The following is a 115,343-nucleotide window of genomic DNA, read 5'->3' as shown; positions in this document are numbered from 1 at the left end:
AGAAGTCTTTATAAAACTAAAAATCATGACACTAGAATTAATAGTATTTATCGCTTCCATTTTATTTGGTATTCTTTTGTATTGGAGAGAATCACAAGGTAATGGTGCTTATCGGTTTTTTAATAAACTTTTAAACTCTAAAGAGTTGCAAATGAAACCTACAGATAAAAAAGGCTTTGTATACCAGCAATCTTTATTATTTCGTATTGTATTTATAACCTTTTTGTTTTTAATAGGTATTGTAATTACGCGGTTTTTAGTACCTATAGGTCTAGCAACTATTTCTTTGTTTTCGTCTATGATTATTGGGACTTTAATAGGAACTTATGTTGCAAATGTAGTGTTTAAATCTAGTGAAGTAATTGATGAAAAAAGCGAATCTATTGAAGATGCTTTTCAAGAAACCATAGAAAAAGGAAAAGATTTTATTGAAGATTTAAAAGATAAAGGAGAAAAGTCTTTTGATGAAGTAGAAAATAAGGTAGATGAGGTAAAAAAAGATCTAAAAAAGGAAACCAAAAGCGCAAGAGAGCGTTTAAAAGATAAAGGGTTGATGTAACAACTTTCTGACTTAGCAGGAAATAGCATCCATATTAAATTAAACTTTAAAAATAAGATTCCCATTTTCATGGGAAAGAAAAAATAAATTTTCAATGATTAAAAACTACTGGAAAAAAGGAGCAAAGCAAAAAACAAGAGTGATAGTACTTGCGTTAATATTGCTTATTACATTAATTGTTTTACGTGACGATTATCAGCCTGCTTTACTATTTTTTAGAAAATACATTTTTATAATTCTATTATGTGCAATGGTACTATTTTTAGGATTACGAAAGTTTAGAAGCTCTGTAACTGGAAGTAAAAAAATAGGAACCTTAATAGTGATGATCGTGTTTTTTGGAATACTATATCTTGTAGGATGGCATTTTAAAATGTATGATTATATGAAAACGTACAACGTTTTTAAAAATCTAAATAAAATACAAATTAATGAGTTGCCATTAACACAAAATGAGCGTATTCAACCATTACGAAACATTTACTCGATGGCAAATGAGAGTGTAGGTGAAACCAAAGATGTTTCCTTACCACATTTAGTACGAGTAGATGGATTAAATAAATGGACTATGGCAATACAGCCAACCGAAAAATACGTTTGGCAAGGTATGAGTGATAATACCGAAGAGGTATTTGCAGTATCTAGCACAACACCATTTCCGCGTTTTTCTAGTGAAAACCGTATTGCTGTAACCTTTTCTATTGGTGAATCTTTAAAATTTAGTAGAAATACATACAATGCAGTAGTGCAGCGTTTTAATCCTTGGATGCTTTTTAATTTTGAGCCAAGTGATACTTTTTATATGAAAAACGATGCAGGAGAATGGGTAGAAGTTGTAAGCTTAATTAAATGGAAAGGCTTTTTGTTTCCGTATCCAACCTTTGGAGGTGTAATGGTTGTAGAAAGTGGTGAACATGATTTTAACGATTATATCGAGCGTATTTTAATAGGTAAAGGAACTTATATTTCTCCAGAAGAAATGAAGAATTATCCGTATTTAACCAAACAAAATACCTTAGCAGAAAAAGTATCTCGTTTACAAGCAGAGTCTTTAAAATTTCTTGGCGGATTTAGTGATCCGTTACCTTGGAATATGGAAACAGCAGTTAAAATTCCAGACTTACCAAATGATCAAAACCAACAACCTTTTGTAACCGATTTTGATTTTTCAGATACTAAAATAAGTGCATATAGTGGTTTGTATCATTGGTTTGGTTTAGAACCAGTAGGAGATGAGCGTACCAGTTTAACCTATAGTGTGTTTGTACCTGCAGATGGTACAGACGCTTTGTATTACTATGATCATGCAGCAAAAAAACAAGGATATGCAGGAGTTTCTGCTATGCCTTTAAAAGTTATAGAGTCAAGAAAAGAATATGATTGGTCTGTAAATAAACCTGTAGAATTTAGACCATATATAAAAGATGTTGCAGGCAGAAAACGTATGTTTTTTCTAGGAACCGTTTCTGCTGTTCGTGATGAAAGTTCACAATTTGATGGTTCTGCAACACCAGATTTAGCACTAATTGATAGTGAATATAGAGATGTTGTTTGGATTGATGCAAAACACCCAAGTCAATGGGAAAAAACAGTGTACGACCAGTTAAACGAAGCTTGGAGAGCAAGTGAAGGTATAGGTTACTATTTTGTAGACGAAACAAAAACTGTAGAAACAGCACAAAAGATTTTAGACTCTATAAAAGCAATTCCTGTTGTAGATAAAGAAGCATTGCAAATAGAAAAGTTACAACGTCAAATAGATTCTATTAAAGCATTGAAAGAAACGGTAAAAAAAGAGGCTGTAAAAGAAGTAATTGTAAAAGAAAAAGAGATAAAAGAGGATATTTTAAACGAAGAAGAAGAATAGTAGTTCTACTTTGTTAAAATATCTGTGTTTAATAAAAAAATGGTTTAAATTAAACAGTTAGCCAATTGTTTCTTTACTTGCACCAATTATTTTGTATTTACCCACTATATGACAACATTCAACTTTAATGAAAAATAAAACAATACGAATAGCTTTATCAAGCGTTTTAATCTATCTGATTTTTAAAAAATTATATAACGTATTGACCCAGTTGCTTCTTTGGTTGAATGTGGAGTTGAGAATTGAAAATGAATATGTTCTTTTTACATTGAATATTATTATAGGAATTTTATCACTCTTGATTTTGATTTTTTTATATAATCAATATTTAAAAAAGGATATACCTAAAAACAAAACAATATATTTTCTATTATTTACAACATTTATTCTCACAATTGTAATAGCTGCAATTAATTATATTTATGGATTTTATCTAGCAAATATTGACTTAGATGATTTTAGAACGACCTATTTATTCCAATTTGGTTGGTCAAAAGGATTAGATATAATTTTTCCTGTTTTCGGACTGATATATTTTTTTAGAAAATTATTAACTGAAAAAAATACAATGGTTTAAATCATGTATAATAAAACACTAAATTGGTTACTTAACCACACCACCTACACAAACCCATTAGCTACATTTGATAAAAACAAATAATGAAAACATTAAAAGAACAAACAGATGCTAAAATAGCAGCAGGAAGACAAGCAAAACCAGACTTCATGAAAGGTGTTGACGCTATTATTGAAGAGGCAAAAGCATTTCAACTAGGCGCTAATGCAATAAAAGTAAAGGAAAAAGCTCCAGATTTTGAGCTTCCTAATGCAGATGGTAAATCAATATCTTTACATAGCTTATTAGTTAAAGGTCCTGTTGTAGTTGCTTTTTATAGAGGTAGTTGGTGTCCATATTGTAATTTACAGCTTAGAGCCTTGCAAGCTAAATTAAAGGATATTCATGCGTTAGGTGCTACCTTAGTAGCAATTAGTCCTGAGGTTCCTGATGGATCTATGACAAAAAATGAAATTAGTAAAATGGAGTTTGTTGTATTGTCTGATCAAGATGCAAAAGTAGCAACGCAATATGGTGTTTCTTGGGAAGTACCAGAATTTTTAATGGAGCATATGCGTGTAGATCGTAATTTAGATCTAGAAACAATAAATAATGGCAATAAAAATATTTTACCCATTCCAGCAACCTTTGTTTTAGGTACAGATGGCGTGGTAAAATGGAGCTATGTTAATGTAGATTATAGAACACGTTCAGAACCAGATGAGGTTATTCAGGCATTAAAAACCCTGTTTTAAAGGTTTAGTTGTTTGAAATCCCCTTTTTTTAAGAATGCATGATAGTTTAGGTTTTGTATAATAGATAGTTACCCAATATTTAAAAAACTAAGATGAAAAACAGCTTTAAAATATTACTTCTCTTTTTATTAGTTACATCTTGCAAAATTGAAGACCGATATTATGATTTGAGTCAGGAAGGTAAAGAGTTCTTAGCATATGAAGCAGGTGATACTTTTCAACTCAAAAACATAGAAACTAATGAAATTATATCTTTTTCTGTAGAATCGAAAAGTATAGAATATGTTGAAGATGGTCCTAATGAGTCGTCATTTATATTTGTATCTTATTCAGAAGAACTTATAGAAATTGGAAGAATTTTGTTTACCGATAATTCAAATTGCTATAAAGGTGAGATTAAAGTAAAAGCAGATAGAGATAATGGCTTTGAATTTACAGCTTACCTTTATGATTGTTTTGGAGATGACTTCTATTATTTTCAAAACGAATTTATGGATACAACTAATGTAGAAGGAGTTGAATATTCAAATGCATATTTACTCAGAAATTATCCGAAAACTCTTTACTATTCCAAAGAAAAAGGAATTTTAAAAATTGTTGATTTCGATGATAACACATTGTTTGGTCTTATAGAATAAAAACGTTGGGTAACAGCGTATAAAAAAAGTTGCTAGTTTTACCTAAACCAAATTTAGTTACTCGTTTGCTAACTTCTAATTTTCCTTCGGAAAATCCTCGCATACAAATACGTACTTTTCATATACAGAACCGTTATAAAATTAGCTGTTAACTAAACCTTTTATTTAATTCAGCAACCACATTTTCAATCTTATTATTCTTTTCTATCTTATCTAAAAATACAGGAGGTGCTTTTCTTTCTTTACAGTTTTTAATAGCACAACGCTCACAAGTGACAGCAACATCTTTAGATATAATTTTTTTATTTTCAGCAAATTGTAATTTTTTTAGTAACTGTTTGTTTATTAATAAGCCTATGCTAATGCTTCTGTAATGGTTTTCTCTAAAAGGATCTTTAGTAGCTGATGTTAGTAGCAAATATTTCATATTATCACTTGGGTAATTAGAAATTTGCATATCAAAAACATGCTCTTTGTTATTGCTACTTATTTCTTTTAATACATTTAATGAAACCCAACGTCTGCAATAATGCTCATTGGTTTCATTGGCACGAGGCGAGTGTTGGTGTGAGAGATGTAATTCTTTTTTAAGGTGGTATTTTTCGCTACCTGCTTTATGCGTAAATCGCAAAAAGAATAAATTCTGAATATTAAATTCTTTAGGTAAAATATTGGTTAATCGTTGGTAAAAAGATTCTGGTGATGCATTAAAGCATTCCATAGTTTTTAAAAACAGAGAAGCATCAAAAGTCTTTTTTTCAAAAATTGCTTGTAGCTTTTTGGTAATTAATGCCTTTGGTAAAATTAATGCTCCAGCAAAATACGAAGCATAAAAATTATTTAATACCTGATCAAAATTTTCAAATTTAATCCAAGAAAAAGTATATAATCGGTCTTCTAATTTTAAATAATTATAAGCCAATTCTTTCGCATAAATAAAGGTGCGTTGTGCATCATCAACCTCACTAGCTAATAGTAAAGTTTTGTTTTTAGGTATAAATACAGAACGTAAATTGTCTAAACTTTTATGTTTATCTAACTCGTTATCATGTATGGTGTAGTTAAACTCTTCCACTAAAATTTCTTCAAGTTCTTTTGAGGTTATTGGTTTATTTAAATCTACTTGATAAGCTTTTGAAAAAGCAAGAACACTTGCTTCTAAATCATCAAAATAATTATTATTTGCCTCTTGATAAGAACGTAAAGAAGCCAAGTAAAAACTCTCTTTGCTAAAGTTATAGTATTGTGCAATTTCAATAATAGTACTTATAAATGCATTTACTTTAGCTGGAGCATTTGCTACAATTTCTATTAAGGTGCTTTCCTTAATACCAAACACTTCTAAAGGTATTTCTTTTAAAATTTTAGACTGCAAAATTTCTCCAATAGGAGCTAGGTTTTTGTCTAATTTTAAAGATACCATATGGTCATAAGGTATGTCTAGTTTTTCAGATAGTATAGCAATCTTATCTGGTTTAGGGTATTTTTTTCCTTTTTCAATTTCGTTTAAATACGATTTTGATAAACCAGAAAGTTTAGATAAACCAAAAAGGGATAAATTCTTATCTGTACGTATTTGCTTGAGTTTCAAGCCAAATATGAGTTTTATATATTCTTCTTCCATAATTATAAAAACAAAGATACGAAATTTGCGAATACTGTAAAAATAGCGTAAAAATAAAATTTAGCGAACGTTCGCTTGTTTTTTAAAAAAGTTTGTTTTACTATTGTAGTGTAAAATTATAACATCATGGACAACACACTTTTAAAACAAACGAAATTTGAATTCGCAAAAGAGGTTAAAAATTATTATCCAGAAATTTTAACAGATAATGCTTTACAGTTTTTAACTGCTTTACATGAAAAATTTAACGCTAAGCGATTAGAGTTACTTAGCAGAAGAGAACAGGAGCAAGTCGTTTTTGATGCAGGAAAATTTCCAGAGTTTCCTAGAGAAACAAAAAATATTAGAGAAGGAGATTGGACTGCAGGAAGAATTCCTCTGGATATGCAAGACAGACGTGTAGAAATAACAGGTCCTGTAGATAGAAAAATGATTATTAATGCCTTAAACTCTGGAGCTAAAACGTTTATGGCAGATTTAGAAGATAGTAATGCTCCTACCTGGAAAAACAGTATTGTAGGTCAGCAAAACTTAATCGATGCTAATACTAAAACCATTTCTTTATATGATTCTAAAAAAGATAAATCATACCAACTAAACCATAAAACAGCAGTTTTACTTGTAAGACCTAGAGGTTTACATTTAAACGAAAGACATATTCTTATTAATAATGAAGAAACTTCTGGTAGTTTAGTAGATTTTGGTTTGTATGTTTTTCATAATACAAAAACATTACTTGAAAATGGTACAGCTCCATATTTTTACCTTCCAAAACTAGAACACTATTTAGAAGCACGTTGGTGGAATGAGGTATTTGTCTTTGCGCAAGAATATTTAAACGTACCACAAGGTACTTTTAAAGCAACCGTTTTAGTAGAAACTATTACTGCTAGCTTTCAGTTAGACGAAATTATCTATGAGCTTAAAGAACATATTGTTGGTTTAAATTGTGGTCGCTGGGATTATATTTTCTCTTACATTAAAAAGTTTAGAAACCATTCCGGTTTTATGGTTCCTAATCGCGATCAAGTAACCATGACGTCTCCTTTTATGGATGCATATTCTAAACTTGTAATACAACGTTGTCACAAAAGAGGAATTCTTGCTATTGGTGGAATGGCAGCTCAAATTCCTATTAAAAATAATGAAGAAGCTAATGCTGCAGCTTTAGAAAAAGTACGTAAAGATAAAGAGCGTGAAGTTATAAATGGTCATGATGGTACTTGGGTTGCGCATCCAGATTTAGTTGCTGTGGCAATGGATGAGTTTAACAAACATATGCCAACACCAAATCAATTACATGTGTTAAGAGAAGATGTACATATTACAGCGCAAGATTTGGTTGAAATGCCAAAAGGAACGATAACAGAAGCTGGCATTAGAAAAAATATAAACGTTGGTATTTTGTATACAGAAGCTTGGCTAAGAGGTCATGGTGCTGTAGCGCTTTATAATTTAATGGAAGATGCTGCAACAGCAGAAATATCTAGAACACAAGTGTGGCAATGGCTTAAAAATGAAGTAAAACTTGAAGACGGAAGAGTCTTTACTAAAGATTTGTTTGCTAGTATTTTTGATAGCGAAGTAGAAAAAATACTTGCTATGATAGGTAAAGATAAAATAGAAAATACCAAGTTTGAATTAGCAATAAATTTATTTGAAAAACTAGTAACACAAGATGCTTTTCAAGAGTTTTTAACCCTTCCAGCATACCAATACATTTAAAAAAAAATGTCTCGCAACTACTGCAATAGATTACGAGACGTAATTATCAAAATATAGAATAACCTTAATAATTAAACACAAAATTATGAAAAATTTAGCACAAAGCAAGTATAGTTCTGCCTTAGAAACGGTAAGAAATCTAAAAGCAAAGTACGGAAATAGTTGGAACGCAATACATCCTGAAAGTGCAGCTAGAATGGTTGCTCAAAATCGTTTAAAAACAGGATTAGATATCGCTAAATACACAGCTGCAATTATGCGTGAAGATATGGCTGCTTATGATGCAGATCATACAAACTATACACAATCATTAGGTTGCTGGCATGGATTTGTTGCGCAACAAAAAATGATTGCTGTAAAAAAACACCATAAAACTACAAGTAAAAGATATTTATACCTTTCTGGTTGGATGGTTGCTGCTTTACGTTCAGAATTTGGACCATTACCAGACCAATCAATGCATGAAAAAACTGCTGTGCCTAGTTTAATTGAAGAAATCTACGACTTTTTACGTCAAGCAGATGCTATAGAACTAAATGATTTATTTAGAAGACTTGAAAATGGAGAAGATGTGCAAGATCAAATTGATAATTTTGAAACACATATAGTGCCTATTATTGCAGATATAGATGCAGGTTTTGGTAATGAAGAGGCTACTTATTTATTATCTAAAAAAATGATACAAGCAGGTGCTTGTGCTATTCAAATTGAAAATCAGGTGTCTGATGCGAAACAATGTGGTCATCAAGACGGAAAAGTAACCGTTCCTCATGAAGATTTTATAGCTAAACTAAACGCTGTACGTTATGCGTTTTTAGAATTAGGTGTAGATGACGGAATTATTGTAGCTAGAACAGACTCTGAAGGTGCTGGTTTAACACAAAAGCTTCCAGTTAGTCAAGAGCCAGGAGATTTAGCTTCGCAATATTTAGCTTTTGTTGAAGCAGAAGAAATTGCTATTGAAGAAGCTAGAGAAGATGATGTATTACTTAAAAGAGAAGGTAAATTAGTGCGTCCTGTACGTTTACCAAACGGATTGTATAAATTTAAAGCAGGAACAAACATAGATCGCGTTGTTTTAGATTGTGTAACTAGTTTACAAAATGGTGCAGATTTATTATGGATTGAAACACCAACACCTAACGTAAAACAAATTGCACATATGGTAAACCGTATTAAAGAAATTGTGCCTAACGCTAAATTGGTATATAATAATTCGCCTTCATTTAATTGGACATTAAATTTCCGTAATCAAGTATATGAAGAAATGCTTGCAGAAGGAATGGATATGACTGCTTATGATAAAACAAATTTAATGGATGCACAATATGATGCTACAGAGTTATGTTATCGAGCAGACCAAAAAATAAAAACATTTCAATTAGATGGCGCAAAAGAAGCTGGAATTTTCCATCATTTAATAACTTTACCAACTTATCATACTACAGCGTTACATATGAATGATTTAACCAAAGGTTATTTTGGTGAAGATGGTATGTTAGCTTATGTTAAAGAAGTACAGCGTCAAGAAATTAGAAAAGGGGTTTCTTGTGTAAAACACCAAAGAATGGCTGGATCTGATCTTGGTGATGACCATAAAACGTTCTTTGCAGGTGAAAAAGCACTAAAAGCAGGAGGTGAAAAAAACACTTCTAATCAATTTGAAATGAAACAAAAAGAGCAAGAGCGTGAGCTAGCTTTAGATAAATAATTTTAAAAAAAGGCAACATCTTAGTGTGTTGCCTTTTTTAAATAACACATACTATAAAATGAAAGGAAGAAAGTTATTAATGATTCCTGGTCCTATTGAGTTTGAACCAGATGTATTACAGGCAATGTCTATGGCAACTACAAGCCATGTTGCTCCAGATTTTATTGAAGCTTTTGGTAATAGTTTAGAGTGCATGCGAAAGGTTTGGAAATCTCCAGCAGGTCAGCCTTTTATTGTTGCAGGTACAGGAACGTTAGCAATGGATATGGCTATTGTAAACCTTATAGAACCTGCAGATAATGTATTAGTAATTTCTTCGGGATATTTTGGTAAAAGATTTGAAGACATTTTATCTCGTTATGGTGCAAATACCACTGTTTTAGAAGCTGGTGTTGGTGAAGCGGTATCTTTAGATGCTATTGAAGAAGCTTTAAAAACCAAGCCATACAAAGCTTTAACCATGACACATGTAGATACTTCTACAGGTGTATTGCTAGATCCAAAACCAATAGCAAAATTGGCTAAAAAATATAATGTGTTAAGTATTTTAGATGGTGTGTGCTCGGTTGCAGGAGAAGAGTTACAGCAGGATAAATGGGAAATAGATGTGGTATTAACAGCATCTCAAAAAGCCGTTGGTGTTCCTCCAGGTCTTGCGCTTTTAATGGTTTCTGAAAGAGCAATGCAAGTTTGGGAAAACAGAAAAACGCCTGTGTGTAATTATTATGCAGATTTTAGTAATTGGTTACCTATAATGAAGGCTTATGAAGCACGTAAACCTTCGTATTTTGGTACTCCAGCAGTAAATTTAGTTATAGCTTTAGAAACAAGTTTAAAGATTATTTGTAATGAAGGTATAGATAATCGTATAAAAAGACATCAACAATTAGCAAGTGCATTTAGAGCAGCAATAGAAGCTTTGCATCTTGATATTTTACCAAAATCAAACAAATTAGCAGCCAATACCTTGACTGCTGTTTTTTATCCAAAAGGAATAGATGGTGCTGCATTGCGTAGCAAAATTGCTCAAAGCAATGTTATTATTGCAGGAGGATTGCTTTCAGATATAAAAAACTCCTATTTTAGAATTGGTCATATGGGTTCTGTATCTGCAAATGATCTTTTAGCAGTATTAGGTGCTTTAGAGCGTGCGTTGATAGAATTAGAACATCCTGTTGCGTACGGAAAAAGTTTAGAGGTTTTTCAACAAGAGCTTTTAAAAAATAGTTAGTTATGTTCTTGAATTACAACACAAGTATTAATGTACAGAAATGGCATTAAATAAATGCGGAACTTAATGTTGTTGCTTTAATGCTTAACGTTGTTTTAGAACAAAAAACGCTTCCGTTTATGAAAGCGTTTTTTTTATGTTTATAACGGATATTCCATTTTAATATCACAGCGTAAATACGGACAATTAGGTTCTACAGGTACTTCAATAAAACCAAATTTTCTATATATATAAATGGCATTTTCTAGCTTTTTACTAGAGTAGAGTAGTAGTCTTTTAAAATTTTGGTCTTTGGCATAATCTAAACAGTGCTGCATTAATTTTTGTCCGATTTTAAATCCTCTAAATTCTGGAGAAACAGCCATTTTAGTAAGTTCAAAAGTGCCTTTTTCTTGCATTGGCATTAAAGCCACTGTGCCAACCACTTTGTTTTCTAATAAGGCAAAGAAGATAAAGCCTCCTTTGTGTATAATGTATTTTTCTGGGTTGCTTAAAACCTCTTCATCATAAGGCTCTACTACAAAGTATTTTTTTAACCATTCTATATTTAAGGTATAGAAATCTTTAGCGTATTCTTTGTGAAACGTAATGATTTTAATCTTCATTTGCTCTTATAAAATCGGTTACTAAATAAGTAATTAATTTACCAACCTGAGTTTGGGTTTCAGGTATTGGTGCAGCTTCACAAATATGTAAATAGGTTGCGTTTTTGTGATTGGCAAAATTATAAACAAAACGTCTGGCTTTATTTACAGAAAATCCGCTTGGTGTCATTGCGCTACTTGGTATATTTTCAATAGCATCACAATCTATTTCTATACCAAAAGGTTTGTCTGCAACATGCGCTAAAGCACGTTTTATTTCTGTTTTATGCTTTCGTTTTTTTCTAATTACTATATCTTCAAAAGTATTGTAATCTATTGTTTTTAGTTTTTTTAGAGTATTTAAAATGTTTTGCGAAGTATAATTTTCATGCAAGCCAAAAACAAAATAGTTTTTTAAAAATCCTTCCGCGAAAGCGTAACTAAATCCGTTACCACTATGTCTTCCTTCTTCTTCTCTAAAATCTGTATGAGCATCAAAATTTACAGCATTAATAGAGGTGTTTAAGGCTAGTGAGGTACCTTTAATATTGCCATATGCGTTATTATGACCTCCACCAATAATAATGGGTTTCTTTCCTGCTTTTACAATATCATGTACCAAACTCACTACGTGTTTGTCTATTTTAGAAACTATTTTTCTAGCTTTTGCTATATCTTTTTTCTTAGTTTGATCTAAAAGGTTCTTTTTTTCTTGTTCCTCATTAAAATCTAAATGGCCAAGAACAAGTACTTTTTTAGCAAAGGTATTTGCGTTGCTTTGTATATTTAACAAAATTTTAAGTGTAGTCTCAAAAGCGCTGTAAGTTCCTGGTTTTCCTTGGTTTGCAAAAACACCAACGTCTTCAGGTAGTCCTATTATTACATAAGTAACATCTAAATTTTTAAGTTGTTCGTATATATTGGAAACAGAGGTTAACATAGTGATATGTTCTCCAAATTTAGATTCATTTGATCTTTTGGTTAGTAAGCTATTTAGTGTAGTCTTGTTAAATAAAACTAATTTATCCATGTGCTAAAAATAGGTTTTTTTGAGTAACTAAAAGTACATTTTTTACTCTAAATAAGTATAAACTAATAATTAAATAAATATATTTGGTGAAACATTACGCTCTAAATTTAACCTTTAAAATGAGTAATTATGACAGACAAAAAAAGTAATATAGGATTAAAAGTAGCTTTAGGTATAGCATTGGCTTTATTTTTAGGAACTGGATTTTACACTTCTCAATTATATCAAGAAAAAAAAGAGAATGAAGAAAATCTTGTAAAAGAAAAGCAAATGGTTATGAATGACTTGAGTAACATGGCCAAGCAATACGATATTGCCATTGAAGAAAATGATATTTCAAATGAAAAATTGATTGAAGCTAAAGAACGTATTCAAAGTTTAATGGATTCTTTAAAAGTTTCTGAAAATAATATAGCTAGCTTATGGAAATACAAGCAAAAATACTTGTCTTTACAAAAGGAAATGGATGTGCTTTTAGTTGAAAATGATAGATTAAAAGTAGAAAACCAATTGTTGGCAACATCTTTAGATAGTACTAAAGTTAGACTAGAACAACGTACTATGTTTACAGATTCTTTATTAGTACAAAATACAGCATTGGCAGAAGTTGTTGAAACAGCTGCTGTTTTAAATACAGTTGGCTTAAAAGGTTATGGTGTTATTGAGCGTAGTTCAGGAAAACTTATTCCTACAGAAAGAGCTAGACGTGTAGATAAAATTAGAGTATGCTATACTGTTGCTAAAAATAGCTTAGTACAAGCAGGAGACCAAGAATTATTTGTACAAGTAATAGACCCAAATAACAATACTTTAGGTGAGAATGCTCAAATACAATTTGATGATAAAACCTTAAATTATAGTGTTATTAGTAAGTTTAATTATGAAAACAACTCTTTAGATGTTTGTGAGTTTGTAGAAGCAAGAGGTGATGATGATTTTGTAAAAGGACTTTATACTATAAATGTTTTTAATCAAACTGAATTAGTTTCTTCTAATGAGTTTACATTAAAATAAGATATAACATAATATATAAAAAGCCTGAAACTGTTATAGTTTCAGGCTTTTTTATTTACTAGTAAAAGATCTAGTTTGTTACTGGAAAACTATAGGTTTTATTCTAGAATGTTACCATTAATAAGTACTGTGTCTATATGGTTTTCGCCAAAAGCGTAAGGTAAATAGTTGTAACTAGGTACAGGGTTTGTAATAATTAAATTTGCTTTTTTACCTCTTGTAATGCTTCCGTATTGTTTAGAAATTCCCATAGCGTAAGCAGCATTTATAGTTGCTGCATTAATGGCTTCTTCAGGAGTCATTTTCATTTTTATACAAGCTGTGCTAACCACAAAATTCATATTACCACTAGGTGTTGTTCCTGGATTATAGTCTGATGCTAAAGCTAATGGTAATCCTGCATCAATAATTTTTCTAGCAGGAGTGTAAGGAATACTTATAAAATAGGAACACGAAGGTAAAGCTACTGCTATTGTGTTACTGTTTTTTAAAGCTTCAATATCTTCATCTTTTAATTCTTCTAAGTGATCAACAGAAAGTGCATTGTGTTTTACACCTAAAGCTATACCACCAAAGGCATTAAATTGGTTTACATGAATTTTAGGAGTGAGGCCATGTTTTTTTCCTTCTGTAAGTAAACGGTCTGTGTCTTCTAAGCTAAAGTATCCTTTTTCGCAAAAAATATCTATATAATGTGCTAAATGTTCCTTTTCTATCTTAGGTAACATATCATTAATAATTAGGTCTAAATAGCCTTTTTTATTGTCTTTATATGCTTTAGGTAAGGCGTGTGCTCCTAAAAACGTAGCCTTTACTTTAAGAGGAAATTCTTTCTTTATTCTTTTAATTACACGAAGCATTTTTAGTTCTGCTTCTGTAGTTAATCCGTATCCAGATTTAATTTCTATAGCTCCAGTACCAAGTTTCATTACTTGTTTTACTCGTTTTATAGACTGTTGGTATAGATCTTCTTCGCTAGTGTTTTGAAGGTTTTCTGCAGAATTTAAAATTCCGCCACCACGATTTGCAATTTCTTCATAACTTAAACCATTAATTCTGTCTACAAACTCTTGCTCTCTGTTGCCAGCATATACAATGTGTGTATGTGAGTCACACCAAGTAGGAAGTACTATTTTACCTGTAGCATCAATTACTTGATCTGCTTCTAAAGTAGTTAAGTCTTGCATGCTACCATACTCTATAATAGTATCGTGTTCTATAAGTAAGTATGCTTTTTTAATAGTTGGAAGTGTTTTCATATTGCTTCCAGATACTTTTAAAACATTAGTATCTCTAACTTGAAGCAACTCTTTTATATTTGTAATTAATGTAGTCATAGGTTATTTTATTGCGTATAAATTTAGGAAAATAAAAAAGCGTTGACAATTTGCCAACGCTTTAAATTTTATAAATCAATACAATGTATTGTAAATTATTGTTTTACAAATTTGTATGCAGAATTGTAGTTGTTAAACTTAATAATATATACACCATTGTTAAGTTTTGAAACATCTAGTGCTTGATTTTGGTTTACAGTTGCATTTAAAACTTGTTTACCTAAAACGTTATAAACAGAAACATTTAAATCTTCAGTGATGTTTCCTTTAAAATATAAACTGTTTGTTGTTGGGTTTGGGTAAATGGTTAGTTCTTGAATAGAATTATTTTGAGTACTAAGTGTTGTTAGTTTGTTTTCAAACCAATTAAGGTGGTTGTTTTGGTAATCAACGGTTGCGATATCTAAATCTCCATCATTGTCGAAATCGTTAATTGTTTTAGCAAAAACTTGATGTTGTGAATTATCTATAGAAATTTCTGGTAGTAGAGCTCCTGAAGAATTACTTTTAAACCAAACTAAATCATCTAGTGCTGTTCCTCCATTAGAAACAACAATATCATTATATGTGTCATTGTCTAAATCTGCAGCAGTTGCAGTTCCAGGGTTAGCCATTGAAGTTGAGATTATAGTCTGTGTATAAGTGCCAGAAACGTCCTTGTTATACCATGCCACTTCTCCGTAATCATCTGTAACTAATATGTCTAAAACACCATCATCATTTACGTCTGCAAAAGAAACATCAAATAAGTATGTATTACCAGTAGTAGAAACCGAATTTATATCTTGTGTAAATGCTCCAGTTCCATCATTATAAAAAACTTCTACAACACCAGCTGCCCATGCAGACGTGGCAACTACAACATCTAAATCGGTATCTCCATCAAAATCTTTTAAATCTAAATCACCAGGTTCTGTTAAGGTGGATGTAATTGTTTGTTCTGAACCAAACACTCCAGATCCATTATTAGAAAACCAAACAACTTTGTTGTCTGAGTATGCAACTATAGCAACATCTATTGTTGTACCAGCGTCAATAGTACCTGTAACAATAGATCCAGCTCCTGCAACAGTATTTGAAATTATTTGTTCTGTACCGAATCCTCCAGTTCCATTGTTTTCAAACCAAACAAGTTTACCTCCATTAAACGAAGTAGCTATTATATCATTATTGCCATCATTATTTAAGTCAGCAATTTTAACTCCAGAAACTTGAGTTAGTGTAGTAGATATTAGTGTTTGCATTGAAAATGTTTTATCGCCATTATTTTTGTACCATTCTACAGTATTACCAGCTAAAGTTCCAATAATGATATCTGCATAAGCGTCTCCATCAATATGACCAGAATCCATTACATAAGGATTAGCTCCTGTATTAGCATTAATAGTAGCTTTTGGTTCAAAAGTGGTTTGGGCAAGGCCTATTGCGCTTATAGAAAGTAATGATAAACAAGTAAGTAGTTTTTTTCTCATATTTGGTTTGTTTAATAAAGTAAGCGCTTAGGTTTAAAGCGCTTACTTAAAGGTTAAGTTTGTTTTATTATTAATTAATGAACTAGTGTTTTTTATTTTAGGCCTCCAACCATGTTTTCTGGTTTTACCCAAGCATCATAATCTTCTGCAGTTACATAGCCAAGGTTGATAGCTTCTTCTTTAAGCGTAGTACCATTTTTGTGTGCTGTATTTGCAATTTCGGCAGCTTTATAATATCCTATTTTGGTATTTAAAGCAGTTACAAGCATTAAAGAGTTATTTAGTAATTCTTTAATAACAGTATGGTTAGGTGCAATACCTGCAGCACAATTTTCTTCAAAACTTCTACATGCATCACCAATTAGTTGTGCAGATTGTAACACATTAGCAGCCATCATTGGTTTAAATACATTTAACTCATAATGTCCTTGAGTACCACCAACAGTAACAGCAACATCATTACCCATTACTTGTGCACAAACCATAGTTAAAGCTTCGCATTGTGTTGGGTTTACTTTTCCAGGCATAATAGAACTTCCAGGTTCGTTTGCAGGAATAATGATTTCGCCAATACCTGAACGAGGACCAGAAGCCATCATACGTATATCATTAGCAATTTTGTTTAAAGAAACAGCTAATTGTTTTAAAGCTCCATGCGTTTCTACTAAAGCATCATGCGCAGCAAGTGCTTCAAATTTGTTTGGTGCTGTAATAAATGGTAAACCTGTAAATTCTGCAATAAATTCACTTACACGTTTAGCATATCCTTTTGGTGTATTTAAACCTGTACCTACTGCTGTACCACCAAGAGCAAGTTCGCTTAAATGCTCTAAAGTGCTATTTAAAGCTTTTAGCCCATGATCTAATTGCGATACATAACCAGAAAATTCTTGACCAAGTGTAAGAGGAGTAGCATCCATTAAGTGGGTTCTTCCAATTTTAACAACGTCTTTAAATTCTTCTGATTTCTTCTTTAAAGTATCACGTAATTGTGTTACACCAGGAATAGTGTTTTCTACTATTTTCTTGTATGCAGCAATATGCATTCCTGTAGGAAAGGTGTCATTAGAAGATTGCGATTTGTTTACATCGTCATTTGGTTGAATGGTTTTTTCACCTTCACCAATAACTTTTCCAGCAATTTGGTGTGCTCTATTAGCAATAACCTCATTTACGTTCATGTTACTTTGTGTACCAGAACCGGTTTGCCAAATTACTAAAGGAAATTGATCATCATGTTTTCCTTCTAGTATTTCATCACAAACTTGTGCAATAAGATCTCTTTTTTCAATAGCTAAAACACCTAACTCGCAGTTAGTATATGCTGCAGCTTTTTTTAAATAAGCAAAACCATAAACAATTTCTAAAGGCATAGATGCAGCTGCACCAATTTTAAAATTGTTTCTTGAGCGTTCTGTTTGCGCTCCCCAAAGCTTGTCTGCGGGAACATTAACGTTACCCATTGTATCTTTTTCTATTCTATATTCCATAATATTGCTGATAAATTTAACCTTGCAAATTTACATATTTATGGCTTATTTTTAGATTTATTTTTGTGATTATTTGTAAGAATATTATTGGATTTTCGAAAAATGAATGAGAATAATGCCTGCTAGAAAAAAGGAGCACTAACTCTGGTACACAAAACAATGCGGAAAATAATTATTCCATTTCAAGAGTAATAATAAACCTTCAAGAAACACTTAATAGCATGCCGAGACTTTATAGATCACTACTTTAAGAGAAAAAAAGCCCTAGACTTAATCTTCTAAGTGCCATTAGGCTGCTACTTTTTCTTTGGTAATTTCGTTAACAACTAAGGAAATGGCACCATCACCAGTAACATTACAAGCAGTACCAAAACTGTCCATTGCAATATATAATGCTATCATTAAGCCTAACATTTCTTCGTTGAAACCTAGCATAGATTGCAAGATTCCGATAGCTGCCATAATTGCTCCTCCAGGTACTCCAGGAGCTGCAATCATCGCGATACCTAGCACAAAAATAAATCCAGCAAATAGTGTGAAATCAAAAGGAATTCCATGCAAAATCATAAGTGCCATAGCACAAGCAGTAATTTTCATAATACTACCAGAGAGATGAATAGTAGCACTTAAGGGAATAACAAAGCCAGCTATTTTTTCTGAAACGCCATTTTTTAAAGCCTGCTTCAAGGTAACCGGAATAGTAGCTGCCGAAGATTGTGTTCCTAATGCTGTGAAATAGGCAGGCATCATAGTTGCTAATAATTTTAATGGGTTCTTTTTAGTTAGAATTCCAGCAATAGTATATTGAAGCATTAGTAATAAAATGTGTAATGCAAAAATGACTCCAATTATACTAATAAATATAGATAGGATGGAGAATACTTTCCCGCTAAAAGACATGCTTACAAATATGCCTAAAATAAATAGTGGTAATAATGGTACTATTACATTTTCTATTAATTGCATAATAATTTTCTGAAAATCTTTTACTACCAATTTTAAGCTAGATTTCTCCTGTGCGGCCAGCCCTAAACCAATTACAAAAGCCAGTACTAAAGAAGTCATAACATCTAATGCAGGAGGAATATTGATAGTAAAATAAGGTAATAATTCAGGGCTAGAATCAGAAATCTGAGCAGCATCATTAACATGAGATTCTAAAAGTATTGGGAATATATTAGAAGCCGTAAAATAAGTCATAAACCCAGAGAATAAGGTCGAGCCATAGGCAATACCTGCAGTAAGTAATAATAATTTACCAGCACCTTTTCCTAAATCGGAAATGGCAGGCATTATTAAACCCATGATAATTAACGGAATTGCGAAATTTAAAAACTGTCCAAAAAACGTATTGAAAGTTGTAAATACGCGATTTATAGATTCTGGTAAATACTGTCCGAAAACAATTCCTAAAACTATTGCCAGAAAAACTTTAAATAGTAAGTTTGAAAATAGGGACTTCATAAGTATATGCTAATTAATTTAAAACTTCAGTTGTTTATTTTTAAGCTCGCAAATATACAACGAATCTTAGTACAGCTCATTTTATAATGCTTTTTTTTAAGTATTATAATTGGATTTGGTTAGCTGGTTGATTTTGGATCGTATTTTAAAAAGAACATTATTTTTATATATTGAAATTTAAGAAATAACTCAAAAAATAAATCCTAATAACTCTGTTAATAATTCTACATTTTCTATTGCATAAAAAAACACTTTACTTTATATTTGCATTATTATAATAAATAAGACACCAAAAAATTATGTTCGAATTTGATCAATATTTAGGCTTTTTAGCATTCTTAACCATTTTAACTATAGGTTTCTGGTTAATGATATTTTTATTAACTTTTGTTATTCCTTATTGGATTGGTGGTTCTTTAATGGAGTTTTTAAAAGAAAAGAGAGACGAGAAAAAAGCTGCGCGTAACGCATAAGCTTTATTTAATATATAAAAAAGGGAAACACATTGTGTTTCCTTTTTTTTTGTTTTGTATACTTTGTAATACAATGAATGTTTTAAAATAGGTAATAAAAAAAGCTCCTCTCTTAAAAAAAAGAGAGGAGCTTTTATATTTTTTAGTTTGTGTAAACTAAATATTATCCTTCAAATTCTTCATCTCCACCATTTGATCTTGTTCCTCTGTCTTTTTTCTTAGGTTGATTAAATCTATATGTAAAAGAAAGGTTGAAGCTACGTTCTCTCCATTGAAACTCACTAGTACTATAAAAAGTATCTGTGTTAGTATCCATGATACGTTTTCTAGAGTTAAATACATCGCTAACGTTAAAAGCTATTGATGCTTTTTCATTAAATAAATCTTTACTAAATGCTACATTGGCAGAAAAAACGCCTTCACGTTTGTTTTGTGCGTCTTGAGTAGGTCCGCTGTAATTCATACTTGTTTGCCATTCTATATCAGCAGGTAGTGTGTATTTGGTGTTTAATCTTGCGTACCAACTTGTATTTTCGTTTCCTAAATCATCTCCATTAGGATCTACTCCTTCGGTTTTAGATTTAAAAACATTAAAGTTTGCACTTGTATTAAATTTACGGGTAGGTTTGTACATAAGTGTAAACTCAAAACCATATCTATCTTCACTAGCAAGGTTAATTGGTGTTCTTTGTATAACAGATACTTGTTCACCATCAACATCTACTGTTTCTCCAGTATCAAAGCTTACAAAGTTAAAAACGTCTGTTGCATGTTGGTAGTATGCCGAAGTGTTAAGAGTTACTTTTCCAAAACGGTTAATATACCCAAGATCAAAAGTACCAGAATAGCTAGGGTCTAAATCAGGATTTCCTTGAAAAACACTAGATACACTTGAACGAGAAGGGAATGGGTTGATAAAACGTGAGCGAGGTCTACGTAAACGTCTGCTGTACCCTAAAGTTAGGCTTTCTGCGTCTGATAATTCATAATTTAAATTTACTGTAGGAAATAAACCTGTATAGTCTTTTTTGCTAAAATCACCACTTGAAGGTTGGTCAATAGTAATTCTAGTATTCTCCATACGTAAACCTAATAAGTATGAAAACTTACCGTGTTTACTTCCGTATTGTGTATAGAAAGCATTGATATATTCTTTGTAGTTTAAAACATTAGATAAGCTATTATCTACATAAAACGTATTGGTATCATCTAAAAATTCTACTACGTAGTCTGTAGTAAGGTTGTTAAAATTACCACGATAACCTAATTCAAATTGCGCATTTTCGCCAATTGGTAATACGTAATCTCCTTGTAATAAAATACGTTCTTGATCTTCAAGCGTACCTACTTTTTCACTTAATATATCATTTACTTCTACTAGAGAGTTTTCATCTTCTGTGCTGTCTTCGTATTGAAAATCAAATGTAAGCTTGTGTCCACTAGTTTTAAAATTTTTAGTGAAGTTAGCAGCATATTGTATGGTTTTGTCATCTTCTAATTCTGGATCAAAACGAGAGCTAGAGCTAGTTAATGCATTATTAATGTCATATTGAAGTAAATTATTTGTAGTATTACTTTCATTATTGTTATCACTATAAAAAATAGAAGTGGTTAATGATGCAGAATCATTAATGTACCATTCTACACCAAGATTTGTGTTGAATCCTTTTCTAATTCTGTCATAATCTTTAGTTTCTTCAATACTAGTTCCAGAATCTTTATAAGTTGTGTTGGTATAAGAATTTCCAGGTACTTCTCTATAATTATAAGCAGTGGTATTAAATATATTTACATTTCCTGTTCTGTAGTTTATATTTCCAGATATTCCAGCGGAAGGATTATAACCTGCATTTGCAGTTATTGCTCCGTTTAATCCTTGTAACTTACTTCTTCTTAAAATAATATTTAAAATACCTGCAGTACCTTCAGAGTCATATCTTGCAGAAGGAGAAGTAATAACCTCTACTTTTTCAATAGATTCTGCTGGTAATTGACGCAATGCATCTGTAGAGTTTAAACCTACTAAACCTGAAGGTTTTCCGTTAATTAAAATACGTACATTTTCTTGTCCACGAAGCGATACGTTACCTTCAACATCTACAGCTACAGAAGGTACGTTGTCAAGAACATCACTAACAGTACCACCACGAACCGTAAGGTCTTTACCAACGTTATATATTTTTTTGTCTAATTTTATTTCTACTGTAGTACGCTCTGCAATAATTTGTACTTCGCCTAGAGACTCTGCATCTTCGCTAAGGAAAATCTTACCTAAATTAGTGTCTTTGTTTAAACTTTTGTTTGCTATAGTTTTTGTGCCAAAACCTATAAATTCTACAGAAACATCATAAACACCTGCAGAAACAGGAATATTAAAGTTTCCTTTTTGATCTGTGATACCACCTGTAACCATTCTGTTTTCCTTTTTACTAAAAAAGGCAACAGTTGCATATTCTAAGGGTTGTAGAGTTTCTTGCTCTAAAATAGTTCCTGTAATTCTTACTTCTTTTTGTGCGAAAGAATTTAAGGAGAAAAATAAAATGCATAAAAATGCAAATAATTGTTTAGTCATAATTAGTTTTTTGCTTAGGACAGCAAATGTAAAGCAAGGTTTAAATGGGTTTGGTTAAAAGTTTGTTAAAGAAATTTTTTTAACTTTTAAAAGAGGTAAAACAGCATTTTAACAGTGTCTTATAATCTTTTATTTTTTTAAGAGTAGTGTAAGTGTTTAATAAGTAGTGATTTATACTTGAGTGCTAAAGAAGAGTATAGAGAAGTATAATAAGTTTAAAATGGGCAAAAAACAAAAAAGTTTCAAAACGTTTTAGTTTTGAAACTTTTAAAATTAGCTAGCAAGAAGGCTTAATATTTTTTCTGGAGGATTGCAAATGGCTGCTTTATCTCCATTTATTACTATTGGTATTCTTATAAGAGTAGGAAACTCTGTCATCATTTTTATGTATTCAATATCTTCAAAATCGTCAACATCAGTGACTAGATCTTGATAATGGTCTTTCCAAATAGACGCATCTGTTCTAATTAATTGAATAGGTTTAATATTTAAAAGCTTAACAATTCTTTTTAATTTTCTTTCTGTTAAGGGGTTGTCAATATGTCTAATTACTTTATGTCTTTTTTTGATTTTCTTTAAAATATTTAGACACTCAATTGAATCTGAAGATTCAGGGTTGTGATAAATTAAAATCATAGGTTAACTTTTGTTTGGGGATTGTTTGGGGATTGTTTGGGGTTATGTTATTAAATCTAATATTTTTTCTGGAGGACGACCAATAACTGCTTTATCTCCTTTAATAACAATAGGTCTTTCTATTAATTTGGGGTATTTAGCCATAGCATCAATAATTTGGGTGTTTGATAACGTTTTGCCTTTATAGTTTTCTTTCCAAATTGCTTCGCTTTTTCTAATTAAATCTATCGGGTTGATATTTAGTAGGTTGATGATTTTTTTTAGCTCTGCAGAATCCGGAACGCTTTCAAGATAGTTAATTATTTCAAATTTTTGACCAGAATTTTTTAAAATTTCTAGTCCGCTTCGAGATTTACTACATCTATTATTATGGTATATGGTAATCATATAGTTGTAATTATAAATTATTATTGTCTGTTGTTTGTTGTCCCATCATCATTAAATATGCTTTTAAAAAGCCAGCAATATCACCATCTAAAACGGCATCTACATTACCTGTTTCATGAGCAGATCTTACATCTTTTACTAATTTATAAGGATGCATTACATAATTTCTTATTTGGCTTCCCCATTCAATTTTCATTTTTCCTGCTTCTATGTCTTCACGTTGCGACATTTGTTTTTGTAATTCAATTTCATACAATTGCGATTTTAGCATTTGCATTGCTCTAGCGCGATTATCATGTTGAGAACGCGTTTCTGAGCAAGATATTTGAATTCCTGTAGGTTTATGTGTTAATTGTACTTTGGTTTCTACTTTATTTACGTTTTGTCCTCCAGCACCACTAGATCTAGCGGTAACAATTTCTATATCTGCAGGATTAATTTCAATTTCAATAGTATCATCTACCAAAGGGTACACATATACAGAGGCAAAACTAGTATGGCGTTTTGCATTACTATCAAAAGGAGATATACGTACTAATCGATGTACACCATTTTCCCCTTTAAGCCAACCAAAAGCAAAGTCTCCTTCAATTTCTAGAGTTACTGTTTTAATTCCAGCAACATCACCTTCTTGGTAATTGAGCTCTTTAACTTTAAAGCCATTTTTTTCGGCATACATTAAATACATACGCATGAGCATACTTGCCCAATCGCAACTTTCTGTTCCTCCAGCACCAGCAGTAATTTGTAAAACAGCACTAAGGCTGTCTCCTTCTTCAGAAAGCATGTTTTTAAACTCTAAATCTTCAATAACACTCGTTGCTTTTTCAAACCTGGTTTCTACATCTTCCAAAGAAGCTTCGTCTTCTTTATAGAATTCATAGATTACCTCAAGATCTTCAACTAAGGTTTTTGCAGTATCAAAATCGGTTACCCATTTTTTCTTTTCTCTAAGGGATTTCATTACCAATTCTGCAGCTTTTGAGTCATTCCAGAAGTTAGGGTCAAAAGTTTGTTCTTCTTCGTTTTGTATTTCTATTAACTTGGCATCTAAGTCAAAGATATTGTCTTAGCGAACCTAGACGTGTGTTAAGATCTTTAATTTGATCTGTAGTTATCATATGGAAGTAAATTTTTTAACAAAAATAAAATTTAATACTGTGTCGTAAAATATAATTTCATTTAATTTTACAGGAGTTATTAAATAGATATACCATGTTAATAGATTTAAGAAGTGATACCGTTACCAAACCAACAAAAGGAATGTTAAATGCCATGATGAATGCTTCTGTTGGTGATGATGTGTATAAAGAAGATCCTACTGTTAATGCTTTAGAACAACGTATAGCAGAAATGTTTGGTAAACCCAAAGCATTGTTTTTTCCTACAGGTACTATGGCAAACCAAACTGCCATTAAATTACATACAAATCCTGGTGATCAAGTAATTTGTGATAAATATGCCCATATTTTTAATTACGAAGGAGGAGGAGCTAGTTTTAATAGTGGTGTATCTTGTAAACTAATAAATGGACATAGAGGAATGTTTACAGCGCAAGATGTGGTAGATAGTATAAATCCTCCAGATTTTTACCATAGTCCTTTAACTAAATTGGTTGAGATAGAAAATACTACCAATAAAGGAGGAGGAGCTTGTTGGGATTTTAAAGAGCTTCAACAAATTAAAGAAATTTGTACAACTAATGCACTAGGTTTTCATTTAGATGGAGCAAGACTATGGAATGCTTTAGTAGCCAAAAAAGAAAGTACGGAACAATATGGAAACTTATTTGATACCATTTCTGTTTGTTTAAGTAAAGGATTGGGTTGTCCAATAGGTTCTGTATTGGTAGGAGATGAAGCAGTAATGGAAGGCGCAATGCGAATTAGAAAAATTTTTGGAGGAGCTATGCGACAAGTTGGTTATTTGGCAGCAGCAGGAATATATGCTTTAGATAATCATGTAGAAAGATTAGAAGAAGATCATGCAAAGGCTAAAGAATTAGCCCAAGTTTTAACCAAAGCTTCTTTTGTTAAAAAAGTGGAACCTGTTGAAACTAATATAGTAATCTTTGAGCTGCAGGAAGATGTAGATTCAAATGCATTTATTTCTAATTTTGAAGCACAAGGTGTCTTATTTGTAGGAATGGGAGATAATAAGCTAAGGTTAGTTACGCATTTAGATTATACAAACAATATGCATAATAGTGTTGTAAGCTTACTGCAAAAACATTAATTTAACGTCTAATAATCAATTGTTTATGTTTTTTAGTCAAGGTTTCGTCGGGTAAATTTGTAGTTTATCGAAATGTTAAAGAGTTCTTAATTTTTTATTTAATAAAAGTTTGATAAGTTTTAATTTTGTTTGAAATTAGTGACTATTAGTTAGTTAGTAGTTTCTGAAGATTACATAATTAAATTAATAGTTTAACCATTAAATTATATTAAAATGAAAAAAACCTTACTAACAATTTTATCTTTTGTAGTCTGCGTAGCTGCAGTTGCACAAGATTTACCAACAAATCCTGAACCCGGAAAATGTTACGTTCGATGCGTAACACCAGATGTTTGGGTAAATCAAGACGTAACGATACAGGTATCTCCAGCGTACAAAAAATTAAGTACAGTACCTGCAACGTATACTACAGTAAACGAAGAAGTAGTAGTAGCAAATGCAAGTCAAAGACTTGAAGTAATACCAGCGGTATATGAAACACAAACTTTTGAAGTAATTGTTCAAGAAGCTTCACAACGTTTAGAAAAAATACCTTCTAGAACAGAAACAGAAACAGAAACAGTAGTTGTTAAAGAAGCTTCACAACGTTTAGAAGTGGTTCCTGCTGTTTATGAAACACAAACTTTTGAAGTGGTTACACAACCAGCTAGTCAAAGATTAGAAATGGTACCAGCAGTTTATGAAAATCAAGACGTTACTGTGGTAACTCAAGAAGCTGCACAACGTTTAGAAGTTATACCTGCAGAATATGGAACAGAAACAAGAACCTATAAAAAGAGAGAGTATGGTACTTCTTTAAAAATAGTTCCTGCAAGTTTTGCTTCTAACTATCAAGTTATTGAAGTTAAGCCAGCAACTGCTAAATGGGAAATGAGTGATACACCAGCGGCAGAATGTGCTTCTAGTGATCCTAATGATTGTAGATACTGGTGTTATAAGAGTGTACCTGCTCAAAACATTACTATAAACACTACAGAATTAACAGCAGATGCTTCTTTTATTAGAACTCCAGATTGTGATACATCTACATCTAGTGATGGTTGTGGTATGGCAACATACACAGTAAAAACGGTTGTTAAGCCTGCAACTACTAGAGTAATTGATATTCCTGCTGTAACTACAAATGTTAAGAAAACAGTAATGGTAACTCCTCCAACTACTAGAGTGATTGAAATTCCTCAAAAAGTTAAAACAATGGAAAGAGTGGTGATGGTAACTCCTCCAACAACAAGAGTTATTGAAATTCCTCAAGAAACAAAAACAGTTACTAAAACAATTATTATTCCTGAAACTACAAAAGTTGTTTCTATTCCTGCAGTAACAAAAACAATGAAGCGTACTGTAATGGTAACTCCTCCAACTACAAGAGCTATCGATATTCCTCAAAAAACTGCTACTTTAAAGAAAACAGTTTTAGCTGAAGATTCTAAAGTGGTAGAAAGTACTGTTCCTGCAATTACAAAAACAGTATCTAAAGAGGTGTTACAAACAAAAGGTGGTTTAACAACTTGGAAAGAAGTAGATTGTAAATTAGTAGAGTATAATGACCTTAATATAAACTGGAACTTAGGTTCTGCTACATTAACTCCTGCTGCTAAAGCTGAAATTGATGCAAAATTATTACCTGCTATTGCTGGTGGTGTTTCTGTTGAAATTGCTTCACATACAGATTCTAGAGGTTCTAAAGCAAGTAATCTTTCTTTATCACAAAGAAGAGCGCAAGCGGTAACGAATTACTTAATCTCTAAAGGAATCAATTCTTCAAGAATTGTATCTAATGGATATGGGGAAACTAGATTATTAAATAGATGTGCTGATGGTGTTTCTTGTACAGAAAGAGAACACTTAGCAAACAGAAGAACGCAATTTAGAGTAATTAATCAAGAGTAATTACTAGATTTTTCTAACATATAAAAGGAAGCCGAAAGGCTTCCTTTTTTTGTTTGTTATACTTTGTATGTTGTACCTTATTGATATATAAATTCTTACAAAACAACGATGAAATGCAAATATTTGCGTTAAAATACATGTTTTTCTTTTTTTAGTTAACTTTTAGTTATAAGTTCGTGTAAATAATAGTTAATGTGCTGCTTGTTAGACTAGCAAAAGCAATACTTATTATTAACTAAACTAAAACTAGATTATGAAACGCCTACTAATTTTTTTAATGCTTTTTGCATTTGTTTTTTCGTTACAAGCACAAAGTGCAAAATCTGAAATATTAAAATCAAACAAACACCAAGGTTTAAAAACAGATGGAATTGTACAACCTTATCTTAATGATTTTTTAGAACTATGTAAAAAGTACAATATAGACTTTCATGATAAGTTGTTTAAGCTAAAAGAAATTGCTGTTGTAGATTCGCTTCAGGTAAACACCAAAGGAGGTACACTTGGTTTACTTGTTAGAGATGAAAATAAAGAAGTAGAAAAAATTGTATTTAGTTGGATGACACTTTTAGATAAGGAAATTTTAAAAGTAGTTGCCTTTCATGAGTTTGGCCATTACTTTTTAGGATATAAGCATACTTGTGGAGATTGTAATGTAATTATGGCAGAAGTAAACACTAGCTATTTTGATATTGTTAAAGACTGGGAGCATCAGGTAGAAAAATTGTTTATAGAATCACCAGAATACAATAAAAAGGTAAATTACTATGCAGAAAATTAAAAAGTATAAAACCAAAAAGGTATAAAACAAAAAAGGAAGCTATATAAGCTTCCTTTTTTTTTATAAAACATAAGTTTATTTAAACATATCCATTCCAGGAATGTTTGGCATTCCTTCTTTAGCAACAGCTCCAACTTCAGCTTCATGTATTTGTGTAGCTTTTGCAATGGCTTTATTTAAAGTAAGTATTAAATAATCTTCTAGCTGTTCTTTGTCTTCTAGCAGTTCGTCTTCAATAGTAATAGATTTAATTTCTCTATTAGCAGTTAAAGTAACTTTTAGCTTGCTATCATGACTTTGTTCATCTACTAAAACAGTGTCTAAGCGTTTTTTAGTTTCTTCTACTTTTTTCTGGGTTTCTTTAATTTTACCCATCATTCCCATAAGGTCTCCAAACATAATTGTATTATTTAAATTGTAAATTAAATCCTGACAATTTTTGTCAAGGTTTTTATGTGATATTGTGTTTTCCGAGAAATCGGAAAATCTAAAACTTTAATGTTTTTTTAAAATATTTGTTCCCTGCAAAACTATTTAAATTTTATACTTTTGAAAAATAATTTTAGAATTTATAATTTCCTTTGAAAAAAACATTTCATCCTCCAGTAGCTAAACAAATTCCAGAAAAACTTTTAGCGCATAAAGACCTAAGAATTGATAATTATTTTTGGCTTAAAAATAGAGAAGACCAAGAGGTTTTAGATTATTTAAACGCAGAAAACAAGTATACCAAAGAAGTTTTAGCTCATACAGAACCATTTCAAGAAACTCTTTTTAAAGAAATGAAGGCTAGAATTAAAGAAGATGATACTTCTGTACCATATAAATTAAATGGCTATTGGTATATTACTAAATATGAAAAAGGGAAAGATTACCCAATTTATACACGTAAAAAGGAAACATTAGATGCTCCTGAAGAGTTGTTGTTTGATTGTAACCAAATGGCAAAAGATTTTAGCTACTTTAAAATAGGAGGAATAGCCATAAGTCCTGATAATACGATGGCAGCTTTTTCAACAGATACAGTAAGTAGAAGACAATACAACATTAAGATTAAAAACTTAGTTACTGGCCAAATATATACCGAAGAAATAAAAAATACTACAGGAGGTATTACTTGGGCAAATGATAATAAAACCTTGTTTTATACAAGAAAAGACGAAGTGACACTGCGTTCTTACAAAGTTTTTAAACACAAACTACACACAAAAGTAGAAGAAGATGTGGAGGTTTTTCATGAAAAAGATGAAACGTTCAACACCTTTGTTTATAAAACAAAATCTAAAAAATATCTGGTTATAGGTTCTTCAAGTACGTTAACATCAGAGTATCAAATATTAAATGCAGATAATCCTGACGGAAATTTTAAAGTCTTTCAAAAAAGAGAAAGAGAGCTTGATTACGCAATAGCACATTATAAAGATAGTTTTTTCATTATTTCTAATAAGGATAAAGCGGTAAACTTTAAGCTTCAAAAAACATCAGAAACACAAACCGAAAAAGAATATTGGCAAGATGTAATTCCGCACAGAAAAGATGTATTATTAGAAGATATTGAAATATTTAAAGACTATTTGGTAGTTAGCGAAAGAGAAAATGGGTTAAACAAAATTAGAATAATAAGTTGGAATGGAGAAGAAGACTATTTCTTGCCATTTAATAACGAAACCTATACCGCAAACACCGGAAATAATCCCGATTTTGATAGCGATGTTTTAAGATATAGTTATAATTCACTTACTACACCAAGCTCAGTAATTGATTATAATTTTAAAACAAAAACCAAAGAAGTAAAAAAAGTGCAAGAAGTTTTAGGAGGCACTTTTAATGAAGACAATTATACCTCAAAACGTATTTGGGCAACAGCTAGAGATGGAGTTAAAATTCCTATTTCATTAGTGTATAAAAAAGGAATACAATTAGATGGTAAAAACCCCTTATTGCAATACGCCTATGGTTCTTACGGTTCAACGATTGATCCATATTTTTCAACCATTAGATTAAGTTTATTAGATAGAGGTTTTATTTTTGCAATAGCACATGTTAGAGGAGGAGAGTATTTAGGACGAGATTGGTATGAAACAGGTAAACTAAAACAAAAGAAAAATACCTTTTATGATTTTATAGACTGTTCTAAATTTTTAATTGAACAAAAATATACTTCCAACGCACATTTATATGCTAATGGAGGATCTGCAGGAGGATTGTTAATGGGTGTAATAGCTAATTTAAACCCAGAATTATATAATGGTATAATAGCAGCAGTACCATTTGTAGACGTTGTTACTACTATGTTAGATGATACTATTCCTTTAACAACAGGAGAATATGATGAATGGGGAAATCCTAATGAAAAAGAATTTTATGAGTACATGCTTTCTTATTCTCCTTATGACAATGTTGCAAAACAAGAATACCCTAATATGTTAGTCACAACTGGTTTACATGATTCTCAAGTACAATATTGGGAACCTGCAAAATGGGTAGCAAAACTAAGAGAATTAAAGAAAGATAATAATAAATTATTGTTACATACAGACATGGAATCGGGTCATGGTGGCGCTTCAGGAAGGTTTGAAACCTTAAAAGAAGTGGCATTAGAATACGCTTTTTTATTAGATTTAGAAGGAATTCATGAATAATAAAAATTTTTACGTATTTTTGCTCAGTTTATGTTACTTCTTGTAACAGAATAAAACGTATTTATGGCACAAAAAAATCAAGTATTTGATAACGTTTTAGATTTAGTAGGTAATACACCTTTAATTAAACTAAATACTATTACAGCTCCTTTTAAAGGTGAATTTTACGCAAAAGTAGAAGCTTTTAATCCAGGACACTCATCTAAAGACAGAGTAGCATTATATATAATTGAGCAAGCAGAAAGGCAGGGAATTTTAAAACCTGGAGATACCATTATAGAAACCACATCTGGTAACACAGGATTTAGTATTGCAATGGTAAGTATCATTAAAGGATACGATTGTATTTTAGCAGTAAGCTCAAAATCTTCTGCAGATAAAATTAGCATGCTAAAAACAATGGGAGCAAAGGTATATGTTTGCCCTGCACATGTAAGAGCAGATGATCCTAGGTCTTATTATGAAGTAGCAAAACGTTTACATAGCGAAATAAAAGGCTCTGTATACATTAACCAATATTTTAACCAGTTAAATATAGATGCACATTATAATTCTACTGGTCCAGAAATTTGGGAACAAACAGAAGGGAAAATTACACATTTAGTAGCTTGTAGTGGTACAGGAGGAACAATTTCTGGTACTGCTAGATACTTAAAAGAGCAAAACCCTAATGTAAAAGTAATAGGTGTAGATGCTTTTGGATCTGTAATTAAAAAATATCATGAAACTAGAGAGTTTGATGAAAAAGAAATTTATCCTTACCGAATAGAAGGATTAGGTAAAAACTTAATACCTACAGCAACAGATTTTGATGCAATTGATACTTTTGTTAAAGTAACAGATGAAGAAAGTGCACACTCAGCAAGACACGTTGCAAAAACCGAAGGTTTATTTGTAGGTTATACTTCAGGAGCAGCAATGCAAGCCGTGAAACAACTAGAAGAAGCCGGAGAATTTGATGAAAATTCAAGAGTGGTTATCATCTTTCCAGATCATGGTTCACGATATATGAGTAAAATATATAGTGATAAATGGATGACAGATCAAGGCTTTTTTGATAGTGTAAATGAAGTAGAAGCCGAAAGCATACAGTACATAAAATAATAAAAATGCACATAATTAAGATAGAAAGTTTCCGCAAAGAAACTTTTTGTCTTTTTATAGTTAATAATAGTATATAAAAATATTGTGTTTAGTTCGTAGAAATAATTAGTTTTGTGCAACTAAACTAAGATTGATAGCAGATGAAAGATTTATTTGAAAAAATTTACAAGGATAAAGGTCCGTTAGGGAAATGGGCAGAACAAGCAGAAGGTTATTTTGTTTTTCCTAAACTTGAAGGAGTGATTTCTAACAGGATGAAGTTTCAAGGAAAAGATGTAATAACGTGGAGTATCAATGATTACTTAGGTTTAGCAAATAACCCAGAAGTACGTAAAGTAGATGCACAAGCAGCTGCAGATTACGGTTCAGCTTACCCAATGGGAGCACGTATGATGTCTGGTCATACCGAATTACACGAACAATTACAAAATGAATTAGCAGCCTTTGTAAATAAAGAATCTGCATATTTATTAAACTTTGGTTACCAAGGTATGGTTTCTACCATTGACGCTTTAGTAGCTAAAGATGATATTATTGTTTATGATGTTGATGCACACGCATGTATTATTGATGGTGTACGTTTACACATGGGAAAACGCTTTACTTACAAGCACAACAACATTGAAAGTTTAGAAAAAAACTTAGAAAGAGCTACTAAAATGGCAGAACAAACAGGAGGAGGTATTCTTGTTATTTCTGAAGGTGTTTTTGGTATGCGTGGTGAGCAAGGTAGATTAAAAGAAATTGTAGAGCTTAAAAAGAAATTTAATTTCCGTTTGTTTGTAGATGATGCTCATGGTTTTGGTACACTTGGTAAAACAGGTGCAGGAACAGGAGAAGAGCAAGGTGTACAAGACGATATAGATGTTTATTTTGCAACTTTTGCAAAATCTATGGCAAGTACAGGAGCATTTATTGCTGCAGATAAAGAGATTATAGATTATTTAAAATATAATTTACGTTCTCAAATGTTTGCTAAATCTTTACAAATGCAACTAGTAGTAGGAGCATTAAAACGTTTAGATATGTTACGCTCTATGCCAGAATTAAAGCAAAATTTATGGAAAATAGTGAATGCTTTACAATCTGGATTAAAAGAACGTGGTTTTGATATTGGTACAACACAAAGTTGTGTAACTCCTGTTTACTTAAACGGAAGCATTCCTGAAGCAATGGCACTAGTTAAAGACTTAAGAGAAAATTATGGTATTTTCTGTTCTATTGTAGTGTATCCTGTAATACCAAAAGGATTAATATTATTACGTATGATTCCTACAGCAACACACACTCTTGAAGATGTAGCAGAAACATTAGATGCTTTTGATGCTATTAGAGATCGTTTAACTAACGGAACTTACAAACGTATGTCTGCTGCTTTAATGAAAGCAATGGGAGAATAAAAATACGTACAGTATATAAATTAAAAAAGGTTGCATATTTTATGCAACCTTTTTTGTTTGTATCACTATTTTATTGTTTTCTAAGTCTGTGGTAAAAAATAAATAGATATCTCCACCATCTTTAATTTTATGTTTTTTTCTAATCTGTTCTACACTTTCAGGAAAATTACGTGTGGCAATATTGGCTTTTGTATAGCCTTCTTTTTTTAATAGCTTTTTATTGTAAGGCATTATTTTTTCAATTTTAAAAGCTCTACCAGGAAAATCTATTAAACTATCTTTTGTGTATAAATGAGAGTGTTGGTGTAGTTTAAAAACGTGTAATTGGTTTGCTATAGTATGAAAGGCACCAGATTTCATTATAGCAGCATTAGGCTCATATAAATAGGCTAGTGGTGTACTGTAATTACTAGTAGCAGTGCTTTCTTCTTGTAATTGAAAAGCAAAGGTTTCGGTTGTATTTTTTTTAAGATTGCAAGTTTCTATAGTTACAGGTTTAGTATAGTCTTTTTTTAAAGTCCATAGTAATTCTTTTACTTCGTTATTAACAGCTACTATATGTATTGATTTAACGTGTTGTAACTCTTTTAAACCAATGCTTATATCTAATAAAGGCGACGTTTTTATTAAAACGTTATTGGCTTTATTAAACAATAATTCTAAGTGTGCTGGTACATTAGGTAAACAGTCTTTTAAAAAGAATACCTTGCCTTTGCTATCATGTCTTCTAGAAGGATCTATATAAATCCAATCAAAAGTAGCATCAGTAGCTTTTAAATATTCTAAACCGTCTTGCGCAATGGTAGTTATATTAGTAACTTGTAGTTGTTTGTAATTATGTGTAACTATTTGTGATAGCTGCTCATTAATTTCGCAATGCGTGACTTGTTTAAAGTGTTTTGAAAAATAGAAGCAATCTACACCAAATCCGCCTGTAAGGTCTATAATAGTGTTTCCTTGTACTAAGCTTGCTTTATATTTTGCAGTAGTTTCAGAAGAAGTTTGCTCTATATTAAGTTTGTTAGGATAGTATATTGCTTCGGTTGAAAACCAAGTTTGAAGCTTTGTTTTACAGCGTTTTTTAGCTTCTAATTGTTCAATAACTTCTTTGGCTTCAACGCTATCAAAAGCAATTCCTTTTAATAATAAAGAAGCAACATTAGCATCTAAATTAGTATTTATAAACTCCTGAATCTTGGTATGTAAAATGTTTGTATTCAAAAAAAACTATAAATCTTTAGTAAGTTTTTTCACTATTTTATTTTCAGATAAAAAGGCTTTTAAAATAACTTTAATTACTGTGTAAGCAGGCACTGCTATAATTAGACCAATGATACCAAATAATATTCCTGCTATTAATATGATTAAAAATATTTCAAGTGGATGTGATTTTACACTTTTTGAAAATATAATAGGTTGGCTACCAAAATTATCAATAAGCTGACCAATTAAAAAGATGACTAAAACCCAAAAAGTTTTAGGTAAAATAACATCTCTAAAGCTTTCGCCTAGCGTGCTTGTCATGGTTAATGTTAACATTAAAAAACCACCAATTAAAGGCCCAACATACGGAATTAAGTTTAGTAAAGCACACATAAAGGCTATTACTATGGCGTTTTCTACACCAATAATCATTAAACCAATGGTGTAAATAATAAAGAGTATTAAAATTTGAAAAATTAAACCAATAAAATATCTAGATAGTAAATCTTTAATTTTAACTGTAGAGTTTTTCCAACGAGATTCATTTCTGTCTGGAATAAATATCATGATACCATTTTCAAAAAGCTTGCTGTCTTTTAAAAAGAAAAAAGAAATAAATAAAACCGAAAATAAACCAATACTAAAGCTTCCTAAGCCACTAATTAAAGAGTTTAAAAAGTCAGGAATTACGGAGTAATCTACTTTAGAGAGTAGGTTTGAGTCTTTAAAAGATTGTTCTACATCTATATTACTTATTTGAAAATAGGCAATGGTTTGTTTGTATAACTCTTCTACGTTGTTTTGTAATTGGTTAATGTCTAAAAGCGATAAGTTATGTCCTTGCTCGATTATTAAAGGAATAAACAAACGTACCAACCCTAAAATAACACCAATTAAAAGCAGCATAGTAACTACAACAGCAAAGGTGTTTTTAAATTTTAATCTATCTCTTAAAAATAAAATAATAGGTCTACCAATTAAAGAAATTACCGAAGCAATTGCTATATAAACAATTACAGATTGTATTTTATACAAAAAGAATAATATTAAAAAGACACCTAGTGTAATAGCTATTGCCTTTAAAATTCCGTTTGATATTTGGTTTGAAGTCATATGGTAAATATATAAATTCCTACTAAAGTGTTAATTGCTTTCATGAAATTTATTGCAGTGTTTGCCTTGTTTTTTAGAAAATTAACGCAACTGCTTGGTCATTTCATATAGCGCAATAGTAGTTGCTTGTACCACATTCATACTGCTGTTTTGTCCAAACATTTCTATATGAATTACAGCATCAGATAGATTTAAAATATCTTGTGAAACGCCAAAATTTTCGTCACCAATTATAAGAGCAACTGGTTTGTTTGTAGTTAGTGTATAGCTGTCTATAGCTGTGCTATTACTAGTAATTTCTAATGCTACAATTTGGTAACCCTGTTTTTGGTATTGTAAAACAACTTCTGATGCATTTTCTTTTACTTCAAAAGGAACTACTTTTTCTGTAGCACGAGAGGTTTTGGTCATTTTTCTTCCTAACGGAATATGTGTACCACAAAACACCATTTTTTCTATTCCAAAAGCATCTGCAGTTCTAAACAAACTTCCAATATTAGGTGCATTGGTCACGTTTTCGCAAATAATATGTATAGGAAAAGTACGTTTGCTAAAATTAGTATTGTAATGTGTTAGTTGCATTGGTTTTGGTAATAGAATTTAAGCGAATATATTATAAATTAAACGGACTTTTCTTTTTTAACATGAATAAACCTAAAATAGGACCTATTGCTAAAACGACAAAAATACCATTAGATGCTGTTAAAGCCAACATTTTTGTTAGTATTTGAATACTAATTATGGTTATTGCAAAGCCAATACAATTTACAATAGTTAACGCTGTGCCTTTTATTTTTGGTGCTGCATTTTGGGCTACTAGCGTAGATAGTAACGGAGAATCTGCAACAACAACAATTCCCCAAAAAATAAAAAAAGCAATAAACACATTTGCATTAGTTACAGCAAATAACAAAGGTGAAATTAAACAGCAGATACAAGATAAGAGTAGTGCTGTAAATGCAGTTTTTTTAGTGCCTTTGCGTTGCGCTATATATCCAGACAATACACATGCTAAACCACCAGCACCTATAATTACAAAAGATAGTATTGGTATATTAAAAGTGGTTTGTAGATGGGTTTCGGTATATTTTTTTAGTAAGATTGGTACAAATGTCCAAAAAGCATATAGTTCCCACATATGACCAAAATACCCAAAAGCGACAGAACGAAATTCGGTATTTTTAAATACACCTAAAAAAACAGAAAGGTCTGTTTTCTGCATTGGCTTTCGGTAAGGACCATCAGGAACAAAAAGCAGCATTAACAAGCCTCCTAAAATCGCGAGAGTAGAAGTGGTAAGTATTACAGATTTCCATAAAAAAGTATGTGTCATGTCTTTTAATACATGCGGAAAAGCAGTTCCTAAAACCAATGCGCCAACTAAAAAACCTAGAGATTTACCAAGTCCTTGATTGTAATAATCTGCTGCTATTTTCATACCAATAGGATAGATTCCTGCAAGAAAAAAACCAGTAAAAAACCGAAGCGTTAGCAAGCTAGTTAAATGGTTAGCACTGTGTATTATACCTAGATTAAAAAGAGTGCCAAGTATAGCGCTAATAAAAAATACTTTAGAAGGAGAAAAACGATCTGCTATAGTTAAAACAGCAAAAAGGAGTGTACCAATAATAAAACCAAATTGCACAGCAGAAGTTAAATGGCCTAAAGCATTTGCGTTAAGATTAAAATTTACAATTAAATCATTTATTACGCTATTTCCTGCAAACCAAAGTGAAGTACAACAAAATTGAGAAATTACAATGATAGGAAGTATTACTTTAGGTGGTTTCATGTAGTACCTTTTGGCTATTTTCTTCTGTTCGTCGTTTTTATTGTGATTAGATAACGTATGTAAGAGTTAAAAAAAAAATGGGAGTAATGTTACTTGTGTTTTTTATTTTTTTAAATAATGTAATAGGTCTATAAACACTTTGTCATTATTCGTTTTAAGAGTTTTTTTGTTATAAAGCCCATCCTTATCTACATATTTAAATGAAATTACGTGAAATGTATCTAAAAAGGATTTTGAATTAAATTTTACAGATTCTATTGATTTGCAATCAGCAAAAAATGTATTCACTTGTTTTGTGGAGAAGTTCTTATGGTATTGAATTTTTAATAAATTATTTTCAATAGAGTAATTTACAATGTAGTAGTCGTTTTTTAAATAGAACGCAAGACATAATAGCAACAATATAATAATTAAAAAACTTAATAGAAATACCCAATCATTCATTTTATTGAAATATAGCAGTCCCCAAAAAAGGGTTAATAATATTGGTAGTAGAAATTTATCTTTTATAATGTCTTTTGTCATTTTTAAATTAGATAGAATGTGTTTGTTTAACAAAACAGCAACAATCTTTGTTTAGGCACTAATTTAGCGATTTTTTAAACACGATGTTTGGCACTCGTTTTTATTCGATTTTCAGTTTTTCGAAATATTCGATTTTTCATCTAAAAGAGTTAAAAATTCAGCAAGAGGTAATTCCGTTGCGTTTTTATATGAAAATAATATTTTAATTATGGAAAAGTATCCAATACCTCCTAATTGAGTTAAATAATAACGCTTCAGAAAATTTTCAGAGTTCGTTTTAAATAGATAAAAAGGTCTATGCTGAACTTCAAATGTTTTAAGGTGAGTAATAGATTCATATTCTACTTTTTTATTATCAAAGTAAACAGCATTCTTTGTGAATTCCATTTTTTTTAGTGAAACAAATAAAAGGAAAGTAAGTATAGCTATGATCCAAGTGCCATAATCCCAAAAACGACTTAAATTAAAGAAATTGGTAATAATATAAGCGAATACCAACACAAACCAAGAGAGGAAGTATTTTCTAAAGATAATGTTAGTAGATATTTTCTTGCGTTTCTCCATTTAAATTTTTGGAATGTGTTTGTGTATGATTTCGTTGCGTGTTTAAGCACTAAAGTTAGCAAATAAATCACAGATAGAAAGTCCGTGAGGACTTTCGTAAGTAGGCTAGAACTAGCAATTAATTTTACAAGATGTTAGCTGTAGTATTTTATATTTCTCCTCCTAATTTCGGATTTAAGTTTGAAATTATAAAAACCTTATCAAAATTTAAGTCAAAATCTATACTTTCTCTTAACTGTAGCAATTCTGATTTACTTAATCCATTTCCTATATTGTCAATTAAAGCTAACCACCAAGTTTTATATTCAGATTTAAAGGGTTCTATTTTATCTGCTTTTTCGGCATTTATCAATTTTAGACTATTGTATATATTACCTAACACAAAACCACCTTCATTAAAATCTGCAGAGGAGCCAAAATGATATTGTACATCAAATTTTTTCTCTGAAGGAAAAATATTAATTTCTAAATTTTTATTTATTTTATAAACTTTATGATTTTGCATTTCGTTAGAATGATATTCCAAAATACAATCAATCTTTTTCTTTATTTTTTTGTTATAATTTATTGGTCTTTTATATTTTATTCCAATAAATGCTGAACTATTGTGAGAGCCATTTCCAAATGATTCAATTTGATTGACAATTTTAGGAATTAAATTAAAAGCCACTTTCTCAATTGGTTTTTCATTATAAAATTGATTAAGTCTCCTAACTTCAATTGCTATATTTTTACCGATTTCAAAGTCAGGTGTTCGATTACCTTTTGGCTCAAAAATAATATTTTGAAAGCCTAGAGATTCGAAATAAGTTTGAGCAATTTTTTCTTCTCTTTTCAAAAGTTTTTAAATATTACTGGTTACATGTTTGTGTAAGAATAGTGCGGTTTTGTGTACGAGAGTTTTCCGAAGGAAAACCAGACGTAACAAAACAGCAACAATCTCTGTCTAAGCACTAATTTAGCGATTTTTAAACAGGATTTTAGCATAGGTTTTCCTTAATCAGAATAAATAATCCAGCTAAAATGAAAATTGGTAATACCATAATGCTAAAAGTGTACATTTCGTAATAATTCTTGTGCTTTAAATCTCCTTTATTTTCAATCCAAATTCCGTCAGACAACTTTCCGCGATGAGTTTGATAGGGAACTTTCTTAAAAACCTTTTCGAAAAAAAGCATTATTCCTTTTATAATATTCATGGTTATAAATGGAGAAAAAGTTATAAGTACACATTGAAATCGACATAGAAAATTCCAATTTAATAATTCCATTATAATTCCGATCAATCCAATTAGAAAAGTAAATTTATAAAGTTTTGTAAAACGTTTTTCTTCTTTTAAGTCTTCAGTAGATGTCATAATCACAAAATTTAAAGCTAGATAGATTATAATAATCATATAAAAGTATACTTGAGAAAGAGTCATTTTAAATTTTTAGAATGTGTTTGGGTATGGAAAGTTGCGTGTTTGCATGCGATGATTTTCCGAAGGAAAATCAGACGTAGCAAATGCGCAAAGAACTTTTGATTTAGCTAAAAATAGCAATTTTTTATATACGATGTTACCTACAGTTTTTAATTCCGTTTAAAATCTGTTGTTATTCCGCTTAATATTTTAGGATTGGTTTTTAATAATTCAGCACATTCAGATATATAAATTTCAACAAAGTCTCGTCCATTTTCCGTCATCATTTTCAATGTGCCAGTTTCGTCAAGATTATGAATCCAATAAAAATTCGTCGGATATATTATTCGGTTAAGCACGAGCCGAATTTTTAAATTTTTCTTATTACCTTTTTTTATCAATAAACCAAATTTAAAAATTTGGCGGACTTGCAAATATGCCTTAACTTCATTTAAGCAATTGCCCAGCTATGAGCTATATACGTTGTTATGTGGCGTATTATTTCCCGATGAATGTTAGACGTAAATGATGTTCAGTTCTAACAGGAATATTGTTAATTCGACCTGCTTTCCAAACAGGATAATTCTGCTTAATATAATCCACGCCTATTTTATATAAGTCATCTTTAAATTTTTCATTATGTTCCAAATTCGGCATATAATTGTGACTCCAAAATTTTGATATATTTCCGTCTTTCTCAATAATAAAATTTAAATCGATAGCTGGCCAAGTTTTAGCTTTTTCTGTTCTCTTTAAATCCAAATTCTCAACGTCGAGAGTTGTTTCCAAATATGAACGATTTTTTAATAATGGTTCTGGTTCAACATCGCAATTCCAAGAAATAATTGGAATATCACTATTAGTCATTCGTATTGTGGTTAGACTATCTGCTTTTTTAATAAATTCTTTTTCAAAGTTTACACCTAATTTTTCGATTAGAAAAGAATTCATAATCACTCTATAACATCCTTCAGTCTGTCCTTCTTCTACAACACAATTAGGTAGCTCAAAATCTAATTCGACACCTTTTTTGGCATATAATTTTTTTAATTCATTCGAGTATCTTTTCATAGCAATAATAAATGGCGCTACGTAAACATACTTTTCGTTTTCGATATCTATTTTCGCTCTGTTAATATCTTTATTACATAAAGTATCAGTACTTTCAGGATTCAACACATAATTATCCAAATCAAATTCAGTAATTTCTGTAATATTTGGTTCAGTAATTTTTCTATCTTTTTTATCAATACCTTTATTCTCTACACAAGACAGTTGGAAAAAGATGATTGTAATATAGAATAGTGTTTTTCTCATATGCCACATAACTAATTACTAAAAGCATATTTAATAATATTGGCTCCCATTTGTAGCGCTTTTTGTCTTACTGCTGCAGGATCATTATGTACAGCAGGATCTTCCCAACCATCTCCTAAATCACTCTCTACAGTAAAGAGTAGTACGAGTCTGTTTTCATGAAACAAACCAAAGGCTTGTGGTCTTTTACCATCATGCTCATGAATTTTTGGTAATCCTTTAGGAAAAGAATATGCTATATTAAAAATGCCATGGTTTGCAGGAAGCTCTGTCAATTCTTGATTTGGAAATACTTTTTTTAATTCTTTAACAATGTATGGTTGCATACCATAATTATCATCGATGTGCAAAAAACCACCAGAAATTAAATAATTACGAAGATTTTCGGCTTCTGCTTCACTAAAAAAAACGTTTCCATGACCTGTCATGTGTAGAAAAGGAAACTGAAAAATATCTAAACTACCTGCTTCAACCGTTTCTGGTTTTGCTGTAAGTTTTGTGTTAATGTTGTTATTGCAAAAGGTTATGAGGTTTGGTAATGCTGTAGGATTACTATACCAATCGCCACCTCCTTTATATTTTAAAATGGCTATTTCTTGAGAGAATAAAAAAAAAGTAAAAAGAGAAAATAGAAAAGATAAGTATGTTTTCATAATTATTCATTTGTATAAGCAACAGAATGACAAGCAACAATAGCTGCTGTTTCTGTACGTAATCTAGTTTCTCCCAAAGTTACAGGAATAAAATGATTTTGTAAGGCTAGCTCTATTTCTTTAACAGAAAAATCACCTTCTGGTCCAATAAGTATTGTAACCTCTTGGTTTGGTTGTAGCTGACTTTTAAGCGATTTTTTATCTGTTTCTTCACAATGTGCAATAAATAAGTTACCAGAAAAGTCTTGTTTAATATACTCTTTAAAAGAAATTGCTTGGTTTAGTTTTGGTATATAACAGTTAAGCGATTGTTTAGTTGCAGATTGTATAATTTTTTCAAAGCGTTCTGGCTTAATAATTTTTCTTTCGCTATGCTCACAAATAATAGGAGTGATGCTGTCTATGCCAATTTCGGTTGCTTTTTCTAAAAACCATTCATAACGATCATTCATTTTAGTTGGTGCAACCGCAAGATGAAGCTTATAGTTTTTTTTAGTTTGTAATTGCTTATCTATAATACGAACCACACAATTTTTTATAGCAGCTATGGTAATTTGTGCAGTAAAAAGCCAACCTTTTCCGTTTGTAATTAGCAAGGTTTGGTCTACAGATTTTCTTAGCACTTTTACAATATGCTTACTTTCTTCTTTGTTAAAAGAGAATTCTGTGGTGTTTTCTGTAATGTCTGGGTTGTAGAATAATTGCATGATGCGAAGATAGAAACTTGTTATTACAAAAAAAATAAGAGCCTCATTTTTGAGACTCTTATTTTTAATAAATTATGGATTACGTATTAATCCTCACATGCACCAATTAAATCTCCATGTGCTAAATGTGCTTGAAGTGCATTTACACTTACAGTAATTTTATGAAGATTTGAAGGATTCCCTGGAGGAATGTGGCAAATGGTTACTTTTTGATTAAGTGCTTTGTTTTCTGTAGTACTACTCATAGATAGTATGCTTACAAAAGCAACAGAAAAGATTAAATAGAATTTTTTCATAATTAGAATTTTAGATTAAAGCTTATTGTTATATCTAATCTAAAAAACTTTTTATTTAAACGTAAAAATACTAGACAAACAGCAAATAAAAACTATAATCTAAAGATATAGCACCTAAAAAGACCATAAATAATAATTATTGGATACTATTTTAAAGGTTCTACAATTTTTAAAACTTTAATTTCTTGAACTTCTTTTGGTTCGTGGGTTTTTAAAATAACATAATACCATTGGTTTTGTACTATATCAATAGTAAAAACATCTCCAACTTTGTAGGTGCTGTTAGATATTTCTGCTTCAAAAGTTGGGTGTGTTAATCCTTTTTCAAACCATCCTAAATCCCCTCCATTATTAGCATTGTCATCCATAGAGTATTGTTTTGCTAATTGGCTAAATGGTGTTCCTTCTTTATATTTTTTAAGTATTTTGTCTCTTAGTGTATTAATTTGCGAATAAGACATTTTTAATCCGTCAAAAAAGATATAGCTAACTCTGTAATTGGTAGTAGTTGTTTTTTCAATTACTTTATATTTTGTTTTTTCGGTATCACTAACAACTGTTGCGGCACCACTTTTATAAAGGTCTACAGCTAAACCAGATTGGTGTTTTGCTTCATTAAAGATTATAATTTTATTTTTTTTAGATTTTTTCTCTTTAATGTAAGTTTCTGCATCTTCGGTATTAATGATATCATCAAACTCTTTAACTTCAGATTCTTGTGCTGTTAAAGTGATAGAAAACAAAAAGGCAAGTAGTAAAAATTTCTTCATTCGTATTTGGGATTTATTCTTGTAGTAACAAAAAAACAAAAATTATATTTTATAATTACCGTTTTCTACAATATTATCCGCTTTATTTAACAGAAACAGGTGATAAAATGTCCCTTTTTTCCCTTTTAAACCTAAAGTAACCTAATTTTTAAGCGGTTTATATTTTAAGTCTTGAAGAAGCAGTAACATTTTGTTCTGTAAAGTTTCCTTCTAAATATTTTAAATAACCAACAATACCAATCATTGCAGCATTGTCTGTGGTATATTCAAATTTTGGAACGTAGGTTGTCCATCCAAATTTTTGTTCGCCATTTTTTAAGGCTTCTCTAATTCCTGAATTTGCAGAAACACCACCACCAATAGCAATATGTTTAATGCCTGTTTGCTTACTAGCTAGTTTAAGTTTATCTATTAAAATACCAATAATAGTGTATTGTATAGATGCACAAATATCATTGAGGTTTTCAGCAATAAAGCTAGGATTTTCTTTTACTTGCTTTTGTATAAAGTAAAGAATGGCTGTTTTTAATCCAGAAAAACTAAAATTTAAACCTTTTACCTTTGGTTTTGTAAATGCAAAAGCTTTTGGGTTTCCTAGTTTAGCACGTCTGTCTATTTCAGGACCAGCAGGATAGCCAAGACCTAAAATTTTTCCGCTTTTATCAAAAGCTTCTCCAACAGCATCATCAATAGTTTCTCCAATAACTTCCATTTCAAAATGGTTAGAGACTTTAACAATTTGTGTATGTCCTCCAGAAATAGTCATAGCAAGAAACGGAAAAGGAGGTTTACTAAAACCTTTTTCTTCTATAAAGTGCGCTAAAATATGTGCTTGCATATGGTTTACCTCTATAAGCGGAATTTTTAAACCAAAAGCCAATGATTTTGCAAAAGAAGTACCAACCAATAAAGAACCCATTAGTCCTGGACCTCTTGTAAAAGCAATGGCATGCAGCATGTTTTTAGTAATTCCTGCTTTTTCAATAGCTTGATGTACAACAGGTACAATGTTTTGTTGGTGTGCTCTAGATGCTAATTCTGGAACAACACCACCATATTCTTCGTGTATTTTTTGACTAGCAACAATATTGCTTAAAACGTTGCCATTTAGTAGTATAGACGCAGAAGTGTCATCGCAAGAAGACTCAATTGCAAGTATGTAAATATTTTGTGAGGACATTAGTAAATATTAGGCACAATAATTGTTAATTTTGACTTCAAAGTTATAACTTTAAAACGTATCAAAAAATTTTTTAAAATAGCATCTAAAATTGTAGCAGTATTGCTACTACTTTTCATCATATTGGTGTTGGTACTTTCTATTCCTGCTGTTCAAACTAGACTTGGTAAAATTGCTACCAATTGGCTAAATACAGAGTATGGCACAAATATAAATATTAATAGAGTAGGACTGCAGTTTAATGGAGATGTAGAGCTTAAAGAAATTCTTATAAAAGATTATAAAAAGGATACACTTATTAGTGCCAAAGAACTTAATACTTCTATTTTAAATTTTAAAAATCTAATTAATAGCAAACTCGCCTTTGGAGATATAGATTTAGAAGGTTTAATTTTTAATATTAAAACCTATAAAGGAGAAGAAGAAACAAATTTAGATATTTTTGTTGCTCGCTTTGATGAAGATAACCCAAGAAAAAGTGAAAATACCTTTTTAATGTCTTCTAGTGATATTTCTATTTATGATGGTACTTTTAGATTAATAAACGAAAACAAAGAAACTCCAAAAATTCTAGAGTTTACTGCAATAGATATTAATGCCACTAATTTTTTAATTAATGGACCTAATGTAAGTACAAGAATAAACACCTTGGCATTTCATGACAGTCGTGGTATGGTCATGAAAAATCTATCTTCAGATTTTGCATATACACTTCAAGATATCACTTTAGCAAATCTTAAAATTAAAACAGAAAACTCTTCATTAGTAGGTGATTTAAAGTTTTTATATGATAGAAAAGATTTTTCAGACTTTACCAATAAAGTAAAAGTAGAAGCTCATTTTACAGATGCTAGTGTGGCTTTAGATGAACTTAATACTTTTTATAATGAATTTGGTATTGGGCAACGTGCTAATTTTAATGCAAATATTAGTGGTACATTAAATAACTTAAATGTTGATAATTTAAAATTAAATACAAGTTCTAGAACCAAGATTTATGGCGATTTAAATTTTAAAAACTTATTTAATATTGAAGAAAATAATTTTTCTATGAACGGAAAATTAACCAATCTTTCTTCTAATTATAGAGATTTAAAAGCATTACTACCAAATGTTTTAGGCGAAGCAATTCCTTCTGTTTTTGATAAACTTGGTAATTTTAGTATGAATGGTACTACTTTTATTACTACCTCTACCATTAAAGCAAATCTTGAAATAAATACAGACTTAGGTATTGTTATTTCTAACCTAGAAATGAAAAAAATTCAAGATATAGATAATGCAACCTATACAGGAAACATTGTTTTTAATGAATTTGATCTTGGTACTTTTTTAAACGATTCTAACTTAAATGTAGCTTCTTTAAATCTGGATGTTGACGGAAAAGGTTTCACAAAAGAAAACCTAAATACAAAAATTGAAGGAGATGTTTATTCCATTAAATACAACGATTATGTGTACAGAAATATTTCTGTGTTAGGTAATTTAAAAGACAAAATATTTAACGGAAAAGTAAACACGCAAGACAAAAATTTTAAACTTAAATTTAATGGTCTTGCAGATTTTTCGCAAGATATAAACAAGTTTGACTTTGTTGCCAATGTAGACTACGCCAATTTAAAAGCATTAAACTTTATTAAAAAAGATAGTATGTCTGTTTTTAAAGGGGTTGTAGATATGAAAATGCAAGGTACTACCTTAGATGATGTAGTAGGTAGCATTCAATTTAATAAAACCTTTTATCAAAATGATAATGACGAATATTTCTTTGATGATTTTGCTGTAGTATCTTCTTTTAAAGATAATATAAGATATATAAATGTAAACTCTCCAGATATTATAGAAGGACAAATGAGTGGTGTTTTTTATATAGATGATATTGATGCGTTATTTGTTAATGCACTTGGTAGTTTATACACAAAATACAGTCCTTATGAGGTATCTACCAATCAATATATAGACTTTAATTTTAAAATTTATAATAAAATAATAGAGGTTTTTGTACCAGAACTGCAACTTGGTAAAAACACCTTTGTAAAAGGAAGAGTAGAAAGCGATGAAAGAGAATTTAAACTAACTTTTAAGTCGCCAAAAATAGAATGGCTAGATTACTTTGCCAATGCTATAGAGTTACAGGTAGATAATAAAAACCCATTATTTAATACGTATGTAGAAGTAGATAGTTTACATACTAATATCTATAATATTTCTAAATTCAACCTTATTAATGTAACCTTAAATGATACGCTATTTATGCGTTCAGAATTTAAAGGAGGTAAAACCAATAATGATTTATACAACCTAAGTTTTTACCATACCAAAAACGAGGAAAACCAATCTGTAGTAGGTTTTAAAAAATCAGATGTTACTTTAAAAGGAAACAAATGGTATATAAATGAAAAGAAAGATAATTTCAATAAAGTAACCATCGATACCAATTTTGAAAACTTTAATCTAGATCAATTTGTAGTTAACCATAATGATGAAGAAATTAAGCTTTCCGGAATTATAAACGGAAAAGACAATAAAGATTTAAAACTCAATTTTAAAAATGTTTATTTACAAAATATAACTCCAGATATTGAAGATTTAAGTTTAAAAGGATTAGTAAACGGTTCCTTGAATGTTGTACAACAAAACGGAAGCTATTTACCAGAATCTACTATAACTATTGATGATTTAGACGTTAATGACCTTGTTTTAGGTTCTTTTGATGCCAATATAAAAGGAAACCAATCCTTAACCAACTATACTATAAACGCAAGTATTAAAGACGATGAAAAAAAATCGTTTAGTGCTATTGGTACTTTAGATGTATCTGAAACTACACAAAATATAGATGTTGCACTTCTTTTTAATAAATTTAATTTACAACCATTAAACCCTTTTCTTGAAGGTGTATTAAAAGATATAAGAGGTTTAGCAACAGGAAGAGTAAAAGTATCTGGAAGTCTTAAAAAACCAGGTATAAATGGCGATTTAATTTTAGATAAAGGTGGTTTAGGTATACCAGAATTAAATGTAGATTATAGTTTTGCAGATAATTCTTCGGTAACCTTAAGAAACCAAAGCTTTATTTTTAATAATATCGATTTAACAGATACAGTATACAACACCAAAGCAAATTTAAAAGGAAGATTAAGTCATGTCAATTTTGGAGATTGGAGCATGAATTTAGATTTAAAAACCGATAGACTACTTGTATTAAATACCACAGAAGACGAAGACCAATTGTATTATGGTACTGGCTTTGTTGGTGGTACAGCAAATATTTCAGGTCCTGCTAACCAATTGCGTATAAACGTTATTGGCGAAACTAAAAAAGGTACTGTATTTGTAATTCCTTTAAGTGATACAGAAACTTTTGGTGACAATTCATATATCCATTTTTTAAGTCCAGAAGAAAAACAAGCTAAATTAGAAGGACGTGACATTACTACCGAAGATATCTCTGGATTAGAATTAGATTTCGATATTGATATAACACAAGATGCCGAAATTGAAATTGTAATGGACAAAGAAAGCGGAAGTACCATTAGAGGTCGTGGTGAAGGTGGTTTACTAGCAGAAATAAATACCAATGGTAAATTTAATATGTATGGTGACTTTTCTGTTTTTGAAGGAATCTATAAATTTAGATATGGAGGTATTATACAAAAAGATTTTCTGGTAGTTCCTGGTGGTACTCTTGCCTGGAACGGAGAACCTACAGAAGCAGATATTAATATTGAAGCCATTTATAAAACACAAGCAAATCCTTCGCCTTTATTAGATTCGCCTATAAATAGACGTATTCCTGTAAACTTACATTTAGAGTTAACAGGTAAATTAGAACTGCCAGATATAGACTATCAATTTCAGTTTCCTAATTTAAGTACTACTGTAAAATCAGAGTTAGATTATAGACTAGAATCTAAAGACGACAGAAGTAATCAAGCCATCTATTTATTAACTACAGGTTCTTTTTCTAGCGGAATTAGTGAATTAAACATTAATGGTACCATAGAAGAGCGTATTAATGGTATTGTAAATGGATTGTTAGATAATGGAGATAATAAACTGCAAGTAGGTTTAAATGTTGAGCTAGGAGAAAATACACCAGAATACGAAACAGATAATAGGTTAGGTGTAACCTTACAAACCAATATAAGTGATCGTATACGTATTAATGGTAAAGTAGGTGTACCAATTGGTGGTATTAGCCAAACAGCAGTAGCAGGAGATGTGCAAATAGATTTCTTACTAAATGAAGAAGGTACTTTTACTGCAAATGTTTTTAATAGAGAAAATAGTATTCGAAATTTTGGTGAAGAAATAGGCTACACCCAAGGATTAGGTATTGCATATAATGTAGATTTTGACACTTTTAAAGAACTACTTCAAATCATCTTTAAAGGACAGAAAAAAATTGAAGAAGAAAAAGCAGAAAAAGAAGCCAATGAAAAAGCATCTGAAGCTTTACCAGAATATGTTGGTTTTAAAAAGCGAAGAAACAGAGAAAATTAACTTTTTTTCACTGCTTTTATCCTAAAATCGATATTGCCCCATTTTAATTTATCAACTAAAACGTTATAGTTTCAACATTCTGTTAAATTATGACAAATGCCTAGTATATTGTAAAATTTCTTTATTAGCTTTACTAAATAATAGATAAAATAATGGCAAAAACCATAAAAAAAATAGGAGTTATGACTTCTGGAGGAGACTCTCCAGGAATGAATGCTGCAATACGTTCTGTAGTAAGAGCATGTGCATATCATAACATAGAATGTTTTGGTATTTATCGTGGATATGAAGGCATGATTGAAGGTGACTTTGTTAAAATGGATGCACGTAGTGTAAAAGGCATTATTAACAAAGGAGGTACAATCTTAAAGTCTGCACGATCTAAAGAATTTAGAACCAAAGAAGGAAGAGAAAAAGCACACCAACAATTAGTAAAAGCAGGAATAGAAGCTTTTGTAGTAATTGGTGGAGATGGTAGTTTTACTGGTGCAATGATTTTTAATCAAGAATTTAATTTCCCAGTAATGGGTATACCAGGAACTATCGATAACGATATTTTTGGTACTACACATACTTTAGGCTACGATACTGCTTTAAATACAGTTGTAGAAGTAATTGATAAAATTAGAGATACCGCAAGTTCTCATAACCGTTTATTCTTTGTTGAAGTAATGGGAAGAGATGTTGGGCATATTGCCTTAAATGTAGGTATTGGCGCTGGAGCGGAAGAAATTTTAATTCCAGAAGAAGATTTAGGTTTAGAAAGACTTTTAGAGTCTTTAAGACGAAGTAAAAAATCTGGAAAATCTTCAAGTATTGTTGTAGTAGCTGAAGGAGATAAAATAGGAAAAAATGTTTTTGAACTTAAAGATTATGTAGAAGAAAACATGACAGAATACGAAGTACGTGTTTCTGTTTTAGGACACATGCAACGTGGTGGAGCTCCTTCTTGTTTTGATCGCGTGTTAGCTAGTAGAATGGGAGTAAAAGCTGTAGAAAGCCTGATTGATGGACACAGTAATTTCATGGTCGGACTTAAAAACGATGTAATAGATGTAACTCCATTTGATCAAGCAGTAAAAGGAAAATCAAAAATTAATACGGAACTCCTTAGAGTTTCAGACATCATGTCAATATAAAATTAAATATAAATTAAACGTGTGTTTGTTAAAATGCACATAATATCAATAAATATAATATGTCAACATTAAAATTAGGAATTAACGGATTTGGTAGAATTGGAAGAATTGTCTTTCGTGCAACTATTAAAAGAGAAAATGTAGAAGTAGTAGCAATAAACGATTTGTTAGATGTAGATCATTTAGCATACTTGTTAGAGTATGATTCTGTACATGGTAGATTTGATGGTACCATTGAAGTTAAAGATGGAAACCTTGTGGTTGACGGAAAAACTATTCGTATCACTGCAGAAAGAGATCCTAAAAACTTAAAATGGGATGAAGCAGGAGTAGATGTTGTAGCAGAATGTACAGGTATCTTTACTACTTTAGAAACTGCAGATTACCACATTCAAGCAGGTGCTAAAAAAGTAGTAATTTCTGCACCAAGTAAAGATGCTCCTATGTTTGTAATGGGTGTTAACCATAATACAGTAACTGCATCAGATAATATTGTTTCTAATGCATCTTGTACAACAAACTGTTTAGCACCAATTGCTAAAGTAATTGAAGATAACTTTGGTATTGAAGAAGCTTTAATGACAACTATTCACGCAGCTACTTCAACACAATATACTGTAGATGCTCCTTCTAGAAAAAACTATAGATTAGGTCGTTCTGCAATGAACAATATTATTCCTACCTCTACAGGAGCAGCAAAAGCTGTTGGTAAAGTAATTCCAGAATTAGACGGAAAAATTACAGGTATGGCATTTAGAGTTCCTACTGTAGATGTTTCTGTAGTAGACTTAACAGTAAAAACAAAAAAGGATACTTCTTTAGAAGATATTAAAGCAGCAATGAAAAAAGCTTCGCAAGGAGAAATGAATGGTGTTTTAGGATATACAGATGAAATGGTAGTATCTCAAGACTTTGTAAGCGATGACAGAACAAGTATCTTTGATTCTGAAGCTTCTATTGAGTTAAACTCAGGATTCTTTAAGCTAGTATCTTGGTATGATAATGAGTTTGGTTATTCAAACAAATTAGTAGATTTAGCTTTACATGTTAATTCTCTTTAATAATTAATAAAAAAAATATAGCTGCTCATTCATTTTGAGCAGCTTTTTTTTTACATTTAGCTTATGATATTAATAGTAGATAGTGGCTCTACAAAATGCGATTGGATTGCAGTAGACAAAAACGGAAAACAATGTTTTGAAAAAGTAAGAACGAAAGGACTAAATCCTGCAATTCTTTCAGAAAAAAAACTAAAAAAAACCATTAAGAGTAGTGATATTCTAATGGAAAATAAAAAAGACGTAACACATATTTTCTTTTATGGTGCTGGTTGTGGTACCGAAAAGCCAAAAATGCTTTTAAAAGGCGTCTTAGAATCTGTTTTTAAAAATGCAGTTGTTGAAGTGCAAGAAGATACTATGGCTGCTGTAAGAGCTACACTAAATAGTAAAGACGAAGCTGCAGTGGTTTGTATTTTAGGTACAGGATCTAATTGTAGTTATTTTGATGGTCAACAATTACACCAACGTGTAAACTCTTTAGGCTATACGCTTATGGATGATGCTTCGGGTAATTATTTTGGTAAGCAATTAATTCGTGATTACTATTTTAATCATATGCCAGAAGATTTAAAAGTAGCCTTTGCTAGTAAGTATAATGTGGAGTCAGACTACATAAAATACAATCTATACAAACAACCAAACCCAAATGCATATTTAGCTGCTTTTGCAGAATTTATGTTTTTAAATAAAGAGTCTACTTATATCTCTAATTTAATTAAAAACGGAATTAAACTGTTTGCAAAAAACATGATATTCCAATTTAAAGATGTATTACCAAACGTTCCTGTTCATTTTGCAGGTTCTATAGCGTTTTATTCTCAAGACGAAATAAAAGAAGTTGCTAAAGAACTAGGTTTTACTGTTGGTAACTTTGAAAGAAGACCTATTGAAGGTTTATTAAAATTTCACGTAAAGGATTTAAGTTAATGGAAATAGCAATTATAGCACACGACGGAAAAAAAGCTGAAATGGTTCAGTTTTTAAATGAACATAAAACAATATTACTTCAAAAAAGTATTTCCTTAATATCTACAGGTACTACAGGTAAAAAAGTTAAAAAAGCAGGTTTTGAAGTGACTAGATTACTTTCAGGACCACTTGGTGGTGATGCACAAATAGCAGCAAGAGTTGCCGAAGGAAAATGTGATATGGTCTTGTTTTTTAGAGATCCTCTAGAAAAACATCCACACGAACCAGATGTACTGATGCTTATGCGATTGTGTGATGTGCATGATGTGCCTTTAGCTACCAACCTTGCAACTGCAGAATTACTAATAAAAGCAATTTAAGTTTCAAGTATTCTAAAAAATAGAATTATCTTGTAACACATGAAAAAGGAATTCGTTACAGAAACTAAGGCACCAAATGTATATGATACTATAATTATAGGATCTGGAGTAGGTGGCTTAACTTCTGCTATTTGCTTGGCAAGAGCAGGACAAAAAGTTTTAGTTCTTGAACAGCATGATGTTCCTGGTGGTTGGTGTCACAGCTTTTACTTAAATGGATATAGATTTACTCCAGGCGTACACTATGTAGGTTTAATGAGTCCAGGAGAATCTTCTAACCAATTATATGCTGGTTTAGGAATAGCAAATGATATTGGCTTTTATAGAATGAACCCAAAAGGGTTTGATCATTGTTGGATTGGTGATGAGCGTTTTAACTATTCTGCCAATTGGGAGGAATTTCAACAAGATTTAATCGCTAAATTTCCGCACGAGAAAAAAGGCATCATAAAATACCTAAGGTTAGTTAGAAACGTAGGCAGACAATTGCAGCTTATACCTAAAGTTAAAGGATTATGGCAACAATTAACCATTCCGTTTCGTACAAAACACATGGGGAAATACTCTCCTTTTACTCTTAAACGTGTAATAAATTGGCACGTTAAAGACCCTTTACTTCAAAACATATTAAACATACAATTTGGTAATCATGGTTTGCCTCCAGCAAAAGCAAGTTTTATCATGCATGCAGCTATTATGTGTCATTATGCTGAAGGCGGATTTTACCCAATGGGTGGAGGAGGAGCTCTAGTAAAAGCCATGACGAATAAAATAAAATCTTTTCAAGGTACTGTAAAAACAAGTGCTTCTGTAAAGCGTATTTTGTTAGAAAAAGGCATTAAAAATAAAAAAGCGGTTGGTGTAGAATTGGCTTCAGGAGAAAAGATTTTTGCACAACGAATTATTTCTAATGCAGATCCAGGAATTACTTATCTTAACCTTATCGGAAAAGAAAATTTGAGTGCAAAATTGTTGAAAAAATTAAACAAAACAACCTACTCTTGTACTTCATTAATGCTCTTTTTAACCGTAGATATGGATGTTAAAAAAGCAGGATTAGATTCTGGTAATATCTGGAAAATTCCAAACCAAGATATGGATGATTCTTTTGCAGATATGCAGAAAAAAGACATTCTAGAAGGTGAAGAATTTTCAGGAATGTTTATTAGTTGCACTTCTTTAAAAGATCCAATTAGTTTTGATGGTAGATACCACACTTTAGAAGCTATAACATATATTCATTATGATGCTTTTGAAAAATTTAAAGGGGAAACCACAGAGCGTTCTCCAGAATATTTAGCATTTAAAGAACAAATTATAAATAAATTTTTAGTCACTTTAGAAAAGGTAGTACCAGGAATAACTAGTAAAATAGTACACAAAGAATTAGGTACACCAATGACTAATGAGTATTATATAAATTCTACAGAAGGTAGCGTGTATGGTACCGAAAAAAGCTTACGTCATATAGGTCCTTTTGCATATAAACCAAAAACAGAAATAGAGAACTTATATATGTGTGGAGCATCTATTGCAGCACATGGTGTAACAGGAGCAGGTTATTCTGGTGTGCAAACAGCTGCTACTATTTTAGGTTGCCAACAAGACGATTTATTAAAAGAAGATAAGACTCAAGAACTCCGAATTTTTGAAGCAGAAGATGCTTCTAATTATCCTGATTGGATGTTAAAAAAGATGGAAGTTAAAAAGCAACGTTTGGCAAAAAATGATGTTTTTCAAAATGTAGATAAGTAATTTTATTTTCATTTCAAGCTTGTCGAGAAATCTATACTCCATAAAAATAGCTTCTTATTTTAAGCAATGAATGCATATCTATTCTCTCTAGTATAATTTTAAAAAAGATAGTGTAGAAGTAGCTTAAAAAAGATTCCTCCTTACTCGTCGGAATGACATAGAGTTTCTATGTAATATTTAAGGTATTTCTATCGAGTTTGTTATTTCGAGCTTGTCGAGAAATCTATACTCCATTAAAATAGCTTTTATTTAAGCAATGAATGAATACCTATTCGCTCTAGTATAATTAAAAAAAAGATAGAGTAAAAGTAGCTTAAAAAAGATTCCTCCATTCTCGTCGGAATGACACAGAGTTTCTATTTAATATTTAAGGTATTTCTATCGAGCTTGTCATTTCGAGCTTGTCGAGAAATCTATACTCCATAAAAATAGCTTCTTATTTTAAGTTGTGAATGAATACCTATTTACTCAAGTATAATTTTAAAAAAGATAGGGTAGAAGTATCTTAAGAAAGATTCCTCCTTGCTAGTCGGAATGACACAGAGTTTCTATTTAATATTTAAGTTGTTTCCATCGATTTTGTCATTTCGAGCTTGTCGAGAAATCTATACTCCATTAAAATAGCTTTTATTTAAGCAATGAATGAATACCTATTCAATCTAGTATAGTTTTAAAAAAGATAGAGTAGAAGTATCCTAAAAAAGATTCGTCCATTCTCGTCGGAATGACACAGAGTTTCTATTTAATATTTAAGGTATTTCTATCGAGCTTGTCATTTCGAGCTTGTCGAGAAATCTATACTCCATAAAAATAGCTTCTTATTTTAAGTTGTGAATGAATACCTATTTACTCAAGTATAATTTTAAAAAAGATAGGGTAGAAGTATCTTAAGAAAGATTCCTCCTTGCTAGTCGGAATGACACAGAGTTTCCAATTAATATTTAAGGTATTTCTATCGAGTTTGTCATTTCGAGTTTGTCGAGAAATCTATACTTCATAAAAATAGCTTCTTATTTTAAGCAATGAATGAATATCTATTCTCTCTAGTATAATTTTAAAAAATATAGAGTAGAAGTAGCTTAAAAAAGATTCCTCATTGTTATTCGGAATGACACAGAGTTTCTATTTAATATTTAAGTTGTTTCCATCGATTTTGTTATTTCGAGCTTGTCGAGAAATCTATACTCCATTAAAGTAGCTTCTTATTTAAGCAATTAATGAATACCTATTCACTCTAGTATAGTTAAAAAAAGATAGAGTAGAAGTATTTTAAAAAAGATTCCTCATTGTTATTCGGAATGACACTGAATTTCTATTTAATATTTAAGGTATTTCTATCGAGTTTATCATTTCGAGCTTGTCGAGAAATCTATACTCCATAAAAATGGCTTTTGATTTAAGCAATGAATGCATATCTATTCGCTCTAGTATAGTTTTAAAAAATTTAGAGTAAAAGTATCTTAAAAAAGATTCCTCCTTGCTAGTCGGAATGACATAGAGTTTCTATTTAATATTTAAGGTATTTCTATCGAGTTTGTCATTTCGAGCTTGTCGAGAAATCTATAACATTCTATAATAAGAAAGCAGTAGACTTTACTACTTTCTTTTTTTAGATAACATCTCTAAATAAAATTTCTCTACTTTAGTTCTAGCCCAAGGAGTACGTCGTAAAAATTTTAAACTAGATTTTACTGAAGGATCGTGGGTAAAACATCTAATATTAATGTTATAGCCTAAATATTCCCAACCATAATGCGCAACCAACTCATTTATAATTTGTTCTAGTTTTACACCATGTAAAGGGTTGTTAGGTTGTTTTTCCATGATTATAATTACTGTGTAAGCAGGAGTATTATTAGATGATTTTTATTTACTAGCTACAAGTGCTAAAATTTTAACCGCTTTTTCAAAATGGTCTAACTTATGTGTCATTATCCACCAAGTAGCAGCTTCCATTAATAACTCAGGATTGTCATTTTTATTGGCAAAAAATGCATAAAAAGACAATCCTACGTTTTCTCCTTTTTGCTGTATTTTTTGATTACAGACTTGAATTATTTTAGCTCTTAAAACTTCAGTCATGTTTTATTAATTTCGGCTTCGTCTAGAATTTCTATTTCTACTGTTAGAATTTGGCTTGTTTCCTTCCTTTTTTTTCTGGTTGTTTCTTCCTTTAGAGTTAGAATTACCAGCACGCGAGTTTCTATTTCTTCCTTGTCCTTGTTTTTTAGGAGCATTTGGCTCATTAGGATCAGGTTCAAAACCTTCTAGCGTTTCAGTAGGTATTTTAATACCAACTAATTTTTCAATATCACGTAAATAACCAAGCTCTTCTGTACAAACTAAAGAAACCGCTTCACCTTTTGCTCCAGCACGACCTGTTCTACCAATTCTATGCACATAATCTTCAGAGATATTAGGTATTTCATAATTTACAACATGTGGCAACAAAGGAATATCAAGACCTCTAGCAGCAATATCTGTAGCAACTAAAACACTAATTGTTCCGTTTTTAAAGCCTTTTAAAGCTTTGGTTCTTGCTCCTTGACTTTTGTTTCCGTGTATGGCAGCCGCAGAAATATTTGCGCCTAGTAATTTTTTAGTTAAGTTATTTGCACCATGTTTGGTACGTGTAAAAACTAAAACTTGCTCCCATTGACCTTCAATAATTAACTTTAATAATAAGGCTGCTTTTTTAGACTTAGCAACGCGATATATTTTTTGGTTAATAGCATCTACAGTACTGTTTTCTGGAGTAGCTTCTACTTGTACAGGTTGGTTTAAAATACCGTTAGCAAGTTTTTTAATGTCTTTACTAAAGGTTGCCGAAAACATTAAGTTTTGTCTTTTTTCAGGCATTAATTTCATGACACGCTCAATGTCTCTTAAAAATCCCATATCTAGCATTCTATCTGCTTCGTCTAAAACAAATATTTCTACACGTTTTAAAGATAGTAAGCCTTGGCTTTCTAAATCTAATAAACGTCCAGGAGTTGCTACCAATACATCTACACCTTGACGTATGGTTGCTGCTTGTGGTTTTTGATTTACTCCACCAAAAATTACGGCAGATCTAATATTTAAAAATTCGCTGTATTCTCTAACATTAGCATATACTTGCGCAGCTAATTCTCTTGTAGGAGTTAAAATTAAAGCACGAATAGGTCTGTATTTTGCTTTCGGATTTTCGGAAAGAAGATGTAATAAAGGTAAAGTAAAACCTGCAGTTTTTCCGGTTCCGGTTTGTGCAGATGCCAAAACATCTACTCCTAATAATACAGGAGGAATTGCTTTTTGTTGAATTGGACTTGGAGTAGTGTATCCTTTTTTCTGGATAGCTTTCAATAAGGCTTCAGATAAGCCTAAAGATTTAAATGACATATAGTAATTGTTAAATGACAAATTATATATGCCATTTGTAATAAGTTGCAAAGGTACGCTTTAATTATTTGTTGTAGCTGTTTATTCTTTAGTATAAACTTGGTTTTCTTGTTCTGCTACTCGAATAAAAGTGGTTCTTTTAGTAAGTTCTTTTAAACGAGAAGCACCAACGTAGGTACATGTGCTTCGTAAACCACCAAGAATATCTTGTAAGGTGTTTTCTACTTTTCCTTTAAATGGTACTGTAACAGTTTTTCCTTCGCTAGCTCTATATTCTGCAACACCACCAACATGTTTTTGCATGGCTGTTTTTGAGCTCATACCATAAAATTGTTTGTATTGCTTTCCGTTTTTTTCAATAAGTTCACCTCCTGATTCTTCGTGACCAGCTAGCATACCACCAAGCATTACAAAGTCTGCTGCAGCACCAAAAGCTTTTGCAATATCACCAGGAATAGTGCATCCACCATCACTAATAATATGACCACCTAAGCCATGTGCAGCATCTGCACACTCTATAATTGCTGAGAGTTGCGGATAACCAACACCTGTTTTTACACGTGTAGTACAAACGCTTCCTGGTCCAATACCTACTTTAATAATGTCTGCACCTGCAAGTAATAATTCTTCTACCATTTCGCCAGTAACTACATTACCAGCAATAATTACTTTATCAGGATATTGTGCTCTAGTACGTTTTACAAAATCTACAAAATGCTCTGAGTAGCCATTGGCAACATCAATACAAATAAATTTATAATCAGGATTTACATTAAAAATAGCAGCTAGTTTTTCTGCATCATTTTTTCCTGTTCCTGTACTTATAGCAATATAATCTGCAATGTTTTCGGGAGCATTTTTGGTGAATTTTTCCCATTCTGCAATAGTATAGTGTTTGTGTATTGCTGTAAATAATCCTTTTTCACTTAATGCCAAAGCCATTTCAAAAGTACCAACAGTATCCATATTAGCAGCCATAATTGGTATGCCTTTATAAACGGTTTTACTATTTAAAAATTTAAATTCTTGCTGTAAAGACACTTGAGATCTGCTCTTTAAAGTAGAGCGTTTAGGTCTAATCATTACATCTTTAAAGCCTAATTTTATATCATATTCTATTCGCATTGGGAGTAAATTTTTTTTGGATTACTCGTAAATGTAAATGATATTCTATTGTTGTAAAAACAAAATGTCTTTGTGGTAAGAATTAATTGTTAACAAGTGTTGATAGGTATAAAAATAAAAAACCTCACGAAGTCGCTTTGGGTAACTGTCTCGTGAGGTTCTGTTATTTTATTTATAAAAATTTACGATCTCTTTATTTTTTTAAGCTTTGGTTGCTTAACTGTTTTACCATTTTTTTTATAGTAATAATAATCGTCGTTGTTATAGTTGTTATGGTCATTATCCCAATTATTGTGTACATCATAATCTGAAATAAAAACATTATAACCTTGGTTACTGTAGTTTACTTGACCTGTAATTGCAATTACGTTTGCGTATCTATCATAATGTATTTGTAAGCCACCAACTTGGTCTAACATTCCGTATCTGTTATAATTAATATATACAGAACCTAAACGTTTTACTTGTCCTTCTCTGTTATAGTTAACAAATACATTACCAATTCTTCGCACTTTACCATTACTATCATGCGTTATAATTACACCTTCTGTAGGTGTGCTTGAAGCTGTATATGTTACTCTAGTACCAGGAGCACCAAATGTAGTATTTACAGTTCTTGTTCTAGTATTGGTTCTAGCACTAGTACGTGTGCTTGTTGTTTTGTAATAAGAATCTCCTTGTGTGTCCTCTAAATGGGTATTAAAATCAAAACTTCCGTCAGGAAAAATTAAAAACTCTACACCGCGTTCTATAAACTGGATAGGTTGTATAAAACTGTAGCGTGAATTAATTAAATCTTCACCTTGTTTTTGTGTTGCAGTAATTTTTTCTGCTGCTGTTACAGATGTTAATGTCATTAACACTCCTGTACATAATAGTACTAATTTTTTCATAGTATTTAGGTATTAGATTATGCCTACTCATTTAGCTTTTCGGCGTACGCTATTTGTTTAGTTAGTTTCAATTGTCGTGCCAAAAACGTATGTGTTTTATTATCAGTTTTTTACATGATGTATTTTATTGCTTAGTTTTTTCTATTTTTATAGAAACCAACTAAAAACATGTCTGTACAATTAAAAAATTGTAAGAATTGCGAAAAACCTTTTGATGAAGCTTATGAGTTTTGTCCGCATTGTGGACAAAAAGATAAAGACGATTTAACGCTTGGGCTTTTATTTTATAATACCATAAGTAATTATTTTTCATTTGATGCTCGTTTTTTTAAGAGCTTCTTTCCGTTACTTTTTAAACCAGGTTATTTAGCCGAAAAATTTATAGCAGGAAAACGTTTGTTGTATTTACATCCTGCTCAAATGTATTTGTTTGTTGCTATTGTGTTTTTCTTTTTAAACTCTTTTAGGGTAAATACTTGGTCTAATCAATTTGATAAAGAAGTAGGTAAAGTATTTAATCAAGTAAAAGAATTAGATATAAATACAGGAGATCCTGTAAAAGACTCACTAAACCTGATTACATTAACGGATAGAATACAACAAGATTCTTTAGATAGAATAGAAGTGAGGAAGGTTTTACAAGAAAATAAAATCTATACAGGCTTTACAGATAAACAAATAGATTCTATTGTTTCTGGTGAAAATTTTAGAGCCGTTGATTTTTCTTTGGATGAATTTAAAAAGTTAGATTCTTTAATAGCAAAAAATACTCCTGATGCTATTATTTATAAAGAATTAGGACTTAAAGAAAGCGATGGAAACCTAAAAAAACGTTTTTATAGTCAAGGACTAAAGTTTTATAAACAAAGAAAGGCAGGCGGAATATTTCAAACGTTTTTTGATACTATGTCTATTGCCATGTTTTTTATTTTACCAATTTTTGCATTACTATTAAAACTGTTCTTTAGAAAAAGCGGAAGGTATGCACATCATTTGGTATTTAGTTTCTACTACTTTGCCTTTTTATTTACTGTTTTTAGCCTTATTATAGGTGTTAATTATATGGTAGATATTCCAGATTGGATAGATAATTTAATTGTTTTATCTACTTTTATATATCTTTTTATAGCTATAAAACGTTTTTATAAACAAGGTTGGTTTAAAAGCTTTTTAAAAACAAGTTTTGTAACACTGTTCTTTATTCCTGTTGCATTTACTGCAGGATGTATTGTACTTGTGTTTGCAGTTATGAATTTTTAAATGCTTCAATAATGAGGCAATCGCACTTATACAGCAGATTTTTTATTATGCTCTATGATGAAATTTTTACTGAAAAACTAAAACGATAGAAACTTATCTTTTTAGGTTGATGAAATTACCACAAAGCAAAAAGAATTTCTTGGTATAACAGGCAGATTACAGTTTATCTTTTAAATAGTGCGCTGTAACAGAATCTTTTATTTTTACAACTTCTTCAGGAGTTCCTGCTGCTACAAGTTTTCCTCCATTTTCTCCTCCTTCAGGACCTAAATCAATGATGTAATCTGCACATTTAATCAGTTCTAAATTATGCTCTACAACAAGAATAGAATGTCCTTTTTCAATTAAAGCATAAAAAGATTTAAGTAATTTTTGAATATCATGAAAGTGTAATCCTGTAGTAGGTTCATCAAAAATAAACAAGGCATTTTCTTGTCTGGAGCCTTTACCTAAAAAGGTTGCCAGTTTAATTCGTTGTGCTTCACCACCAGAAAGAGTAGAAGAGCTTTGCCCTAATGTAACATAACCTAAACCAACATCTTGTAATGGTTGTAGTTTGGTGTGTATTTTTTTCTGTTCGTGAGCTTTAAAAAAGGTAATGGCATCATCTATAGTAAGATTTAAAATATCATCTATATTTTTATTACCAAAGGTAACTTCTAAAACTTCCTTTTTAAAACGTTTTCCTTTACAGGTTTCGCACTCTAAATGCACGTCTGCCATAAATTGCATTTCAATAGTAACTTCACCTTCACCTTTACAAGTTTCACAGCGTCCACCATCTACATTAAAACTAAAGTGTTTAGCAGCATAGTTTCTTATTTTGCTTAATTTTTGACTAGCATATAAAGAACGTATATCATCATAAGCCTTTACGTAGGTAACAGGGTTTGATCTTGACGAACGACCAATTGGGTTCTGATCTATAAACTCTATATGTTTTACGTTGCTATAGTTTCCTTTTAATTCGGAAAACTGTCCTGGTTTATCACCAAAACCAGTTAGATGTTTTTGTATTGCAGGAAAAAGAATCTTTTTTACCAAGGTACTTTTTCCGCTTCCAGAAACTCCTGTAACTACAGTTAACATGTTTAGAGGAAAAGTAACATCTACATTTTTTAGATTGTTTTCTCTTGCTCCAAGCACTTGAATATTATATTTTGAGGTTCTTCGTTTTTTAGGAACTTCAATTTTTAGTTTTTCATTTAAATATTGCGCAGTTAAAGAATTAGATTTTAAAATGTCTTTAAAAGTTCCTGTAGCAACTACGTTACCACCAAAAGTACCAGCTTCTGGACCAATATCAATAATTTCATCTGCTTCTTTCATGATGTCTTCATCATGCTCTACAACTATAACTGTGTTACCCAAATCACGAAGTGCTTTTAGTACTACAATTAAGCGTTCGGTATCTTTAGGATGCAGACCAATACTAGGCTCATCTAAAATATACATAGAACCAACCAAGCTACTACCTAAAGAGGTTGCTAGGTTAATACGTTGGCTTTCTCCTCCAGAAAGTGTGTTTGATTTTCTATTTAAAGTTAAGTAGTCTAAACCTACGTTTGATAAAAAGGAAAGTCGGCTATTTATTTCTTTTAAAAGTCTTTTAGCAACGGTTTCATCATAGGTATTAAGTTCTAATTGCTTAAAGAAAAGAGCTAATTTACGTAAAGGCATTTCTACCAAATCTGTAATTGTTGCGTCTCCAATTTTAATATAATTGGCTTCTACACGTAAACGTTTACCATTACAAACTTTACACTTTGTTTTACCTCTGTAACGCGAAAGCATTACACGGTTTTGTATTTTATATGCTTTGCTTTCAAGCTCTGCAAAGAAATCATTTAAACCTTCAAAATATTGGTTTCCTTCCCAAATAAGCTGTTTTTGTGCTGCACTTAACTCAAAATAAGGCTTGTGAATAGGAAAATTAAAATGATGTGAGTTATTTACTAATTGGTCTTTGTACCAACTCATACTTTCTCCTCGCCAAGGAAAAATAGCATTTTCATACACAGAAAGTGCTGTATTTGGTATTACTAAATCTTCATCTATACCAATAACATCACCATAACCTTCGCACTTAGGACAGGCTCCATATGGATTATTAAAACTAAATAAATGTACGTTAGGTTCTAAAAATGAAATACCATCTAGTTCAAATTTATTACTAAAATGACGTTGTTTATTATTGCTTAGTGTTTCTATAAAACATTCGCCTTTTCCTTCAAAAAAAGCTGTTTGTGTGGCATCTGCTAGTCGGTTATAAAAGTCTTCATCGTCTTTGGTAATAATTCTATCTACTACCAAGAAAATATCTTTTACATTTTCTTTAATGTCTTGTGTTTCGTCTAAACGAATAATTTGATCTTTTACTTTAATTCTAGCGTATCCTTGCTGGTTTAAAACCTTAAGTTTGTCTTGTAATTCTCTTCCTTCTTCTAAATGAATAGGAGCAAGGAGTAGTAGTTTTTGTCCATCGTCAAAAGATTTTACATAGTTAATAACATCTGCAACAGTATCTTTTTTTACCTCATTTCCAGATTTTGGGGAATAGGTTTTACCAATTCTAGCAAATAAAAGTTTTAAATAGTCATAAATTTCTGTGGTAGTACCAACTGTAGAACGCGGATTGGTAGAGTTTACTTTTTGCTCAATAGCAATAGCAGGAGCAATACCTTTAATATAATCTACTTTTGGTTTGTTAAGTCTGCCTAAAAATTGGCGTGCATAACTAGATAAGCTTTCTACGTAACGTCTTTGTCCTTCAGCATATAAGGTGTCAAAAGCCAAACTAGATTTACCAGAACCAGATAAACCTGTAATAACTACTAATTTATTTCTTGGTATTACTACATCAATATTTTTAAGGTTATGCAATTTTGCACCTTTTATAATGATATTTGTTTTAGGGTTTACTTTAGAAATATTAGTACTCATAAGCTTTTAAAAGGAATAATCTTGCAAAGATACTATAACTAGTTCAGCTTATAAAATAGATTATTGTGTAAATAAATGTTAAAAAAAACATTTAATTTTTTGCTTTTTAGGAATGATTGTTGTTATATTTGAGTCATTCAATACAATTTAACTTAAATTTCAGCATATAGCATAACATTACTTTTTTAAATTTTTAACCCCAAGCATAAGAAGATTTTCTTCTGTGCAAAAAAAGTAAGTATTATGCAAAAAGAACTAATAACCGACGCTTCTCTTGTTAGCAACTACATTCAAGGAAATGAACAGGCGCTAGAAATTTTAATTACCAGGCACAAACAACGAATTTACAGTTTTATTTACTCTAAAGTATATGATAAAGATATTGCTGAAGACATTTTTCAGGATACCTTTATTAAAGTAATACGTACTTTAAAACGTGGTTCTTATAATGAAGAAGGAAAGTTTTTACCTTGGGTGATGCGTATTTCTCACAACCTAGTAATAGATCATTTTAGAAAAAGTAACAGAATGCCTAAATTTAGTAATAGTGGTGAATTTAGTATTTTTTCGGTACTAAGTGATTCTGCTTTAGATGCAGAAAAAACAATTATTAAAGATCAGGTAGAACGTGATGTTAGACGTGTAATGAATGAGTTACCAGAAGATCAAAAAGAAGTTTTAGTTATGCGTATGTATAATGATATGAGCTTTAAAGAAATTTCTGAAAAAACAGGTGTTAGCATAAATACCGCTTTAGGAAGAATGCGTTATGCATTAATAAACATGCGTAAAATTATTGATAAGCATAATATTATTTTGACAAATTAACAATATTATAAAATTAGTTGCGTTAGTAAAGTATAACCAAAACATATTTTGATGGCAAAACTTTACTCTAAAAATTTAAAAAGTGAACAAATTAACATGAGTCCTAAGAATGAAACAATAGATTTTCTTCTTAGTTATTCTAAATCTTTAAGCGTTTTAGAATACAACAAGTTAAAATTTGAAACAGTACTTAACTAATAAAAAAAAATCCTGAAAATTAATTTTCAGGATTTTTTTATGAATTGTTATTTATTATTAGCGTAGTATTCTTTTAAAACAGTACTTCTACCAATGGTTTTGGTAATAATATCTTTTTCTAAATCCCATCCTCTTGCAGGAGAGTACTCTCTACCATACCAAATAATTTGTAAGTGCAAATCATTCCATAATTCTCTAGGGAATAATCGTTTTGCATCTTTTTCGGTTTGATTCACGTTTTTTCCGTTGGTTAAATTCCATCGATACATTAATCTATGTATGTGCGTATCTACAGGAAAAGCAGGAACACCAAAAGCTTGGCTCATTACTACACTTGCTGTTTTATGACCTACAGCAGGAAGTTCTTCTAAAGCTTCAAAACTTTCTGGTACTATACCATTGTGTTTTTCAATTAAAATCTTTGATAAGCCGTAAATACCTTTGCTTTTCATTGGTGATAATCCACAAGGTTTTATAATTTCCTTGATTTCTTCTACCGAAAGCTTTACCATATCATAAGGATTATCTGCTTTAGCAAAAAGTAAGGGAGTAATTTTATTAACACGTACATCTGTGCATTGTGCGGAAAGCAAAACAGCTACTAATAAAGTGTAAGGATCTTTATGGTCTAGAGGGATTGGTATTTCTGGATAGAGCTTGTTTAACGTTGTTATAACAAAATCTACTTTTTCTTGTTTAGTCATTATTGTATCTTTGATAGCAAAAATAAGAAATATGAAGACATTACAAGTAGGAGATACCGTTCCAAATTTTACAGTAAATAATCAAGATGGCGAAGCTATATCTTTAAGCGATTATAAAGGAAAGAAACTTATTGTTTTCTTTTATCCTAAAGCAAGTACTCCAGGATGTACAGCAGAAGCTTGTAACTTACGTGATAACTATAAAGTTTTGCAAGATCAAGGATATGAATTACTTGGTGTAAGTGCAGATTCTGAAAAAAGACAAACCAATTTTAAAAACAAATATGAATTTCCTTTTCCTTTGCTAGCAGATGAAGAAAAAGAAGTAATAAATGCTTTTGGTGTTTGGGGAGAAAAGAAATTTATGGGAAAAGTTTACGATGGTATTCATAGAAAAACTTTTATAGTAGATGAAAATGGAGTAGTAGCGCGAGTAATTGATAAAGTAAAAACAAAGGATCACGCAGCACAGATTTTAGAATCTTAAAACAAGAAGATTTAAAACATAAAAAAAAGCGATCTTTTAAAAAGGTCGCTTTTTTTATTACAATATATATTGCTTGTTTATTGGTTTCCGTTATACACCTCTTCGGTTTCACAACTAAATAAACTTTTCTCTTTTATAATTTTAGATACACCTTCAGGAAGCATAGTTTCCCAACCAGCTTCTCCGTTGGTAATCATTTTTAAAACGGTTCTAGAAAATACAGTAAGAATTTTAGGATCATAATCTGTAATGTCTACTACTTTACCATTGTATTTAAAGAATTTATACAATTCTTTCATTCTAGGATGTACTTTTAAATCTTCACTAGTAGTTAAAGTACCATTTTCATTTTCCATAGGATATAGATACACGCGTAAATCTTTAAAGAATAATTTACCAAATGCTTCTAAAATACCTCCACTTAAATGGCGATAGTATTTTTCGTCAAAAATATCTACAAGGTTATTTACTCCCATAGCAAGACCCATTCTAGCTTTAGAGTATTGTGAGAAGTATTCTACTAATTTATAATACTCTTGAAAGTTAGAAATTAGTACTGTTTGACCTAGAGAACAAAGTAATTTTGCTCTATCCATAAAGTCTTGTTCGTCAATTTCTCCTTCAGCACGAAGGTTAGATAAAGTAATTTCAAAAACCACTTGTGTTTTGGCTTCATCTACTTTATTTTCTTTAATAAACATGTCATAAGAAGTATGGAACATATCCATATTTACCTTAGTAACAGGTCTAAAACTACCACGAAGAGCTAATATATTCTTTTTGTAAAGTACTTTAGCAGGTAATACATTATTACCATCTGGAGCAAACATGACAGCATCTGTCATTCCGTTTTTTACCAGTTGTAAACTCATTAATCTATTATCTACATCTTCAAAAACAGGTCCAGAAAAATTGATAGTATCAATTTCTAATTGGTCTTTATCTAAATGATCGTAAAGGTATTTTAATAGTTTTTTAGGCTCATTATATTTATAAAAAGCACCATAAATAAGGTTTGTTCCTAAAACACCTAAGGTTTCTTGTTGTAGTCTAGCATCGTTTTCTTTAAAACGTACATGCAGAATAATTTCATTATACTCTTGGTCTGGATCTATTTGGTATTTAATACCAACCCAACCATGGCCTTTGTATTTTTTAGCAAAATCTATGGTTGCTACAGTATTTGCATAAGAGAAAAATAACTTGTTAGGATGGTCATCACGAGTTAATCGTTCTTCCATTAATCTAACTTCATGATTTAGCATCTTACGTAAACGTGCTTCTGTAACATAACGTTTATCGTCTTCAATACCATAAATAGCATCACTAAATGCTTTATCATATGCAGACATTGCTTTGGCTATTGTACCAGAAGCGCCACCTGCTCTAAAAAATTGACGTACCGTTTCTTGTCCTGCGCCTATTTCGGAAAAAGTTCCATAAATATTTTCGTTTAAGTTTATACGTAGTGCCTTAGTTTTTAATGAAGGTACATCATCAAACTCTTTATCTCCCTTAATGGTTATTTCCATTTAATTTATTTGGTTTACTTGCTATTAAAACAAAGATATTAAATTAGTATACCAAACAAAAAAATAAACTTATTTTTGTTGTTAAAATCTACTACAATTGAAAGTAACTTTTCTTGGTACAGGAACTTCTCAAGGTATTCCAGTTATTGGAAGCACGCATCCTGTTTGTTTAAGCGAGGATAAAAAAGATAAAAGATTACGTGTGTCTGTAATGATAACGCATGAAGATCGTGTTTATGTTATAGATTGTGGTCCAGATTTTAGGCAACAAATGCTAAATCAAAGAGCCACCCAATTAGATGCTATTTTATTTACGCATGAACATGCAGACCATACAGCAGGACTAGATGATATTAGACCATTTTTTTTTAAACAAGGAGATATTCCTGTTTATGCACATGAAAGAGTACTACAATCGCTAAGAAAAAGGTTTGATTATATTTTTGAAACCGAAAACAAATATCCAGGAGCACCTAGTGTGGAGGAACATGTAATTACCAATGCACCATTTTTTATAGAGGATTTAAAAGTGACTCCTATTAATGGTATGCATAATACCTTACAAGTATTTGGATTTAGGTTTCAAGATTTTGCCTATTTAACAGATATGAAAACGGTTGCAGATAAAGAAGTTGAAAAACTACAAAATTTAGATGTTTTAGTAGTTAATGCTTTACGCGAAAAAGAACATTTATCGCATTTTAATTTAGAAGAAGCCTTAGCGTTTATTGATAAGGTAAAACCTAAAAAAGCCTATTTAACACATATAAGTCATTGGTTAGGTTTTCATGAAGAAGTACAAAAAAAACTTCCTGAAAACGTGTATTTAGCTTATGATGGATTAACCATTAACCTTTAATTTAATTACCTATTTATTATGAAGAGTAAAATTTTTATGTATTTGTTTGTTTTTACAGCATTACTTGTTGTGTTTCAATATGTAAATTCAAAAAACGTATTTGAAGCAGATAAAAGACAACTTGAAGGTTATGTAAAGAAAATAGAAAAATATAAAGATTCTATTACTGTTTTAGAAGATAAGGCATTTGGTTTGTCTGAGTTTACCCTTAGCTATTCTGATGAAGCTTTAAATTATATTGAAAAGCGTGGTTATGAAAGTGACCAATTAATAGCTTTTATAGAAGAGTCGTTATATGAGTTAAACGCACAAGAAGAAGGAAATCCGTTAGTGCCATATGCAGCAATGTCTCCGGGAGGAAAAATGATTATTAATGCTATTCGTGTACTAAACCACAAATGGTTGATTTGTAATTTTAATGATGGCGAATATTGGGGAGAATTAATCTTGAAATATACCATTGGTGAAAATGGCGAGCTCATGTTTGAAGTGGTAGATTCGTTATTATATCCTACTAATTAAATAATACGAACAAAAAAAAAGACCACTATAACTAGTGGTCTTTTTTTATATATAAATTATACGTATTTATATTTTATTTATAAGCCACTCTTTTAAAGCATAAAAGTTTTGTGGAGCAACACCATGACCTACAGGAAACTCACTGTATTCATGTTTTATATTTAAAGATTTTAAAAATACAGGTGCTTTTCTAGCCCAATCTACAGGAATTACTTGATCTACGCTACCATGAGAACAGTAAAAGTTAAGCTTAGAATAGTCTTTGGTTTCTATATCTGCAGGTAAAATTGCAGGATTAACATAACCACTTAAAGCAATAATATTATTTACTTTTTCAGGATAGGTAAGTGCCACTGCATAACTTAAAATGGTACCTTGACTAAAACCTAAAAGGGTTACATTATTTTTGTTAACAGGATAAGTAGCAACTGCTTCATCTATAAATTTAGCTATTAAATCTCTAGATTGCTTAGCTTCTTCATCATCACTCCATTTTGCTCCAGTAGCATCAAAATTAATGGTGTACCAAGCATTACCATAAGGTTGCATGGCTTGAGGTGCTCTAACAGAAATGATAAATAATTCTTCTGGTAGTTCGGCAGCAAAAGAAAACAAATCATTTTCATCGCTTCCGTAACCATGAAATAATATTAATAAAGGTGCATTTTCTTTTAAAGAAGATTCACGAATTATATGATAAAGGGAAAGGTTTTGTGCAGTCATTATTAATTAGATTCAGGTTTACCAATATTTGCAAATAATTTTTGAAAAAAAGCACCAACTAATGGTACATGCTGTATTTTTCCAGAAATGGCAGAAGAAATGCCATAAATAAATAATACTGCAAAACATAAATAAAAACTAGAGCTTATTAACCAACTATCAAAAGAAGAAATTACTCTTCCTAGTAATAAAAACATAATCCATAATCCTAGTCCTTGTCTAATATGAAAAGAAGAAAAATCGTTTTTTTTATCGTTGTTTAAAAAGTAAGCTATAACAGGACCAAATATGGTTATGTATGCTATAATAGCTAATTTTTTACCTTCTTGTATGGTTTGTTCTGTCATTAATTAAGAATCATTTTATTATTTGCAATAATACCATAAACACGTCCTTTTAATTTGGTGTCTACAAAAATACTATTGTTAGATTTTGAGTGTATGTCTGTTTTATTAAAAGTATATGTAGTATTCGGGTTAAACAAAGTAGCGTTTATTTTGTTTCCTTCAGCAATACTTGTGTTTTCCATTCCAAAACGTTCTTTTCCTTTGGTTAAAAGGCTTACCGATTTTTTAGTAGTAAACAAAGTGTTTAAAGCGCCAAATGCACTTTCTAAACCAATGGTTCCGTAACCTGCATAATCAAATTCAATATTTTTTTGTTCTATATTTAAAGGGTTATGGTCACTAGTAACCATATCTATGGTTCCGTCTTTTACACCTTCAATTAAAGCATCTACATCTTTTTGAATTCGTAAAGGAGGTTGTACTTTATATTTGGTATCAAAACTCTGTAAAACAGTATCTGTAAAGAATAAGTTGTGAATGGCAACACTACAACTAACATTTAATTTTTTCTTTTTAGCTTCTCTTATCAAGTTTACAGCTTCTGCAGTAGAAATGGTAGGAATATGTAATTTACCATTGGTATATTCTAATAAAAATAAATCTCTAGCTACTTGCAAAGCTTCTGCAAGATTAGGACTTCCTTTTAAACCTAAAGTAGTACTTGTAATGTTTTCATTTACCACACCATTTCTACTAATAGAATTATCTTGAGGGTAAGAGTACACCAAACCATCAAAATTACTAGCATACTGTAATGCAATTTTTAGCATATTAGCATTTGCAATTGGCTTTTTATAATCTTGAAAAGCACAAGCTCCAGCATTTTTCATATCATACAATTCTGCAAGATGTTCGCCTTTACTAGCATTGGTTAATGCACCAATAGGCAATAAGTTTACTGCATGATTTTGTGCTTTGCTTTTTACAAAAGCAATATCAGAACTAGTGTCTAAAACAGGATGCGTATTGGCATTCATGGCAACACTTGTAAAACCAGATAATGCTGCAGTTTGTAAACCATTGTTAATGGTTTCTCTGTCTTCAAAACCAGGTTCGCCAAAGCAAACACTACTATCAAACCATCCTTGTGATAGATGTAAGTTTTCAAGCGCTATTTCTTTGTAGTCTTTTGGATTTTTAATGTCTTTAGCAATTTTGCTAATTACACCATTTTCTATTAAAATATCTTGAACCGTATTATGAAACTCGCTTTTAGAGTCTATAATAGTTGCAGATTTTAAGAGTACGTTCATTTAAAATATTTTAAGATTAGCATTTCAATAATTAAAAATACTAGTGCAAAAATAACAAACCATTTCCATAGCTCGTTAATTTTAGAGTCACTTTTTAAGGTATTAAATAATTGGGTTATTGAATCGCTTGTGGTTATATTTTTAAGTTTGCTAATATCTTGATATACCAAATTACTTTCGGCTCTATCAAAATTATAGCTTACGTTTTCTACAGTTTCGTTTTTATCTTTTATAGCATATATTCCTGCTTCGTTTGGAGTTTCATTAGTAATTATAGAAACTTTATTATTAAAATATTGCTGTTGCGGAATGGTGTTTATTTCGTCTTTTACTAAAGATAAAATAGCATCTTGATTTAGCGTTACAGCAACATCATAACTGTTTTCTTTACCTATGGTATAATATAAATTAGGTACTTGTAAACTACGTTTTGCAATATTATAAAAGGTAGGAACGATTAAAGGTGAATTTGTAAAATTGGAATGTTTACTATTTAAAGGCGAAGCAAAAACAAAAACATTATTGTTATTTGCTAGAAACGATCTTGCATCTTCAAACTGTAATACTTTTGAAGCGTTTTCGGTTTGAAAAGTATAATAACTATTCACTTTTGGATACTGAAAATTACGCACGCGTTTATCAAAAACATTAGTGTATAAAGGATGCGAATAATTAATAGTCGTTATTTTCTTTTCGGAAGCATTTTTGGCATTAAAAGCCATGCTATATGGTAATAATAAATTGTTGTAAGAAGAAAGTGTACTATCTTCCTTAGGTATTACAATTAAAAAACCTCCATTATTTGTAAAAGCATGAAGCGCAGTAGATAGTGCGTTAGGTATTTCTTGTAACTCGTTTAAAATAATAAGGTTTTGCTTATCAAAAACACTATAATTTAGTTGGTTTAGTTTGGTGTTGGTATAATTAAATTCGGTTTTAGTAAAAATTCTTTGTAAATACGACGTGTTAGTATTACTAATATTGAGCACATTAATTTTGGCAGCTTTATTAATATTAAAAAATAAGCTGTTATCAAATGCTAGTTGCGTATCTTCAATAGTTATTTCTGCGTTGATACTTTCATTATTAGGTATGGTAAAACTAGTAAGCGCTTTTCCTTGAAGAGCAACAGCTGTTTTAGCAATTAATTTTCCGTTATTTAATAAGGAAACAGGAATATTATCTATAGCAATTCCTGTATTTTTTAAGCGTACGTTAATAGCTATATTTGTTGCTGTAGTGTTAGAAATATATACACTATCAATAGATATATTGTTCGTGTTTACTGGTTTTAAAGCAACAGCATGTACGTGAATTAAAGAATCTGTTTGTAATTGAAAACGGTTTTCTTTCTCTTGAAAATCAGATATAAAAATCAAGTTTTTAATACTATTTGTGTTTTTACTAAAAAGCGTCTTGCTTTTTAATAAAACGGCATCATAGTTTAATTGATTTGCAGCGTAATCTAACTGTAACAATTCATTTTTAATGGCTTTAATGCTTGTGTTTTTAAAGCTTTGATTGTTGGTGATGATAGATATGTTTTCATCTTCAGGAACTTCTGTAATAATATCTTGTATTGCTCTTTTAAAAAGTTCGCCTTGCGTACCTTTTGCTTGTAAGCTAAAGCTATTATCTAAATATATAACTGTTTCTGTTTTGGTAGTTAAGCTATTGGTTTTAGAAGTGTATGGTTGTGCAAAAGCAAAAATTGCTGCAGCTAATAAAAGCAATCTTGTAAGTAAGATTAAGCCTTTTTTAATAATAGCACTTTTACGTGTTTGTAAGTTAACTTGTTTTAAAAAGGCAACGTTTGTAAATTTTTCGGTTTGAAATTTACGAAGCTGAAATAAATGAACAATAATAGGAATGAGCAGTGCAAATAAAGCGTAAAGAATTTCTGGGTGTTTAAACTGCATATTGTTTTAGATTGGTCAAAGATAGAAAATGATTGTGAATTTAAAAGTAATTTATTTTTGTTTTAACAAAAGAAAAAATAATCAATCATAGATTGCATTTTATGTGTTTTAAAGTATTCTTTAATTTCTTGTTGTGCTTGCTCGTTGGCTACTGTAACAATGCATTGCGGATTTTCAATTTGTTTTAAGTAATTAAAATTATGTAATTCTTGTTGGTAAATATGTTTACCAATTTTTTTCTCATTATCACAAATCCAATAAAAAGGAATTTCTTTATCTATTAAAGCTTTTGCTATATTTTTTCCTTTGGTTCCTGCTCCCCAAATAGTTATAGGTCTTGTAGTATCATGATCTAGCTCTAAAAAATAGTGTAGCTTAATATCTAGAAAGTAATTTTGCGCATAATGTATATGTGTTCTAGAAGTTCTTGTGCTATAATCTCGCCATTGATGCAATACACGATTACAAGGAATACATGTAAAAACATGTTTGTAAAACCTAAAGGTTAAATCATAATCTTCAGGATAACGGTTTGGGTTAAAAGCATCCGCTTTAATAAAATCATCGCGATGTAGCATCCAACAAGGAGAAGGGATTACACATTCTTTATAAATTTCAGAATAATTACTTCCTTCACTAGTTAAGTTATTTAACCAAGTTTCATATCTAGCATATCCATTGCTAATTCCTTCATCACTAAAATATTTTACCATTCCTACAGCAACGTGTTTTTTACCATGTTTTAACAAGCTGTTGCACATGATTTTTAATTTGTCATGATGCATAATATCATCACTATCCATTCTGGTAATATAAGTTCCTCTACTATTTTTAAAAGCAAGTCTAAGTGCATCTATAATGCCTTTTCCATTGTTTTTTAATAGTTTAATTCTAGGTTCTGTTTTAGCATAGCTTTCAACAAGCGTATAACTAGCATCTTTTGAACCATCATCCACAATAATTAATTCCCAATTGGTGTAACTTTGATTGCATATAGAGTCTAAACAAGCAGCTAAGTATAATTGGGTGTTTTTAAAAGGAGTAAGAATACTAATAAGAGGTTCTTGCATGTAGCGAATATAGTTTTTTATGGTATAAGTGTATCACGTTTAGTTTGTTATTCTTTCCTTGGTAGAATTGCTAGTACATTTTAACAGCATTGGTTTTACATTATAAAATTATAAATTTCAATTTCATGTGTTTTGCTATAACTTTATTTTAACAAAAAGTTAAGGAATTAAATTGTAACACATTGTACTTTTGAGCGTCAACTTATCATACTAAAAACCAATTTCTCACTAAAAGAGATAATATTAAACTATTAATTTATGAAAAAAGTATTAGCCATTTTTGGCTTGAGTGCCATGTTAGTTGCTTGTGGATCTGCCACAAAAACAGCATCTAATGCACTAGCAAACAGTACTGCTATTGAAACTACATTAGATTTAACTAAAGTAGTTAATGACCAAGTACCTGTAACTATTAATCCAGGTCGTTTTACTACAGATACAGTAACGTATAGATTGCCAAGAGTAGTACAAGGAACGTATTCTGTTAGTGATTTTGGAAAATATGTAGAGGCTTTTAAAGCTTTAGATTATGACGGAAATGAAATTGCTGCTACTAAAGTAGACGATAACTCTTGGATTATTGCTAATGCAACAAACTTAGACAAAATTACCTATTATGTAAATGATACTTTTGACACAGAAAGTTCAGGAGGAATAGGAGGAGAGAATCCTTTTTCACCAGCAGGAACAAATATAGAGCCTACTAATTATGTATTAAACCTTCATGGTTTTGTTGGTTATTTTGATTCTTTAAAAAATGCACAATATAAATTAGATGTAACTGCACCAGCAACATTTAAAAGATCTTCTGCAATTCAAGAATTAAACTCAGTAACAAGTACAGATGGTAGTACTACAACAACTAGCTATTTTGCACCACGTTATTTTGATATTACAGACAACCCAATGTTTTTTGGAAATTTAGATGTAGAAGAATTTCAAGTAGGAGACATTAAAATTGTATTAAGCGTATACTCACCAAATAAGGTACATACTGCTGCATCATTAAAAGAAACGATGTATAAAATGATGCAAGCACAAAAAAACTATTTAGGAGAAATAAACACAACACCTCGTTATGATATTTTCTTGTATTTAAGTGAAGGAAAACCAGATTCTCCTAAAGGATTTGGAGCTTTAGAACACCATACTTCAACAGTTGTTGTTTTAGCAGAAGATTCACCAGAATCTGCTTTAGCTAAAAGTATGATTGATGTGGTTGCTCATGAGTTTTTTCATATTGTAACACCTTTAAGTGTGCATAGTGATGATGTTCATTATTTTGATTATAACCAACCAACTTTCTCTAAACATTTATGGATGTATGAAGGTGTAACCGAATATTTTGCACAACACTTTCAAGTATATGAAGGGTTAATGTCAGAAGATGAGTTTTACACAACCATGTTAAGCAAAATTAAAACTGCTGCTAACATGAATGATACCATGAGTTTTACTGAAATGAGTGAAAACGTATTAGAAGAACCTTATGCACCACAATATTATAACGTGTACATGAAAGGAGCTTTAATTGGTATGTGTATAGATATTTTAATGCGTGAAGAAAGTAACGGAAACAGAAGTATGCTTTCTTTAATGAAAGAACTTTCTGCTAAATATGGTAAAAACAAACCTTTTAATGATGATACTATTATTGATGAAATTACAGCAATGACATATCCATCTATAGGAGCGTTTTTAAAGACACACGTTGAAGGTACTACACCAATAGATTATAATAGCTTTTTTGCTAAAGTAGGTTTAGGTTTTCAAGAAAGTAAAATAAAAACAAACTACATTCAAAATGATGGTGAGTTTATTTTTGTGCCTAACAGAGAAAAACAAACTATTGATTTTTCTCCTGCTGTTGCAGATAATAGCTTCTGGAATGATAATGGTGTACAAGCTGGAGATGTGTTAAAATCTGTTGATGGTGTAGCATTAAATATGAATACAGCACAACAAGTTATTGGTGGTATGTACGTATGGCAACCAGGAAAAGATATTCATGTTGTTTTAGAAAGAAATGGTGAAGAAATAGTAATTGAAACGACACTTACTGAATCTTTTACAACAGGAAAAAAATTACAACCAAAAGCAGATGCTACAGAAGCACAAAACGCTTTACGCAAAGCTTGGTTAAAAGGATAACTATTTATAGTTTTTACAAATTAAAACGACTGATGAATGTAATAATTTATCAGTCGTTTTTTTGTTAATAGCATTGTAAATAGTTTAAATTCAAGTGATAAATTGTTATATTTATAAAATACTTCTTAATTTATTGCTTTATGAAAAGTTTATGCTTCTTACTAATATTCGCTTTTTTATCTTCAGGAACCCTTTTAGCGCAGGAAAAACAAAAAATTGAAGATGCAAACTATTGCATTTTTGTAGACGGAAAAGTTTTTAAACAACATAATGGAGAAATAGCCCAATTACAAGCCTATTTAAAATTGAATAATGGTACTATTGTTTATCCAAACGGAAGCTATAGATTAAAAAATGAAGATAAATTCTTTTTAAAAGAAGGAGAATGTATTGGTTTTAGTGGTAAAGTGTATAAAAGCCAAGAAGCATTGAATAAAACTTTATATAAAAAATATAAACGACTTAAAAACTAGTTAAAAGCCTTCAAAAACACCAAGTCCAAATAACGCAAAATCATATTTTACAGGATCTTTAGGATCTAATTTTCGCAAAGCTTTATCTAATTCGGTTAAGGCTTTAGCATCATTTTGTTTGCGTTCTAGTAATCCTAGTTTTCGTGCTACATTTCCTGAGTGTACATCTAACGGACAAGATAAAAGGCTAGGAGATAGGCTTTCCCAAATACCAAAATCTACATTAGCATTATCTTTTCTAACCATCCAACGTAAATACATATTAATACGTTTAGCAGCAGAACCTTTTAGAGGATCACTTACATGTTTTGTTGTTCTTACAGGATGTTCTATTTCAAAAAACACCTTTTTAAATGCAGAAATGGCACCTTGTAAAGAGTTATTAGCAACATTTTGAGAAAAAACATTTTCTAAACCGTTATGGTGTACATAAATATTTTTTAAACTCTTTATAAAATATCCAAAATCCACGCTGTTAAAAGTTCTATGTACAAAACCTTCAAATTTCTCAAGGTCATTATTGTTGTGATTCATGATAAAGTCATAAGGAGAATTTCCCATTAGATCCATCATCTTATTTGCATTTTTTATAATGCTTTTTCTATTTCCCCATGCTATGGTTGCTGCTAAAAAACCTGCTATTTCTATATCTTCTTTTAGAGAATATTTATGAGGTATTGAAATAGGATCACTATCAATAAATTCTAGAGTATTGTATTGAATAACTTTATTGTCTAAGAATTCTTTTAATTCTTCCTTTTGTAATTGCATATAACAAATATAGATAAAACTAATTGTTTTTAAGTAGGTAAAACACAGTCTAATCAAGTGTTAATGCTAGATTTTGTAGAGCTGCGTATAAGGCAACAGAAAGGGTTTGTTTTTTTTAAATGCATTTAGAATTTAAAGCGAATACTAGGTTATAAATACCCTAAAATTCAAATAATATATAAATAACACTTCTTTGTGATTAAGTAAAAATATTTTAACTTGTCAAGACAATAATTGTAAGCAAATGTTATACAATTAAAACCAAAAATTAAAGCCAATAATGAACAAAAGCTTAGCACTTATTTTAGTTATACTACTCACATGTAGTTGTATTGAAGAAAAGGAAATTAGCTCCTTTAATACAGAAAATTGGTCTAAAAGAGCAGCAACAATTAGTGCAAAAGACTCCCTAGAATTTGGTAAGACGTATCTGGCAACCTATTCTGAAATTTATAGCTTAACAGAACATAAAACCCATGGTTTAACAGTAATGGCAAGCATGCGTAATATTAGTGAAATAGATACTATTTACGTGTTAAAAGCCGAATATTTTGATACACACGGAAAATCTGTTAGAAAATATTTTGATACTCCTATTTATTTAGCGCCTTTAGAAACTGCACAAATTATAATTGATGAAATTGATACTTCTGGAGGAACAGGTTCTAATTTTATTTTTGATTGGAAAATCCCTAAAAATTGCCCTCAACCTTTGTTTGATGGTGTGATGAGTTCTACAGTAGGAAAACAAGGTTTATCTTTTACAACCGAAGGAAAGCGTATACAATAAGTACATAGGCTTATTGCTGAAACTTTTTACTTATAAAACCATCTTTTAAATGCTTAGTGCGTTGTTGGGGAATTACTTGAAAATGCGATTTAAAAAAATCTAATTGTTCTTGCTGTAAGGCAGGTAACGGAATATCTCCTGTTCCCCAAAAAAAGTCTACTTCTGTAGGTGTATGAATAGTAGTTTCATTTAATAGAATGCTTTTATATTTTTCGGAATACTTACTGTTTTTATAAGGCTTTACAATGTATTCTGAAGAAAACGTACTAGAAACAGCAAGCTGCTTATTATTGCTAATTGCTGCATTGTTTACTTTAAAAAATAAAGGTATTGCAGCAAGTACAGTACTAATAACCACTACTATTTTAATGCTGTTTTTATGTGTTATTATTTTAGATACTAGTACCAAACTAAAACATAAAATAAACGGAAAGAAAAAGCGGTATTGTGGTGATGTTACAAACAAAAAGAGCATACTAATGATAGCCACCATATAAATAGTATAAAAAGCTTTTTTGTTTTGTGATTTATAGATGAAAAACGGAAAAACCACCAACAAAAATAGAATTACTTTATTGAAAATACCATGCAAACGAGGAGCAAGTAACCAACTTTTTAGTTTTGTAAAATAGGATGCATTTTCAAAAGCTTGGGCTGTTAAATGATAAGCATATGGTTTGGTATAATTAGCAAAATACGTTTCTATATTTTCTGGTAAACTCCAAGAGGTTTTTAAACTTTCTATACCTTGTAAAGGAAAAAACAAATTACCTGTAATAATTATATTCTTGATACTAAAAAGGACTAAGGTGATACCACCAAATACCATTAAAATAGATGTGGTGCTTTTAGTGAATATAAAATAACGCTTGTATAGCACCAATGAAAAAATACAAAAAGGTACAGCGCTAAGTTTTATAAATGCCATAAAAAACGAAAAGATTACAACAGTAATAAAAGCTGGTTTGCTATATGTTGCAAAGCACAAAACAAACTGATGCAAAAGTATATTACCCAGTACATATATGGCAATATCTGGTGAAGGAGCACTTATAAACGGAAAGAAAAATAAATTCCATAAAGGAAAGAACCCAAAAATTAAATTAGAAATATGCGTGTCTTTTTTAGAGAGGAAAGCATGCAATTTAAAGATGGCATATACATTTCCTAATAATAAAGCCAGAGCACTTAAATCATTAAAATAACTATATATAAAGTTAAAATTAAAAGCACTTTGCAAAATGTGCCATCCTGAGGTTTGTCCTAAAAACACATGTAAGTTTACTAAACCGTTTACAAAGCCGTACTCATTAAGCCACTTAATGGTTTGTATGTAATACGATTCGTTATCAATAACAAATGGAGGAGAAGCACTTTGTGCTAAAATAAGTAAGGCAATACAGCTTAAGAGTATTTTAAAAAAAACAGTAAGCGCAGCTATTTCTGTTTTTAATTGCAAGCAGTAAGCAAGTATGAATTTATAATTTAAATAGCCTAAAACACCTGTAAAGAAGAGTAAAAAAACATGAAAATAGGCGTTAATAGCAAACGGAATAGCCCAAATGCTAGCCATTAGTGTAACACCAAAAAAGCCAAATAAAATGGTAATTATAGAGTCTTGCTTTTTTAGTTGTAAAACCTTGTTAATAGTAACTCCTATAACGCTGCTTATAGCAAGAATGTATAACCAAGAAAGGAGAATGAATAGCATAGGTTTTATATAATTTCAAATTATAAAAAAAACAAATTTTAATTAAAAAAGAGACTTCTACACGCTTAGTAGTATATTAAGTTGCAAACTATTCACTACCAACAATTTTTCCGTCAACCATGGTAAGTTTACGGTCTGCCATATCCGCAAGTTCTTCGTTATGTGTTACAATAACAAAGGTTTGCCCAAACTCATCACGTAATTTAAAAAATAAATTATGAAGGTTTTCGGCAGAAGCACTGTCTAGATTTCCTGAAGGTTCATCTGCAAAAATTAAATCTGGATTATTAATTAAAGCCCTTGCAACAGCAACACGTTGTTGCTCTCCTCCAGAAAGTTCATTAGGTTTGTGTTTGTGTCTATGTGATAAGCCTAAAAAGGCTAAAAGTTCTTTGGCACGTTTTTCTGCTTCTGCAGGTTTTGTACCTTTTATAAAAGCAGGAATACAAACGTTTTCTAAAGCGGTAAATTCTGGTAATAATTGATGAAACTGAAAGATAAAACCTATGTTTTCATTTCTAAATTTAGCCAAAGCCTTATCGCTTAATAAAGGTATATTTGTTCCTTTTATTTTAAAGCTAGTCTCTTCTTTTTTAGAAGCTTTATCAAGCGTACCAAGAATTTGCAAAAGTGTTGTTTTTCCTGCTCCTGAAGCACCAACAATAGAAACAATTTCTCCTTTTTTAATATGTAAATTCACACCTTTTAATACGTGTAAATCTTCGTAATATTTATGTATGTTTTTTGCTTGAATCATTGTTTATTTATCAAGCAATGAAAGTACTACTTTATGCTTAATTCAGCAACTTTAAATGTTTTTAGATGAAAAGATGTTTTTTAGGTTGTTATAATCTATAAAATACACCATTCTAATAGAAAAAGTATGGTTAATATCTTCTTTAAATAACTCGTCTAAACTAGAAAAATAATCTTCTTTTGATGCGTTAGAGTAGTTTAGCAATTGGTTTCTGTATAATGCTGTTAATTGACTTCCTGGAGCAAATTGCCAGGTGTAAGAAAGGTCAAGATTCCACGTATTAAAATTAACATCAGGATTATCTACATCTTCTTTAGTATAACCAGCATCTTGGTTTAGTCTACCATTTTCTTGTAATTCATATAAATCATCTTCATAGGTAACAGTACTCCAATAGTTTCTAAAGGTTAAGTTTAAAGCATGAAAAGAGTTAAAGTTATAGCTTCCAGAAATGCTATTTTCAATAGTAACTTGGTCACGTTGGCCATAAATAATGGCATCGTTATCTAATGTTTCTACATAACCACGTTCTTTTTTTTCAATATCATATTCAAAAGAATATTGCATTAAAAATCGATCTCCTAATTTTAATCTAGGCTCTAACTCAAACCAATAACTGTTATAATCTCTTCCGTTTTCAAAAAGTGTTTCGTAACCAGCATTTGCATCTAAAGCTAGTGTTTTGTTGTAGTTAGAAGAAATCCAACCGTTAATATTTAGCCAATCTTCTGTAATAAAGTAACGGTTTTCTGCTCTAGGACCAAAGTAGTCATATTGTTTTCCTGGTTGCACAGCAGCATAACCACCAAAGCTCAATAAGTTCTTTTTAAAGGTTCCGTTAAAGTTTACATTAAAATTTTTACCAGTGTATATATGTGGTTTAAAAAGGTAGCTTACATTCGCATTAAGGTATAAATAAAAATCGTTTAGTGTTTTTGTAGGCTCAAAAATTCTATAGCTTCCGTTGGCATAAAAATCACTGTAATTGTTTCTAAAGAGAATTCCCATGTCATTAATATCATAAGATTTATCTACGGCTTCATGTTCAAAATAGAAACGATATTTACCACTTATTTTTCCGAAACCAATATTAGAGCTATATCCAACTTGATTGCTATCGTCTATTAAATTAAGATCACTTCTTTTTAATTGTGTACTAAAACCATAGGTATTTTTTTTATTTACCAGATCTAAAAGTAGCCCTGTTACATTAGCATCTCTTGCATGTCCATTTCTTAAAACATTGGTGTTTATTAAGCTAACAGATGAATTTTTGTTAAACTGTTGGTCTACTACTAGAATGTTATAATTAGCTAAAGGTTCTACAACAGCATCGCGTGTTGCATTGGTAACATCATCTTTTATTTGTGCTTTGGTTTTTTCAGTAATAGCATTAAATACACCTATACCTAAACCGTTTTTTGTTCTACCAGAAATTTTAATAGCATTAAGCATGTTTACTTTTTCTGGATAATCAACAAATTCTTCATTTTCATTTAATGTTACTTTACCAACAGGTTGGCTACCAATCCTTCTAGAATAAAAAAGGTTTCCTTTAGAAAACAGATCGACACCTTCTGTAAAGAACTGTCTTTGCTCAGAAAATTGCTGCTCAAAAGGACCTAAATTAAGTTGTACATCATCAAAACCTGCTTGGCTAAAATCTGGAATTAAAGTAGCATCTAGAGTAAAGTTTTCGCTAATTCCGTATTTCACATCCATACCAACACCATAATCAGGACTGTTGTTGGTGTTATAGGTTGCAGAAGCAAAAGGATAAAAACTTAATCGAGTAGGAGGTGTAATGTTTTCTATACCTTTAAGTTCACCATGATATAAACCAATATACCCTTTGGTAACGTCTAAAGGATTCCAGGTATATTGTGAGTTGTCTGTTCTAAACCTTCTGTGAAATTGCAATCCCCAAGTTTGCACGTTTTGATTAGAAAAACGCAAAGTAGAATATGGTATTTTAACTTCAACAATCCAACCATCGTCCACAATTTTGGTAGCAGATTCCCAAACAGCATTCCATCCAAAATCTTCACCTATGGTAGGATTTGCAATAGCATCTGCTTGATTTCCTGTAGGAAAAATAAAAAATTCTACATCATTTTGAGCATCATTATTAGGGTTTAAAATAATTCCGAAGAAATCGGAAACCCCAAAATTATCACGTTGCGAAAACTGTTTAATAATAGCTTCTGGCTTATCATGTAAATAGGCTGAAAAAAAGATAGCATTATCGTTATAAGTAACTTTTACTTCTGTTTTTTGATGTTCTTTTTCGGTTTTACCAACATCTGGTCTAAACTGAATAAAATTACTAGCAATTTCGGCATTTTGCCAAGCAGCATCATCTAGAATAGCATCAATTTTAGGTGCTTGGTTGGTGCGTTTTATGTGTAATGACTTTTTTTCTTGTGCTTGCAGTGTAATAGAGGTTATTACAAAGAGCAGTAAAAAGAATAAATGTCTCATTTGTTTTTTAGTTTTGATGAATACTTAAAAGACATTAAAAAATAAAAATTGTTACAGTAATATTGGTATATCTTTTTAAGATAATAAATTTTTAGCACTATTTTATTGATAATACGATAATTAACTGTTTGAAAATTTAGAATATATTAATAGTAACGTTATGTATCTAGTATACTTTCGACTGATATATTTTGCTTATTTTTACACATATAATTTATAGAAAATGCCATACAAACAATTTGAAGAATATAGTATCCAGGTAACGGAAGGTATAAAAGATCAATATAAAAATATTATTGAAGATTTAGGAGAAGATACTACACGTGATGGTTTGGTTAAAACTCCAGAACGTGCAGCTAAAGCCATGCAATTTTTAACACAAGGCTATGAGCAAGATCCTGAGGAAATACTTAAAAGTGCCATGTTTAAAGAAGATTACAAGGATATGGTAATTGTAAAAGATATAGAATTATACTCTTTATGCGAACACCATTTGCTTCCGTTTTTTGGAAAAGCACATATTGCATATATACCTAACGGACAAATTGTAGGTTTAAGTAAATTACCAAGAATAGTAGATGTTTTTGCAAGACGATTACAAGTTCAAGAACGTTTAACACACCAAATATTAGATTGTATTAATGATACTTTACAACCAGAAGGTGTTGCTGTGGTTATTGAAGCATCACATATGTGTATGATGATGCGTGGTGTACAAAAACAAAATTCTGTTACTACAACTTCAGGTTTTAGAGGTCAATTTGAAAAAATTGAAACAAGAAATGAGTTTTTAAAATTAATTAGCACTTCACTTTCTTAAGTGCTTATAATGTAACATTTAGTAAAAATATATACTTATAAAGTGTCAGTTAATCTTGGCACTTTTTTTGTTTATTATAATTACAATGAATTTACATATGAAAAACAAATACAAACTATTAGCCTTAAGTATCTTGTTAGATGCTATTGGGTTAATTCCTTTTATAGATATTGTTTGGGCACCACTTTCGGGTTATATTATGACAAGAATGTATAAAGGTGAAATAGGAAAAATTGCAGGTATTATTACTTTTATTGAAGAAGCAATTCCTGGATTAGATTTTATACCAACTTTTACCATTATGTGGTTATATACTTATGTTTTTAAAAAGAATAAAGCAGAAGAAACTATTATGGATGTGGATGCAGAATAAGATTAAAAGATAATATATTAGAAAAGAAGTAGTGTAAAATATAAAATCCCTTCCAAAATACATGGAAGGGATTTTTTTATTTAAAAAGCTAAAAATTACTGTAATGTAACAGGAAAAACGGCTTGAATATCTGTTTCTCCACCAGCATTAGTAATATCTCCATCACTTACTCCAGTAGCATCTTTACTAGGTTCATGACGTAAAGTAATAGTAATGTTTCCAGAACCAGCTGTAGCTGCAGTAGTAGCAGTAAACTCTAATCCTACAGGATTACCGTTTTCGTCAAAATCTACATAAGTAAAAGTAGCTATGGCATTAGATGCTTGAAAGAAAAATTGGTGCTCATCATCTTCTTCTTCAATTTCTTCATTAATAGACTCTGCAGGAGATTCTGTTTCGTTTAATAACTCTAAACTTCCGTTATACGTTGTGTTAACAGCTAAAGGAGATGAAACAGTAATTACTGGAACATTAGGACCATCACCATCTAAATCTTGTGATTGTAAGGTAATAGATGCACCACCTCCAACAGGAGTTAATGTAGCAGTTAATGTAGTAATTACTTCTTCTTCGTTTACAGGTACAGGATTGTCATCATCACTTGAACATGCTGAGAATACAACAGTTGCTAATACTAAAAATAATGTGTTTTTTAATGTTTTCATTTTTTGTTTTTTTTGAATTCGTTAATAATTTAATTTTAATTGTAACATAATATTTCTTCCTAGATCATCAGCAAAATATCGTAATCTATTCAGGTTTTCTCGGTAATTTGTATTAAAAATATTGGTGATATTAAGACCAATGTTTAAATCTGTTTTTTCAGATAAATTCAATGTAATATCACTTTGTAAATGTAATAAGTGATAGGTTGGAGGAGTAGTACTTATATCTACTTCTACCGTTTCTTCTGTTGTTGGTATATATACTTCAAAATTATTATTAGGATAATCGTTTTGACGAAATACCAACTCACTTTGTAATTCGGTATTAAAATGTAGCCATTTCTTATTAGAATAACCAAGTATATTAACCGTCTTCATAGATGGAATATCTATTAAGTCTTCGTTTTGGCTTAAATCGTTTCCTTTTATATAAGACGATTTATTTTTAAAAAACCAATGTGTGTTAATCGTATAATTGGCAGTTAGATCTAATCCGTATAAAGCAGCATTTGTTTGGTTGTAACTCCAAACCGGAAAAGCACCTCGATTGGTTTGTTCTGTTCCTGTTGGTTCTATAAAAATATAGTCGTTAATATGATTATAAAAAGCTTCTGCACTTAATGAAAGTCTTGAGTTTTGATAGTTATACGTAGCAGAAACTCTATTAGAAGTTTCTTTTTTCATACGTAAGTCACCTAATTCAATTCTTGCAGCAGAATGATGTAAACCATCGCTAAACAATTCGGATGGATTAGGAGCTCTATTCGATAAACCATAATTTAAAAGGATACTGTTTTTATCATTTATTTTAAACGAAACTCCAGTAGAAGCAGATATATTATGATATTCAAATTTAGGATTTGTTAGTAATTGTGTATCTAAATCTTCTATAACAATATCACTAAAATCCACATCATAACCACGTTCTTCCCAACGACTAGTTAAATAAAATTTCTTAGCATCAATTTGGTTATAATCATAACGTACACCAAAATCTATATTAATGTTGTTATTTATTCTTAAATCAGAAATAACAAAAGCGCCAAAATCATATTTATCATAATCAGGAATTAAACGTCTAACACCAGTATCTGGATTTGCAAAATTGTTTTGATATCCAGCATTAACACCAAATCTAAACGTAAAATTGCTTTTAGCATCTAGCTTTACACTTGTTTTTAAAGTGTGCGTTTTTAATGTTAAGTCTATTGCAGGTTTATCTTTATCATCGCCTACACGAACATCATATTCATAACGATGGTTGTTTTGGTAATCATATTGTACATCTAAACGACCAAACTTTTTAAAACGTTTATAAAATTCGGTTTTAAAAACATGATGCGTTACATCTTGTTTAGGTGCATCAATATCATAACTAAAATCATTAATTACTAATGGTTCTGGACTATTAATAGCATTTACTAAATCTTCTATGTTTCCTATGTGTGAAGCTCTTAAAATTGCAATTTCATTATCTAAATAACTATAATAAACATTAAAACCTTTTTCAAAAGTTTTAAAGCCTCCATTAATAGAGAATCCTTTAGAATTTAATCCTGTATTGGTTAAATTATAATCAGGAGCTTCATAATCTCCAAAACGTTTCATAGATGCTTGCGCGCCAACATACCAGCCTTTTTTGTATGTTTTAGTTAACGAGGTATTTAAATTAAAACCTCTACCATTGGTATGGCCACTAAGTATTGTTTTTCCGTAAAGGGAATCTTTTAAACTAATTTTTGAAGGTTTTAATACAATAACACCACCAATAGCGTCTCCACCATAAGCTAGCGCATTGGCACCTTTTATAACATTAATACTTCCTGCTGTATTTAAATCGATATTTGGAGCATGCTCAATTCCCCATTCTTGGTCTTGAAGCCTTACTCCATTTGTCATTACAATAATTCTACTACTATGCAGTCCATTAATAACAGGTTTTACAATAGTACTTCCTGTATTAATAGAAGATACACCACTTACTTGCTTTAATGCATCTCCTAAATTAAGAGAGCTAAAACGATCAATGGTTTCAGATTTTAGAATAGTTTCTTGAGAAGTTTTGGTTATTTTAGTGCTAGATACAGCATTAACCTTCACTTCGCTTAACTCTTCTATATGATGCTCTAGGTTTATTTCTAAATAGGTATCTCCTTCAATTTTAACCTCTAATCTTTTGGTTTCGCATGCAAGATGAGAAACTTCAATAGTGATTACTGTATTGCAAAGAGACTCTACAGAAAATTTACCATCAACATCTGTTGTAGTATATTTATTTATGTTTTCGATATAAATGACAGCATTAGAAATAGGAGTGCCATCATGAAAATCATGTACTTCTCCAGAAAAATTGGAGTTACAATTTTGACTATGTGACCAACTGAAAACACAGCAGCACAAAATCATTATATAATATTTCATTGTAAAATAATTAGTTTAAAAAATACTTCTTTTTAAACAAAATAGGGAGGACCTCTAAGAGAAAACGATGCTTGCTGATGATTATTAAAAAAGTAATAATATGTATTGTTTATTTTAGAATAGTTTTCTGTGGTTACTATTCTAAAATTATTTAAAACGGTGTGGTATTGGGTATTTAGTTTAAACTTGTAAAACTCGCAGTCTAAATCTAAAGTATGTAGATGTGTTTGACTTATTTTATCTGTACAAACATCGTGTTTATGGTTTTCAAAAACGTGTCCAGCCTTCACCATACTAGGTGTAAGTAGTGTAACTAGTAGAATTATAGTTACACATTTAAAAAGGATATGTTCTTGAATGTGTTTCATTTATTGTAAAAATCTACCTAAACCAAATCGTCTTAGCATTTTCTTTTCAAATTCCCAAAAGAATTTATGTTGTCCAAACAGCCAACCAAATGTAACTAATAGTAGTTGATAAAAAATAAGCCCAATGATAATATAAAGAATCCAATAAACAGTAATATTTAAGTTTTCTTTAGTAATTCCTATCCATTTCATTAAAGGTCTTCCTACAAATAGAGAAGAAGAACCTGTAATTGCAAATACCATGAATATTACAATCATTTCCCATTTATAGGTTACTTTCCATTTATTTTCTAATTTTTTAAAAAGGAATAAAAAGAAGCGAATTAATAAATAGGAGAAAAGGAAAGTTAAAACAATTTTAAAACCAAGATGAAGATCTTCAGCAAATCTATTTAAAAGTCTATAACAGGAATAAAAGGTTACTAATACACCAAGAATAGGAAATAGTAATTGCCAATTTTTTTGAATTTCCCAACGTTGTTTAAATTTTTCCATGCATTTAATTTCCATGCAAAAGTAAAGAACAGAGTTTAATTTCTAGGAATAAAACTTGTTAATTGTTGTTTGTATTTTTGTTGAAAGAATATAAAGTAGTTGTAGATTTTATAATTTACATCATAGCCATAATCTATACCATATTGGTAATTAATTGGCATTTCATAAAGATTAGGATCATACAAACTAGGATTAAGCACTCTTGTATTCCATGCATTTACAAATTGTATGTTTCTGTTTTCTAAATAGCTTTGCGAATAATAACCTTCTTGTTTTGCTGTAGTTGCCAACCAAGTATTAAAACCAGGTTCAATAATAATAACTTCATACTCTAATGCTTCATTACTAATCTTTATGGTGTCATTATCTATAGTTGTATTTGTTTTTTCTACCACGTTTTTATTTCTAGTTGTATTACAAGCAACTAATAAGGTACAAACAAATAATATGTATATAAAGGATTTCATTTTAAAGTTATGTACTTAAAAATACAAAAAAAAGCCAAACTTTCGTTTGGCTTTTAAGTTAAAATATATGTAAATATGTTATTATTTACCAAAAAGTCCACCTAGTAAACCACCAAGTCCTTCTTTTTTACTAGCATTACCAAGAACCATTCCTGCAACATCATCAATTACGCTACCATCACCATCTGCATCTAATATTTTTTCAAGGAAATTTTGTTCTTGTTGTGCACCACTTCCGCCAAGTAAACCACCAAGTAATCCACTAATATCATTTGTAGAGCTTACATTGTTTTGGTTTGCTTGTTTACCAATAACACCCATTAAAATTGGTGCAGCTACTTTAAGAATGTTTGCTACAGAAGATGCATCTAAACCAGATTTTTCACCTATTATTTTTTCAACACCTTGTTTTTTACTTCCAAGTACGTGATCTAATATTTTTTCACCATCATTTGTAACTTCTTCATCAACACCACCATTAAATAATCCGCCAAGATTATCTAATATACTACCATCATGTTTACCACTTATAGCTCCCATTAAGCCTTCGGCACCTTCTTCAGTAGAAGCATTACGCTCCATAGCTTTCATTAAAACAGGTAATGCCATTGTTAATACACTACTTGTTTTACTTGTGTCTGTTCCTGTTGAACCAGATACACCACTAACAATTGTTTTACCTAGATCACTGTTTAATAAGTCTAAAATTCCTGACATCTTATTTTGTATTTAAATTGATTTAATATTTATACTACTAATTTAAATAAAAAAAGTCTTAACGTTTTAGTTAAGACTTTCTTTTTAAAATATTTTAAAAAACACCGATAAAAGTGTGTATTTAGCTGTTTAAAAGTATACTTTTAATTTGTTCTGCTAATTCTGTACCAATTCTATCTTGTGCTTCATTAGTTGCAGCACCAATATGAGGTGTTAAAGAAACTCTTCCGTTCATTAAAACAGGAATAGCAGGAGTAGGCTCATTTTCAAAAGTATCAAGACCTGCAAAAGCAACTTTACCAGACTCTAAAGCTGCAATTAAAGCAACTTCATCAATAACTCCACCACGTGCAGCATTAACAATGGCAACACCATCTTTCATTAAGTCAAATTGTGCTTTACCAATAACATAATCTTTTTGTGCTGGTACATGTAAAGATATAAAATCTGCAGTTTTTAATACGTGTTCTAAAGGTTGTGTAACAATGTTAAAAGTAACAAATTGACCATCAAAGAAATCTACACTTACGTCTGCATTTTCAATAAACATATCTGCAGCAATAACTTTCATACCTACACCTAAAGCTATTTTAGCAACTTCACGACCAATACGACCAAAACCAATAATACCTATAGTTTTACCACGTAACTCAACACCTCCAGCATAGTTTTTCTTTAATGCTTTAAATTTTGAATCTCCATCTAATGGCATGTTTCTGTTAGAGTCATGTAAAAAACGAACACCACCATATAAATGAGCAAATACTAATTCTGCAACAGATTGCGAAGATGCTGCAGGAGTATTTATTACATGTAAACCTTTGTCACGCGCATATTCTACGTCAATATTATCCATACCAACACCACCACGACCAATAATTTTTAGGCTTGGGCAAGCATCAATTAAATCTTGGCGTACTGTTGTAGCGCTTCTAACTAAAAGCGTAGTAATTTCATTTGTGTTAATGTAGTTGATTAGTTGTTCTTGTGCTACAGTTGTAGTTGAAACTTCAAAACCTGCTTCTTCAAGAGCTTTTATTCCGCTTTGAGAAATTCCGTCATTTGCTAATACTTTCATTTTTTTTGTATTAAGTTATAAGTTGAATATTAAATAGATTAAAAGATTATTATTCAACTTAAAAATAAGTTTATTTGTTTGTGTAAACATGAAAAAAACATTGTTTACAGTAATTTTTTTACGCTTTTGTTTCTAATTCACTCATTACTTCAACAAGTGCTTTTACACTATCTAAAGGCAATGCGTTGTACATAGATGCTCTATAACCACCAACACTTCTATGACCATTTAAACCACTAATACCAGCTTCTTTAAGCATGGTTTCAAAAGTTTCTTTTAAATCTTCATTAACAAGTGTAAAGGTTGCATTCATATTAGAACGGTCTTCTTTATTAGCATATCCTTTAAATAATGGATTTAAATCTATTTCAGAATACATTACACGAGCTTTCATTTCGTTAATTTCTTCAATAGCTTTAATACCTCCAAGATTTTTTAACCATTCTAAGGTTAGCATAGAAGTATAAATAGGAAACACAGGAGGCGTATTAAACATACTACCTTTACTTATGTGTACTTTATAATCCATCATAGAAGGTATTTTACGAGAAACTTTTCCTAAAATATCTTCTTTAACAACCACTAAAGTTGTTCCTGCTGGTCCCATATTTTTTTGTGCTCCAGCATAAATTAAATCAAACTTGGTAAAATCTAAAGATCTTGAAAATATATCACTACTCATATCGCAAGCAACAGGAATAGGAGAGTCTGGAAAAGATTTCATTTGTGTACCAAAAATGGTATTGTTTGATGTGCAGTGAAAATAATCATAATCACTAGGGATTTCAAATCCTTTTGGAATATAACTATATCCAGCGTCTTTAGAAGAAGCAACTTCAATAATGTCATCATGCATTTTTGCTTCTTTTATTGCTTTATCACTCCAAGTACCAGTATTTAAATAAGCTGCTTTTTTTTCTAAAAGGTTTAGCGCAACCATTAAAAATTGTGTGCTTGCTCCACCTTGTAAAAACAGAGCTTTATAGCCTTTTCCTTCTAATCCTAGAAGTTCTAAAGCTAAAGACCTTGCTTTTTCCATAATATCTACAAAAGCCTTGCTTCTGTGTGATATTTCTAATAAGGATAATCCATCATTATTATAGTCTAAAACAGCTTCTGATGCTTTTAATAATACTTCTTGAGTAAGAATTGATGGTCCTGCACTAAAATTATGTATTTTCATTGAAAATTTATTTTTATTTTCGACTATCCGAAAATTTTATTTTTAAACTAAATACAAAGGTGCTAATTTTTGAATGGAATTATGTTATTAAAATGATAATTTATTGGCTAAATTTTTAATAAAAACGAAATTGTGTCTTCACCATCTGCATAATCTGAAAGTTCTGGTCGTTGGGTTTTTCCAAACGGTATTTCGTTTTCTGTAAAACCATTAGATACAATACATTGAATATTGTTTGAATGTGTGTTTAAATAGGTAGTAAGTTCTTCTTTGGTATTGTAATATTCATAAAAAACAGTTGCAATAGGTGAAGCAAAACTAGTATCTTCTTTAATCATTAAAAAACCATTTTCTAGCATAGCAAACTCACTCATTAAATACACCGCTTTGTTGTAGTCGTAATTGTTAGCGTATTTGTTTTCGTTTATAATAGGATTCCATGCATACATGGCTTTAAAAAAAGCATCAAAATCATAACCTTTAGGAACAAATAACTTAGATACATTTCTGCAACCTAAACCATAATATCTAAAAATATCTTCAGATAAAGCAGTTAGTTCTTCTTCGGTTTCGTTTCCTGTTAGTATAGCAACAGAATTTCTGTTTTTTCTTATAATAGAAGGCTTGTCTTTAAAGTAGTATTCAAAATAACGAGCCGTATTATCACTACCTGTAGCAATAACAGCATCAAAATTTTGTAGTTTTTCTTGAGTAAACTCTATTTTTCCTTTAAAATCAGGAGCTACGTATTCTAAGTATTTTGCTAAAAACGGTAGCAGATGTTTATCATTACTAGACTGTTTTACTAAAACGTCATGTCCAGAAATTAAAACAGATAAAAAATCATGAAAACCAACAAGAGGAATATTTCCTGCCATGATTATAGCTACTTTTTTAGGTTTTACTTGGTTTATAGCATAGGAGTTTAACCAAGATTTTAGGTTTGTATCTGTAAGCGATTTAGACCAACTATTAAAAGTAAATTGAAGGTTTTTTGGTGTAAACCAACCGTTGTGTTCTTGTGCTAATTTTATTTGATGTTTAAAGCCATCAAAAAACAAATCATTATGTTCTATATTTTCTTTTTTCTGAAAATCATCAGTAGTAAATTGGCTTAAAAAGAGTCCTAATTTTGCAAAAGCGTTAATTATTTGATCTAAATTCATGTTGTATTTGGTTATGAATACTTTTGGCGTTATTTTTGTGCAAAGTTAGAAAAAGATTACGCTATGGCAATTATAATAACAGACGAATGTATAAATTGTGGTGCTTGTGAACCGGAGTGCCCTAATACAGCTATATATGAAGGAGCAGATGATTGGAGATATAAAGACGGAACAGGTTTAAATGGTAGTTTGGTGTTACCAAACGGGAAAACTGTAGATGCAGATGAAACCCAAGAACCTATTAGTGATGAAATTTATTACATTGTACCAGATAAATGTACAGAATGTAAAGGATTTCATGAAGAGCCTCAATGTGCTGCAGTATGTCCTGTAGACTGTTGTGTTCCTGATGATGATCATGTAGAAACGGAAGAACAACTTTTAGGAAAGCAAAAATTTATGCATCCTGATAATTAAATTTTAAAGATTATTACAAAAAAAAACCGAGCAATGGCTCGGTTTTTTTTTTGTTAGATATTTTTCTAGTTTAGAAACTAAAACCTAATCGTGTAAAAATATATCTACCATCAGAACCCATTTGTACAGAATCTGCTAGACCTCCTTGATCTGTCCAACCATCAAACTGTGAAGTAGGATAGGTGTTAAATAGATTATTAGCACCAACAGTTATATTTAAACCTTTAGAAATGGTATAGCCTAAACTTAAATCTACAATTGTTTTTGCTTTATAGGTATCTGTAGCTACAAGTTCTAAAGCATCTGCTTCTGCAAAAGTAACAGGAGGAGAATCTACCCATTGAAAATCTTGTAAAACCACTTCACTAAATTGTGTTAAGCTTACCAAAGCATTGAATTTTGAGGCAGTATACCCAAGATTTAATCCAAATTTATAATCAGGAGCAGCAGCCTCTAAATAAGCTTGAGAAAAAGGACCAAAGAATCTTAGTTCTGCTTCTTCATCTGTCATACTACTACCTTCAAAAGCAGGTGTATTAATGTTTTTAATTTTTAATTTATTAAGGTTTCCTATAAGACCTACATTTATATTGCTTTTCTCTCCAACAGACATATTATAGTTTAAAACAATATCTAATCCTGTAGTTTGAGTGTCTACACCATTAGCAAAAAACTGCGCAGCATCTACACCTAAAGGACCTAAAATGGCTTGATCTGTAAAGTTATCTGTTAAAATAATTCTGTCATTAACATTAATTAAATATCCATCAATAGTAGCTGTAAAACCTCCTTTTTTATAAGTAAAACCTAAGCTTCCGTTAAAGGCTTTCTCTTCTTTTAAATCTTCAATACCAAAAGCTTTGGTAACCGTACTATTATTTGCAGATAATAAAGAAGGTACAGATTCTCCTGCAACAATATTATTAAAAATAAGATTGTAGTATAGTTGCGCTAAAGAAGGTGCTCTAAATCCTGTAGAAACCGAACCTCTTATAGCTAAGGCATCCTCTAGTAATTTATACCTACTTGCTATTTTAAAATTGAAGGTATTACCAAAATCACTATAGTTTTCATAGCGTAAGGCACCACCAACTAAAAAGTTGTCGGTAAAGTTTACTTCGGTATCTAGATATATACCATAATTTGTTCTGCTTCTGTCTATTTCGTTAGCAGGACTATAGCCTGGAAATCCTTGAGAGCCTCCAGGTAATTCATCACCATTAGAATCTGTAGCAACTGTTTGCGTTGCAGGATTGGTAATCGGAATTCCGTTTTCATCATAAAGCGCATAAGAAGAAACCTCTCCAGCAAAAATACCAAAGTTTTCGGTTCTGTATTCCATACCAAAAGCTAGGCTTAAACCAGCAGCAACATCTTCAAAATACTTGTTAAAATCAATACCTGTAGTATTTTGTGAAAGGTAATGACCTCCAGCATCAAAGTCTGTTGGTGAGGCATCTTGCATAGAAGCATTATTACTATCTTTTATATAATAATGAAAGTTGTTTTTACCAAAGGTATTATTAAAATCCACATTCCATCCATTACTCATTTTATGTCTAACTCCAGCAGAAACAGAAACATCTGTTATGTTTGAGGTGATTCTAGGTGTAAATCCGTCAGGATATAAGCTAGGTACAGTTCTATTATCTCCATCATCAAAACTATCTCTTGAAAAAGCATAGGCATTAGTATCTCTAAAGTTTCTACCACCAAAAGCATAAATTTCGGTATTATCACCAACAGGAACAGCTGCATTGATCATAAAATTAAATCCGTCAACTCCAGCGCTTCCGTATCCTTTTCTCCAAGAAAAACCAGGACGTAGCGTATTGTCTTTAGATAAAAATTCGGTTGTAAAGTTTACAAAACCACCATTTTTACCTAAATCTACACCATAGTTTAAATCTATTTTAACGGTTTCACCATCGTAGTTTTTATCTTCACCATCTAATCTATTTTCACCTTCTACATTATATAGTGTTTCACCAGTTTCTTCTGCCCATCCATCACCAATTGCAGTACTGTAAGCGCCATAGGTAATTCCTCCAGAAAAACCTTCGGTATTGTCTTTAAGTACAATATTAATTACACCAGCAATAGCGTCTGATCCATACTGTGCAGAAGCACCATCTCTTAATACTTCAATTCTTTTTATAGCAGAAGCAGGAATAGCGTTTAAATCTGTTCCAGAATTTCCACGACCTCTAGTACCAAAGATATTTACAAGAGATGATTGATGTCTTCGTTTACCATTAATTAATACTAGTGTTTGGTCAGGTCCTAAACCTCTTAAAGAAGCAGGTACAACATGGTCTGCACCATCAGATCCAGACTGTTTACTGGCATTAAATGAAGGAGCAGCATATTGCAAAATTTCATTTACTTCTACCTTACCAGTTGTGGTTGCAATACTAGCAACATCTAAAACGTCTACAGGTACAGCAGTGTCTACAGCTGTTCTTTTAGGACTACGTGATCCTACAAGAATCACTTCGTCAAGATCGACACCTTCTTTCATGATAACATTTATAGAAGTTTGATTATTTACTTGCAATTCTTGAGAGTCATAGCCAATATAGCTATAAATAAGTGTAGCATTTGCATTCACATTAATACTATAATTACCATCAAAATCTGTAACTACACCATTAGATGTGCCTTTTTCAATAATATTTACATTGGGTAAGGGTAAACCTTCAGGGTCTGTAATATTTCCGGTAATTGTTTGCCCAACTACCAAGTTTGTGCATAAAAAAGTGAGTAGTACTAAAAATAAGTGTTTCATAATGTTATTATTTTTGGTTGGTTAAGTAATAAAGATATGGAAATTAAAGGTTTAAGAGTAGTTTTGTTTTTTAGTTATTAACTTATTTATTAAAAATTAATCAATAATGATAAGTATAATTTATATTTGCAATCGCTAATAAAAATAAGTTCCTTTTTAGTTATAAAATTTTAAAAGGAAATAGAAGTTTAATTTAAAGATTTCCGTTTTATCGGAAAATAGATATGAAAGCAGGAATTGTAGGATTACCAAATGTAGGAAAGTCAACTTTATTTAATTGTTTATCTAATGCTAAAGCGCAAAGTGCAAACTTTCCGTTTTGTACTATTGAACCAAATATTGGAGTAGTAAATGTACCAGATCCAAGACTTGAAAAATTAGAAGAGTTGGTAAAACCAGAACGTGTTCTGCCTGCTACAGTAGAGATTGTTGATATTGCAGGATTGGTAAAAGGAGCAAGTAAAGGGGAAGGTTTAGGAAATCAATTCTTAGCAAATATTAGAGAAACAGACGCTATTTTACATGTTTTACGTTGTTTTGATAATGATAATATTGTACATGTTGATGGTAATGTAAATCCAATAAGAGATAAAGAAACCATTGATATGGAGCTACAGTTAAAAGATTTAGAGACTGTAGATAAAAAATTAGATAAAGTAAAAAGAGCTGCCAAAACAGGTAATAAAGAAGCACAAAAAGAAGAGGCTATTTTATTAAAAATTAAAGAAAACCTAGAAGCAGGAGTATCTGTAAGAGCATTAGAGTTTAGTGAAGAAGACTATGTAGAGTATGTAAAACCTAGTCAATTTATTACAGACAAACCAGTAATGTATGTTTGTAATGTAGATGAAGGTGCAGCAGTTTCTGGTAATGCGTATGTAGAGCAGGTTAGAGAAGCTGTAAAAGATGAAAATGCAGAAGTATTAGTGCTAGCAGTGGGTACAGAAGCAGATATTAATGAGCTTGATGATTATGAAGAAAGACAAATGTTTCTTCAAGATATAGGTTTAAAAGAACCAGGAGCAGCAAAACTAATTCGTTCTGCTTACAAATTATTAAACCAACAAACCTATTTTACAGCAGGAGTAAAAGAAGTAAGAGCTTGGACAGTTAATGTAGGTGCAACAGGACCTCAAGCTGCAGGAGTAATTCATACCGATTTTGAAAAAGGTTTTATTAGAGCAGAAGTGATTGCTTATGAAGACTTTGTTACTTATGGTAGTGAAGCAAAAGTGAAAGAAGCTGGTAAGATGCGTGTTGAAGGAAAAAATTACATTGTTAAAGATGGAGATGTTATGCATTTCTTGTTTAATGTGTAAAAATTTAAAATTTATATACCTACTATTTGTAGAATACATTTTTCAATACATATATTTAAAGCCAATGTTCTCAACAACATTGGCTTTTTATTGTTAATTACTTTGTGCATTCAGTATTTTATTTTTTAAAGCGAAATGTTATATTAGCCACTTATCCTATTTTTTTATTTAATTATGTCTCAAGAAACCAAATATACCGAAGATAATATACGTTCACTAGACTGGAAAGAGCATATACGTATGCGACCAGGAATGTATATTGGTAAGCTAGGTGATGGTTCTTCTGCAGATGACGGAATTTATATTCTTTTAAAAGAAGTTCTGGACAACTCTATTGATGAGTATGTTATGGGAGCTGGTAAAACCATTGAAATCTCTATACATGGTAATAAAGTGATAGTACGTGATTATGGTCGTGGTATTCCTTTAGGTAAAGTGGTAGATGTAGTTTCTAAAATGAATACAGGAGGAAAATATGACTCTAAAGCATTTAAGAAATCTGTTGGTTTAAATGGTGTTGGTACCAAAGCGGTAAATGCTTTGTCTTCCTTTTTTAGAGTAGAGTCTACAAGAGATAATAAAAGCGCTTCTGCGGAATTTGAACAAGGTAACCTTATCAATCAAGAATTACTAGAAAGTACCTCTAGAAGAAAAGGTACTAAAGTATCCTTTGTTCCTGATGAAATAATTTTTAAAAATTATAAATACCGTAATGAGTATGTAGAAAAAATGCTTAAATACTATGTGTATTTAAATCCAGGATTAACCATTGTCTTTAATGGTGAAAAATTCTACAGTGAAAACGGTTTAAAAGATTTATTATCTGAAAATATTAGCGAAAGCGACAGAGCTTACCCAATAATTCATTTACGTGGTGATGATATAGAAATAGCATTAACACATAGTAAAACACAATATAGCGAACAATACCATTCTTTTGTTAACGGACAAAACACCACACAAGGAGGTACGCATCTAGCTGCATTTAGAGAAGCACTTGTAAGAACCATTAGAGAATATTTTGGTAAAAACTACGAAGCTTCAGATATACGTAAATCTGTAGCCTCTGCCATTGCTATTAAAGTAATGGAACCTGTTTTTGAAAGTCAGACAAAAACCAAGTTGGGTTCTACAGATATGGGAGGAGAATTACCTACAGTAAGAACCTACGTTAATGACTTTTTAAAAACCTATCTAGATAACTTTTTACATAAAAATACAGATGTAGCAGAAAGTATTCAGCGTAAAATATTACAAGCAGAACGCGAGCGTAAAGAGCTTTCAGGTATACGTAAACTAGCAAAAGATAGAGCTAAAAAAGCCAATTTACACAACAAAAAACTACGCGATTGTAGAGTGCATTTTGGAGATACAAAAAACGAAAGAAACCTAGAAACTACCCTGTTTATTACAGAGGGAGATTCTGCATCTGGTAGTATAACTAAATCACGTGATGTAAATACACAAGCCGTTTTTAGTTTAAAAGGAAAACCTTTAAACTGCTATGGTTTAACTAAGAAAATTGTTTACGAAAACGAAGAGTTTAACCTACTGCAAGCAGCATTAAATATTGAAGAAAGTATTGAAGACCTTCGTTATAACAATATTGTAATAGCAACAGATGCCGATGTAGATGGTATGCACATTCGTTTATTATTAATAACGTTCTTTTTACAATTTTTCCCAGAAATTATAAAAGAAGGGCATTTGTATATTTTACAAACACCACTTTTTAGAGTGCGTAATAAAAAAGAAACCATTTATTGTTATTCTGAAGAAGAAAGAATTAACGCAATAGAAAAACTAAAACCTAAACCAGAAATTACTCGATTTAAAGGACTTGGTGAAATCTCACCGGATGAATTTGTGCATTTTATTGGTGAAGATATTCGTTTAGACCCAATCATGCTAGATAAAGATATGTCTATTGAAGAATTACTGAGTTTTTATATGGGAAAAAACACACCTACAAGACAAGAGTTTATTATAGATAATCTTAAAGTAGAATTAGATATTATTGAAGATAATAAGTAAATAATTTAAGCATTTAATAAAAAGCTAACTGTTAAATTTAGTATCATTTTATATTAAATAGTAAAGTTCATTACATGAGAACAAACAATATTAAAGTAAAAAATTTAATTATATCTGTATATTTTATACTTATAGTATTAGCAATTGTTTCTGCAGTAATGTTTAGAATGTTTAGTCCTATAAGTAATGATCCTTTAGTTGTGTTTTTTATTATAACAATTAGCTTTGCCATCCTTTTTTTTATCGTTCATTTTATTGCAAAATATTTTGAATATGATAGTGATGGTATGATGGTGGTTATTACCAATAAAGGCTTGTTGCTGTCAGATAGATTTAACTACAGAGAGCATTCTGTAGAGTTTAAAAAAGAAGATTTAAAAGGCTTTAAATATAATAAATACTTTGTGTACACCAGTTTAGTGTTACTAATTCAAGATAAAAGTGGTGCCTCTAGAAAAGAACGGTTTAATGTTACTTTAGTTTCTAAAAAGAAAAGAAAATACATTAAGCAGTCTTTAAATAAAATGATTAAGAACAATAGAAACCTAGCGACTTCATGATAGAAGAAAATGATGATTTGGTAAATGAACAAAATGAGAATTTAGAACCTCAAGAAACCATTACTAGAGTTACAGGAATGTACAAAGAGTGGTTTTTAGATTACGCATCTTATGTAATTTTAGAGCGTGCTGTTCCTGCTATTGAAGATGGTTTTAAACCTGTACAACGCAGAATCATGCATTCTATGAAAGATCTTGATGATGGTCGCTACAATAAAGTAGCAAACATTGTTGGGCATACCATGCAATACCATCCGCATGGTGACGCTAGTATTGCAGATGCTATGGTGCAAATTGGTCAAAAAGATTTACTAATAGACACACAAGGAAACTGGGGAAATATCTTAACAGGTGACAGAGCTGCAGCATCAAGATATATTGAAGCACGTATTTCTAAATTCGGGCTAGATGTTGTTTATAATCCTAAAATAACAGAATGGCAAGCTTCTTATGATGGTAGACGCAAAGAACCAGTAAACCTTCCTGTTATGTTTCCGTTGCTTTTAGCACAAGGAGGAGAAGGTATTGCTGTTGGTTTATCTACAAAAATATTACCACACAATTTTATAGAGCTTATTGATGCTTCTATAAAACATTTACAAGGAAAAAGATTTACTATTCTTCCTGATTTTCCTACCGCAGGAATTGCAGATATTACCAACTATAATGATGGTTTAAGAGGAGGAAAAGTTCGTGTTCGCGCTAAAATTTCGCAGTACGATAAAAATACTCTTGTAATTACAGAAATTCCTTATGGTACAAATACGTCTTCTTTAATAGATTCTATTTTAAAAGCCAATGACAAAGGAAAAATAAAAATTAAAAAAATTGAAGATAATACTGCTGCAGAAGTAGAAATTTTAGTGCATTTACCAGGAGGTATCTCGCCAGATAAAACTATTGATGCACTGTACGCATTTACAAATTGTGAAATATCTATTTCGCCTTTAGGTTGTGTTATTGAAAACAACAAGCCTTATTTTGTTGGTGTAACCGAAATGTTACGTCGTAGTACAGATAATACAGTACAACTGTTAAAGCAGGAATTAGAAATTAAACTTGGCGAGTTTCAAGAACAATGGCATTTTGCTTCATTAGAACGTATTTTTATTGAAAACAGAATCTATCGTGATATTGAAGAAGAAGAAACTTGGGATGGTGTAATACAAGCCATTGATAAAGGACTTCAGCCACATATAAAACATTTAAAACGTGAAGTTACAGTTGATGATATTACACGTTTAACAGAAATTCGAATCAAACGTATTTCTAAATTTGATATTGATAAAGCACAGCAAAAAATTGATGCTTTAGAAGCAGAAATAGCAGAAATAAAACACCATTTAGCAAACCTTATAGATTACGCAATTGCCTATTTTACAAGATTAAAAAAGGATTATGGCGAAGGTAGAGAGCGTAAAACCGAAATTAGAGTATTTGATGATGTAGATGCTACAAAAGTGGTTATTCGTAACACTAAATTGTATGTAAATAGAGAAGAAGGTTTTATTGGTACCTCTTTACGTAGAGATGAATATGTGTGTGATTGTAGTGATATTGATGATATTATTGTTTTTACCAAATCTGGTAAAATGATGGTAACAAAAGTAGACAGCAAAACCTTTATTGGTAAAGATATTATTCATGTAGCAATCTTTAAAAAGAAAGACAAGCGTACCATTTATAACTTGATTTATCGTGATGGAAAATCTGGTCCTTCTTATGTAAAACGATTTGCTGTTACTAGTATGACTAGAGATAGAGAATACGATTTAACTAACGGAAATAAAGGATCGCAACTTTGGTATTTTTCTGCAAACCCAAACGGAGAAGCAGAAGTAGTTACTATTTTATTACGTCAAGTAGGAAGTATTAAAAAACTAAAATGGGACTTAGATTTTTCCGATGTATTAATAAAAGGACGTGCATCTAAAGGAAACATAGTTACCAAATATGCTATTAAAAGAGTAGAATTAAAAGAAAAAGGAGTTTCTACCTTAAAACCACGTAAAATTTGGTTTGATGATACTGTACAACGATTAAATGTAGATGGTAGAGGAGAACTAATTGGCGAGTTTAGAGGAGAAGATAGACTTCTTGTAATTACACAATCTGGTACAGTAAAAACCATACTTCCTGAAATTACAGCACATTTTGATGAAGACATGATTGTGCTAGAAAAATGGTTGCCTAAAAAACCAATTTCTGCCATTTATTATGATGGAGACAAAGAGCGTTACTATGTAAAACGTTTTGTTATTGAAACCGAAGGAAAAGAAGAAAGTTTTATTTCAGACCATGCAAAATCACAGTTAGAAATTGTTTCTACAGACTGGAAACCAATGGCAGAAGTAGAGTTTACTAAAGAAAGAGGAAAAGATAGAAAAGACAATTTAGTAGTTAATTTAGAAGAATTTATTGCTATTAAAGGTATTACTGCACTAGGAAACCAATTAACAAAAGATAAAGTTAAACAAATAAGTTTGCTAGACCCTTTGCCTTATGAAGCTCCTGAGGAAACTCCTGCAGATGAAATGGAAGTAGTAGAAGAAGAAAATGTTTCTCAAGAAGTAACAAAAACTACTAAAGAAGAAACACCTGCTAAAAAAGAAGCTAAGCCAGTTGAAGATAAAAAAGTAGAGGCTAAAACCGAAGAAGCTAAAAACGAAACTAAGAAAGTAGTCAAGAAAGCAGCCAAGGAAGAAACCAAGAAAACAGAAGGTAAAGAAGCTAAAGAAAAAGCTTCAAAACCTGAAACTAGCGCTAAAAAAGAAGTAGAAAATAAAAAGGAAGATGATGATTCTGATTTCCCTATAGATGACGAAGGACAAATTACCTTATTTTAATCTTTAGTGACAATCGAAAAGTGGATTTTTGCTCTAGAAGAATAAAAACAATTTGCCAACACTGTATATCATTTAATGCTTGGTTATAGCCTACTTGCAAAAATCTTATCAGATTTTCTATTCGGTTTTTATTTGTTTAACCACGTAACAAATTATATACAAACACGTTTTATTTCTTTTTAGTGATTCTGTAGTTAATAAACTCTACCATTAAAGAAAAAGCAATAGCAAAATACAAATATCCTTTAGGTATTGCGCCAACCGTTTTTCCGAATATATTGGTGTGTGATAGGTGAGCAGCTTCTGTAATTAGCATAAAACCAATTAAAATTAAAAAAGCCAAGCCTAATACTTGCATACTTGGGTGTGCATCTATAAACTTACGTATAGGATTTGCAAATCCAATCATGATACCAATAGAAATTACAACAGCTATAATCATTAAAATAAGATTATAAAAATGGTTTTCATGCAAACCATTGGTCATACCAACAGCAGTTAAGATAGAATCTATTGAAAAAATAAAATCGATAATTACAATTTGTACAATGGCTTGTGACAACGAAGTAATTTTTTTGCTTTTAATTTCATTTTCATCATGATCTGGCGTTTCTACTTTTTCTCTAATTTCTGAAGTACTTTTATAAATTAAAAACAAACCTCCAGCAAATAATATAATGCTTTGCCAACTTACTGCAATTTGCAACCAAGAACTTTCAAAATTAAAAAAGGGCTGACTTAAGCCTACTAAAAAAGAAACAAAAAACAGTAGTACTATACGTTGTACCATAGCAAGTATTAAACCAATGTTTGTTGCTTTGCTACGTTGGTTTTCTGGTAGTTTGTTTGCAGCAATAGATATAAATACAATATTATCTATACCTAAAATAATTTCTAAAAAAGTTAAAGTAAGTAGTGCAAAAATGGCATCACTTGAAAGTAGAAAGTCTAACATAGTATTCTATTTAATGGTGTTACTTATGTAATAATTTTAAAGTAGTTTCAGGATTTGTTTTGGTACAAAACAGGTTTGGGTTTTTACTAAAAACCAAGAACTCTTTATTTATTATAAATATACATTTTATTTATAGATTACTGCCTTACAGTAATCTAGATAAATTCTAAATTTTATGTGTTGGTGATTTTAACAACACACCTACAAGAATATTTTAGTATAGTTGCTAGCTATGTTTTTTATTCATTAATAAGCGTTTCGGCTTTTTTTATAATAGCTAGGTATTTACTCCATTTGTAAGAAATATTTTTTTCTTCATTAGGTTGTCCAGAAACAATTAATTCCCTTTGTTTTTTATTCCAATGGATGATGTATGAAACAGCTTTAAAATTTTCTTCTATATCTATACTATATCCTTTTATTTTAGCAATAGAGTCTGTAAGAAAGAAATATGTGTTTTCCGTCTCTTTTATTTTAATGGGCTTATTTTTTAATAAATAGATTTGCGATTTAATTTCTCCGTAATCCACATTCTTTTCTTGAACTATTTTGAAGATTTGTTTTTCTTTATGCCAAATTTTTAATCTACTAGCATTGGTCAAGTCAAAATTAGAAGTTACTAATGTAGTGTCTGTATCTATTAATTTTGATTGCTTATCAATTTCAGCAATTTTGGTTTCTTGTCCTAAAACAAGAATTCTAATTAGAAAGAATAGGATTGCTAAAGTTTTTTTCAAAATCTAGTATAGCGTGTTTGTTAATGAAAAGCAGTGTGGTTAAGCAACTAATTTAGTGAAAAAAAAGAGATTGAAAATACAACAAGATTTTTGAAATTAGGTTAGAGCTAGTTTTTAATTATATGTGCTGGAGTTCCTTCAGGTATTTTATAATATTGGATAAAGAGATTTTAGGTTACCATCTCTAAAAACAAAGTTAACTTTTATACCTGATTTTGTGGTTGATTCTATTTTACCATTAGATGGTTTTTCCTTTTCTATTTTATCAAAGGCGTGTTTACATTCCATCAAAAGTTTGGCATGATTCCAATCTTTTGGAAATATAGTACTAGCTGATTTTTTCTCAATCCAGTTATTGTTTTTTACATTTAGGAATGATATTCTTGCTCTGAAAACACCTGTCTTAGGATTAGTTTCTATTAATTCTAATATTTTTACACGTTTTGGATTAAAAAAATGAATTCCTGTAACATCTCCTTTTCTAATTCTACCAATAGTAGCGTGGGTAAATGCATCAACACTCTCTTTTTTGAATTCAGTTCCATGAGGCAGAGCCATTACTTCCTCTACTTTCTTTATGTGTTTATCTTTAATTATTTGTTGAGCTCTTGTTGTATTAGTTCTTTTTAATTTTAGGTAAATTTTAGAATAGCGTTTAAGAGCTCGTAAAGATTTATATGGACCATCTCCATCATTAAAATAAACAGGAAATTGTACTGGAATTTTAGTTATAAATGTACCTGTTTTTAAATCTTGTTTGTCAGTAGATATGCCATTTTGAATAATATAATAATGATATTCCATATTTACTTATGGTTTTGTATATGTAAAGTGGCGTGTTTGCGTGCGAGGATTTTCCGAAGGAAAATCAGACGTAGCAAACGTGCAACGACCTTTTGTTTAGCTTAAAATAAGCGATTTTTTATATACGTTGTTGTGTGTAGGTTTTTATTTCAGTTCAGTTTCTAGTTTTTGAGTAATTAATTCCGCTTGAGTTAAATCCGATTCGCTCAAAATTATTCTCAAATGCTTTTTTTTATGTTTTATATCTAATTGATTTTTCTCTTTATAAAAACTTCCAAATCCACTCGTTGTAAAGAATTCAATAAAGATACTTAGAATCGAAATCAGCCAATTTGTTCTCTCTTTTTTTAATTCAACAGAGTCTAATGATTCGTATGAGTAAACTCCGTTGTCATTTTTGTTAGCGTTGTTAATTATTTCAAAGTTATTTTCGTTAAATAGAAACTTTAAAGTCGGTTGATTCCGTAATATTATTGCTTCGCTTTTCATTTAATCAAATTCTCAGTTTTGAGTGAGTCAAACTTACACACAACTACTTTTTATAAGCAGTTCCTTTTTGTTTTAATTTTTCACCAACATAAGAATATTCAAAGGTGTATGAAGAATCGGTTGTTGTTAAAATTTTTAAATGCACATCTTTATGTGCAGCCATATTTTTAGGGTTAATGGTTTTAAAAATCATTTCACAATCATTTATCCAGCGTACTTGTGTAGAGTCGGTTTTACCATCATAAACTTCTACCTGCAAATCATTGGTTCTTGTAAAGTTTGAAGTGTACACTTTATTGTCTATAGTTACTTCACTATAAAAAGTACCTGTTTTAAAATGGGTACAATCTCTTTCTACTTGGTAACAATTTGAAAAAGTGAAAAGGACTAAGGCAAATAGAAAATATCTCATTAAAAATGTTTTATACAAAATTACTAATCTTTTGTAATCTGTTAAGTCCCTTTTAAGAAAAATAATACAGATTTTAAAGAAATTACCAGTTGCCTTAGAATTGCGTATTTTAAAAAATTAAAGGGAAGAAGCTTAATTCTCAAAATTTTGAAAACTACCATCACTATAAAAAATTACAATTCGTTCTATTTTTTTGTTGGAAGAAGAAATAGATGAAATTGCAGAAGAAGGTAAAGGAGGCATTTCTGCTTTTTCATTTTTTGAAGGAAGTATCTTTTTTTCTACCTCTTCAACTTTTTCTACTTTTTCAGTTTCTTTAATTTTTGTTTCGGTTTTTTCTTCTTTCGGAAAAACTCCTTTTCCATTCATTAACCAATACAATTCTACTTCTGGAAAATGGGAGAGTACCTTCATTACAAAATCTAAACTTGGCTTATTTCTACCTGAAAGTATATGCGAAATAGTAGAGCGTTGTACACCTACTTTTTCGGCAAAAGAAGAGGCGCTTTCTCCATAGTAATCTATGATTTTTTGAAGTCTTTTTGAAAATGCATCGGTGTTTATCATTGTAAACAAATTAATTTCTTGTTATAACGTTACAAATGTAAACATTATTTCTTTAACATGGTAGTATTATTTCAATACACTTAAAATCAGTTCATTAAATACTTTATATTAGGTCGCGTAAAATACTGAAAATAAGTTATTTATGTTTATTTAATTCTATTTGTTAAAATTTTACATCAAATCTACTGTTTACTTTTGTAGAAGACTATTATTTTGTTTAACAATGTAAACCAAAAAAGTATTTTTATTTGTTTACAATTGTAAAATATCAATTGTTTACCTTTGTAATCAATAATAAAACGCATGCAAATAGAAACCTTAAAATCGCTGTTTAAAAAACACAAAGAAGAAGCTCTTTTTCATAGATATATTCATCTAAAAAATATTGCTCCTTTATTAAAAAAATTAGAATCAAAATGTGATGTTTCTGTTATAGGAAAATCTGTTCTTGATAAAGAAATTCATTCTGTAACTATTGGTAATGGACCCAAAAAAATATTGATGTGGTCTCAAATGCACGGAAATGAAAGTACCACTACTAAGGCTGTTTTTGATCTTTTAAACCTCTTGACAAGTGAAAACGAAGTGTCTAATCTTATATTAAACACTTGTAAAATAATGATTATACCTATTTTAAATCCAGATGGAGCAGAAGCGTATACACGTATTAATGCTAATCAGGTAGATTTAAATAGAGATGCACAAAACCTTACACAGCCAGAAAGCTTGGTTCTTAAAAACACTTTTGAAGCTTTTAAACCGCATTTTTGCTATAATCTACATGGTCAACGTACTATTTTTAGTGCAGGTAACACCAATAACTTAGCAACTGTTTCCTTTTTATCTCCTGCGCAAGATGCAGACTGTGTGATTACAGACAATAGAAAGCGTGCTATGGAGTTAATAGCTGTAATGAATGCTAATTTACAGCAACAGATACCAGATCAAGTAGGTATTTATGATGATGCTTTTAATATTAACTGTGTTGGTGATACGTTTCAAACATATAATGTTCCTACGGTTCTTTTTGAGGCAGGACATTATAAGGACGATTACGCAAGAGAAGTAGTTAGAGAGTATATTTTTCAATCTTTAGTGGTTTCTTTAAAATACATAGCTAATTCTGCGGTTTCTGGTGACGCTTATACTCCTTATTTAAGCATACCAGAAAATCAAAAGCTTTTTTATGACATAATTATAAGAAATGCTAGAGTAGAAGCTAATGGTGAATTGGTGGATGTTGCAGTGCAATATCAAGAGAGATTAAAGGAAGAAAAGGTGGTTTTTATTCCAAAAATTGAAAAAATAGCTTCGCTTAATGACTTTTATGCGCATAAATCGTTTGATGCTAAAGGCTCACTAGTAAAAACCATTTTAAATGAGGATATATATGAAGGTTACGAAAACGATTTAGTAATTGTGAATAATCAAAAATTATCATTAAAATTAATAGAATCTTAATATTTGGTGTGTAAAAATCAATAAAAATGTATTATTTTTGAATAAAATATAATATTATTAAGAAAATGGCGAAGTTTAAATTAGACGAAATAGATCATCAGATATTAGATATGCTGATTGAAAATACAAGGGTTCCTTTTACAGATATAGCAAAAAAACTATTGATTTCTGCTGGAACTGTGCATGTTAGGGTTAAAAAAATGGAAGATGCAGGGATTATTAAAGGATCTTCGTTAACTTTAGATTATAAAAAACTAGGGTATTCATTTATTGCTTATGTTGGTGTGTTTTTAAAGAACACTTCACAAACTAAATTTGTATTAGAAAGAATAAACGAAATATCTAACGTTACTGTAGCGCATATTACTACAGGCAAGTTTAACATCTTTTGTAAAATTAGAGCTAAAAACACAGAGCATGCAAAAGATATTATCTTTAAATTAGATGATATTGAAGGTATTTACAGAACAGAAACAATGATATCTTTAGAAGAGAGCATTAACGATAAAAAACGTTTAATGCACTCTATTTTTAGCGAATTATAAAATTAAAACATAACCAAATTGAAGCCCTTTTTTTAAAGGGCTTTTTTTTATTTCATAAAATGAAAACAGCAGATATAGGTACGTTAGAATATAATGAATATTATAAAACATATATAGATAAAGTAGGCGATTTAAGCTTGTTAGAGGGTTTAAGTGAAGGTTTAAGTGAAGCGCTTGGTTTTTTTAATAGTTTGCCTGAAGATAAGATGGATTACGCTTACGCCGAAGGAAAATGGACTATTAAAGAAGTGTTGCAACACATAATAGATACAGAGCGAGTGCTTGTGTATCGTGCGTTGCGTTTTTCTAGAAATGATAAAACAGAATTACCAGGTTTTGATGAAAATGCTTATACTATGTCTAGTGAAGCGAATAGAAGATCAAAAGAAGCGCTTATTGAAGAGTTTACGCATGTAAGAGAGGCAACCATAAGCTTGTTTAAAAGTTTTACCAACCAAATGCTTTTACAAAAAGGAAAAGCAAGTGGAGGAGATATGTCTGTTAGAGCTATTGGTTTTATTGTGATTGGTCATGAAAAGCATCATAGCCACGTTGTTAAAGAGAGGTATTTGTAATTATTCCTCTTCATCAAACACAATATGTCCAGCATCATTTAAAAGTAAATCATCATTACTATCAAAATTAGTCATGGTGTAATGTAATTTACTGCTTACTTTTACTAAATAGATGGCGTCTTTTGTTTTAACCTCAACAGCTTCAATAGTTTCGTTTTTATGGTTGTCAAAAACAATAATGTCTCTGTCGCCATAACCATCAGGAAATTTTTCAGTTAACAACTCCAGAACTTCTGGAGTTAGTTTTTTGTAATCAACAATTAATCTTTGCATAACTAGAGTATTTAAGTGAATAAATCAATAGTTTTTCTTTGACAAGCGATTTAAAGTTACAAAATTTTTAACTTAATAAATTAAGAAGCGTAAAATTTAAATGCTTCAATTATTAATTCATTAGAGACTTTACAGTCTAGAACTGGTTTTCCTATATCTTCCAAAAGTACGAAGTGAATGTTTCCATGTTCGTTCTTTTTGTCGTAAATAAGTAGCTCTATAATAGGGTTGTAATCTTCTTCTTCAAAAGTAACCTTACTAAAGGTGTCTAAAATGGTAGATTTAATTTCTTGGTTAGTTGCTTCGTTAAGTCCAGTAAGCTTGGTAGAAATATAGCTAGCTAAAATCATTCCTACAGCAATAGCTTCTCCATGTAGTAAGGAGGTTTTGTTTTCATTGCTTAAATAATAAGACTCTATAGCGTGACCTAAGGTGTGGCCATAATTAAGGGTTTTTCTAAGGTTTTCTTCTTTAGGGTCTTGCGCAACAATGTTCTTTTTAATAAGAATAGATTCGTAGATTAATGTGTCTAAATCTTCTGTTGTTAGCTTAGAAAGGTCTAAAAACTTATTCCAATACGCTTTGTCTGCTATTAAGCCGTGTTTAAGCATTTCTGCTAAACCTGAGCGCATTTGGTTTTCTGGTAATGTGCTTAAAAAAGCAGTGTCTATAAGCACCATTTCGGCTGTATTAATAACGCCTATTTGGTTTTTTAGGTGTCCTAGGTCTATTCCAGTTTTTCCTCCTATAGAAGCATCTACCATTGCTAATAAAGAAGTAGGAATGTTTATAAAACTAATACCTCGTTTAAAAGTAGAGGCAACAAAACCACCTAAATCTGTAATTACACCACCACCAATATTAATGATTAAGCTTTTTCTGTCTGCTCCATGTTCTGATAATGCTTCCCAAAGCCCTAAGCATATGTCTAGGTTTTTGTTTTCTTCTCCAGATTCAATCTCTAATACATCATAACTAATCTCAGTTTCTATATTGGCTAAAACAAAAGGAATACAATCTGCATTCGTGTTTTCATCAACTATAAAGAAAATTTTAGAATAATTAGTAGCGCTTAGGTGTTCATTTAAAGCCTTGTAAGTGTCTTTATTGAAATAAATACTGTAATCTTGAGTGTTAATAGGTGTCATTAATAATAGAATTATTTTGAGGTAAAAATAAGGAGAAATTAATCAAATATGATAGACTTGAATTATATTTGTTCAATAATTTATTATTCATATGCATTCAGATAAAATTTTTGAAAATACAGAGATTGCTTTCGCATTAAAAAATGATTCGCAGTTAGAGCGAGCTTATTTTTTATTTAAGATGATTTCTAACGAACCTTTGGTTCGTATTGGTACAGCTGCTACCAATTTTGCTTTAAAAGCTAATTTGCCAATTGAAGGCCTGATACGTTCTACTGTTTTTGATCATTTTTGCGGAGGTGTAAGCGAAGATGACTGCTTGTATGTTATTGAAAACATGTATACAAAAGGAGTGAGTTCTGTGTTAGATTATTCGGTGGAAGGAAAAGAGGATGAAGAGGAATTTGATGCTGCAATGCATAAAATATTAAAGATTTTAAATTTTGCAGACGAAAAAGAGAGTATGCCTATTGTGGTTTTTAAGCCAACAGGTTTTGGAAGGTTTTATTTATATCAAAAATTAGGCGAAGGAAAAACACTTACTGCAGAAGAACAGGAAGAGTGGAATAGAGTAGTTGCAAGGTTTGATGCCGTTTGTAAAGCAGCAAAAGAAAAGGATGTTGTTGTTTTAATTGATGGTGAAGAAAGCTGGATGCAAGACGCAGCAGATGATTTAGTTACGCAAATGATGCAATTGTATAATACCGAAAAGCCTATTGTGTATAATACCTTGCAAATGTATAGACATGATAGAATGGAATTTTTGAAAAAAGAAACCGCTTTAGCAAAGGCTAATAATTATTTTCTTGGCTATAAATTGGTTCGTGGCGCTTACATGGAGAAAGAAAATGAAAGAGCTGAAAAATATGGATATACTTCACCTATTTGTGTTAGTAAGCAAGCAACTGATGAGAATTTTAACGAAGCTGTAGCGTATATGTTAGATCGATTAGATGCTATGTCTGTTTTTGTAGGTACACATAATGAGGATAGTAGTTATTTGGTTATGGATTTAATGAAAGAAAAAAACATAGCTAATGATGATTCTAGAGTTTGGTTTGGTCAGCTTTACGGAATGAGTGATCATATAAGTTATAATCTTGCGCATTATGGATATAATGTAGCAAAGTATATTCCGTTTGGTCCAGTAAAAGATGTGATGCCTTACTTAATTCGTAGAGCAGAAGAAAACACTTCTGTAGCAGGACAAACAGGTAGAGAGCTTACCTTGTTAAAGAAAGAAAAACAACGTAGAAAAGCACAAAAATAGAAGTGATATTAGTGGTTGTCATTTAAAGCTTTAGTTTAATGTTTATCACTTAACATGTTTAAAATAAGATACTTGTTATTTTCGATGTAATAGTTTTAAAGTAATTGTTTTTATTGTACTAGCGCAAAACAAGTGGTGTTTAAGCTGATACAAATTCTATTTATAAGACAAAAAAAATCCCGAAATATTTCGGGATTTTTTGTTTTAATATACTACTTGTCTTTTTTGAATTTCCACCATTTTTTCTTGATTGGGTTTTTACCATATCCATAGGTGTAACTTCCAGATTTTTTATGATCTACTGCATTTAGTAAAATAGCCATATTAGGTAAACGTTTTTCTGAGTACATGGTTTGCGCTATATGTAGTTGGCGTTTGTCTATATAATTAGCTCTTACTACATACACGAACATGTCTGCATATTTACTAATAAGTAAAGTATCTGTTACAAGACCAACAGCTGCAGTATCTACAATAATATAGTCGTATTTGTTTTTAACCGTTTCAAAAAGCTCGCCTACACGATCACTCATTAATAATTCTGAAGGGTTAGGAGGTATAACTCCTGCTGAAATTACATCTAAAAAAGGATTGTTTTCAATTTTGGTTGTTACGTCACTAGCAGAAAGTTTGGTGTTTCCTATGTAGTTAGTAATTCCTTTGTCGTTTTTAATTTTTAAGTAATTTGTAGCTTTAGGTACTCTAATGTCTGTTTCAATTAAAAGTACTTTCTTTTCAGAAAAAGAAAGAGAAGACGCTAAATTTATTGAAGTATGTGATTTCCCTTCTTGATTTGTGGTAGAAGTAACAAATATAATTTTAGCTCGATCTGTAATGCCTTGAAGCATGAAATCTATATTGGTTCTTACCATCCTAAAGGCTTCTGCTTTAGAAGAATAATCTACTCTATCAATTAATTTTTTACGATTGTTAGATTTTGGAATATCTCCTAAATAAGGTACATCTATATTCTTTTTAATGTCTTTTATAGTGTGTACTTTAGAATCTAGTAATTGAAATAAGTATATTAATCCAATTGGTAAACTAGCTCCTAAAATAAGCGCAGATAAGTATACTATTGGTTTAATTGGCGAAACAGGTTTTCCGCTAGCATAACCTTGATCTACAATTTTAGCGTTAGGAGAGGAGATACCATGAGAAATTGCTGCTTCTTCACGTTTTTGTAACAAGTATAAGTATAAAGACTCCTTTATGTTTTGTTGTCTTTGTGTATCTCTAAACTGTCTTTGCTTTGTTGGTGTGGTGTAAATTTGTCCGCTAATTCTATTCGCTTTTTCGTTTAATGCGCTTAAAGTAATTTCATTAGAAGATTTAATGTTGTTTAAATTCTGGTTTAAATTTCCTTTTAACTCATTAATTTGGTTGGTTAAATTTACAACGGTTGGATTTTTTTCACTAGAGTGTTTTAATAATCTGTTTCTTTCTATAACAAGATCATTATGTCTTCTCGTTATTTCGCTAATAGAATTTTCAGCAATACCTATGTTTGCTGGTAATAAATCGGAAGATTCGCTGTTTTTGTCAACAAAATCTTTCATATAATCTATTAACTGAATCTGGTTGGTTGTATTAATTATTTGAGATTCATTGTCTCTTTCGTTTTGTAAAAAGATATTAGATTGTGTTGCTATATCTGTTAATCTATTTCTTTTTTGAATGGTTTCTGCAGTTAAATCTACTTGACCTAATTCTCTAGAAACAATTTCAAGTCTACTATTAATAAAATCTGAAGTAATTTCTACAACTTGTTGTTTGTCTTTAACAACGTCTTTGTTGTAAACTTCAATTAACTTGCTTAAAAACAACGAAGCTTTTTCTCTGTTGTTATCTGATATAGATAGTTTAATTATACTAGAGTATTCTTTAGTTTCAATACGTAAATTACCCTTGTAGTTTCCGGTTATTTTACTAATAGGAGAGATTTCTATAGTAATATTAGAGCCTACTTTAGCAGCATATTGGTCTAAATTAGGAGTTATAATAATGTCTCCAAAACCTGTTTTTATGGGTTGTCCAAAACTATGAAGTACACCTTGGTCTTCGATGTTTTGGTCTTTAGACTTCCATATTTTTTCTTCTTCAGTAATTCCTTTTAGTAAAAATTGTGTTTTAGAGTGTATTTTTACGTTAAGAATAGTATCTGCTTGAAAAAGAATAGAATCTGATGCGCTAAAGTTTAAATTTAATGGAGGGTTGTTGTATACTTCGTGTTTTTGTATTCTACCTTCAACATAATATTGAATATTAAATTTAAGTTCTTTAACCGCTTGTTCTATAAGTTCTCTAGAGCCAATAATTTCGGCTTCATCTAAAACGTTATTCAAGTCTTTTTTAAACAAGCCATAGTTTTGCAAAGAGGAAAGTTCTGGTAATTTGGTACTCTGTCTTTCGTCTTTAATTTGTATTGTGGCACTTGCTTTGTATTGGTAGGTAGCGTATCTTAAATATATGTGAGCTAGTGCTATTGCAGCTATTACGCAAAGTAAGACTAGTTTCCATTTTCCTAAATATGGATCTACTAAGTCTCTAAAATGCTCTTTTTGATTTGCAGCGTTTTTATTCATTAGTAAGGTTGTTAATTTACAATTATTGCGGTAAGTGAAACTAGTACAGCGAGTGCAGAAATAACTACAGCTGTGTTTTGGTTATAAGTAGAAGAGCGTATTCTAGCTTTGTTTGGTGATATGTAGATAACGTCGTCTTGTGTTAAGTAATAACTTTGGTTATTAGCAACAGAAATA

At 30.7% G+C, this 115,343-nt stretch carries 103 protein-coding genes (1 of these 103 cut by a window edge); 41 read left to right on the top strand and 62 right to left on the bottom strand.

What is annotated here, in order from left to right; genetic code table 11:
* The first annotated feature begins 25 nt into the window (after positions 1–25).
* From ACFSSB_RS04985 to ACFSSB_RS04965, 5 genes are all read left to right on the top strand, one after another.
* On the top strand, positions 26–559 hold the full coding sequence (locus tag ACFSSB_RS04985; RefSeq protein WP_379901616.1) for a hypothetical protein: 534 nt from the start codon (positions 26–28) through the stop codon (positions 557–559).
* Positions 560–653: 94 nt separating this feature from the next.
* Positions 654–2,426 (top strand): hypothetical protein, encoded by a 1,773-nt coding sequence (locus tag ACFSSB_RS04980; protein ID WP_379901614.1) that lies wholly within the window; start codon positions 654–656, stop codon positions 2,424–2,426.
* Positions 2,427–2,553: 127 nt separating this feature from the next.
* Complete coding sequence (locus tag ACFSSB_RS04975; protein WP_379901612.1) at positions 2,554–3,003, top strand: hypothetical protein; 450 nt, start codon at positions 2,554–2,556, stop codon at positions 3,001–3,003.
* An 83-nt stretch (positions 3,004–3,086) separates the two neighbouring features.
* On the top strand, positions 3,087–3,737 hold the full coding sequence (locus tag ACFSSB_RS04970) for a peroxiredoxin-like family protein (RefSeq protein ID WP_379901610.1): 651 nt from the start codon (positions 3,087–3,089) through the stop codon (positions 3,735–3,737).
* A gap of 92 nt (positions 3,738–3,829) precedes the next feature.
* Positions 3,830–4,375 (top strand): hypothetical protein, encoded by a 546-nt coding sequence (locus ACFSSB_RS04965; RefSeq protein WP_379901608.1) that lies wholly within the window; start codon positions 3,830–3,832, stop codon positions 4,373–4,375.
* 148 nt (positions 4,376–4,523) lie between these two features.
* Here ACFSSB_RS04965 and ACFSSB_RS04960 read toward each other — a convergent pair whose 3' ends face one another.
* On the bottom strand, positions 4,524–5,999 hold the full coding sequence (locus ACFSSB_RS04960; RefSeq protein ID WP_379901606.1) for a helix-turn-helix domain-containing protein: 1,476 nt from the start codon (positions 5,997–5,999) through the stop codon (positions 4,524–4,526).
* 126 nt (positions 6,000–6,125) lie between these two features.
* Here ACFSSB_RS04960 and aceB point away from each other — a divergent pair, with 126 nt between their 5' ends.
* From aceB to ACFSSB_RS04945, 3 genes are all read left to right on the top strand, one after another.
* Positions 6,126–7,724: a malate synthase A gene (gene aceB, locus ACFSSB_RS04955; RefSeq protein WP_379901604.1), complete on the top strand. Its 1,599-nt coding sequence runs from the start codon at positions 6,126–6,128 to the stop codon at positions 7,722–7,724.
* Between the two features lie 85 nt (positions 7,725–7,809).
* On the top strand, positions 7,810–9,435 hold the full coding sequence (locus ACFSSB_RS04950) for an isocitrate lyase (protein WP_379901602.1): 1,626 nt from the start codon (positions 7,810–7,812) through the stop codon (positions 9,433–9,435).
* A 58-nt stretch (positions 9,436–9,493) separates the two neighbouring features.
* A complete protein-coding gene (locus tag ACFSSB_RS04945) occupies positions 9,494–10,666 on the top strand; it encodes a pyridoxal-phosphate-dependent aminotransferase family protein (protein ID WP_379901600.1) in 1,173 nt (390 codons plus the stop codon).
* A 140-nt stretch (positions 10,667–10,806) separates the two neighbouring features.
* On the opposite strand, the gene ACFSSB_RS04940 is transcribed toward ACFSSB_RS04945, so the two are convergent.
* Entirely contained in the window at positions 10,807–11,271 is a 465-nt protein-coding gene (locus tag ACFSSB_RS04940) for a GNAT family N-acetyltransferase (RefSeq protein ID WP_379901598.1), read from the bottom strand.
* A complete protein-coding gene (locus ACFSSB_RS04935; protein ID WP_379901596.1) occupies positions 11,261–12,280 on the bottom strand; it encodes a formimidoylglutamase in 1,020 nt (339 codons plus the stop codon). The genes ACFSSB_RS04940 and ACFSSB_RS04935 overlap by 11 nt, the downstream gene beginning before the upstream one ends.
* A 129-nt stretch (positions 12,281–12,409) precedes the next feature.
* Between ACFSSB_RS04935 and ACFSSB_RS04930 the strand changes: the two genes are divergently transcribed.
* A complete protein-coding gene (locus ACFSSB_RS04930) occupies positions 12,410–13,294 on the top strand; it encodes a chromosome partitioning protein ParA (RefSeq protein ID WP_379901594.1) in 885 nt (294 codons plus the stop codon).
* Positions 13,295–13,392: 98 nt separating this feature from the next.
* On the opposite strand, the gene hutI is transcribed toward ACFSSB_RS04930, so the two are convergent.
* The 4 genes from hutI to ACFSSB_RS04910 all read right to left on the bottom strand — a co-directional run bounded on the left by hutI (position 13,393) and on the right by ACFSSB_RS04910 (position 19,057).
* Positions 13,393–14,631 (bottom strand): imidazolonepropionase, encoded by a 1,239-nt coding sequence (gene hutI, locus ACFSSB_RS04925; RefSeq protein ID WP_379901592.1) that lies wholly within the window; start codon positions 14,629–14,631, stop codon positions 13,393–13,395.
* Between the two features lie 95 nt (positions 14,632–14,726).
* Positions 14,727–16,103, bottom strand: a complete 1,377-nt coding sequence (locus tag ACFSSB_RS04920) for a T9SS type A sorting domain-containing protein (RefSeq protein ID WP_379901590.1) — start codon at positions 16,101–16,103, stop codon at positions 14,727–14,729.
* A 92-nt stretch (positions 16,104–16,195) separates the two neighbouring features.
* Entirely contained in the window at positions 16,196–17,593 is a 1,398-nt protein-coding gene (gene fumC, locus ACFSSB_RS04915; RefSeq protein WP_379901588.1) for a class II fumarate hydratase, read from the bottom strand.
* A 288-nt stretch (positions 17,594–17,881) separates the two neighbouring features.
* Positions 17,882–19,057, bottom strand: a complete 1,176-nt coding sequence (locus tag ACFSSB_RS04910) for a dicarboxylate/amino acid:cation symporter (RefSeq protein WP_379901586.1) — start codon at positions 19,055–19,057, stop codon at positions 17,882–17,884.
* Between the two features lie 299 nt (positions 19,058–19,356).
* On the opposite strand from ACFSSB_RS04910, the gene ACFSSB_RS04905 reads away from it, so the two are divergent.
* Entirely contained in the window at positions 19,357–19,530 is a 174-nt protein-coding gene (locus ACFSSB_RS04905) for a hypothetical protein (RefSeq protein WP_215966329.1), read from the top strand.
* A gap of 163 nt (positions 19,531–19,693) precedes the next feature.
* Here the strand turns inward: ACFSSB_RS04905 and ACFSSB_RS04900 are convergent, their stop codons facing one another.
* The 4 genes from ACFSSB_RS04900 to prfB form a co-directional block, all read right to left on the bottom strand.
* Positions 19,694–22,102: a TonB-dependent receptor domain-containing protein gene (locus ACFSSB_RS04900; protein WP_379901584.1), complete on the bottom strand. Its 2,409-nt coding sequence runs from the start codon at positions 22,100–22,102 to the stop codon at positions 19,694–19,696.
* 273 nt (positions 22,103–22,375) lie between these two features.
* The gene (locus ACFSSB_RS04895; protein WP_379901582.1) at positions 22,376–22,738 is read right to left on the bottom strand and encodes an ArsC/Spx/MgsR family protein; all 363 of its coding nucleotides are present in this window, start codon (positions 22,736–22,738) and stop codon (positions 22,376–22,378) included.
* A 42-nt stretch (positions 22,739–22,780) separates the two neighbouring features.
* Positions 22,781–23,125 (bottom strand): arsenate reductase (glutaredoxin), encoded by a 345-nt coding sequence (arsC, locus tag ACFSSB_RS04890; RefSeq protein ID WP_379901580.1) that lies wholly within the window; start codon positions 23,123–23,125, stop codon positions 22,781–22,783.
* Between the two features lie 10 nt (positions 23,126–23,135).
* Positions 23,136–24,246, bottom strand: a protein-coding gene (gene prfB / locus ACFSSB_RS04885) for a peptide chain release factor 2 (protein WP_379901578.1) whose coding sequence is annotated in 2 segments (ribosomal slippage) — positions 23,136–24,182 and positions 24,184–24,246 — 1,110 coding nt in all. Because the reading frame shifts where the segments join, the coding sequence is not laid out codon by codon here.
* Positions 24,247–24,340: 94 nt separating this feature from the next.
* Between prfB and ACFSSB_RS04880 the strand changes: the two genes are divergently transcribed.
* The 3 genes from ACFSSB_RS04880 (at position 24,341) to ACFSSB_RS04870 (ending at position 28,031) form a co-directional block, all read left to right on the top strand.
* A complete protein-coding gene (locus ACFSSB_RS04880) occupies positions 24,341–25,360 on the top strand; it encodes a threonine aldolase family protein (protein WP_379901576.1) in 1,020 nt (339 codons plus the stop codon).
* A gap of 213 nt (positions 25,361–25,573) precedes the next feature.
* Positions 25,574–27,250, top strand: coding sequence for an OmpA family protein (locus tag ACFSSB_RS04875; RefSeq protein WP_379901574.1), 1,677 nt, complete (start codon positions 25,574–25,576; stop codon positions 27,248–27,250).
* Between the two features lie 253 nt (positions 27,251–27,503).
* Positions 27,504–28,031, top strand: a complete 528-nt coding sequence (locus ACFSSB_RS04870; RefSeq protein WP_379901572.1) for a hypothetical protein — start codon at positions 27,504–27,506, stop codon at positions 28,029–28,031.
* Between the two features lie 75 nt (positions 28,032–28,106).
* Here ACFSSB_RS04870 and ACFSSB_RS04865 read toward each other — a convergent pair whose 3' ends face one another.
* Positions 28,107–28,430 carry a YbaB/EbfC family nucleoid-associated protein gene (locus ACFSSB_RS04865; RefSeq protein WP_379901570.1) on the bottom strand — a complete coding sequence of 108 codons (324 nt, stop codon included), beginning with the start codon at positions 28,428–28,430 and terminating at the stop codon, positions 28,107–28,109.
* 182 nt (positions 28,431–28,612) lie between these two features.
* Here ACFSSB_RS04865 and ACFSSB_RS04860 point away from each other — a divergent pair, with 182 nt between their 5' ends.
* The 3 genes from ACFSSB_RS04860 (at position 28,613) to ACFSSB_RS04850 (ending at position 33,177) form a co-directional block, all read left to right on the top strand.
* Positions 28,613–30,673, top strand: a complete 2,061-nt coding sequence (locus ACFSSB_RS04860) for a S9 family peptidase (protein WP_379901568.1) — start codon at positions 28,613–28,615, stop codon at positions 30,671–30,673.
* A 63-nt stretch (positions 30,674–30,736) separates the two neighbouring features.
* A complete protein-coding gene (locus tag ACFSSB_RS04855; protein ID WP_379901566.1) occupies positions 30,737–31,777 on the top strand; it encodes a PLP-dependent cysteine synthase family protein in 1,041 nt (346 codons plus the stop codon).
* A 140-nt stretch (positions 31,778–31,917) separates the two neighbouring features.
* Positions 31,918–33,177, top strand: coding sequence for an aminotransferase class I/II-fold pyridoxal phosphate-dependent enzyme (locus ACFSSB_RS04850; protein WP_379901564.1), 1,260 nt, complete (start codon positions 31,918–31,920; stop codon positions 33,175–33,177).
* A gap of 39 nt (positions 33,178–33,216) precedes the next feature.
* Here ACFSSB_RS04850 and ACFSSB_RS04845 read toward each other — a convergent pair whose 3' ends face one another.
* From ACFSSB_RS04845 to tsaD, 13 genes are all read right to left on the bottom strand, one after another.
* Positions 33,217–34,398 carry a class I SAM-dependent methyltransferase gene (locus ACFSSB_RS04845; protein WP_379901562.1) on the bottom strand — a complete coding sequence of 394 codons (1,182 nt, stop codon included), beginning with the start codon at positions 34,396–34,398 and terminating at the stop codon, positions 33,217–33,219.
* Positions 34,399–34,404: 6 nt separating this feature from the next.
* Positions 34,405–35,493, bottom strand: coding sequence for an AI-2E family transporter (locus tag ACFSSB_RS04840; protein ID WP_379901560.1), 1,089 nt, complete (start codon positions 35,491–35,493; stop codon positions 34,405–34,407).
* Between the two features lie 81 nt (positions 35,494–35,574).
* The gene (locus ACFSSB_RS04835) at positions 35,575–36,075 is read right to left on the bottom strand and encodes a TrmH family RNA methyltransferase (RefSeq protein ID WP_379901558.1); all 501 of its coding nucleotides are present in this window, start codon (positions 36,073–36,075) and stop codon (positions 35,575–35,577) included.
* A gap of 31 nt (positions 36,076–36,106) precedes the next feature.
* A complete protein-coding gene (locus ACFSSB_RS04830; RefSeq protein WP_379901556.1) occupies positions 36,107–37,285 on the bottom strand; it encodes an MFS transporter in 1,179 nt (392 codons plus the stop codon).
* Positions 37,286–37,921: 636 nt separating this feature from the next.
* On the bottom strand, positions 37,922–38,374 hold the full coding sequence (locus ACFSSB_RS04825; protein WP_379901554.1) for a hypothetical protein: 453 nt from the start codon (positions 38,372–38,374) through the stop codon (positions 37,922–37,924).
* Positions 38,375–38,522: 148 nt separating this feature from the next.
* Complete coding sequence (locus ACFSSB_RS04820) at positions 38,523–39,212, bottom strand: hypothetical protein (protein ID WP_379901552.1); 690 nt, start codon at positions 39,210–39,212, stop codon at positions 38,523–38,525.
* A 142-nt stretch (positions 39,213–39,354) separates the two neighbouring features.
* On the bottom strand, positions 39,355–39,732 hold the full coding sequence (locus ACFSSB_RS04815; RefSeq protein ID WP_379901550.1) for a hypothetical protein: 378 nt from the start codon (positions 39,730–39,732) through the stop codon (positions 39,355–39,357).
* Positions 39,733–40,275: 543 nt separating this feature from the next.
* A complete protein-coding gene (locus tag ACFSSB_RS04810) occupies positions 40,276–41,094 on the bottom strand; it encodes a hypothetical protein (RefSeq protein ID WP_379901548.1) in 819 nt (272 codons plus the stop codon).
* Positions 41,095–41,105: 11 nt separating this feature from the next.
* Complete coding sequence (locus ACFSSB_RS04805) at positions 41,106–41,747, bottom strand: DUF4159 domain-containing protein (RefSeq protein ID WP_379901546.1); 642 nt, start codon at positions 41,745–41,747, stop codon at positions 41,106–41,108.
* A gap of 2 nt (positions 41,748–41,749) precedes the next feature.
* The gene (locus ACFSSB_RS04800; protein WP_379901544.1) at positions 41,750–42,454 is read right to left on the bottom strand and encodes a 16S rRNA (uracil(1498)-N(3))-methyltransferase; all 705 of its coding nucleotides are present in this window, start codon (positions 42,452–42,454) and stop codon (positions 41,750–41,752) included.
* 86 nt (positions 42,455–42,540) lie between these two features.
* Positions 42,541–42,750 (bottom strand): hypothetical protein, encoded by a 210-nt coding sequence (locus ACFSSB_RS04795; protein WP_379901542.1) that lies wholly within the window; start codon positions 42,748–42,750, stop codon positions 42,541–42,543.
* Positions 42,751–42,896: 146 nt separating this feature from the next.
* On the bottom strand, positions 42,897–43,520 hold the full coding sequence (locus ACFSSB_RS04790; protein ID WP_379901540.1) for a peptidylprolyl isomerase: 624 nt from the start codon (positions 43,518–43,520) through the stop codon (positions 42,897–42,899).
* Positions 43,521–43,677: 157 nt separating this feature from the next.
* A complete protein-coding gene (gene tsaD / locus ACFSSB_RS04785; RefSeq protein ID WP_379901538.1) occupies positions 43,678–44,700 on the bottom strand; it encodes a tRNA (adenosine(37)-N6)-threonylcarbamoyltransferase complex transferase subunit TsaD in 1,023 nt (340 codons plus the stop codon).
* 102 nt (positions 44,701–44,802) lie between these two features.
* On the opposite strand from tsaD, the gene ACFSSB_RS04780 reads away from it, so the two are divergent.
* The 6 genes from ACFSSB_RS04780 to ACFSSB_RS04755 all read left to right on the top strand — a co-directional run bounded on the left by ACFSSB_RS04780 (position 44,803) and on the right by ACFSSB_RS04755 (position 54,450).
* Positions 44,803–49,206: a translocation/assembly module TamB domain-containing protein gene (locus ACFSSB_RS04780; protein ID WP_379901536.1), complete on the top strand. Its 4,404-nt coding sequence runs from the start codon at positions 44,803–44,805 to the stop codon at positions 49,204–49,206.
* Between the two features lie 152 nt (positions 49,207–49,358).
* Entirely contained in the window at positions 49,359–50,345 is a 987-nt protein-coding gene (gene pfkA / locus ACFSSB_RS04775) for a 6-phosphofructokinase (protein ID WP_379901534.1), read from the top strand.
* Between the two features lie 59 nt (positions 50,346–50,404).
* A complete protein-coding gene (gene gap, locus ACFSSB_RS04770; protein WP_379901532.1) occupies positions 50,405–51,406 on the top strand; it encodes a type I glyceraldehyde-3-phosphate dehydrogenase in 1,002 nt (333 codons plus the stop codon).
* Positions 51,407–51,469: 63 nt separating this feature from the next.
* A complete protein-coding gene (locus tag ACFSSB_RS04765) occupies positions 51,470–52,333 on the top strand; it encodes an N-acetylglucosamine kinase (protein WP_379901530.1) in 864 nt (287 codons plus the stop codon).
* The gene (locus ACFSSB_RS04760) at positions 52,333–52,695 is read left to right on the top strand and encodes a methylglyoxal synthase (RefSeq protein WP_379901528.1); all 363 of its coding nucleotides are present in this window, start codon (positions 52,333–52,335) and stop codon (positions 52,693–52,695) included. The genes ACFSSB_RS04765 and ACFSSB_RS04760 overlap by 1 nt, the downstream gene beginning before the upstream one ends.
* A gap of 39 nt (positions 52,696–52,734) precedes the next feature.
* Positions 52,735–54,450, top strand: coding sequence for a phytoene desaturase family protein (locus ACFSSB_RS04755; protein WP_379901526.1), 1,716 nt, complete (start codon positions 52,735–52,737; stop codon positions 54,448–54,450).
* Positions 54,451–56,046: 1,596 nt separating this feature from the next.
* Here the strand turns inward: ACFSSB_RS04755 and ACFSSB_RS04750 are convergent.
* The 5 genes from ACFSSB_RS04750 to ACFSSB_RS04730 form a co-directional block, all read right to left on the bottom strand.
* Positions 56,047–56,274, bottom strand: a complete 228-nt coding sequence (locus ACFSSB_RS04750; protein WP_379901524.1) for a VF530 family protein — start codon at positions 56,272–56,274, stop codon at positions 56,047–56,049.
* A gap of 42 nt (positions 56,275–56,316) precedes the next feature.
* Positions 56,317–56,532, bottom strand: coding sequence for a DUF6500 family protein (locus ACFSSB_RS04745; protein WP_379901522.1), 216 nt, complete (start codon positions 56,530–56,532; stop codon positions 56,317–56,319).
* Positions 56,533–56,538: 6 nt separating this feature from the next.
* On the bottom strand, positions 56,539–57,831 hold the full coding sequence (locus ACFSSB_RS04740; protein WP_379901520.1) for a DEAD/DEAH box helicase: 1,293 nt from the start codon (positions 57,829–57,831) through the stop codon (positions 56,539–56,541).
* Positions 57,832–57,912: 81 nt separating this feature from the next.
* Positions 57,913–58,956 (bottom strand): GMP reductase, encoded by a 1,044-nt coding sequence (locus ACFSSB_RS04735; RefSeq protein WP_379901518.1) that lies wholly within the window; start codon positions 58,954–58,956, stop codon positions 57,913–57,915.
* Between the two features lie 182 nt (positions 58,957–59,138).
* On the bottom strand, positions 59,139–59,849 hold the full coding sequence (locus tag ACFSSB_RS04730) for a hypothetical protein (protein ID WP_379901516.1): 711 nt from the start codon (positions 59,847–59,849) through the stop codon (positions 59,139–59,141).
* Between the two features lie 168 nt (positions 59,850–60,017).
* Between ACFSSB_RS04730 and ACFSSB_RS04725 the strand changes: the two genes are divergently transcribed.
* Positions 60,018–61,109, top strand: coding sequence for a DUF3667 domain-containing protein (locus ACFSSB_RS04725; RefSeq protein WP_379901513.1), 1,092 nt, complete (start codon positions 60,018–60,020; stop codon positions 61,107–61,109).
* Between the two features lie 156 nt (positions 61,110–61,265).
* On the opposite strand, the gene uvrA is transcribed toward ACFSSB_RS04725, so the two are convergent.
* Positions 61,266–64,052: an excinuclease ABC subunit UvrA gene (gene uvrA, locus ACFSSB_RS04720; RefSeq protein WP_379901511.1), complete on the bottom strand. Its 2,787-nt coding sequence runs from the start codon at positions 64,050–64,052 to the stop codon at positions 61,266–61,268.
* A 243-nt stretch (positions 64,053–64,295) separates the two neighbouring features.
* On the opposite strand from uvrA, the gene ACFSSB_RS04715 reads away from it, so the two are divergent.
* Positions 64,296–64,880 carry an RNA polymerase sigma factor gene (locus ACFSSB_RS04715; protein WP_379901509.1) on the top strand — a complete coding sequence of 195 codons (585 nt, stop codon included), beginning with the start codon at positions 64,296–64,298 and terminating at the stop codon, positions 64,878–64,880.
* Positions 64,881–65,125: 245 nt separating this feature from the next.
* Here ACFSSB_RS04715 and ACFSSB_RS04710 read toward each other — a convergent pair whose 3' ends face one another.
* The gene (locus tag ACFSSB_RS04710; protein ID WP_379901506.1) at positions 65,126–65,782 is read right to left on the bottom strand and encodes an endonuclease III domain-containing protein; all 657 of its coding nucleotides are present in this window, start codon (positions 65,780–65,782) and stop codon (positions 65,126–65,128) included.
* Between the two features lie 31 nt (positions 65,783–65,813).
* Between ACFSSB_RS04710 and bcp the strand changes: the two genes are divergently transcribed.
* Positions 65,814–66,269: a thioredoxin-dependent thiol peroxidase gene (bcp, locus tag ACFSSB_RS04705; RefSeq protein WP_379901504.1), complete on the top strand. Its 456-nt coding sequence runs from the start codon at positions 65,814–65,816 to the stop codon at positions 66,267–66,269.
* 77 nt (positions 66,270–66,346) lie between these two features.
* Here bcp and ACFSSB_RS04700 read toward each other — a convergent pair whose 3' ends face one another.
* Complete coding sequence (locus ACFSSB_RS04700; RefSeq protein ID WP_379901502.1) at positions 66,347–67,801, bottom strand: TonB-dependent receptor; 1,455 nt, start codon at positions 67,799–67,801, stop codon at positions 66,347–66,349.
* Between the two features lie 97 nt (positions 67,802–67,898).
* On the opposite strand from ACFSSB_RS04700, the gene ACFSSB_RS04695 reads away from it, so the two are divergent.
* Together ACFSSB_RS04695 and ACFSSB_RS04690 are read left to right on the top strand one after the other, a co-directional pair.
* Positions 67,899–68,660, top strand: coding sequence for an MBL fold metallo-hydrolase (locus tag ACFSSB_RS04695; protein ID WP_379901500.1), 762 nt, complete (start codon positions 67,899–67,901; stop codon positions 68,658–68,660).
* An 18-nt stretch (positions 68,661–68,678) separates the two neighbouring features.
* Positions 68,679–69,182: a hydrolase gene (locus ACFSSB_RS04690; RefSeq protein WP_379901498.1), complete on the top strand. Its 504-nt coding sequence runs from the start codon at positions 68,679–68,681 to the stop codon at positions 69,180–69,182.
* A 66-nt stretch (positions 69,183–69,248) separates the two neighbouring features.
* Here ACFSSB_RS04690 and ACFSSB_RS04685 read toward each other — a convergent pair whose 3' ends face one another.
* The 5 genes from ACFSSB_RS04685 to ACFSSB_RS04665 all read right to left on the bottom strand — a co-directional run bounded on the left by ACFSSB_RS04685 (position 69,249) and on the right by ACFSSB_RS04665 (position 74,494).
* Positions 69,249–69,905, bottom strand: coding sequence for an alpha/beta hydrolase (locus ACFSSB_RS04685; protein ID WP_379901494.1), 657 nt, complete (start codon positions 69,903–69,905; stop codon positions 69,249–69,251).
* Positions 69,906–69,907: 2 nt separating this feature from the next.
* Positions 69,908–70,252 (bottom strand): hypothetical protein, encoded by a 345-nt coding sequence (locus ACFSSB_RS04680; protein WP_379901492.1) that lies wholly within the window; start codon positions 70,250–70,252, stop codon positions 69,908–69,910.
* Positions 70,252–71,505, bottom strand: a complete 1,254-nt coding sequence (locus tag ACFSSB_RS04675) for a dihydroorotase (RefSeq protein WP_379901490.1) — start codon at positions 71,503–71,505, stop codon at positions 70,252–70,254. The genes ACFSSB_RS04680 and ACFSSB_RS04675 overlap by 1 nt, the downstream gene beginning before the upstream one ends.
* The gene (locus tag ACFSSB_RS04670; protein ID WP_379901488.1) at positions 71,502–73,424 is read right to left on the bottom strand and encodes a BatA domain-containing protein; all 1,923 of its coding nucleotides are present in this window, start codon (positions 73,422–73,424) and stop codon (positions 71,502–71,504) included. Before ACFSSB_RS04670 ends, ACFSSB_RS04675 begins: the two co-directional genes overlap by 4 nt.
* 62 nt (positions 73,425–73,486) lie before the next feature.
* Complete coding sequence (locus ACFSSB_RS04665) at positions 73,487–74,494, bottom strand: glycosyltransferase family 2 protein (RefSeq protein WP_379901486.1); 1,008 nt, start codon at positions 74,492–74,494, stop codon at positions 73,487–73,489.
* A 258-nt stretch (positions 74,495–74,752) separates the two neighbouring features.
* On the opposite strand from ACFSSB_RS04665, the gene ACFSSB_RS04660 reads away from it, so the two are divergent.
* Positions 74,753–76,645: a M61 family metallopeptidase gene (locus ACFSSB_RS04660; protein WP_379901484.1), complete on the top strand. Its 1,893-nt coding sequence runs from the start codon at positions 74,753–74,755 to the stop codon at positions 76,643–76,645.
* A 140-nt stretch (positions 76,646–76,785) separates the two neighbouring features.
* Complete coding sequence (locus tag ACFSSB_RS04655) at positions 76,786–77,118, top strand: DUF6799 domain-containing protein (RefSeq protein WP_379901482.1); 333 nt, start codon at positions 76,786–76,788, stop codon at positions 77,116–77,118.
* On the opposite strand, the gene ACFSSB_RS04650 is transcribed toward ACFSSB_RS04655, so the two are convergent.
* The gene (locus tag ACFSSB_RS04650; protein ID WP_379901480.1) at positions 77,119–77,889 is read right to left on the bottom strand and encodes a TIGR02757 family protein; all 771 of its coding nucleotides are present in this window, start codon (positions 77,887–77,889) and stop codon (positions 77,119–77,121) included.
* A gap of 280 nt (positions 77,890–78,169) precedes the next feature.
* On the opposite strand from ACFSSB_RS04650, the gene ACFSSB_RS04645 reads away from it, so the two are divergent.
* On the top strand, positions 78,170–78,679 hold the full coding sequence (locus tag ACFSSB_RS04645) for a DUF3124 domain-containing protein (protein ID WP_379901478.1): 510 nt from the start codon (positions 78,170–78,172) through the stop codon (positions 78,677–78,679).
* A gap of 10 nt (positions 78,680–78,689) precedes the next feature.
* Here the strand turns inward: ACFSSB_RS04645 and ACFSSB_RS04640 are convergent, their stop codons facing one another.
* The 3 genes from ACFSSB_RS04640 to ACFSSB_RS04630 all read right to left on the bottom strand — a co-directional run bounded on the left by ACFSSB_RS04640 (position 78,690) and on the right by ACFSSB_RS04630 (position 83,628).
* A complete protein-coding gene (locus tag ACFSSB_RS04640) occupies positions 78,690–80,390 on the bottom strand; it encodes an LIC_10190 family membrane protein (RefSeq protein WP_379901476.1) in 1,701 nt (566 codons plus the stop codon).
* Between the two features lie 88 nt (positions 80,391–80,478).
* Positions 80,479–81,147, bottom strand: a complete 669-nt coding sequence (locus ACFSSB_RS04635) for an ABC transporter ATP-binding protein (protein ID WP_379901474.1) — start codon at positions 81,145–81,147, stop codon at positions 80,479–80,481.
* Positions 81,148–81,198: 51 nt separating this feature from the next.
* On the bottom strand, positions 81,199–83,628 hold the full coding sequence (locus ACFSSB_RS04630) for a DUF5916 domain-containing protein (protein ID WP_379901472.1): 2,430 nt from the start codon (positions 83,626–83,628) through the stop codon (positions 81,199–81,201).
* A gap of 223 nt (positions 83,629–83,851) precedes the next feature.
* Here ACFSSB_RS04630 and folE point away from each other — a divergent pair, with 223 nt between their 5' ends.
* Both folE and ACFSSB_RS04620 read left to right on the top strand, forming a co-directional pair.
* Positions 83,852–84,448, top strand: coding sequence for a GTP cyclohydrolase I FolE (gene folE, locus ACFSSB_RS04625; protein ID WP_379901470.1), 597 nt, complete (start codon positions 83,852–83,854; stop codon positions 84,446–84,448).
* A 97-nt stretch (positions 84,449–84,545) separates the two neighbouring features.
* Positions 84,546–84,821: a hypothetical protein gene (locus ACFSSB_RS04620; protein WP_379901468.1), complete on the top strand. Its 276-nt coding sequence runs from the start codon at positions 84,546–84,548 to the stop codon at positions 84,819–84,821.
* A gap of 95 nt (positions 84,822–84,916) precedes the next feature.
* On the opposite strand, the gene ACFSSB_RS04615 is transcribed toward ACFSSB_RS04620, so the two are convergent.
* The 9 genes from ACFSSB_RS04615 to ACFSSB_RS04575 form a co-directional block, all read right to left on the bottom strand.
* A complete protein-coding gene (locus tag ACFSSB_RS04615; protein ID WP_379901467.1) occupies positions 84,917–85,486 on the bottom strand; it encodes a type 1 periplasmic binding fold superfamily protein in 570 nt (189 codons plus the stop codon).
* 21 nt (positions 85,487–85,507) lie between these two features.
* Positions 85,508–87,907 carry a TonB-dependent receptor gene (locus ACFSSB_RS04610; RefSeq protein ID WP_379901465.1) on the bottom strand — a complete coding sequence of 800 codons (2,400 nt, stop codon included), beginning with the start codon at positions 87,905–87,907 and terminating at the stop codon, positions 85,508–85,510.
* A gap of 32 nt (positions 87,908–87,939) precedes the next feature.
* On the bottom strand, positions 87,940–88,275 hold the full coding sequence (locus ACFSSB_RS04605) for a hypothetical protein (protein WP_379901463.1): 336 nt from the start codon (positions 88,273–88,275) through the stop codon (positions 87,940–87,942).
* Positions 88,276–88,770 carry a DUF6787 family protein gene (locus ACFSSB_RS04600; protein WP_379901461.1) on the bottom strand — a complete coding sequence of 165 codons (495 nt, stop codon included), beginning with the start codon at positions 88,768–88,770 and terminating at the stop codon, positions 88,276–88,278.
* A 35-nt stretch (positions 88,771–88,805) separates the two neighbouring features.
* Positions 88,806–89,237 (bottom strand): DUF6146 family protein, encoded by a 432-nt coding sequence (locus tag ACFSSB_RS04595; protein WP_379901459.1) that lies wholly within the window; start codon positions 89,235–89,237, stop codon positions 88,806–88,808.
* 81 nt (positions 89,238–89,318) lie between these two features.
* Entirely contained in the window at positions 89,319–89,954 is a 636-nt protein-coding gene (locus ACFSSB_RS04590; RefSeq protein ID WP_379901457.1) for a DUF937 domain-containing protein, read from the bottom strand.
* A gap of 121 nt (positions 89,955–90,075) precedes the next feature.
* A complete protein-coding gene (locus ACFSSB_RS04585; protein ID WP_379901455.1) occupies positions 90,076–91,032 on the bottom strand; it encodes a D-2-hydroxyacid dehydrogenase in 957 nt (318 codons plus the stop codon).
* A 118-nt stretch (positions 91,033–91,150) separates the two neighbouring features.
* Positions 91,151–92,215: a 3-phosphoserine/phosphohydroxythreonine transaminase gene (gene serC / locus ACFSSB_RS04580; protein WP_379901453.1), complete on the bottom strand. Its 1,065-nt coding sequence runs from the start codon at positions 92,213–92,215 to the stop codon at positions 91,151–91,153.
* Positions 92,216–92,322: 107 nt separating this feature from the next.
* Positions 92,323–93,381, bottom strand: coding sequence for an acyl-CoA reductase (locus tag ACFSSB_RS04575; protein WP_379901450.1), 1,059 nt, complete (start codon positions 93,379–93,381; stop codon positions 92,323–92,325).
* Positions 93,382–93,444: 63 nt separating this feature from the next.
* On the opposite strand from ACFSSB_RS04575, the gene ACFSSB_RS04570 reads away from it, so the two are divergent.
* The gene (locus ACFSSB_RS04570) at positions 93,445–93,798 is read left to right on the top strand and encodes a 4Fe-4S dicluster domain-containing protein (protein WP_379901448.1); all 354 of its coding nucleotides are present in this window, start codon (positions 93,445–93,447) and stop codon (positions 93,796–93,798) included.
* A gap of 70 nt (positions 93,799–93,868) precedes the next feature.
* Here the strand turns inward: ACFSSB_RS04570 and ACFSSB_RS04565 are convergent, their stop codons facing one another.
* On the bottom strand, positions 93,869–96,586 hold the full coding sequence (locus ACFSSB_RS04565) for a TonB-dependent receptor (protein WP_379901446.1): 2,718 nt from the start codon (positions 96,584–96,586) through the stop codon (positions 93,869–93,871).
* Positions 96,587–96,810: 224 nt separating this feature from the next.
* On the opposite strand from ACFSSB_RS04565, the gene ychF reads away from it, so the two are divergent.
* The 4 genes from ychF to ACFSSB_RS04545 all read left to right on the top strand — a co-directional run bounded on the left by ychF (position 96,811) and on the right by ACFSSB_RS04545 (position 103,345).
* Positions 96,811–97,905, top strand: a complete 1,095-nt coding sequence (gene ychF / locus ACFSSB_RS04560; RefSeq protein ID WP_379901444.1) for a redox-regulated ATPase YchF — start codon at positions 96,811–96,813, stop codon at positions 97,903–97,905.
* A 174-nt stretch (positions 97,906–98,079) separates the two neighbouring features.
* Complete coding sequence (locus ACFSSB_RS04555) at positions 98,080–99,939, top strand: DNA topoisomerase IV subunit B (protein ID WP_379901442.1); 1,860 nt, start codon at positions 98,080–98,082, stop codon at positions 99,937–99,939.
* Positions 99,940–100,013: 74 nt separating this feature from the next.
* A complete protein-coding gene (locus tag ACFSSB_RS04550; RefSeq protein ID WP_379901440.1) occupies positions 100,014–100,499 on the top strand; it encodes a hypothetical protein in 486 nt (161 codons plus the stop codon).
* Positions 100,496–103,345: a DNA gyrase/topoisomerase IV subunit A gene (locus ACFSSB_RS04545; protein WP_379901438.1), complete on the top strand. Its 2,850-nt coding sequence runs from the start codon at positions 100,496–100,498 to the stop codon at positions 103,343–103,345. The genes ACFSSB_RS04550 and ACFSSB_RS04545 overlap by 4 nt, the downstream gene beginning before the upstream one ends.
* A gap of 169 nt (positions 103,346–103,514) precedes the next feature.
* On the opposite strand, the gene ACFSSB_RS04540 is transcribed toward ACFSSB_RS04545, so the two are convergent.
* From ACFSSB_RS04540 to ACFSSB_RS04515, 6 genes are all read right to left on the bottom strand, one after another.
* Positions 103,515–104,300 carry a TerC family protein gene (locus tag ACFSSB_RS04540; RefSeq protein ID WP_379901436.1) on the bottom strand — a complete coding sequence of 262 codons (786 nt, stop codon included), beginning with the start codon at positions 104,298–104,300 and terminating at the stop codon, positions 103,515–103,517.
* Between the two features lie 239 nt (positions 104,301–104,539).
* Entirely contained in the window at positions 104,540–105,037 is a 498-nt protein-coding gene (locus tag ACFSSB_RS04535) for a hypothetical protein (protein ID WP_379901434.1), read from the bottom strand.
* Positions 105,038–105,184: 147 nt separating this feature from the next.
* Positions 105,185–105,841 (bottom strand): EndoU domain-containing protein, encoded by a 657-nt coding sequence (locus ACFSSB_RS04530; RefSeq protein WP_379901432.1) that lies wholly within the window; start codon positions 105,839–105,841, stop codon positions 105,185–105,187.
* A gap of 144 nt (positions 105,842–105,985) precedes the next feature.
* Positions 105,986–106,330, bottom strand: a complete 345-nt coding sequence (locus tag ACFSSB_RS04525; protein ID WP_379901430.1) for a hypothetical protein — start codon at positions 106,328–106,330, stop codon at positions 105,986–105,988.
* A 43-nt stretch (positions 106,331–106,373) separates the two neighbouring features.
* Positions 106,374–106,742, bottom strand: a complete 369-nt coding sequence (locus ACFSSB_RS04520) for a DNA topoisomerase IV (protein WP_379901428.1) — start codon at positions 106,740–106,742, stop codon at positions 106,374–106,376.
* Positions 106,743–106,874: 132 nt separating this feature from the next.
* Entirely contained in the window at positions 106,875–107,309 is a 435-nt protein-coding gene (locus ACFSSB_RS04515) for a helix-turn-helix domain-containing protein (RefSeq protein WP_379901426.1), read from the bottom strand.
* Positions 107,310–107,612: 303 nt separating this feature from the next.
* On the opposite strand from ACFSSB_RS04515, the gene ACFSSB_RS04510 reads away from it, so the two are divergent.
* The 3 genes from ACFSSB_RS04510 to ACFSSB_RS04500 all read left to right on the top strand — a co-directional run bounded on the left by ACFSSB_RS04510 (position 107,613) and on the right by ACFSSB_RS04500 (position 109,890).
* The gene (locus tag ACFSSB_RS04510) at positions 107,613–108,770 is read left to right on the top strand and encodes a M14 family zinc carboxypeptidase (RefSeq protein WP_379901424.1); all 1,158 of its coding nucleotides are present in this window, start codon (positions 107,613–107,615) and stop codon (positions 108,768–108,770) included.
* A gap of 65 nt (positions 108,771–108,835) precedes the next feature.
* Positions 108,836–109,315 (top strand): Lrp/AsnC family transcriptional regulator, encoded by a 480-nt coding sequence (locus ACFSSB_RS04505; protein ID WP_379901422.1) that lies wholly within the window; start codon positions 108,836–108,838, stop codon positions 109,313–109,315.
* A 59-nt stretch (positions 109,316–109,374) separates the two neighbouring features.
* On the top strand, positions 109,375–109,890 hold the full coding sequence (locus ACFSSB_RS04500) for a DinB family protein (protein ID WP_379901420.1): 516 nt from the start codon (positions 109,375–109,377) through the stop codon (positions 109,888–109,890).
* Here ACFSSB_RS04500 and ACFSSB_RS04495 read toward each other — a convergent pair whose 3' ends face one another.
* Together ACFSSB_RS04495 and aroB are read right to left on the bottom strand one after the other, a co-directional pair.
* On the bottom strand, positions 109,891–110,163 hold the full coding sequence (locus tag ACFSSB_RS04495) for a hypothetical protein (protein ID WP_379901418.1): 273 nt from the start codon (positions 110,161–110,163) through the stop codon (positions 109,891–109,893). It abuts the gene before it with no gap.
* An 80-nt stretch (positions 110,164–110,243) separates the two neighbouring features.
* Entirely contained in the window at positions 110,244–111,311 is a 1,068-nt protein-coding gene (gene aroB / locus ACFSSB_RS04490) for a 3-dehydroquinate synthase (protein ID WP_379901416.1), read from the bottom strand.
* A 91-nt stretch (positions 111,312–111,402) separates the two neighbouring features.
* On the opposite strand from aroB, the gene ACFSSB_RS04485 reads away from it, so the two are divergent.
* Positions 111,403–112,581, top strand: a complete 1,179-nt coding sequence (locus ACFSSB_RS04485; RefSeq protein ID WP_379901413.1) for a proline dehydrogenase family protein — start codon at positions 111,403–111,405, stop codon at positions 112,579–112,581.
* A gap of 212 nt (positions 112,582–112,793) precedes the next feature.
* Here the strand turns inward: ACFSSB_RS04485 and ACFSSB_RS04480 are convergent, their stop codons facing one another.
* Positions 112,794–115,166, bottom strand: a complete 2,373-nt coding sequence (locus tag ACFSSB_RS04480) for a GumC family protein (protein ID WP_379901411.1) — start codon at positions 115,164–115,166, stop codon at positions 112,794–112,796.
* Positions 115,167–115,177: 11 nt separating this feature from the next.
* A protein-coding gene (locus ACFSSB_RS04475; protein WP_379901408.1) for a polysaccharide biosynthesis/export family protein crosses the window boundary here: on the bottom strand, positions 115,178–115,343 show its 3' end. The gene runs 623 nt beyond the window's last position; the window shows 166 of its 789 coding nt (coding positions 624–789); its start codon lies beyond the right edge, outside the window — the gene reads right to left on this strand; the stop codon is at positions 115,178–115,180.

This window comes from Lacinutrix gracilariae (genome assembly GCF_042684485.1).
GTDB classification, from domain to species: domain Bacteria; phylum Bacteroidota; class Bacteroidia; order Flavobacteriales; family Flavobacteriaceae; genus Oceanihabitans; species Oceanihabitans gracilariae.
This window is presented reverse-complemented; position numbering and strand designations above follow the sequence as displayed.

Bases quoted from the DNA above. Each gene is read 5' to 3' on its own strand.
- ACFSSB_RS04810 (WP_379901548.1), bottom strand. From the start codon at position 41,094: ATGAGAAAAACACTATTCTATATTACAATCATCTTTTTCCAACTGTCT.
- ACFSSB_RS04815 (WP_379901550.1), bottom strand. From the start codon at position 39,732: ATGACATCTACTGAAGACTTAAAAGAAGAAAAACGTTTTACAAAACTT.
- ACFSSB_RS04570 (WP_379901448.1), top strand. From the start codon at position 93,445: ATGGCAATTATAATAACAGACGAATGTATAAATTGTGGTGCTTGTGAA.
- aceB (WP_379901604.1), top strand. From the start codon at position 6,126: ATGGACAACACACTTTTAAAACAAACGAAATTTGAATTCGCAAAAGAG.
- ACFSSB_RS04635 (WP_379901474.1), bottom strand. From the start codon at position 81,147: ATGATTCAAGCAAAAAACATACATAAATATTACGAAGATTTACACGTA.
- ACFSSB_RS04615 (WP_379901467.1), bottom strand. From the start codon at position 85,486: ATGAAAACATTAAAAAACACATTATTTTTAGTATTAGCAACTGTTGTA.
- ACFSSB_RS04755 (WP_379901526.1), top strand. From the start codon at position 52,735: ATGAAAAAGGAATTCGTTACAGAAACTAAGGCACCAAATGTATATGAT.
- ACFSSB_RS04875 (WP_379901574.1), top strand. From the start codon at position 25,574: ATGAAAAAAACCTTACTAACAATTTTATCTTTTGTAGTCTGCGTAGCT.
- ACFSSB_RS04920 (WP_379901590.1), bottom strand. From the start codon at position 16,103: ATGAGAAAAAAACTACTTACTTGTTTATCATTACTTTCTATAAGCGCA.
- ACFSSB_RS04830 (WP_379901556.1), bottom strand. From the start codon at position 37,285: ATGAAACCACCTAAAGTAATACTTCCTATCATTGTAATTTCTCAATTT.
- ACFSSB_RS04505 (WP_379901422.1), top strand. From the start codon at position 108,836: ATGGCGAAGTTTAAATTAGACGAAATAGATCATCAGATATTAGATATG.
- folE (WP_379901470.1), top strand. From the start codon at position 83,852: ATGCCATACAAACAATTTGAAGAATATAGTATCCAGGTAACGGAAGGT.
- ACFSSB_RS04935 (WP_379901596.1), bottom strand. From the start codon at position 12,280: ATGGATAAATTAGTTTTATTTAACAAGACTACACTAAATAGCTTACTA.
- ACFSSB_RS04730 (WP_379901516.1), bottom strand. From the start codon at position 59,849: ATGAAAAAATTAGTACTATTATGTACAGGAGTGTTAATGACATTAACA.
- ACFSSB_RS04795 (WP_379901542.1), bottom strand. From the start codon at position 42,750: ATGAAAAAATTCTATTTAATCTTTTCTGTTGCTTTTGTAAGCATACTA.
- ACFSSB_RS04840 (WP_379901560.1), bottom strand. From the start codon at position 35,493: ATGACTTCAAACCAAATATCAAACGGAATTTTAAAGGCAATAGCTATT.
- ACFSSB_RS04660 (WP_379901484.1), top strand. From the start codon at position 74,753: ATGAAAAAAGTATTAGCCATTTTTGGCTTGAGTGCCATGTTAGTTGCT.
- ACFSSB_RS04495 (WP_379901418.1), bottom strand. From the start codon at position 110,163: ATGCAAAGATTAATTGTTGATTACAAAAAACTAACTCCAGAAGTTCTG.
- tsaD (WP_379901538.1), bottom strand. From the start codon at position 44,700: ATGTCCTCACAAAATATTTACATACTTGCAATTGAGTCTTCTTGCGAT.
- ACFSSB_RS04600 (WP_379901461.1), bottom strand. From the start codon at position 88,770: ATGGAAAAATTTAAACAACGTTGGGAAATTCAAAAAAATTGGCAATTA.
- ACFSSB_RS04640 (WP_379901476.1), bottom strand. From the start codon at position 80,390: ATGCTATTCATTCTCCTTTCTTGGTTATACATTCTTGCTATAAGCAGC.
- ACFSSB_RS04745 (WP_379901522.1), bottom strand. From the start codon at position 56,532: ATGACTGAAGTTTTAAGAGCTAAAATAATTCAAGTCTGTAATCAAAAA.
- ACFSSB_RS04545 (WP_379901438.1), top strand. From the start codon at position 100,496: ATGATAGAAGAAAATGATGATTTGGTAAATGAACAAAATGAGAATTTA.
- ACFSSB_RS04645 (WP_379901478.1), top strand. From the start codon at position 78,170: ATGAACAAAAGCTTAGCACTTATTTTAGTTATACTACTCACATGTAGT.
- gap (WP_379901532.1), top strand. From the start codon at position 50,405: ATGTCAACATTAAAATTAGGAATTAACGGATTTGGTAGAATTGGAAGA.
- serC (WP_379901453.1), bottom strand. From the start codon at position 92,215: ATGAAAATACATAATTTTAGTGCAGGACCATCAATTCTTACTCAAGAA.
- aroB (WP_379901416.1), bottom strand. From the start codon at position 111,311: ATGACACCTATTAACACTCAAGATTACAGTATTTATTTCAATAAAGAC.
- ACFSSB_RS04765 (WP_379901530.1), top strand. From the start codon at position 51,470: ATGATATTAATAGTAGATAGTGGCTCTACAAAATGCGATTGGATTGCA.
- ACFSSB_RS04530 (WP_379901432.1), bottom strand. From the start codon at position 105,841: ATGGAATATCATTATTATATTATTCAAAATGGCATATCTACTGACAAA.
- ACFSSB_RS04700 (WP_379901502.1), bottom strand. From the start codon at position 67,801: ATGGAAATAACCATTAAGGGAGATAAAGAGTTTGATGATGTACCTTCA.
- ACFSSB_RS04650 (WP_379901480.1), bottom strand. From the start codon at position 77,889: ATGCAATTACAAAAGGAAGAATTAAAAGAATTCTTAGACAATAAAGTT.
- ACFSSB_RS04595 (WP_379901459.1), bottom strand. From the start codon at position 89,237: ATGAAATCCTTTATATACATATTATTTGTTTGTACCTTATTAGTTGCT.
- ACFSSB_RS04835 (WP_379901558.1), bottom strand. From the start codon at position 36,075: ATGCAACTAACACATTACAATACTAATTTTAGCAAACGTACTTTTCCT.
- ACFSSB_RS04740 (WP_379901520.1), bottom strand. From the start codon at position 57,831: ATGTCATTTAAATCTTTAGGCTTATCTGAAGCCTTATTGAAAGCTATC.
- ACFSSB_RS04590 (WP_379901457.1), bottom strand. From the start codon at position 89,954: ATGTCAGGAATTTTAGACTTATTAAACAGTGATCTAGGTAAAACAATT.
- ACFSSB_RS04520 (WP_379901428.1), bottom strand. From the start codon at position 106,742: ATGAGATATTTTCTATTTGCCTTAGTCCTTTTCACTTTTTCAAATTGT.
- ACFSSB_RS04960 (WP_379901606.1), bottom strand. From the start codon at position 5,999: ATGGAAGAAGAATATATAAAACTCATATTTGGCTTGAAACTCAAGCAA.
- pfkA (WP_379901534.1), top strand. From the start codon at position 49,359: ATGGCAAAAACCATAAAAAAAATAGGAGTTATGACTTCTGGAGGAGAC.
- ACFSSB_RS04630 (WP_379901472.1), bottom strand. From the start codon at position 83,628: ATGAGACATTTATTCTTTTTACTGCTCTTTGTAATAACCTCTATTACA.
- ACFSSB_RS04610 (WP_379901465.1), bottom strand. From the start codon at position 87,907: ATGAAATATTATATAATGATTTTGTGCTGCTGTGTTTTCAGTTGGTCA.
- ACFSSB_RS04880 (WP_379901576.1), top strand. From the start codon at position 24,341: ATGTTAATAGATTTAAGAAGTGATACCGTTACCAAACCAACAAAAGGA.
- ACFSSB_RS04760 (WP_379901528.1), top strand. From the start codon at position 52,333: ATGGAAATAGCAATTATAGCACACGACGGAAAAAAAGCTGAAATGGTT.
- ACFSSB_RS04665 (WP_379901486.1), bottom strand. From the start codon at position 74,494: ATGCAAGAACCTCTTATTAGTATTCTTACTCCTTTTAAAAACACCCAA.
- ACFSSB_RS04855 (WP_379901566.1), top strand. From the start codon at position 30,737: ATGGCACAAAAAAATCAAGTATTTGATAACGTTTTAGATTTAGTAGGT.
- ACFSSB_RS04555 (WP_379901442.1), top strand. From the start codon at position 98,080: ATGTCTCAAGAAACCAAATATACCGAAGATAATATACGTTCACTAGAC.
- ACFSSB_RS04685 (WP_379901494.1), bottom strand. From the start codon at position 69,905: ATGACTGCACAAAACCTTTCCCTTTATCATATAATTCGTGAATCTTCT.
- ACFSSB_RS04870 (WP_379901572.1), top strand. From the start codon at position 27,504: ATGAAACGCCTACTAATTTTTTTAATGCTTTTTGCATTTGTTTTTTCG.
- ACFSSB_RS04605 (WP_379901463.1), bottom strand. From the start codon at position 88,275: ATGAAACACATTCAAGAACATATCCTTTTTAAATGTGTAACTATAATT.
- ACFSSB_RS04895 (WP_379901582.1), bottom strand. From the start codon at position 22,738: ATGATTTTAATTTATCACAACCCTGAATCTTCAGATTCAATTGAGTGT.
- ACFSSB_RS04680 (WP_379901492.1), bottom strand. From the start codon at position 70,252: ATGACAGAACAAACCATACAAGAAGGTAAAAAATTAGCTATTATAGCA.
- ACFSSB_RS04970 (WP_379901610.1), top strand. From the start codon at position 3,087: ATGAAAACATTAAAAGAACAAACAGATGCTAAAATAGCAGCAGGAAGA.
- ACFSSB_RS04790 (WP_379901540.1), bottom strand. From the start codon at position 43,520: ATGAAGAAATTTTTACTACTTGCCTTTTTGTTTTCTATCACTTTAACA.
- ACFSSB_RS04750 (WP_379901524.1), bottom strand. From the start codon at position 56,274: ATGGAAAAACAACCTAACAACCCTTTACATGGTGTAAAACTAGAACAA.
- ACFSSB_RS04515 (WP_379901426.1), bottom strand. From the start codon at position 107,309: ATGATAAACACCGATGCATTTTCAAAAAGACTTCAAAAAATCATAGAT.
- ACFSSB_RS04980 (WP_379901614.1), top strand. From the start codon at position 654: ATGATTAAAAACTACTGGAAAAAAGGAGCAAAGCAAAAAACAAGAGTG.
- ACFSSB_RS04500 (WP_379901420.1), top strand. From the start codon at position 109,375: ATGAAAACAGCAGATATAGGTACGTTAGAATATAATGAATATTATAAA.
- ACFSSB_RS04655 (WP_379901482.1), top strand. From the start codon at position 76,786: ATGAAAAGTTTATGCTTCTTACTAATATTCGCTTTTTTATCTTCAGGA.
- ACFSSB_RS04825 (WP_379901554.1), bottom strand. From the start codon at position 38,374: ATGGAGAAACGCAAGAAAATATCTACTAACATTATCTTTAGAAAATAC.
- ACFSSB_RS04985 (WP_379901616.1), top strand. From the start codon at position 26: ATGACACTAGAATTAATAGTATTTATCGCTTCCATTTTATTTGGTATT.
- ACFSSB_RS04575 (WP_379901450.1), bottom strand. From the start codon at position 93,381: ATGAATTTAGATCAAATAATTAACGCTTTTGCAAAATTAGGACTCTTT.
- ACFSSB_RS04480 (WP_379901411.1), bottom strand. From the start codon at position 115,166: ATGAATAAAAACGCTGCAAATCAAAAAGAGCATTTTAGAGACTTAGTA.
- ACFSSB_RS04900 (WP_379901584.1), bottom strand. From the start codon at position 22,102: ATGACTAAACAATTATTTGCATTTTTATGCATTTTATTTTTCTCCTTA.
- ACFSSB_RS04675 (WP_379901490.1), bottom strand. From the start codon at position 71,505: ATGAACGTACTCTTAAAATCTGCAACTATTATAGACTCTAAAAGCGAG.
- ACFSSB_RS04525 (WP_379901430.1), bottom strand. From the start codon at position 106,330: ATGAAAAGCGAAGCAATAATATTACGGAATCAACCGACTTTAAAGTTT.
- ACFSSB_RS04850 (WP_379901564.1), top strand. From the start codon at position 31,918: ATGAAAGATTTATTTGAAAAAATTTACAAGGATAAAGGTCCGTTAGGG.
- bcp (WP_379901504.1), top strand. From the start codon at position 65,814: ATGAAGACATTACAAGTAGGAGATACCGTTCCAAATTTTACAGTAAAT.
- ACFSSB_RS04735 (WP_379901518.1), bottom strand. From the start codon at position 58,956: ATGCGAATAGAATATGATATAAAATTAGGCTTTAAAGATGTAATGATT.
- ACFSSB_RS04800 (WP_379901544.1), bottom strand. From the start codon at position 42,454: ATGCAATTATTCTACAACCCAGACATTACAGAAAACACCACAGAATTC.
- ACFSSB_RS04620 (WP_379901468.1), top strand. From the start codon at position 84,546: ATGAAAAACAAATACAAACTATTAGCCTTAAGTATCTTGTTAGATGCT.
- ACFSSB_RS04905 (WP_215966329.1), top strand. From the start codon at position 19,357: ATGTTCGAATTTGATCAATATTTAGGCTTTTTAGCATTCTTAACCATT.
- ACFSSB_RS04930 (WP_379901594.1), top strand. From the start codon at position 12,410: ATGACAGACAAAAAAAGTAATATAGGATTAAAAGTAGCTTTAGGTATA.
- ACFSSB_RS04670 (WP_379901488.1), bottom strand. From the start codon at position 73,424: ATGCAGTTTAAACACCCAGAAATTCTTTACGCTTTATTTGCACTGCTC.
- ACFSSB_RS04910 (WP_379901586.1), bottom strand. From the start codon at position 19,057: ATGAAGTCCCTATTTTCAAACTTACTATTTAAAGTTTTTCTGGCAATA.
- ychF (WP_379901444.1), top strand. From the start codon at position 96,811: ATGAAAGCAGGAATTGTAGGATTACCAAATGTAGGAAAGTCAACTTTA.
- ACFSSB_RS04865 (WP_379901570.1), bottom strand. From the start codon at position 28,430: ATGTTTGGAGACCTTATGGGAATGATGGGTAAAATTAAAGAAACCCAG.
- arsC (WP_379901580.1), bottom strand. From the start codon at position 23,125: ATGATTACCATATACCATAATAATAGATGTAGTAAATCTCGAAGCGGA.
- ACFSSB_RS04565 (WP_379901446.1), bottom strand. From the start codon at position 96,586: ATGAAACACTTATTTTTAGTACTACTCACTTTTTTATGCACAAACTTG.
- ACFSSB_RS04975 (WP_379901612.1), top strand. From the start codon at position 2,554: ATGAAAAATAAAACAATACGAATAGCTTTATCAAGCGTTTTAATCTAT.
- fumC (WP_379901588.1), bottom strand. From the start codon at position 17,593: ATGGAATATAGAATAGAAAAAGATACAATGGGTAACGTTAATGTTCCC.
- ACFSSB_RS04965 (WP_379901608.1), top strand. From the start codon at position 3,830: ATGAAAAACAGCTTTAAAATATTACTTCTCTTTTTATTAGTTACATCT.
- ACFSSB_RS04510 (WP_379901424.1), top strand. From the start codon at position 107,613: ATGCAAATAGAAACCTTAAAATCGCTGTTTAAAAAACACAAAGAAGAA.
- ACFSSB_RS04940 (WP_379901598.1), bottom strand. From the start codon at position 11,271: ATGAAGATTAAAATCATTACGTTTCACAAAGAATACGCTAAAGATTTC.
- ACFSSB_RS04950 (WP_379901602.1), top strand. From the start codon at position 7,810: ATGAAAAATTTAGCACAAAGCAAGTATAGTTCTGCCTTAGAAACGGTA.
- ACFSSB_RS04805 (WP_379901546.1), bottom strand. From the start codon at position 41,747: ATGAAAACATACTTATCTTTTCTATTTTCTCTTTTTACTTTTTTTTTA.
- ACFSSB_RS04715 (WP_379901509.1), top strand. From the start codon at position 64,296: ATGCAAAAAGAACTAATAACCGACGCTTCTCTTGTTAGCAACTACATT.
- ACFSSB_RS04585 (WP_379901455.1), bottom strand. From the start codon at position 91,032: ATGAAAGTATTAGCAAATGACGGAATTTCTCAAAGCGGAATAAAAGCT.
- ACFSSB_RS04710 (WP_379901506.1), bottom strand. From the start codon at position 65,782: ATGACTAAACAAGAAAAAGTAGATTTTGTTATAACAACGTTAAACAAG.
- hutI (WP_379901592.1), bottom strand. From the start codon at position 14,631: ATGACTACATTAATTACAAATATAAAAGAGTTGCTTCAAGTTAGAGAT.
- ACFSSB_RS04550 (WP_379901440.1), top strand. From the start codon at position 100,014: ATGAGAACAAACAATATTAAAGTAAAAAATTTAATTATATCTGTATAT.
- uvrA (WP_379901511.1), bottom strand. From the start codon at position 64,052: ATGAGTACTAATATTTCTAAAGTAAACCCTAAAACAAATATCATTATA.
- ACFSSB_RS04690 (WP_379901498.1), top strand. From the start codon at position 68,679: ATGAAGAGTAAAATTTTTATGTATTTGTTTGTTTTTACAGCATTACTT.
- ACFSSB_RS04945 (WP_379901600.1), top strand. From the start codon at position 9,494: ATGAAAGGAAGAAAGTTATTAATGATTCCTGGTCCTATTGAGTTTGAA.
- ACFSSB_RS04540 (WP_379901436.1), bottom strand. From the start codon at position 104,300: ATGTTAGACTTTCTACTTTCAAGTGATGCCATTTTTGCACTACTTACT.
- ACFSSB_RS04725 (WP_379901513.1), top strand. From the start codon at position 60,018: ATGTCTGTACAATTAAAAAATTGTAAGAATTGCGAAAAACCTTTTGAT.
- ACFSSB_RS04485 (WP_379901413.1), top strand. From the start codon at position 111,403: ATGCATTCAGATAAAATTTTTGAAAATACAGAGATTGCTTTCGCATTA.